At 67.1% G+C, this 88,600-nt stretch carries 83 protein-coding genes, 1 other RNA gene and 5 pseudogenes; 83 read left to right on the top strand and 6 right to left on the bottom strand.

From position 1 onward, the window contains the following. The 40 genes and pseudogenes from SA87_RS12425 to SA87_RS12225 all read left to right on the top strand — a co-directional run. Nucleotides 1-317 (top strand): transposase (locus SA87_RS12425; RefSeq protein WP_211264209.1); only part of this gene is annotated, 317 nt, incomplete at its 5' end. 523 nt (nt 318-840) lie between these two features. Next, nucleotides 841-2,076 carry a methyl-accepting chemotaxis protein gene (locus SA87_RS12420; protein ID WP_066441216.1) on the top strand — a complete coding sequence of 412 codons (1,236 nt, stop codon included), beginning with the start codon at nt 841-843 and terminating at the stop codon, nt 2,074-2,076. 1,244 nt (nt 2,077-3,320) lie between these two features. Continuing rightward, nucleotides 3,321-3,743, top strand: coding sequence for a hypothetical protein (locus SA87_RS12410; RefSeq protein WP_169816972.1), 423 nt, complete (start codon nt 3,321-3,323; stop codon nt 3,741-3,743). Nucleotides 3,744-3,932: 189 nt separating this feature from the next. Beyond that, nucleotides 3,933-4,199 carry a hypothetical protein gene (locus tag SA87_RS13375; RefSeq protein ID WP_169816971.1) on the top strand — a complete coding sequence of 89 codons (267 nt, stop codon included), beginning with the start codon at nt 3,933-3,935 and terminating at the stop codon, nt 4,197-4,199. A 330-nt stretch (nt 4,200-4,529) separates the two neighbouring features. Beyond that, entirely contained in the window at nt 4,530-6,050 is a 1,521-nt protein-coding gene (locus tag SA87_RS12405) for an MDR family MFS transporter (protein WP_066203877.1), read from the top strand. Between the two features lie 126 nt (nt 6,051-6,176). Then, nucleotides 6,177-6,446 (top strand): hypothetical protein, encoded by a 270-nt coding sequence (locus SA87_RS12400; protein ID WP_066203933.1) that lies wholly within the window; start codon nt 6,177-6,179, stop codon nt 6,444-6,446. A 145-nt stretch (nt 6,447-6,591) separates the two neighbouring features. Next, nucleotides 6,592-6,996 (top strand): annotated as a pseudogene (gene mntR, locus SA87_RS12395) (transcriptional regulator MntR); the annotation flags it as partial. A 384-nt stretch (nt 6,997-7,380) separates the two neighbouring features. Then, the gene (locus SA87_RS12390; protein ID WP_066203868.1) at nt 7,381-8,112 is read left to right on the top strand and encodes an MBL fold metallo-hydrolase; all 732 of its coding nucleotides are present in this window, start codon (nt 7,381-7,383) and stop codon (nt 8,110-8,112) included. Nucleotides 8,113-8,243: 131 nt separating this feature from the next. Beyond that, nucleotides 8,244-8,594: a cytochrome c551 gene (cccB, locus tag SA87_RS12385; RefSeq protein WP_066203930.1), complete on the top strand. Its 351-nt coding sequence runs from the start codon at nt 8,244-8,246 to the stop codon at nt 8,592-8,594. A gap of 353 nt (nt 8,595-8,947) precedes the next feature. Continuing rightward, the gene (locus SA87_RS12375) at nt 8,948-9,406 is read left to right on the top strand and encodes a hypothetical protein (RefSeq protein ID WP_156516553.1); all 459 of its coding nucleotides are present in this window, start codon (nt 8,948-8,950) and stop codon (nt 9,404-9,406) included. A gap of 34 nt (nt 9,407-9,440) precedes the next feature. Then, the gene (aroQ, locus tag SA87_RS12370) at nt 9,441-10,004 is read left to right on the top strand and encodes a type II 3-dehydroquinate dehydratase (RefSeq protein ID WP_066203854.1); all 564 of its coding nucleotides are present in this window, start codon (nt 9,441-9,443) and stop codon (nt 10,002-10,004) included. Beyond that, nucleotides 10,001-11,089, top strand: coding sequence for a M24 family metallopeptidase (locus SA87_RS12365; RefSeq protein WP_066203851.1), 1,089 nt, complete (start codon nt 10,001-10,003; stop codon nt 11,087-11,089). Before aroQ ends, SA87_RS12365 begins: the two co-directional genes overlap by 4 nt. A 156-nt stretch (nt 11,090-11,245) precedes the next feature. Continuing rightward, complete coding sequence (gene efp / locus SA87_RS12360) at nt 11,246-11,803, top strand: elongation factor P (protein WP_066203847.1); 558 nt, start codon at nt 11,246-11,248, stop codon at nt 11,801-11,803. 267 nt (nt 11,804-12,070) lie between these two features. Then, nucleotides 12,071-13,135, top strand: coding sequence for a stage III sporulation protein AA (gene spoIIIAA, locus SA87_RS12355; RefSeq protein WP_245637746.1), 1,065 nt, complete (start codon nt 12,071-12,073; stop codon nt 13,133-13,135). A 14-nt stretch (nt 13,136-13,149) separates the two neighbouring features. Continuing rightward, nucleotides 13,150-13,665, top strand: coding sequence for a stage III sporulation protein AB (locus SA87_RS12350; RefSeq protein WP_169793249.1), 516 nt, complete (start codon nt 13,150-13,152; stop codon nt 13,663-13,665). Between the two features lie 15 nt (nt 13,666-13,680). Next, nucleotides 13,681-13,884 carry a stage III sporulation protein AC gene (gene spoIIIAC / locus SA87_RS12345; protein ID WP_066203842.1) on the top strand — a complete coding sequence of 68 codons (204 nt, stop codon included), beginning with the start codon at nt 13,681-13,683 and terminating at the stop codon, nt 13,882-13,884. Between the two features lie 24 nt (nt 13,885-13,908). Next, nucleotides 13,909-14,295, top strand: a complete 387-nt coding sequence (gene spoIIIAD, locus SA87_RS12340; RefSeq protein WP_066203839.1) for a stage III sporulation protein AD — start codon at nt 13,909-13,911, stop codon at nt 14,293-14,295. A gap of 63 nt (nt 14,296-14,358) precedes the next feature. Then, a complete protein-coding gene (gene spoIIIAE / locus SA87_RS12335) occupies nt 14,359-15,762 on the top strand; it encodes a stage III sporulation protein AE (RefSeq protein WP_082910562.1) in 1,404 nt (467 codons plus the stop codon). 212 nt (nt 15,763-15,974) lie between these two features. Beyond that, nucleotides 15,975-16,634, top strand: coding sequence for a stage III sporulation protein AF (gene spoIIIAF, locus SA87_RS12330; RefSeq protein ID WP_082910561.1), 660 nt, complete (start codon nt 15,975-15,977; stop codon nt 16,632-16,634). A 45-nt stretch (nt 16,635-16,679) separates the two neighbouring features. Continuing rightward, nucleotides 16,680-17,234, top strand: coding sequence for a stage III sporulation protein AG (gene spoIIIAG / locus SA87_RS12325; RefSeq protein ID WP_066203833.1), 555 nt, complete (start codon nt 16,680-16,682; stop codon nt 17,232-17,234). 55 nt (nt 17,235-17,289) lie between these two features. After that, nucleotides 17,290-17,979, top strand: coding sequence for a SpoIIIAH-like family protein (locus SA87_RS12320; protein WP_066203830.1), 690 nt, complete (start codon nt 17,290-17,292; stop codon nt 17,977-17,979). A gap of 181 nt (nt 17,980-18,160) precedes the next feature. Further along, complete coding sequence (accB, locus tag SA87_RS12315; protein ID WP_066203826.1) at nt 18,161-18,691, top strand: acetyl-CoA carboxylase biotin carboxyl carrier protein; 531 nt, start codon at nt 18,161-18,163, stop codon at nt 18,689-18,691. A gap of 19 nt (nt 18,692-18,710) precedes the next feature. Continuing rightward, on the top strand, nt 18,711-20,072 hold the full coding sequence (gene accC, locus SA87_RS12310) for an acetyl-CoA carboxylase biotin carboxylase subunit (protein ID WP_066203824.1): 1,362 nt from the start codon (nt 18,711-18,713) through the stop codon (nt 20,070-20,072). A gap of 100 nt (nt 20,073-20,172) precedes the next feature. Next, nucleotides 20,173-20,730: an alkaline shock response membrane anchor protein AmaP gene (gene amaP, locus SA87_RS12305; RefSeq protein ID WP_169793303.1), complete on the top strand. Its 558-nt coding sequence runs from the start codon at nt 20,173-20,175 to the stop codon at nt 20,728-20,730. 15 nt (nt 20,731-20,745) lie between these two features. Next, complete coding sequence (locus SA87_RS12300) at nt 20,746-20,991, top strand: DUF2273 domain-containing protein (protein WP_066203819.1); 246 nt, start codon at nt 20,746-20,748, stop codon at nt 20,989-20,991. 71 nt (nt 20,992-21,062) lie between these two features. Further along, complete coding sequence (gene nusB / locus SA87_RS12295) at nt 21,063-21,551, top strand: transcription antitermination factor NusB (protein ID WP_082718314.1); 489 nt, start codon at nt 21,063-21,065, stop codon at nt 21,549-21,551. A 13-nt stretch (nt 21,552-21,564) separates the two neighbouring features. Continuing rightward, complete coding sequence (locus SA87_RS12290) at nt 21,565-22,593, top strand: Kae1-like domain-containing protein (protein ID WP_066203811.1); 1,029 nt, start codon at nt 21,565-21,567, stop codon at nt 22,591-22,593. A gap of 31 nt (nt 22,594-22,624) precedes the next feature. Further along, entirely contained in the window at nt 22,625-23,497 is an 873-nt protein-coding gene (locus SA87_RS12285) for a bifunctional 5,10-methylenetetrahydrofolate dehydrogenase/5,10-methenyltetrahydrofolate cyclohydrolase (RefSeq protein WP_066203808.1), read from the top strand. Next, entirely contained in the window at nt 23,481-24,911 is a 1,431-nt protein-coding gene (gene xseA / locus SA87_RS12280; RefSeq protein ID WP_066203805.1) for an exodeoxyribonuclease VII large subunit, read from the top strand. The genes SA87_RS12285 and xseA overlap by 17 nt, the downstream gene beginning before the upstream one ends. Then, nucleotides 24,860-25,201: an exodeoxyribonuclease VII small subunit gene (gene xseB, locus SA87_RS12275; protein ID WP_322787500.1), complete on the top strand. Its 342-nt coding sequence runs from the start codon at nt 24,860-24,862 to the stop codon at nt 25,199-25,201. The genes xseA and xseB overlap by 52 nt, the downstream gene beginning before the upstream one ends. Further along, complete coding sequence (locus SA87_RS12270) at nt 25,198-26,139, top strand: polyprenyl synthetase family protein (protein ID WP_066203802.1); 942 nt, start codon at nt 25,198-25,200, stop codon at nt 26,137-26,139. Before xseB ends, SA87_RS12270 begins: the two co-directional genes overlap by 4 nt. A 31-nt stretch (nt 26,140-26,170) precedes the next feature. After that, nucleotides 26,171-28,084, top strand: a complete 1,914-nt coding sequence (gene dxs / locus SA87_RS12265; protein WP_156423558.1) for a 1-deoxy-D-xylulose-5-phosphate synthase — start codon at nt 26,171-26,173, stop codon at nt 28,082-28,084. After that, nucleotides 28,081-28,968 carry a TlyA family RNA methyltransferase gene (locus SA87_RS12260; RefSeq protein ID WP_066203796.1) on the top strand — a complete coding sequence of 296 codons (888 nt, stop codon included), beginning with the start codon at nt 28,081-28,083 and terminating at the stop codon, nt 28,966-28,968. Before dxs ends, SA87_RS12260 begins: the two co-directional genes overlap by 4 nt. Nucleotides 28,969-28,987: 19 nt before the next feature. Next, nucleotides 28,988-29,431, top strand: coding sequence for an arginine repressor (gene argR, locus SA87_RS12255; RefSeq protein WP_409359827.1), 444 nt, complete (start codon nt 28,988-28,990; stop codon nt 29,429-29,431). A 219-nt stretch (nt 29,432-29,650) separates the two neighbouring features. After that, complete coding sequence (locus SA87_RS12250) at nt 29,651-31,390, top strand: DNA repair protein RecN (protein ID WP_066203792.1); 1,740 nt, start codon at nt 29,651-29,653, stop codon at nt 31,388-31,390. Between the two features lie 89 nt (nt 31,391-31,479). Further along, entirely contained in the window at nt 31,480-32,778 is a 1,299-nt protein-coding gene (gene spoIVB / locus SA87_RS12245; protein ID WP_066203787.1) for a SpoIVB peptidase, read from the top strand. 230 nt (nt 32,779-33,008) lie between these two features. Next, nucleotides 33,009-33,899 (top strand): sporulation transcription factor Spo0A, encoded by an 891-nt coding sequence (spo0A, locus tag SA87_RS12240; RefSeq protein ID WP_066203917.1) that lies wholly within the window; start codon nt 33,009-33,011, stop codon nt 33,897-33,899. A 225-nt stretch (nt 33,900-34,124) separates the two neighbouring features. Continuing rightward, complete coding sequence (gene steA, locus SA87_RS12235) at nt 34,125-35,249, top strand: putative cytokinetic ring protein SteA (protein ID WP_066203784.1); 1,125 nt, start codon at nt 34,125-34,127, stop codon at nt 35,247-35,249. After that, complete coding sequence (locus SA87_RS12230; protein WP_066441724.1) at nt 35,246-35,968, top strand: glycosyltransferase family 2 protein; 723 nt, start codon at nt 35,246-35,248, stop codon at nt 35,966-35,968. Before steA ends, SA87_RS12230 begins: the two co-directional genes overlap by 4 nt. Further along, complete coding sequence (locus SA87_RS12225) at nt 35,961-36,785, top strand: hypothetical protein (protein ID WP_066203775.1); 825 nt, start codon at nt 35,961-35,963, stop codon at nt 36,783-36,785. Before SA87_RS12230 ends, SA87_RS12225 begins: the two co-directional genes overlap by 8 nt. A gap of 216 nt (nt 36,786-37,001) precedes the next feature. On the opposite strand, the gene SA87_RS12220 is transcribed toward SA87_RS12225, so the two are convergent. Further along, nucleotides 37,002-37,352 (bottom strand): DUF2627 family protein, encoded by a 351-nt coding sequence (locus SA87_RS12220; protein WP_066203772.1) that lies wholly within the window; start codon nt 37,350-37,352, stop codon nt 37,002-37,004. Between the two features lie 378 nt (nt 37,353-37,730). On the opposite strand from SA87_RS12220, the pseudogene SA87_RS12215 reads away from it, so the two are divergent. From SA87_RS12215 to SA87_RS14535, 8 genes and pseudogenes are all read left to right on the top strand, one after another. Continuing rightward, nucleotides 37,731-38,841 (top strand): annotated as a pseudogene (locus SA87_RS12215) (Glu/Leu/Phe/Val family dehydrogenase). A 162-nt stretch (nt 38,842-39,003) separates the two neighbouring features. Then, entirely contained in the window at nt 39,004-40,440 is a 1,437-nt protein-coding gene (gene lpdA, locus SA87_RS12210) for a dihydrolipoyl dehydrogenase (protein ID WP_066203771.1), read from the top strand. Between the two features lie 89 nt (nt 40,441-40,529). After that, complete coding sequence (locus SA87_RS12205; protein WP_082718115.1) at nt 40,530-41,624, top strand: thiamine pyrophosphate-dependent dehydrogenase E1 component subunit alpha; 1,095 nt, start codon at nt 40,530-40,532, stop codon at nt 41,622-41,624. Then, a complete protein-coding gene (locus tag SA87_RS12200) occupies nt 41,614-42,600 on the top strand; it encodes an alpha-ketoacid dehydrogenase subunit beta (RefSeq protein ID WP_066203768.1) in 987 nt (328 codons plus the stop codon). Before SA87_RS12205 ends, SA87_RS12200 begins: the two co-directional genes overlap by 11 nt. 32 nt (nt 42,601-42,632) lie before the next feature. After that, the gene (locus SA87_RS12195; protein WP_245637745.1) at nt 42,633-44,006 is read left to right on the top strand and encodes a dihydrolipoamide acetyltransferase family protein; all 1,374 of its coding nucleotides are present in this window, start codon (nt 42,633-42,635) and stop codon (nt 44,004-44,006) included. A 327-nt stretch (nt 44,007-44,333) separates the two neighbouring features. Beyond that, entirely contained in the window at nt 44,334-45,119 is a 786-nt protein-coding gene (gene motA / locus SA87_RS12185) for a flagellar motor stator protein MotA (RefSeq protein WP_066203764.1), read from the top strand. Continuing rightward, the gene (locus SA87_RS12180) at nt 45,112-45,984 is read left to right on the top strand and encodes a flagellar motor protein MotB (protein ID WP_066203761.1); all 873 of its coding nucleotides are present in this window, start codon (nt 45,112-45,114) and stop codon (nt 45,982-45,984) included. Before motA ends, SA87_RS12180 begins: the two co-directional genes overlap by 8 nt. A gap of 113 nt (nt 45,985-46,097) precedes the next feature. Further along, nucleotides 46,098-47,318: pseudogene (locus SA87_RS14535) on the top strand (DUF3866 family protein); the annotation flags it as partial. A gap of 96 nt (nt 47,319-47,414) precedes the next feature. Here the strand turns inward: SA87_RS14535 and ffs are convergent. Next, nucleotides 47,415-47,502: signal recognition particle sRNA small type (ffs, locus tag SA87_RS12170), an RNA gene on the bottom strand. Between the two features lie 71 nt (nt 47,503-47,573). Here ffs and SA87_RS12165 point away from each other — a divergent pair. The 7 genes from SA87_RS12165 (at nt 47,574) to SA87_RS12135 (ending at nt 54,692) form a co-directional block, all read left to right on the top strand. Next, nucleotides 47,574-48,218 (top strand): hypothetical protein, encoded by a 645-nt coding sequence (locus SA87_RS12165; RefSeq protein WP_066203756.1) that lies wholly within the window; start codon nt 47,574-47,576, stop codon nt 48,216-48,218. Between the two features lie 344 nt (nt 48,219-48,562). Then, nucleotides 48,563-49,057, top strand: coding sequence for a ferric iron uptake transcriptional regulator (gene fur, locus SA87_RS12160; protein ID WP_066203911.1), 495 nt, complete (start codon nt 48,563-48,565; stop codon nt 49,055-49,057). Between the two features lie 101 nt (nt 49,058-49,158). Then, nucleotides 49,159-50,283 (top strand): alanine dehydrogenase, encoded by a 1,125-nt coding sequence (gene ald, locus SA87_RS12155; protein ID WP_066203753.1) that lies wholly within the window; start codon nt 49,159-49,161, stop codon nt 50,281-50,283. 124 nt (nt 50,284-50,407) lie between these two features. After that, nucleotides 50,408-50,671: a hypothetical protein gene (locus SA87_RS12150; RefSeq protein ID WP_066203749.1), complete on the top strand. Its 264-nt coding sequence runs from the start codon at nt 50,408-50,410 to the stop codon at nt 50,669-50,671. A 236-nt stretch (nt 50,672-50,907) separates the two neighbouring features. Beyond that, entirely contained in the window at nt 50,908-51,915 is a 1,008-nt protein-coding gene (gene xerD, locus SA87_RS12145; RefSeq protein ID WP_082718387.1) for a site-specific tyrosine recombinase XerD, read from the top strand. Between the two features lie 25 nt (nt 51,916-51,940). Next, entirely contained in the window at nt 51,941-53,140 is a 1,200-nt protein-coding gene (locus SA87_RS12140; RefSeq protein WP_066203745.1) for a phosphopentomutase, read from the top strand. A gap of 214 nt (nt 53,141-53,354) precedes the next feature. Beyond that, complete coding sequence (locus tag SA87_RS12135; protein WP_066203906.1) at nt 53,355-54,692, top strand: thymidine phosphorylase; 1,338 nt, start codon at nt 53,355-53,357, stop codon at nt 54,690-54,692. Between the two features lie 161 nt (nt 54,693-54,853). Here SA87_RS12135 and SA87_RS12130 read toward each other — a convergent pair whose 3' ends face one another. Continuing rightward, nucleotides 54,854-55,699: an SDR family NAD(P)-dependent oxidoreductase gene (locus SA87_RS12130; RefSeq protein WP_066203741.1), complete on the bottom strand. Its 846-nt coding sequence runs from the start codon at nt 55,697-55,699 to the stop codon at nt 54,854-54,856. Nucleotides 55,700-55,706: 7 nt separating this feature from the next. After that, nucleotides 55,707-57,368 (bottom strand): hypothetical protein, encoded by a 1,662-nt coding sequence (locus SA87_RS12125; protein ID WP_066203739.1) that lies wholly within the window; start codon nt 57,366-57,368, stop codon nt 55,707-55,709. Between the two features lie 288 nt (nt 57,369-57,656). On the opposite strand from SA87_RS12125, the pseudogene SA87_RS14530 reads away from it, so the two are divergent. The 14 genes and pseudogenes from SA87_RS14530 to SA87_RS12055 form a co-directional block, all read left to right on the top strand. After that, nucleotides 57,657-57,845: pseudogene (locus SA87_RS14530) on the top strand (transposase); the annotation flags it as partial. Nucleotides 57,846-58,010: 165 nt separating this feature from the next. Further along, nucleotides 58,011-59,537 (top strand): glycosyltransferase family 39 protein, encoded by a 1,527-nt coding sequence (locus SA87_RS12120; RefSeq protein WP_169816970.1) that lies wholly within the window; start codon nt 58,011-58,013, stop codon nt 59,535-59,537. Between the two features lie 6 nt (nt 59,538-59,543). After that, nucleotides 59,544-60,593, top strand: a pseudogene (locus SA87_RS12115) (glycosyltransferase family 2 protein); the annotation flags it as partial. 169 nt (nt 60,594-60,762) lie between these two features. Then, entirely contained in the window at nt 60,763-61,305 is a 543-nt protein-coding gene (locus SA87_RS12110; protein ID WP_066441885.1) for a GtrA family protein, read from the top strand. Nucleotides 61,306-61,583: 278 nt separating this feature from the next. Beyond that, a complete protein-coding gene (locus SA87_RS12100; RefSeq protein WP_245637743.1) occupies nt 61,584-63,137 on the top strand; it encodes a D-alanyl-D-alanine carboxypeptidase family protein in 1,554 nt (517 codons plus the stop codon). 272 nt (nt 63,138-63,409) lie between these two features. After that, on the top strand, nt 63,410-63,757 hold the full coding sequence (gene spoIIAA / locus SA87_RS12095; protein ID WP_066203722.1) for an anti-sigma F factor antagonist: 348 nt from the start codon (nt 63,410-63,412) through the stop codon (nt 63,755-63,757). Continuing rightward, complete coding sequence (spoIIAB, locus tag SA87_RS12090) at nt 63,758-64,219, top strand: anti-sigma F factor (protein ID WP_066203720.1); 462 nt, start codon at nt 63,758-63,760, stop codon at nt 64,217-64,219. Nucleotides 64,220-64,230: 11 nt separating this feature from the next. After that, nucleotides 64,231-64,983, top strand: a complete 753-nt coding sequence (gene sigF / locus SA87_RS12085) for an RNA polymerase sporulation sigma factor SigF (RefSeq protein WP_066203718.1) — start codon at nt 64,231-64,233, stop codon at nt 64,981-64,983. 41 nt (nt 64,984-65,024) lie between these two features. Next, nucleotides 65,025-66,500, top strand: a complete 1,476-nt coding sequence (locus SA87_RS12080) for a spore germination protein (protein ID WP_066203717.1) — start codon at nt 65,025-65,027, stop codon at nt 66,498-66,500. An 85-nt stretch (nt 66,501-66,585) separates the two neighbouring features. Beyond that, a complete protein-coding gene (lysA, locus tag SA87_RS12075) occupies nt 66,586-68,031 on the top strand; it encodes a diaminopimelate decarboxylase (RefSeq protein WP_245637741.1) in 1,446 nt (481 codons plus the stop codon). Nucleotides 68,032-68,194: 163 nt separating this feature from the next. Beyond that, nucleotides 68,195-69,007, top strand: a complete 813-nt coding sequence (locus SA87_RS12070) for a gamma-glutamyl-gamma-aminobutyrate hydrolase family protein (RefSeq protein WP_066203714.1) — start codon at nt 68,195-68,197, stop codon at nt 69,005-69,007. Nucleotides 69,008-69,250: 243 nt separating this feature from the next. Next, on the top strand, nt 69,251-70,075 hold the full coding sequence (locus SA87_RS12065) for an aspartate kinase (protein WP_066203710.1): 825 nt from the start codon (nt 69,251-69,253) through the stop codon (nt 70,073-70,075). Between the two features lie 171 nt (nt 70,076-70,246). Then, nucleotides 70,247-71,554, top strand: coding sequence for an acetamidase/formamidase family protein (locus SA87_RS12060; protein WP_066203709.1), 1,308 nt, complete (start codon nt 70,247-70,249; stop codon nt 71,552-71,554). Nucleotides 71,555-71,666: 112 nt separating this feature from the next. Next, nucleotides 71,667-72,677 carry a P1 family peptidase gene (locus SA87_RS12055; protein WP_066203707.1) on the top strand — a complete coding sequence of 337 codons (1,011 nt, stop codon included), beginning with the start codon at nt 71,667-71,669 and terminating at the stop codon, nt 72,675-72,677. Nucleotides 72,678-72,714: 37 nt separating this feature from the next. Here the strand turns inward: SA87_RS12055 and SA87_RS12050 are convergent, their stop codons facing one another. Next, complete coding sequence (locus SA87_RS12050; RefSeq protein WP_066203703.1) at nt 72,715-73,599, bottom strand: LysR family transcriptional regulator; 885 nt, start codon at nt 73,597-73,599, stop codon at nt 72,715-72,717. A gap of 173 nt (nt 73,600-73,772) precedes the next feature. Here SA87_RS12050 and hpaB point away from each other — a divergent pair, with 173 nt between their 5' ends. From hpaB to SA87_RS11980, 14 genes are all read left to right on the top strand, one after another. Next, nucleotides 73,773-75,233, top strand: a complete 1,461-nt coding sequence (gene hpaB, locus SA87_RS12045) for a 4-hydroxyphenylacetate 3-monooxygenase, oxygenase component (protein ID WP_066203701.1) — start codon at nt 73,773-73,775, stop codon at nt 75,231-75,233. Between the two features lie 24 nt (nt 75,234-75,257). Beyond that, the gene (hpaD, locus tag SA87_RS12040) at nt 75,258-76,238 is read left to right on the top strand and encodes a 3,4-dihydroxyphenylacetate 2,3-dioxygenase (protein WP_066203699.1); all 981 of its coding nucleotides are present in this window, start codon (nt 75,258-75,260) and stop codon (nt 76,236-76,238) included. 82 nt (nt 76,239-76,320) lie between these two features. After that, nucleotides 76,321-76,794, top strand: coding sequence for a flavin reductase family protein (locus SA87_RS12035; protein ID WP_066203696.1), 474 nt, complete (start codon nt 76,321-76,323; stop codon nt 76,792-76,794). Nucleotides 76,795-76,883: 89 nt separating this feature from the next. Further along, entirely contained in the window at nt 76,884-77,807 is a 924-nt protein-coding gene (hpaI, locus tag SA87_RS12030) for a 2,4-dihydroxyhept-2-ene-1,7-dioic acid aldolase (protein WP_066203692.1), read from the top strand. An 11-nt stretch (nt 77,808-77,818) separates the two neighbouring features. Next, nucleotides 77,819-78,619 (top strand): fumarylacetoacetate hydrolase family protein, encoded by an 801-nt coding sequence (locus SA87_RS12025; RefSeq protein ID WP_066441869.1) that lies wholly within the window; start codon nt 77,819-77,821, stop codon nt 78,617-78,619. Then, nucleotides 78,616-79,368, top strand: a complete 753-nt coding sequence (locus SA87_RS12020) for a fumarylacetoacetate hydrolase family protein (protein WP_066203688.1) — start codon at nt 78,616-78,618, stop codon at nt 79,366-79,368. Before SA87_RS12025 ends, SA87_RS12020 begins: the two co-directional genes overlap by 4 nt. 252 nt (nt 79,369-79,620) lie before the next feature. Continuing rightward, the gene (locus tag SA87_RS12015) at nt 79,621-80,139 is read left to right on the top strand and encodes a 5-carboxymethyl-2-hydroxymuconate Delta-isomerase (protein ID WP_066203685.1); all 519 of its coding nucleotides are present in this window, start codon (nt 79,621-79,623) and stop codon (nt 80,137-80,139) included. Nucleotides 80,140-80,420: 281 nt separating this feature from the next. Continuing rightward, nucleotides 80,421-81,899: a 5-carboxymethyl-2-hydroxymuconate semialdehyde dehydrogenase gene (gene hpaE, locus SA87_RS12010; protein WP_066203684.1), complete on the top strand. Its 1,479-nt coding sequence runs from the start codon at nt 80,421-80,423 to the stop codon at nt 81,897-81,899. Nucleotides 81,900-81,931: 32 nt separating this feature from the next. Then, on the top strand, nt 81,932-83,206 hold the full coding sequence (locus SA87_RS12005; RefSeq protein WP_245637740.1) for an ABC transporter substrate-binding protein: 1,275 nt from the start codon (nt 81,932-81,934) through the stop codon (nt 83,204-83,206). A gap of 181 nt (nt 83,207-83,387) precedes the next feature. Next, on the top strand, nt 83,388-84,269 hold the full coding sequence (locus SA87_RS12000; RefSeq protein ID WP_066203680.1) for a branched-chain amino acid ABC transporter permease: 882 nt from the start codon (nt 83,388-83,390) through the stop codon (nt 84,267-84,269). Nucleotides 84,270-84,365: 96 nt separating this feature from the next. After that, the gene (locus SA87_RS11995; RefSeq protein WP_156516554.1) at nt 84,366-85,247 is read left to right on the top strand and encodes a branched-chain amino acid ABC transporter permease; all 882 of its coding nucleotides are present in this window, start codon (nt 84,366-84,368) and stop codon (nt 85,245-85,247) included. 29 nt (nt 85,248-85,276) lie between these two features. After that, on the top strand, nt 85,277-86,038 hold the full coding sequence (locus SA87_RS11990; protein ID WP_066203890.1) for an ABC transporter ATP-binding protein: 762 nt from the start codon (nt 85,277-85,279) through the stop codon (nt 86,036-86,038). Beyond that, nucleotides 86,022-86,765 carry an ABC transporter ATP-binding protein gene (locus tag SA87_RS11985; protein WP_066203678.1) on the top strand — a complete coding sequence of 248 codons (744 nt, stop codon included), beginning with the start codon at nt 86,022-86,024 and terminating at the stop codon, nt 86,763-86,765. The genes SA87_RS11990 and SA87_RS11985 overlap by 17 nt, the downstream gene beginning before the upstream one ends. Further along, on the top strand, nt 86,740-88,182 hold the full coding sequence (locus SA87_RS11980) for an aldehyde dehydrogenase family protein (RefSeq protein ID WP_066203676.1): 1,443 nt from the start codon (nt 86,740-86,742) through the stop codon (nt 88,180-88,182). The genes SA87_RS11985 and SA87_RS11980 overlap by 26 nt, the downstream gene beginning before the upstream one ends. 101 nt (nt 88,183-88,283) lie before the next feature. Here the strand turns inward: SA87_RS11980 and SA87_RS11975 are convergent. Further along, nucleotides 88,284-88,600, bottom strand: a 317-nt coding sequence (locus tag SA87_RS11975) for a transposase (RefSeq protein ID WP_211264209.1), incomplete at its 5' end; no start/stop codon positions are given.

Below are 88,600 nucleotides of genomic sequence, written 5' to 3'. Positions count from 1 at the left end.
CCAAGGCCGTCAAGGTGCTAGAGGAGGGCTTTGACGACGTCACGGCCGTGCTGGTCTTGCCGGATCGCTATCGGCGGCGCTTGCGTACCACGAACGGCGTGGAACGACTCAACGAGGAGATTCGCCGTCGTGAAAGAGTCATCCGCATCTTTCCCAACCGGGAATCCGTGATACGGTTGCTTGGAGCGCTACTCATGGAGATAGACGAGACGTGGACCACTGGGCACCGCTACCTGAATATGGATGAGTATTGGCAGTGGAAGAAGGAACAACAGAAATCCACTGAGCCGGCCATGCTGCACGTTGTGAATGCCTGAGTGACCTGTCCTTTCATTCGCCGAAGAGGGCAATTTACACATGATACTGGACTTGATCCGGAAGGCGTGCCGATGCAGTGGATTTTACCTTCCTATTCCCACGCCCGACGGTTAGACTCTTCCGCCCTGGCGAAACATCCGCTCTTTCAGCCGGCCCCGCTGCCCAAAGAAGCGTCATCTTTTTTTCGGGTCAGCCGGCGGGCGCGTGGGCCATCTGTTCCTCTATCTGAGAGAAGGCCGGTATTTTATCGGTGAGATCTCCATTCGCTTTGTACAGCGTGGACTTCTGCCTGCCTTCCTAAACCTACACGCTCCATCCCGGGATGATTTCCAAGGCTTTCACCGGAGGGTTCTGTAACGCTAAAAAGGCTTTTACACCATCAAGCGGATAAAATAAAGGTTAGAATTTACAAAAAAAAAAAAAAAAAAAAATAGGAATCAAAGACCATACCCTCCTTTTCTCCTCATGCCGATAATTGCTGATGAGCACTTATACCGGACGTCTAGGGAGGGACGGTTCATCATGAACGCTCGAAACGCCATTCCAAGCAAACCGGTCGTTTTCGCCTGGTTGCTTATTCTTTTACTTTCCCTTATCTTTTCTTTTCTTCCTCATGTCGGCATCATCGCGCTTTACCTTGCGCTCTTTTTGTCTGCGTTAGGGGTTCTGGGCGTGCTAACTTTTCTTCTTCATCCTTTAGAACAGGCGATGCATCGCATCGAAAACGGTCAGCTCGGACATAAAGCGGAGGGAGTTCAAACGCCAATCCGATACAGGCTTCGGGAACTTGCCGTTGTGTGGGATTCTTTCTTGACCCACCATCACCGAACACAGAAGTTGCTGCAAGAAGTCTCGCAAAGCGCCGAAGATCTTCAAATCGTCGCCACAACTCTGAAAGAGACCGCGGAATCTTCGGAAGCCACCACACGCGAATTGTTATCGGCCGTAGAGCAGATCGCCGCAGCAACGGAAGAACTGGCCGCGTCTGCGGAGGAAATGCAGGCAGGAATACAGGAAATTTCCACGACCGCGGAAACAATCTTTCGTCAGGCCACGCAGGCCAGCGAATATGCAAGCCAGTCGGTGCAATATGCGCAAGATGGCGCAAAGGCGGTCGCCACCGTCGATCAGCAGCTCAAGCTTGTGCACCAGTACGCCGACGAGATGAAACGCGCGATGACGGAAGCAGACGAACGATCCGAAAAGATCATGCAGCTCGCAGAAACCATTACGCACATCGTCAGCCAGACGAACCTTTTAGCGTTGAACGCGGCCATCGAAGCGGCTCGAGCGGGAGAACACGGTCGCGGATTCGCCGTCGTGGCGGGCGAAATTCGCAAGCTGGCGGAAGAAAGCGCTGAGTCGTCCAAAGTGATCATCACCCTTTTGAACCACAACCGGGAGCAGACGCAAAAAGCGGTCGCCCTGATTGAGCGATTGGTTGAGGCGGTGGTAGAAAGTCGCGCATTCTCTAAGCAGTCTCGCGACGTTTTGGAGGAAATCGTCCGACGGAGCCGAACGATCGAGGAAAACGCCCGACAATCCGCTCAGGCCACCGAGCAACAATCGCAGGTTCTGGAAGAGATGAACCGTACGATCAGCGAAGTGGCCGGAGCCGCTCAAGATATATCCAGCGGTATGGAAGAGATCAACGCTTCGACGGAACAGCAGGTCAAAGCGGCGGAGCAACTTTCGAAACTCACCGAACGATTGGCAAGTGTAGAACATCTATTAAAGGAACGCATAGCGGTACGATGAGGCTATCCGAGACGGGTCATGCGCCTCTTGCTCCTCACAAACTTCCTCGGGCGGGGAGCGAGATCAACTTCCGCTTCAGGAGCGCATCCGTCCGCTGACCGGGCGACGGGCACCCCTGCCGATGCTCCTTATGCCGATGCTCCTTAAGGCGCTTCGCATTCCCCGAGCGACGGGGGATGACCAGAAAAAGCGCCGGGAAGCCGAGAAGAAACGAAGAGAGTCCGAACGGGCACCGGACGCCTTTGAGGGGCTCACCACCAAGTGAGAGCGCCCGAAAGCCACCCTCCATCCCGATCCGGGCGGCGCCTTCTTGAGTCACGCGTGGGTCGGTCATCTTCTGTTCGAAGAAGGGCAGCGACCATCGTTCCGCCTTCGGGGTCCGAAGGAAAATCGCATCGTCGAATCCTTCTTCTCGCGTTTCAAAGAGGGCATCAAAAGCGTCTCTTGAAGCAAAGCGCGTCGAAGCCCTCGATGCGCTATTGGCCGAACGGATCCGGATCTGTTAGGTCTGCACCCAAGGGAAAGGGTGATGGGAGCCTGGGGATCTTCGAAGCTATGGACGCAGACCCTATCGGGAGGGGTGGGCAGGTTCTTGGCCATGGCTTCCACCAGCCGAAGAACGGTGTTGTCTCGACCCGACCCCGGTTGGCCCACAGCGAAGATGTAGGAGCCGGGGTTTTTCACCTCCAGACCGAACTGGAGGGCTTCCAAAGCCCGGGGCTGGCCCAGGGTGCCCTCTAAAAGGATGGTGAATTAAGTCCACTGGATCGACCATCTTCGCCCGACGAGGTCTGACGTCCGAACGAATAGAACCGTCAAAAACGCGGCCGCTCCCCTTGTGATCCTTTCGTATGCCGGTTTGAGGCACACGAAACTCCCCGTCTGCGGTTCGGTCAGAGGCGCAAGGGGGCCGGTCCGAGGCGAAAGAAGCAAAACCCCATTGGCGAAATCCGGATGTCCGGCCGGGGCTGGTTCACGCGGCCGGAAGTGGCTGCGGGGGCAGCTTCCGGCGCTGGAAGGTCCTTTCGTTGGGAAACCGGGGGATAGTTCGTTTTGCGCGAGCTTACGAGACCGGTCTTCCCATGAGATTGAGCGCGGATTTCCCTTGCGGTGAGATCCCTGCCTACCGAACCTTGACACGGCCGTCATCCGGATGGACGACAGACAAAACAGGAGAGATGTGGTATCATAATGATCGAAGGGGCTCGTTGCTTTATTGAAATAAAGGAGGATCGATCGGTATGATGAAGCGGAAGCGTCGGACGGCGATGATCGGCGGCTTGGTCGCGCTGGCGCTGGCCCTTCCGGGCGTGGCCGGTTATGCCGCGACAAAAGGGCTTCACCAGGAGGACAATATCGCTCTCTCCCCGGACCTGAAGGACGCGGAAGATGCGGCGGTCCCGGTTCAACGCACGGAGGTGGTGCCGTTATCCGGCGGATACAAGGTGGTCTATTACGCCGACATCTATGGTCAAAAGGAAGCGAAATGGAAAGAAATCTATTATGACAAGAAGGGGAACCGGCAGAAGGAGATCGTCTACGACGCGACGGGCGGGGAGATCGTTCGGCTTCCGGAGTGGACGGAAGCGGCCCTGCGGGCGAAAGGTCTTGTCCATGACGCCGAACCTGCAGACGTCGATGCGCTCATAAAGGGCGAGCCTCGCTAATTCGCGACACAAAAAAGACGTAGAAAATTCGTTGATCGATTTTCGCTCAAGACGCCAGCGCCGGTTCGGAACGCGGGGCCGAATCGGCGCCGGCCTTCTATGTATTTGGCGCCTCGATTCCGGTGATCAGGTACCGATCATTCCGTTCAGGGCGTTTTCGGATTCCTTCACTTTGCTCAATGGAGCGTGATGACGATGTCTGGAGATCGAGGGTATGTTTACGGGCTTTTTAGGGATGGGAAAAAGATTCTCTCTGTTTCGGATTCCATTGATTGCATCGTGACGGAACATTTCGCCAAGGAGTTCATGGGGATGCTTTTTCGACGCTGGTTTGAAGCCATACCGGAGCCGGAAATAAAAGCCGAAAAATGGGAAACCGGTGAATTGGAGGTGCTCCGCGAGGCGATCAACAAGGCGTTTTTTGAACTAGAAAAGGATGTGGCCACCCATGGATGAGATCGAAATGACTGCGTCAGTAATTTACAGCAATAAACGATGAAATATTCATAATTCACGGGAATGAAGCCGGTTGTGCATTCTTGAGTCGCATGATAGAATACGCGCATGGCGGTGGTAAGAACCGGGAAATCCTCGCCGATCCGTCCGATCGGATGATTTGCTCACATGACCTTTCGCCCGGGCAAGGCGGCGGTTCGATGCGGCGCGGGCCTGGCGGGAGGTCGGCAGGAATCGGCGCACCGGAGATCCGGCCGGTCGAGCGGCAAGCGAAGGCTTTGCCAGCGGGACGGATCAAGGTTTCATGAAGTCCGAGAGGGGGGGGAAATCGTGGCGGAACCGGCGACGCTGGACGAACGGATTCGGGCTTCTCGGCCGTACGTGCTTGCGGCGGCGATGCTCGGGATGTTCATGGCGGCGGTCGAGTCGACGATCGTCGCGACGGCGATGCCGACGATCGTCGGCGACCTCGGCGGTTTTCGCTGGATCGGGTGGGTGTTTTCCGGCTTTATGCTGGCGCAGGCGGTGACGACGCCGATCTTCGGGAAAGTGGCGGATTTGTTCGGGCGTCGGCCGGCGTATGCGGGCGGGGTGGCGCTTTTTTTGCTCGGATCGATTTTGAGCGGGCTGGCCCCGTCGATGGGCTGGCTGATCGCTTTCCGTTTTTTGCAGGGCCTGGGGGCGGGGAGCGTGATGCCGATCGCCCAGACGATGATCGGAGACGTTTACCCGGGGACGGAGCGGGCCCGGGTGCAGGGGTGGCTGTCGAGCGTCTGGGCGCTGTCGGCCCTGACGGGTCCGATGATCGGGGCGCTGATCGTCAAGTTCTGGCACTGGTCGTGGATCTTCTGGATCAACGTGCCGGTGGGCGCGGTGTCGGTGGCGCTCGTGCTTCTGTTTCTGGAGGAGCCGGCGCGGACGGAGCGGCCGGCGATCGATTGGGCCGGGGCGGCGGCGCTTTTTCTCGCCCTCGTCGGCTGGATGGGCGGACTTTTGTTTTCCGGCTCGCTCTGGCCGTGGCAAAGCTGGGAGACGGCGGCTCTTCTCGCGCTCGGCCTCGGGGCGTCCGCCTTCTTTGTGTGGGCGGAACGCCGGGCTCGCGAGCCGGTGATGCCGCCGGCGCTTTTCCGGGAGCGGCTGATCGCGGTGGCGAACGGAGCGACGTTCATCACGGGGGCGGCGCTTATCGCGCTGTCGACGTTTTTGCCGAGCTACGTGCAGGGGGTGCTCGGGCGGCCGCCGGAGGTGGCCGGCATGGCGTTGACGGCGATGTCGATCGGCTGGCCGCTCGGGTCGTTCGTCCTCGGCCGGCTGTACGGACGAATCGGACCGCGGGCGGCGGCGATCGCCGGGGCGGTGTTTCTTTTCGTCGGCGGGACGATGTTTGCCTTGATGCGGCCGGCGTACGGGGCGCTGTACGCCGGGGCGGCGTCGTTTTGGATCGGCCTCGGGATGGGATTTACGAATACGGCGTACATCGTGGCGATCCAGAGCCGCGTGCCGTGGGCGCTTCGAGGGGCGGCGACATCGACGAATTTGTTCATGCGGCTGTTCGGCGGGACGGTGGGGGCGGCGGTGTTCGGGGCGCTTCTCAACCGGGGCGTGGAGCGGGCGCTTGTCGCCGGAGGGCTTTCGCCGGATGAGGCGGAGCGGGCGATGCGGGCCCTCGGGACGCTTTTTCTGGGCGGAGGGCTGAGCGGTGTGACGGGGGTCGACCCGGCGCTTCTTGCCTCGGCGCTTGAGGCGGGAATGCGGTCGGTGTTCGTCGGGCTTTGGGCGCTGACGTTTGTGAACGGGGCGCTCGTCTGGCTTTTGCCCGGAGAACGGCTGCCGGGAGAAAGACGGGTCTGATGGGGCCCGTTTTTCGTTTTCCGGCCGTCCAGTGAAAAAGGGGGCATGGTTTTCGGCCGGTGGGAGATGCTTGGAACAGGCCGAGCGACATCTTGGCCGGGCATCCTCGCCGGAGAGGGGGATTCGGTGGGCCGCTTCGATTTTTTCCGCCGGCGGCGCCGGGATGTGAAGGCGGTCGAGTCGTGGCGGCACGAGCTCATCCCGGAGGAGTTCCCGGAGGGGCCGTACGGGGCGCCGCGGGAGATGGAGGTCGGGCGGGAGTGGCACCCGGACGATACGCGCCTTTCGGCCTTTCAATATGAGAACCGGGAGCTCCACGAAAGCATCCCGCGGCATCTTCCGCCGGCGGACGAGACGTACGGGGAAGCGGACAACGACGAGTCGCCGAAGGGGTAAAAGACGCCGTCGGCCGTCGCGCAGGCGGCGGCTTTTTTATGCCTTTTCGCGCTTTTTCATCCGCCCGTCCCTTGCGTCGCCGTCGGTTTGCCGCTATGATGGAGACAATGATGGGGGGGGATGGGCGGTGACGCGGACGCCGAGCATGGAAGACTACCTGGAGCAGATTTTTACGCTGATCAAAGAAAAAGGATATGCCCGGGTGGCCGACATTGCGGAGGCGCTGGAAGTACATCCGTCCTCGGTAACGAAGATGATCCAGAAACTTGATAAAAGTGAATACTTGAAATACGAAAAGTACCGCGGTTTTGTCCTTACGCCGAAGGGGAAGAAGCTCGGCAAGCGGCTCGTCGACCGGCACGCGATTTTGGAGGAGTTTTTGCGCCTGATCGGTGTGCCCGAGGGGGACGTCGTCGCCGACGTGGAAGGGATGGAGCATCACGTCGGTCCGGAGACGCTGTCGGCGCTGAGCGACCTCGTCCAGTTTCTGAAGGAAGATCCGAAGCGGCTGGCGGCGTTCCGGGAATTTCGGGCAAGGAATGAAGAGGAGCGGGGAGAGGGGGGGGCGGAAGGCGGCGCCGGGGCGGAAACCGACGTCGACGACGGGCCGGGAGCCGGTCGGCCGGAGGCGGACGACGGGATCGGCGCGGCGTCCGGAAGCGCCGGCGCCCAGGCCGGGGCCGATCAGAGGGGCGGCGTCGGGGCGGGTGAGCGGGCGAACGCCTGAGGCGCCGATTCGGGCGGGCCGCGGCGGCCGGCGGTTTGGGCGCGGTCCTGGGGATGCCGGATGAGGACGGGCTTCGGTCGCCGGCGGTCTAAGCGTTTGGAGCATGCGGGCGGCGTCCGAAGGGCGGTTTTCGGCAGGCGGTGCCCGAGGGGCGGAGGGCCGTCAAGCAACCAATCACGCGTCGAGTTCAAAGCGAGGCGATGGTTCGTGCTGGTCACCGTGCTCGGTTTCTGGGGCGCGTATCCGGAGGCGGAGGGGGCGACGGCCGGCTATTTGCTGGAAATCGGCCGGACGAGCGTGCTCCTCGATGTCGGAAGCGGCGTTCTGGGGAAACTGATGAAGTACCGCATGCCGAAAGAACTGGACGCGGTGATCGTGACGCATTTTCATCACGATCACGTCGCGGATCTCGGCGTGCTGCAGTATGCGATGCTGCTCGACCGGAAGGCCGGCGGGAAGAAGGAGCTTCCGATCTACGCGCCGCCGTCGCCGGAGGCGATGGTGCGGGCGGTTGAGGGGATCGAGGGGACGACGCTCATCCCGATCCGGGAAGGGGATCGGCTGGAGATCGGCGGCGGGCGGTTTTCGTTCCTTCGGACGGTTCACCCGGTGGAGACGCTGGCGGTTCGGGTCGAGGCGGACGGAAAGGCGATCGTCTATACGTCGGATACGCGGTTTTTCCCAGAGCTTGTCGCCTTTTGTCGGGGGGCGGACCTCCTCATCGCGGAATCGAGCGTGTACGCCGGGGAAGACGGAACGCCGGCGGGGCACATGAACGCCGAGGAGGCGGGGCGGCTCGCGGCGGAGGCGGAAGCCCGGCGGCTGGTGCTGACGCATCTTCCGCACTACGGGATGCACCACGCCCTCGTCGAGGCGGCGGCGGCGGTATTTTCGGGTCCGGTGCACCTCGCGCATACCGGAGCTCGGTATGGGGTGTGATCTTTGAGCGATGGGCTTCGGGTCACAAAACCGCCATTTTTTTCTTCCCGATGGCCGGATGCGTTGACCGCCGTTTTGTTAAAATCAAGGAGATGCGAGCCCTTAGGGCATGAAAAGAGAGGAGGATGTCGATGCGGAAACGTCTTCTCGTGCTTGCCGGAAGCGCCCTCATTCTGGCGGCGGCCGGCTGCGGCGGCGGTCAGTCGGGGGGCGGTCAGACGGAGGGCGGTCAGACGGGGACCGGCACGGCGACGGGCGGCGCGACGGCGCAGGCGGAGTCGCTCTTTAAGTCGACGTGCGCCAGCTGCCACGGGCAGGATTTGAGCGGCGGCCTCGGGCCGGACCTCCGGCAAGTCGGCGCTCGGCTGAGCGAGGATGAGATTTTGTCGATCATCGAAAACGGCAAGGGGACGATGCCGGGCGGGCTCCTCAAGGGCGACGACGCCAAAGCGGTGGCCGCCTGGCTGGCGGAGAAAAAGTGATCGTCGGATCGAAAAAAGCGCGCCTTCCGGCGCGCTTTTTTATGGTTCCCCGGCGCATCAAGGCTTGGTCCGAAGACCGGCCAGGCGGATTGAACGTTCGGCGCCGTCGGGAAGACTATAGACCGCACCGAATCGACGGTGCCGGCCCGGTCCGGAAGCGGTTCGGGCATCGGCGGCCGGCACGCGAATGAGCATCGGTGGCCGGAAAGCGGAAGGAGCGCCGTCGGCCGGGCGTTGCCCGCGGGAGCGGAAGCCGGTTCTAGGCGGCGGCCGCTTCCGGCGCGGCCGGTGTCCCGGCGACCGGCGGCGTCCGGGGCGAGGGGCGCAGGCAGGCCGGACGGTCAGGCGGGGAGGTGAGCGATGTGACCAGGCGGCGACGGGCCCGTCGCAAGGGACGGGAACCGGGAGAAGGGGAGCGGATTCGGGCGGCATTCGGCGTGGCGCTCGCGGCGACGGTCCTCTTCGGCGGGCTGGCTTACCTCGCCGGCGCCCTCGGATGGACCGAGCTCGTTCCGTCGGATCTCATCCGGCATCTCGCGCCGGCCGGAACGCCGTCCTGGGCGCGGACGATCGGCGGACTGGCGGCGGTGTACGGGCTTTTGTCCGCCTACGCGCTCCTCTATGCGTTTACGCTGGCACGGGTTCGGGCGTTCTGGCCGGGCCTCATCGGCGGCGCGCTCCTGTGGGCGGCGTTCGTCGGGCTCGGCTATCCGGATGTGAACACGCGGGTGGTGACGCTGTCTTTGTTCGTCCTGGCCTCGCTGATGATCGGAGCGAGCCTCGTGCACGCCTTTTCCAATCCCCGCTGGTGACGTGGTAGAATGATCGGCGAAAGGGGGAGGGGGCGTGCGCGTTCTCGTCATTCATGGGCCCAATCTGCAGCTTCTCGGGACCCGGGAGCCGGAGATCTACGGCCGGACGACGCTTCAGGCGATCGACGGGCGGCTCAGGGCGCTCGGCCGGGCGCTCGGGGCGTTCGTCGAGTGCCGACAGTCCAACCACGAAGGGGAGATCGTCGCCTGGATCGGCGCGGCCCCGGGGCAATTTGACGGCCTCATTCTGAATCCTGCGGCTTACACTCATACGAGCGTGGCCATTCGGGATGCGCTGGCGGCGGTCGGCCTCCCGGCGGTGGAAGTGCATCTTTCGAACGTGCATCGGCGGGAGGCGTTTCGCCGCCGGAGCCTCGTCGCACCGGTCGTCCTCGGGACGGTGAGCGGGCTCGGGGCGCTCGGTTATGAGCTTGCGCTCGTGGGGCTTCTTGCGCACCTTCGGGGACAAGCCGTCGCGGACGCGTTCGGCGGCCTTGCCGGCGATGGGGGAAACTCAGGGGCTGCCGGCGGGTTCGGAAAAAGCGGCGGGGAAAACCCGGCGCTGAAGGCGCCGGAGTTGGGGGAGAAGAACCGGTGACGGAGCATCCGGAGAAAAACGAACGCCTGATCCGGCTTCAGGAACGGCTGCGGGCCGAAGGGCTTTCGGCCCTCGTGGTGACGCACGGGCCGAATCGGCGGTATCTGACCGGTTTTACCGGGTCGGCCGGCCTCGTCGTCGTGCTTCAGGATCGGGCGGTCTTGATCACGGATTTTCGCTATGAAGAACAGGCGCAGGCGGAAGCGATCGGCGTTCAGGTGGACATCGCCGCCGGCGGCGGATACTGGGATCGGGCGGCGGAACACTTGACGGCCGCCGGCGCTCGGCGGATCGGGTTTGAGGCGGAGCATCTGTCGGTGGCGCACTTTCGCCTTCTTTCGGAGGCGGTCCCGGGGGAGTGGGTACCGGCGTCGGGGCTCGTCGAAGCGCTGAGAACGGTGAAAGAGGCCGGCGAAATCGAGCGCATCCGCGCCGCCTGCCGGCTGGCGGACCTCGGGGTGACGTACGCGCTTGAGATGGCCCGGCCGGGGATGACGGAGCGGGAGCTGGCGCTCGAGCTTGAAAGTTTCCTGAGGCGGCAGGGGGCGGAAGGGATCGCCTTTCCGACGATCGTCGCCTCCGGCGAACGGGGAAGCCTGCCGCACGGTACGGCGTCCGATCGGCCGATCGGGGACGGGGAGCTCGTCACGCTCGACTTCGGCGTCGTCGTCGAAGGGTATGTGTCGGACATCACCCGAACGTTTGCCGTCGGCCGTCCGCCGGAGAGGCTCCTGGAGGTCTACGAGGTCGTCCGGCGGGCGCAGGAGGCGGCGCTTCAGGCGGTGCGCCCGGGAGTTTTGGCCCGGGAAGTGGACCGGGCCGCCCGGTCGGCCATCGAGGCGGCCGGATACGGGCCGTATTTCGGCCACAGCACCGGTCACGGCATCGGTCTGGAAGTGCATGAAAAGCCGGCCCTCTCGTCCCGAAGCGAAGAGGCGCTCCGGCCGGGGATGGTCGTGACGGTGGAGCCGGGCATTTATCTGCCCGGCCTGGGCGGGGTGCGGATCGAGGACGACGTGCTGGTGACGGAAGCGGGAGTCGAGGTGTTGACGCTGGCGACGAAGGCCCTCGTCGTCGTCGGCTGACGGGCGGAAAAGCGCCCTTAAGCGATCGGATGAACGGGGAAGCGATTTATTGGGGCTGGCAGGGGAAGGGGGCCGAATGGCGAAGAGGTCGGATTGCGAAGATGAAGCGGGATTGCTAAGATGGTGGAGAAGCTTTGGTCAGGAAGGATGACGGGCATGATTTCGACGAACGACCTTCGAAACGGCATCACGCTCGAACTCGACGGCGATCCCTGGCAGGTGCTGGAGTTTCAGCATGTCAAACCCGGCAAGGGCTCGGCCTTTGTGCGGGTAAAATTAAAAAATTTGCGGAACGGAAACATCCGGGAAGACACGTTCCGGGCAGGGGAAAAGGTGCCCCGGGCCCACGTGGAGACGCGGGAGATGCAGTATCTGTATGCAAGCGGCGATGAGTATACGTTTATGGATATGAACACTTACGAACAGGTGACGCTGAACCGGCAGCAGCTGGAGTACGAGCTGAACTTCCTGAAAGAAAACATGACGGTGCATATCGTGCAGTACCAGGGGGAGATCATCGGCATTCAGCTGCCGAACACGGTGGTGCTGGAAGTCGTCGAGACGGAGCCGGGGATCCGCGGCGATACGCAGTCCGGCGGATCGAAGCCGGCGAAGCTCGAGACGGGGTACGTGGTGACGGTTCCGCTTTTTGTCAACGTCGGGGACAAGATCATCGTCGACACCCGCTCCGGGGAATATGTCTCCCGGGCGTGAGGGACCGGGGCGGCCTTCGCAAGGGGAGCGATCTCCGGAACCGGCGCGGTTTTCGGGGAACCGGCGCAGCGTTCGGAATCGGGGCGCTCCTTGAAATGGACCGTCCGGCGGCGGGCGAGGGCAGCGCTCCGGGGGTAAAGCGGTAAAACAAATGCCGGCGGTGACGGCGGGCGATCGTCCGAGAGGCGATCGTCCGCTTTTTTTTGTCGATTCTAAGGCGGACGGGCGGCGCATACGGTGGGGATAGGCGGACGAGGGGGGACGCAGGTGGCCGGATTTGGAGCGTCGACGAAAGAACCGACCTCGGAGACGGTCGGACTGCGAGCGATGGTGCGGTCCCGGCTCCTTCCGGCGCTCCCGCCGGCGATCGGAAGGGCGCTTGAGGCGCTGTCGGCCGCGGGGCTTCCCGAGGAAATTCGACTCCGGGCCGGACGGCCGGTGGAAGTCGTCGCCGGGGAACGGGCCGGCTTTTTGACTCCGGACGGGCGCCTCGGGGCGGCGACGGACGGGGCCGTCCGGGTGTCGGCCGACGACGTTCGGCGGACGTTTGCCATCCTGACCCGCCATTCGGTGTATGCGCTGGAGGAAGAAATCCGGCGGGGGTACGTGACGCTCGCCGGGGGCATTCGGGTCGGCGTCGCCGGGGAAGCGGTCGTCGAAGGGGGGCGGGTGCTCCGCCTGCGCTCGATCGGGAGTCTCAACATCCGCCTGCCGCGGCCGGTCGTCGGCGCGGGGGAGATGCTCCTTCCGTACGTGCTGGAAAACAATCGGCTTCTCAGCACGATCCTCGTGGGGCCGCCGCGGGGCGGGAAGACGACGGTGCTTCGGGATCTGGTTCGGCTTTTAAGCGCCGGTTCGGACCGGTTCCGGCTTCAGGGCCGCCGGGTGTCCGTGATCGACGAGCGGTCGGAGATCGCGGCGGCGGTGGACGGGGTGCCGTCGTTCGACGTGGGACCCCGGACGGACGTGCTCGACGGAACGCCGAAGGCCGAAGGCATTGTCATGGCCGTGCGGGCGCTCGGCCCGGAGGTGGTCGCGGTCGACGAGCTCGGCGGCGAGGCGGATCTTGCCGCCGTCCGGACGGCGCTTTCGGCGGGCGTGGTCGTGCTGGCGACGGTCCACGGGGACCGGCCGGAGGCGCTTCGGACGCGGCCGGCGTTTCGCCCGCTGGTGGAAGCCGGACTGTTCGAGCGGTGGATCGTCCTCCGGCGACAGGCGGGCGGCGTCGGCGTTCAGGCGGTCTACGACGGAGCGCTTCGGGTGCTCTGGTCGGCGCGGGAGGGGAGTCGGAAGGGAGCGTCGGCCGTTCGAGGCGGGGCGGTGACGGGCTGACCGGGGGGATGGCGATGCACGAAGCATGGCTCGGGATGATGCTGTGGGCGCTTTCCCTGTGGAGCGGTCTGGCCGTCGCCGAGGGGTACCGGATGCGGCCGCGGCAGCTCCGGGCGCTTCGGGAGGCGCTCGTCCGGATGGAGACGGAGATCGTCTACGGCCGGACGGCTTTGGAGGAGATCTTTCGCCGTCTGGCGGCGGGGACGTCCGGACCGCTCGCGGGGTTTTTTGCCGAGGTGGCCGAGGCGATCGCCGGCGGGACGGACGACCTCGCGCCGGCGTTCCGTCAGGCGGTAGAGCGTCATTTTCCACGGGCCCATCTCGGCCGGGAGGAGCAGGCGGCGGTGTCCGCCCTTGCCGAGGTGCTCGGCCGGACGGACGTGGCGTCGCAAATTCGACACCTCCGCCTGGCCCTTTCGGCCCTGGAGGCGCTGGAGGCGCGGGCCCGGGAAGAGGAAGCCCGCTACGGGCGGCTCGCTCGGGCGTTCGGCTTTTTGTTCGGGCTGTTTTTGCTGGTGCTCTTTTTGTAGGCGGGAGGGAGACGGATGGGGCCGGAGGCGCAGACGCTCTTTCTCGTGGCGGCGGTGGGGATCATCACCGGCATGCTCCATACGGTGCTCAAACAGGTGGGGCGGGAGGATTGGGCCGACTGGCTGACGCTCGTCGGGTTTGTCTTCGTGCTTTCCATGATCGCCGGATACTTGCAAAATTTATTTCAACATTTGCAGCGCGTGTTTCATTTCTATTGAGCAGGGCGGCGGGTGGAGACGGAGATGGAGATCTGGCAAATCGTCGGCATCGGACTCACGGCGACGGCCCTCAGCCTGGTGCTCAAAGCGGAGCGGCCGGCGTTTGCTTTTTTTGTCGTGCTGGTCGCCGGCGTGATGCTCTTTTTTCTCATTCTGGACGATGTGGTGAAGATCGTTGCCTTGCTGGCCGACCTGGCGCAGCGGGCGAAGGTGAATACGCTCTTCGTCGCGACGATCCTGAAGATCGTCGCCGTCGCATATATCGCCGACTTTGCCGCCCAGATCAGCCGGGACGCCGGGGAGGGGTCGATCGCCGGAAAGATCGAGCTCGGCGGGAAGCTCATGATCCTCCTCATGGCGGTGCCGATCATCGAGGCGCTCATCGAAGCGGTGCTCAGGCTGATCCCGTAGCGAGGCGAGGCCCAAGCCGGGGGCACCGCATCGGCAGGCGGCGGGCGGGGAGGAGGCGGCGCGGTGCGAAGCGAGGAAGGCGCGTTTCAACGCTTTCGCCGGTGGCGGAACCGGGTCGTCCGATGGGCGATCGGCGCGGCGGTGTTCTGGTTGCTCTGGGGGGGCGGGCCGAAAGCGGCCGAACCGGAGGGCCATACGCCGCCTACGTCGGCGCGGGCGGCGGCCGCGGGAATCGTCGGCGAGGGGCGGGCGGCCGGGTCGGCGGAGCCGGACATCGTCGTCGGGGGGCCGGCGTCCGGTCCGGCGGGGCCGGACGTCGGCTTCGAGGGGCTGGCGCCGGGGCCGGGGGACGGGCGCTCCGGGGCGGCGGCGCTCCTCGACCGGGCGGTGGAGCTGGAACTTCGGGCGCTCGATCTGTCGGAGATCGAACAGGCGTATCGCCGGTCGCTCGAGGCGTATCGGGCCTATCTGCCGCCGGAGGTGCCGGGGGAGGTGCGGGGGCTCTTTCGGGAGGCGCTTCAGGGGCTCCCGTGGTCGGAAGCGGCCCGGGGGGTCTTCCGCTACGCCGTCGGGGAACTCGTCGCCCTCGGGGGGCTGATTTCGACCCTTCTCCTGCTCACCGTCTTCAGCACGGTGCTGGAGCACATCCAGGGGGCCTTTGAACACCGGGCCGTAAGCCGCGTGGCGCAGTACGTAACGTTTCTCATTTTAAGCGCCCTCGTCCTCGACAGCTTTCGCCTGGCGACGGAAAGCGCCCACCGGGCGATCCAGGGGATGGAAGGGGTGATGGTGGCGCTTCTCCCGGTGCTCCTCTCGCTGCTCGCGGCGACCGGCGGGGGGCTCTCGTCGGGCCTGTTTCACCCGCTCGTCTTGTTTTTCGTCCACACGAGCGCGGTGGTGATCGATCAGGTCGTCTTTCCGCTCTTTTTCTTCTCGGCGGTGCTGGCGCTTGTGAGTTTGTTTTCGGAGCAGTATGCGGTGACGAACCTGGGGCGGCTTTTGAACCGGCTGGCGATCACGGCCTTAAGCGTCTTTTTTACGGTTTTCCTCGGCGTGCTGTCGGTCCAGGGGACGGCGGCGGCGGTCGCCGACGGGGTCGCGCTCCGGACGGCGAAGTACGTCGTCTCGAGCACGGTGCCGGTGTTCGGCCGAATGTTTTCCGACGCGACGGAGACGGTGATGGGGGCGGCGATGCTCCTCAAAAATGCCGTCGGTCTCGTCGGGGTGTTTCTCTTGTTTCTTGCGGCGGCGTATCCGGCGGCGAAGGTGTTCGTGATCGCGTTGGTGTACCAGTTTTCGGCGGCGGTGCTGCAGCCGCTGGAAAACGGGCCGGTCGTCCGGGCGCTCGAGTCGATCGGCGGGGCGCTCATGTTCATGTTTGCGGTGCTCACCGCCCTCGGGATGATGTTTTTTTTATCCCTTGTCGTCATTCTCGTGGCGGCCAATGCGTCCTTGTTCGCCCGCTAGGGACGGATCGTCGGCGGCCGGCCGGCGGTCGGAGGGGGCCGGGTCGCCCGCCGGGCCGGGGGCTGCGTGGCGGGCCGTCTCCCGGGGCGGGAAGATTCGGTCGGGTCGTTTGCCGGCCCGGAAGGGTCACGGTCGGGCCGCCCGTCGGGGCGGGAAGGTCGCGGTCGGGTCGCTGGCCGGGCCGGGGAGGTCGCGGCGTCGGAGGGGGAACGATGCGATTTTTGTCCGACTGGATCCGGGAACTCATCTTCGTCGTGCTGATGGCGACGGTCGTCGATCTCGTGCTTCCGAGCGGGCAGATGCGCCGCTACGTCCGTTTTGTGCTGGGGCTTTTCGTTCTCGTGGCGCTCGTCGGTCCGGTGTTTTCGCGCTTCGGCGTTCGGGAGCTTGATGAGCGGGCGATTTGGGAGCGCATGGCGCGGGCCGGGAGCGATCCGTTCGGGGCGACGGCCCGGCAGGCGCTCGCGCGCCAGACGGCCAGGCTGGCGGAAGCCGGCGTCGAGGCCCGGGCGGCGGTCGCCCGGGAGCTTCTCGAGCGGGAGATGGCGGCCGGGCTTTCGGCGGCCGTCGGCCGGCCGGCGGAGGTGCGGGTCCACCTCGGGAGGGACGGCCCGGCGCCGGAGGTCCGGACGGTCGAGGTCTATTTCCGGGGACAGGGTCATAAAACGGATAGCAAAGTCCCGGCGGACGACCCGGCACAGGACGCCGGGACGGTGGAGGCGATCCGGGTGGAGCTCGGCGCCTTTCCGTCCGCCGGCTCCGCAGGCCGTCGGGCGCCGGTGGAGCGGCGGGAACTGGAGGCGGAGGTGCTCCGTTTTTTCCGGGAGCGCTACGGACTTCCCGCCGCGGCGATCCGGATCGTCGGGCCGTAGCCGGCCGCCTGCCGGGATGAGGCCGCGGAGAAGGGAGGAAGGGGGGTGGACGGTTGGACGAAAGCCCGCACACCCCTTCTTTTGGCCGTCGCGCTCCTGGCCGCGTCTCTTTTCGCGGGCGGGATCCGGGGGCGGGAGGGGCCGCCGCCGGCTCCGGCAAAGGAGGCCGCGGCGCCGGCGACCGAAGAGACGATGGCGGCGTATGAAGCGCGGTATGCGGCGATGCTGACGGAGGTGCTCGAGCAGGTGCTCGGCGTCGGTCGGGTGACGGTGATGGTGAACCTCGATTCGACGGAGGAGCGGGTGTACGAAAAAAACACCCGCACGAGCCGGCAGGAGACGGTGGAGTCTGACGGGCAGGGAGGACGCCGGACGATCGGCGACGCGACGGTCGACGAAGAGGTCGTCCGCCTCGCGCAGGGCGGCGGAGAGGCGCCGGTGGTGGTGAAGACGCTGAAGCCCCGCGTCCGGGGCGTCGTCGTCGTGGCGGAGGGGGCGGAAAGCGGCGCGGTGCGGGCCTGGATCACCGACGTCGTGAGCCGCGCCCTCGATGTGCCGCCGCACCGGGTGGCGGTTGTGCCGAAAAAGGCCGTGCGTTAAAGGAGGCGCGCCGCATGGGGGCGCGGGACGCTTAAGGAACCGGGGAGGGAAGCGGATGTCGACCAAGCGGCAGACGTTTTGGCTGATGACGATGCTGACGCTGCTCATCGTCCTCTCGGTGTATTACCTGTTCTACATGGACGACGGAACGGCGCCGGCGGATTCGTCCCGATATGCGGTGGACGATCCGGGCGCCGGATCCGGCCGGCCGGGAACGGAAAACGCGCCGGCCGATGCGGCCTCGAAGGCGAAGACAACGTCGCCGACCGATCGGGCTTCGGGCGCCGCCCCATCGCCGGCCGATGCCGCCCTCAACACGGCGGCGGATGACCGCGCTCCGGTCGCCGGAGGGGCCCCGGCGGAGGGATCCGCGGCGCCGAAGACGACGGCGGTGCCGGTGGAGGACGATTATTTTGCCACGGCCCGGCTGGAGCGGGACCAGGCCCGGGCGCGGGAGATGGAGCGGTATTTCGAGCAGCTCGGCAAGGGGGACGAGGCGGCGGCCAAGGAGGCGAGCGCCCGGCTGGATCGTCTGGAGGAACTGGAGTCGAAGGAGCAGCTGGTGGAGTCGCTCATCCGGGCCAAAGGTTACGCCGATGCGGTCGTCATGGCTGACGACAACCGGGTCAACGTCGTCGTCCGCTCGCCGGGGCTTAAGCCCGACGACGTCGTGTCGATCATCCAGCTGGTGACGACCAACATGGGGGTGCGGGGAACGGATGTGACCGTGAGCGCCCGGCCGTAACCGCCGTCCGAGGAAGCGCGGGGCTGGCCGGCGTCGCCGGGGAGGGGGACGGGTCGACGAAGCCGGCCCGAAGCCGCCGACCGTATGCGGCGGCGGCTTTTTTATGGACCGCGGTTCCTTTCGGACGGTTATGCTATAATGGGCACGAGCGGCCGGGAGAGTAAGGAGGCATCGGACGTCGATGTTTTCGTTCAAGGAAATCCGCGAACTCATCCGCCTGATCGATCAAAGCGGCGTGACGCACCTGGAGTGGGAAAAAGAAGGAGAACGGCTCGTCATCAAAAAAGAGACGCCGCCCGGCCTTACCGCCGGACGGGAGGAATTTCATTTCGCCGCGCCGGCGGCGGGACCGTCCGGGTTTGCGGGAGCGCCTCCGGAGCGAAAGGCGCCGGAAGGCGGTGCGCCGGCCGGCGGCGAGGCGCAGGCGGGCGGTCCGGGCCCGGGGGCGAGCGCAGAGGAAGAAGCGGAAATACATATCATTACCGCCCCGATGGTCGGGACGTTTTACGAAGCGCCGTCTCCCGGGGCGCCGCCGTTCGTCAAAGTCGGCGATCGGGTGGAGCCGGGGACGGTCGTCTGCATCATCGAGGCGATGAAGCTGTTTAACGAGATCGAGGCGGAAGTGAGCGGCACCATCGTCGAGGTGCTGGTCCAAAACGGCACGCTCGTCGAATACGGTCAGCCGCTCTTTAAGGTGCGGCTGGACGGCTGAGTCACGAGGAGGAGGCGCGATGTTTCGGAAGCTCGTCGTCGCCAACCGCGGCGAGATCGCCGTCCGAATCATTCGGGCGGCGAAGGAACTCGGCATCCGGACGGTGGCGGTCTTTTCGGAGGCGGACCGGGAGGCGCCGTTCGTCCGGCTCGCGGATGAGGCGTACTGCATCGGTCCGCCGCCGGCCAAAGAAAGCTATCTCAACATGACGCAGATCGTCGCCCTGGCGACGTCCGTCGGCGCCGATGCGGTTCACCCGGGGTACGGCTTTCTCGCGGAGAACGCGCATTTTGCCGAGCTGTGCCGCCACGTCGGGCTCACCTTCGTCGGCCCGAGCCCGGAGGCGATCGCTCGGATGGGCGATAAGATGACGGCGAAAAGGACGGCGGCGGACGCCGGCGTGCCGACGATCCCCGGCTCCGACGGCCTCGTCGAGACGCCGGAGAAGGCGGCGGAGGTCGCGGAGGCGATCGGCTATCCGGTGATCATCAAGGCGACCGCCGGCGGCGGCGGCAAAGGGATGCGGGTGGCGGAGAACCGGGAAGCGCTGATCCGGCTTTTGCCGACGGCGATGCAGGAGGCGGAAGCGGCCTTCGGGTCGCCGGGGGTGTACCTGGAAAAATACCTGCGCCGACCCCGCCACGTCGAGGTGCAGATCCTCGCCGACCGCTTCGGGAACGTGATCCACCTCGGCGAGCGGGACTGTTCGGTGCAGAGGCGGCATCAGAAGCTGATCGAAGAAGCGCCGTCGCCGGCGGTGAGGCCGGAACTCCGGCAGGCGCTGGGGGAGGCGGCGGTCCGGGTGGCGCAGGCCGTCGATTACGTCGGCGCGGGAACGGTCGAATTTTTGCTCGACGAAGACGGCCGGTTTTACTTTATGGAGATGAACACCCGGATCCAGGTCGAGCATCCGGTGACGGAGATGATCACCGGCATCGATCTGGTTCAGGAGATGATCCGAGTTGCCGCCGGGGAGCCCCTCCGCGTGCGGCAGGAGGACGTCGCCTTCCGGGGGCATGCAATCGAGTGCCGGATCAACGCCGAAGATCCCGACCGGAATTTTATGCCGACGCCGGGGCGGATCGAGCGGCTCTGGCTGCCGGGCGGCTTCGGCGTCCGGGTCGATACGGGGCTCGTCCCCGGGGCGACGGTGTCGCCGTATTACGATTCGATGATCGCGAAGCTCATCGTCTGGGCGCCGACCCGAGAGGAGGCGATCCGGCGGATGCGCCGGGCGCTCGACGAAATGGTCGTCGAGGGTCCCGGCGTGAAGACGACGATCCCGCTCCACCGGGCGCTCATGGACGATCCTCAGTTCGTCGCCGGCGACGTCGACACGCGGTTCCTCGAACGGCGTCTCGCCGCCGTCCAGTCGATTTGACACGTATGTGAGCGCGGGTATAATTTGGGTGAAGCTCGGCCGGCTGGGGCGGGCGGCGGCCCGGCGCCGCGGCCCGGGAGCCGAAGAAGGGGGAAGCGACGTGTCCGGAGTCGATTACTGGCTCCTCAGGCTGTTTGCGCTCATCGGATTGGTCGTCTCCGCGGCCCTCATCGTTCCGGCGCTCGGCCTTCTGGAGACGCAGGTATACGATGCGCTGGCCTTTTTGTACCAGTCGCTGCCGTCCAAGATCGCGCTTCTGGTCGTCGCCCTCGCCCTCCTTCTTCTCAGCCTGCGCTTTCTCGTCGTCCGGCGGCGGCCGCGGCAGGAGACGGCCCTGGCCGGCCGGAACGCCTACGGCGAGACGCGGATCGCGCTGTCGACGTTTGAGCATCTCGCCGCCAAGGCGGCGCAGAAGATCCCGGGCGCCCACGACGTCGCCGTTCGCTTTGAGCCCTCGGAGATCGACGGATATCAATTTTTTATCAAAATCGGCGTCGACGGGGAGGCGCCGATCCCCGAGCTGATCGAACGGGTGCAGGCGGAGGTCAAAAGCAAGGTCGAGGCGATCACCGGCGTCGAGATCAGCAAGGTGTCGGTTTTCGTCCACGAGGTCGAGCGGCCGGAGGCGCCGAAGCCGCCCCGGCGCCGGGTGCTGTAAGCGGGAGGGGCGCCGATGTTCGACTGGCAGGCCCATCTGGGAAAGATCCTCGGGACGGCATACGCGCTTCTCGTGAGCGCGGTCTACCTCGCGTTCGGGGCGTGGCGGGCGTTCGTCGTCGCCGTCCTGGTGGCGCTCGGCTTCTGGATCGGCAGCCGCTACGACCGGAAGGATCGCCTGGCGGATTGGATCATGCGTTTTTTGCCGGAGTCATTTTTCACCGAACGGGAGCGGCCGTTTTTTGAACGGGACCGCCGGTGAGGCGCCGGTTCGGGCCCGGGGGGGTCGGGGAACCGACCGGCGGAGCGGGAGGAAAGGAGATCCCGGCGCGGATGCAGAGGCGAACGGCGCGGGAGTTGGCTTTAAAAGCGCTGTATCAGATCGATCTGGCCGGCGCGACGCCGGAGGCCGCGTTCGAGGCGCTCGGGCTCGGGTCCGACGAGGGGGCGTATGCCCGGGCGCTCGTCGCCGGGGTGCTCCGGGAACAGGCGGGGCTCGACCGGCTGATCGTCGATCATCTCGTCGGCTGGCGGCTGGAACGGATCCCGGTGATCGATCGGGCGATCCTCCGGCTCGGCCTGTACGAGCTCCTCTATGTCGACGACGTGCCGCCGAAGGTCGCCCTCGACGAAGCGGTGGAGCTCGCGAAGCGCTACAGCGACGAGCGAGCGCGGGTGTTCATCAACGGTCTTCTGTCCCGGGTGTTCCGGGAGCGCTTCGGCGAGGCCGGCGACGCCGAAGGCGACGCGGCGGCGGGCGGCGAGCCTTCGCGCGCCGAAGAGGCGTCGGAAGACGGCGGGGCGCCGGCAGGCGGCCGATAGCGGAGGGGACGCGGTGTATCTCGGCATCGATACGAGCAACTACCGGACGTCGATCTGCTTGATCGATGCGGACGGGACCGTCCTCCTCGACCGGCGCTGGCTCGTCCCGGTGGCGCCCGGGGCCGTCGGAGCCCGGCAGTCGGAGGCGGTTTTTTTTCATTTGCGGACGCTCGGCCGGGCGGCGGCCGAGATCCGGGCGGCGCTTTCGGGCCGGCGGCTTCGGGCCGTCGCCGCGAGCGCCCGGCCGCGGCCGGTCGAGGGGTCGTACATGCCGGTGTTTGAGGTCGGCCGGGCGTTCGGCCGCTTTCTCGCCGCCGGCGCCGGGGTCCCGTTTTATGAGACGACCCATCAGGAAGGGCATATTGCCGCCTTCGACCGGCTGGAGGCGTCGGGGCCGTTTTGGACGCTTCACTTATCCGGCGGGACGACGGAGCTTTTGGACGTCGCGCCGGTGCCCGGCGGCTACCGGATCGCCGTCCGGGGCGGGACGCGGGATGTGACGGTCGGTCAGCTCATCGACCGCATCGGCGTCCGCCTCGGCTGTCCCTTTCCGGCGGGGCCGTGCCTGGAGGCGCTGGCCCGGCAGGCGGAGGAGAAGGCGGCGCGGGCGATCGCGGTGCCGGTGCGCTCGTCCGACGGGGCGGTGCACCTATCCGGGTCGGAGGCGGCGCTTCTTCGGGCGATCGAGCGGGGGGCGCCGGCGGCGGCGGTCGCCCGGGCGACGGAGGCGGCGGTCGCTCGGGCGATCGAGAAGATCGTCCTCGGCGGGGCGAAAGAGGTCCGGCCGCTCGTGCTCGTCGGCGGCGTCGTCGCCAACGCGTTCATCCGCCGCCGCGTCGAGGAGCGCCTCGGGCGGCGTTTTCCGCTTCGGTTTGCGCCGCCGGAGCTGGCCGGCGACAACGGGTGCGGCGTCGCCTGGATCGCCCGGGCGCGGGAGCGGTTGGGCCATCCGTCGGACGAGCCTCCGGCGGAAGCGCCGCCGGCGGTCGAAGCGCTCGGCGGGCGGCGGAACGGGAAGCATGAACTGACAGACGGAGCTTGATCAGACAGATGAGGACGAAGGAGTCGGTGCGATGGGGGCGCGGACGATCGACGGGCGGACAGTCGCCGAGCGGGTGATGGAGGAGCTTCGGCAAGACGTGGCATCGCTTCGGGCCGGCGGGGTGTGGCCGCATCTTACGGTCGTCCTCGTCGGGGATGATCCGGCGTCGGCGACGTACGTCCGGTCGAAGGCCAAAAAGGCGGAAGCCGTCGGCATGCGCTCGACGGTCGTTCGCCTGCCGGCCGAGGTCGCCGAGGCGGAGCTCGTCGCCCGCGTCCGGGCGCTCAGCGACGATCCGGACGTCGACGGCGTGATCGTTCAGCTGCCGCTTCCGCCGCATATCGATGAGGCGGCGGTCATCGAAGCGATCGACCCGGCCAAAGACGTCGACGGTTTTACGCCGGAAAACGCCGGGCGGCTGTTCCGCGGCGACGCGTCGGGCCTTGTGCCGTGCACGCCGAAGGGGATCGTCGCCCTTCTCGACGCGTACGACATCCCGATCGCCGGGCGGCATGCGGTCGTCGTCGGCCGGAGCAACATCGTCGGTCGGCCGGCGGCGCAGCTTCTTCTGATGCGGGATGCGGCGGTCACGATGCTTCATTCCCGGAGCGGACCGATCGGGCGGTTCACCCGGGAAGCGGACATCGTCGTCGTCGCCGTGGGGAAGAAGCATTTCTTCGGGCCGGAGTTCGTCAAGCCCGGGGCGGTGGTGATCGACGTCGGCATCCACCGGGACGAGGCCGGCCACCTCGTCGGCGACGTTCACCCGGCGGTGGCGGAAGTCGCGGAGTGGCTTACGCCGGTTCCGGGGGGCGTCGGGCCGATGACGGTGGCGATGCTCCTCAAGAATACCGTTTTGGCGGCCCGACGCCGGCGGGGGTGGCGGGATGTGGCCGGTGCATGAGCCCGACCTCGGCCGGTCGGCGGAAGGGGCGCTCACGGTGACGGCCTTAAATCGCCTGGTGAAGGCGCATCTTGCCCGGGAGGCGATGTTCCGGGACGTCTGGGTCCGAGGGGAGATTTCGAACTTCAAGCATCATCCCCGGGGCCACATGTATTTTTCGCTGAAGGATGAGACGTCCCGGCTTCAGGCGGTCATGTTTGCCAGCGCGAACCGCGCCCTCCGTTTCCGGCCGGAGGACGGGCTTCGGGTCATCGCCCGGGGCGATGTCGACGTCTTCGAGCGGGACGGCGTCTATCAGCTGTACGTCAAGGAGATGCAGCCGGACGGGATCGGAAACCTGTACCTCGCCTTCGAGCAGCTCAAGGAAAAGCTCCGGCGGGAAGGGCTTTTCGACCGGAAACGGCCGATTCCCCGCTTTCCGGAGCGGGTTGCCGTCATCACGTCGACGAGCGGCGCGGCGATCCGGGACATTCTGACGACGCTCGGCCGCCGCTTCCCCGCGGCGAACGTCGTCATCATCCCGGCGCAGGTGCAGGGCCTCGAGGCGCCGGCGTCGCTCGTGGCGGCCTTGGACCGGCTTCGGGCGCTCGTCCCGCCGCCGGATGTGGCGATCGTCGCTCGGGGAGGCGGATCGATCGAGGAGCTCTGGGCGTTTAACGACGAGGCGGTCGCCCGGGCGATCTTCGCCTCACCGGTGCCGATCATAAGCGGCGTCGGCCATGAGACGGACACGACGATCGCCGATTTCGTCGCCGATCTTCGGGCGCCGACGCCGACCGGTGCCGCCGAGCGGGCGGTGCCGGATCGGCGAGAGCTCAGAAAGCTCCTTGCGGAACTGCGCCGACGGATGGAAGGGCGCCTCGTCGACCGGGTCCGTCGGGGCCGGGAGCGGCTTCAGGCGGTCCTCGACCGGGCGATCTGGCAGGCGCCGGAGCGGCTGATCCGCCCCCATGAGGAACGGCTGGACCGGGCGACGGAACGCCTCGTGGGGGCGATGGAGCGGACGCTCGAACGGCGCCGGGCCCGCCTCGAGGCCGTGCGCGGTCGCCTCGGCGATGTCCGGCGGCTGGAGGCCGAGGTCGTCCGGGCCAGGCGGCGGTTCGACGAGGTCCGCCGGCGGCTTGGACGGGCGATGCTGGAGGCGCTACGTCGGCACCGCATCGTCCTCGCCCAGTGGGCCGCCCGCCTTGAGGCGGCGGGGCCGCTGGCCCCCCTGCGCCGGGGTTATGCCCTCGTCGAGGGCCCGGACGGGCGGCTGGTGAAACGGGCGGCGTCCCTCGCGCCGGGGGAGGGGCTCCGCCTTCGTTTTGAAGACGGCGTGGCGATCGTGACGGTTTGGGACATCCGGGAGGAGGCGTGGTCGTGGGAGACGAGATCCGAGCGGAGGCCGGCGGACGGGCGCCGGAAGGGCTGAGGTCGGAAAACGGGGATCCGGGCGCCGGGCGGCCGGCGGAGGGGCTTTCGCCGGAAGAGATTCAGGCGCTCGGCTTTGAAGCGGCCCTGGAACGACTGGAAGACGTCGTCCGCCGCCTCGAGTCCGGCGATGTGCCGCTGGAGGTGGCGATCGACCTGTACCGGGAAGGGGTGCTCCTTGCCCGCCGGTGCGACGAGCTCCTCACCGCCGTCGAGCAGAAGGTGACGGTGCTCCTGGAAGAGGCGCCGGGGCTCTGGGTGGAGCGGCCCTTTGGAGGCGCCGAACGATGACGCCCGAAGGAGCGGGGATCCCGGAGGGGCTTCCGGAGGAACGGACGCCGGACGCGTTCTGGGCCAGACAGCGGCCGCGCCTTGAGGCGTTCGAGGCGGCCCTTTCGGACTATCTTCCGCCGGAGGCGCCGGAGGCGCTCCGGGAGGCGATGGCGTATTCGCTTCTCGGCGGCGGCAAGCGCCTCCGGCCGGCGCTCGTGTTTGCGACGCTGGAAAGCCTCGGCACGCCGCATCAAAAAGGGTTTCCCCTGGCGGCGGCGATCGAGATGGTGCACACGTACTCGCTCATCCACGACGATCTTCCGGCGATGGACGACGACGACCTCCGGCGGGGGCGGCCGACGAACCACCGCGTCTTCGGGGAGGCGATGGCCATCCTCGCCGGGGACGGGCTGCAGGCGCTCGCGTTCGGGACGCTCGTCCGGCTGGCGGCGGACGGCGTCCCGCCGGGGGTGGTCGTGCGGCTTGTCGCGGAACTGGCGGAGGCGGCCGGTCCGGTCGGGATGGTCGGCGGCCAGGCGCTCGATCTTGCCTACACCGGTGGGGGGCGCCGGGTCGATCTCGCCGCCCTGGAGGCGATGCACCGGATGAAAACGGGGGCCCTCATCCGCTTTTCGGTCGTCGGGGCGGCGATCCTTGCCGGCGCCGGGGAAAAGACGCTCGCGGCGCTTTCGGCGTACGGCCGGGCGATCGGCTTGGCTTTTCAGGTTCAGGATGATATTTTAGATGTAACCGGCGACGCCGCGGCGCTCGGGAAGACGCCGCATCGGGATGAGGCCCTCGGCAAGGCGACGTACCCGGCCCTTGTCGGCCTGGAGGAAAGCCGTCGCCTTCGGGATCGGCTGATCGGCGAGGCGGCGGAGGCGCTCCGGACGGCGGGGCTGGAACGATCGGAGCTTCGGGCGCTGGCGGAGTTCATCGCCGCCCGGGATCGGTAGTCGCCCGGTCGAACACACGGGAGGGGTCGGCGTGCTCGAGACCATCCGCGACCCGGCGGACCTCCGGGCGCTTTCCATCGACGAACTGGAACGCCTGGCGGCGGAAATCCGGACGTTTCTCATCACGACGCTCGCCCAGACGGGCGGACACCTCGCGCCGAACCTCGGCGTCGTGGAGCTCACGCTGGCGCTTCACCGGGTGTTCCGCTCCCCGGAGGATCGGCTCATCTGGGACATCGGCCACCAGGGCTATGTGCATAAGATCGTCACCGGGCGCCGGGAGCGCTTTCGCACGCTCCGGCAGTACGGCGGGCTGTCGGGTTTTTTGAAGCGGTCGGAGTCCCCGCACGACGTCTGGGAAGCGGGGCACGCGTCGACGTCGCTTTCGGCGGCCCACGGGATGGCCGTCGCCCGGGACCTCCGGGGCGAGCGGCACCACGTCGTCGCCGTCATCGGCGACGGGGCGCTCACCGGCGGCATGGCGTATGAAGCGCTCAACAACCTCGGCCATGAAAAGCGCCGGGTGATCGTCGTCTTAAACGACAACGAGATGAGCATCTCGCCGAACGTCGGGGCGATCCACCACTACCTCACCCGCATCCGGACGGGGGAGCGCTACCGGCGGGCGAAGGGCGAGGTGGAACACCTCCTCCGGCGGATTCCGAAGGTCGGCGACGGCCTCTTTAAGACGGCGGAACGGCTCAAAGAGGCCCTCAAGCAGTTTTTCGTCCCCGGGATGTGGTTTGAGGAGCTCGGGTTTACGTATCTCGGGCCGGTGGACGGCCACGACCTCGCCGCCCTGGAGGCGACGCTGGAACAGGCGAAGAAGGTCGACGGGCCGGTCCTCGTCCATGTGCTGACGAAAAAGGGGAAGGGCTACCCGGCGGCGGAAAACGACGCCGACGCCTACCACGGCACCGGCCCGTACAAGATCGAGACGGGCGAGATGATCAAGGTCGTCGGGCCGCCGAGCTATGCGTCGGTCTTCGCCCGCACCCTGATCCGCCTGGCGGAAGCGGAGCCCCGGCTTTGCGTCATCACGCCGGCGATGATTTCGGGCTCGGGGCTCCGGCCGTTTTTCGAGCGGTTTCCGGAGCGGAGCTTCGACGTCGGCATCGCCGAGCCGCACGCGGTGACGATGGCCGCGGGGCTTGCCGCCGACGGGATGAAGCCGGTCGTCTCGATTTATTCGACGTTTTTGCAGCGGGCGGTGGACCAGGTGATCCACGACGTGGCGCTGCAGAAACTCGGCGTCGTCTTCGCCGTCGACCGGGCGGGCCTCGTCGGCCAGGACGGGGAGACGCACCAGGGGGTGTTCGACATCCCGATCGTTTCGGCGGTGCCCCATGCGGTCATCGCGGCGCCGAAGGACGAAAATGAGCTGCAGCATCTTTTGTACACCGCCGTCGTGACCGACGGGGTGCCGTTTTTCGTCCGCTATCCCCGGGGGCAGGGGGTCGGCGTCGCCCTCGACGACGCCTTCCGCCGCATCCCGATCGGATCGTGGGAGGTGCTGGAGGAGGGCCGGGATCTCGCCCTCCTCGCCGTCGGGCCGAACATGGTCCGGCTGGCCCAGGCGGTGGCCGATCGCCTGATCCGTCAAGGCCTCCGGGCGGCGGTCATCAATGCCCGCTTCGTCAAGCCCCTCGACGAGGCGCTCCTTCGGGAGCTGTTTTCCGGCGTGCCGCTCATCGCGACGCTCGAGGAGTCGGCTTTGATCGGCGGCTTCGGCGAGCGGGTCGTCGCCCGCTACCACGACTGGCTCGAGGAGTCGGAGGCGCGGCCCGGCGTCCGCTTCCTCCGCTTCGGACTTCCGGACCGGTTCATCCCGCACGGGAGCGTCGAAGCGCTGCTTCAGGCGGTCGGCCTCGAGCCGGAGACGGTGGCGGAGCGCATCCGGCGGGCCCTCGCCCGGCCGGTCGGAAAGGCCAGACGGCTTTCGTGACGGAGAAGGCCAAAGAGCGCCTCGACGTCCTCCTCGTGCGGCGGGGCTTTTTTTCCAGCCGGGAGCAGGCCCGCCGGGCGATCATGGCCGGCGAGGTTCTCGTCGGCGACCGGGTGGCGGACAAACCGGGGGAGAAGGTGCCGCCGGAGGCGCCGATTCGCCTGCGGGGGGAGCGGCCGCGATACGTCAGCCGCGGCGGGTTGAAGCTCGAGGCGGCCCTTCGGGCGTTCGGCGTCGACCTTCGGGGCCGGCGGGTGCTCGATGCCGGCGCTTCGACCGGCGGGTTTACCGATTGCGCGCTTCAGCACGGCGCCGCCCAGGTGATCGCCGTCGACGTCGGCTACGGACAGCTCGCCTGGTCGCTCCGGACGGACCCGCGGGTGGTCGTCCTCGAGCGGACGAACGTCCGCCATCTCGCCCTCGATCGGCTTCCCGACGGGGCGCCGGTGGACGTGGTGACGGCCGATCTTTCGTTCATTTCCCTCGCCCTTGTCTTTCCGGCCCTGGCGGCGGTGCTTCGGGAAGGGGGCGATCTCCTCGCCCTCGTCAAGCCGCCCTTTGAGGCGGGGCCGGAACGGGTGGAAAAAGGCGGCCTCGTCCGGGACCCGGCGGTGCACGCCGACGTCCTGGCCGGCGTCGTCCGGGCGGCAGAGGCGAGCGGCCTCTTTCCGAAAGGCGTGATCCCGTCGCCGATCCGGGGCGGCGACGGAAACATCGAGTTTTTGCTCTGGGCGCAAAAAGGAGTGCCCCCGGGCCGCGTCGACGCGCCCGCGATTCGGGCGGCGGTCGAGGCGGCGCACCGGGAGGGGGATGAGCCGCTTTCTCAAAGGACAAAGGGGCCGGCGCCCGGCAGAGGGTCGAAAGGGGATCGCGGTGAAGGGTAAGGAGGCGCGCCTCGTCCGGATCAAGGCGCTCGTCTCGGAACGGGTCATCGAGACGCAGGAAGAGCTCGTCGAACTGTTGCGGCGGGAAGGCTTTCGGGTGACGCAGGCGACCGTCTCGCGGGACATCAAGGCGCTGGGCCTCGTCAAGGTGCCGACGCCGGAGGGGAGGTACCGCTACGCCCTTTCGGGCGCCGACCGAAGGAGCGCGAGCGCCGACAAACTGCGGCGGCTCATGCTGGAGGCGTTTCTGACCGTTGAGCCGGCGGAAAATTTGCTCGTTTTGAAAACGCTCCCGGGGAACGCCAACGCCTTCGGCGCCGTCATCGACGACCTCGGCCATCCGGAGCTCGTCGGGACGGTCTGCGGCGACGACACGTGCCTCCTCGTCTGCCGGAGCGCCGCCGGCGCCCTGGAGGTGCGGCGTTGGCTGCTTTCGTTCGGGGCTCCGGAAATCGGGCGCTGAGGCAGAAGGGCAAAGAACCGGCCATCGGTCGACCTCAGGCCAGCCGCGGGCCTGCCACCGGGAGAGGGACCAGACCGGCGGTCGGCCTCAGGCCAAGTCCTCTCGGGGAGGGGCGTCGGGAACGCCGCCGGGCGACGGAGCGGAAACAAGCCGCCGGCCGAGACGGCCGGCGGACCTGGGGCGGATCCGAGAGGCGGAGGCGGGGAAAGGAGGGGGAAGGTGCTGATCACGCTTTCGGTGGAAAACGTGGCGGTGTTTCCCCGGGCGAAGGTCGAGTGGGCCCCGGGGATGAACGTCCTCACCGGGGAGTCCGGCGCCGGCAAGTCGCTCCTCCTCGAGGCCCTCGCCCTCCTGGTCGGCGAGCGGGCCCGGGAGGACGTCGTCCGCCGCGGCGCCCGGGCGGCGGTCGTCGAGGGACGGTGGCTCGTGGCGCCGGAGGCGTCGGTGGCCGAGGCGCTTCAGGCGGTCGGGGCGCCGTTTGACGCGGAGGACGGCCTCATCGTCATCCGGCGGGAGATCGTCCCCGGCGGCCGAAGCACCGTCCGCCTAAACGGCGCCCTCGTGCCGCTTTCGGCCCTCCGGGCCATCGCGCCGCACCTCATCGTCTGGCATCGACAGCATGATGAGCTCTGGATCGCCGAGCCGAACCGCCTTCGGTCCTGGATCGACGCCCTTGGGGGGCAAGCGGTCGCGGAAGCCCGGGCACGGTACCGCGCCGCGTACGAGCGGTATCGGGAGGCGTACGTCGCCGCCGCCCGGGCGGACGCCCGGCGGGCGGAAGCCCGCGCCCGGCGGGAAGCGTACGAAGAGGCGCTCGCCGACATTCGGGCCGTTCGGCCGAAGGCGGGGGAAGATGCGGCCCTGTGGGAGCGGCGCAACCGCCTGCTTTTCGCGGAGCGCATCCGCAGCGCCCTCGCCCGGGCTTACCGGGCCCTTTCGGACGAGCACCGGGCGCTCGATCTGCTCCGGGTCGCCGAGGCGGCGCTCCGGGAGCTCGAGGAGGCCGACCCGGCGCTCGCCGCCTATGGCGCGAAGATTGCGGAGCTCCGGGTTCAGCTGGAGGAAATCGCCGCCGCCCTCGTCGATGCCGGAGAGGCGCTGGAGGCGGAAGGACCGGAGATGCTTCAGGCCGTCGAGGAGCGGCTGGAGGCCCTGGAGCGGCTGAAAAAACGTTACGGCGGGTCGCTGGAGGCGGTCCTTCGGACCGCGGAGGAAGCGGAAGCGGCGCTTTCGGCGCTGGACGATGAAGAAGCCGCCCGGGAGGCGGAACAAAAGGCGCTGGCGGCGTTCCGGGATGCGTGGCTCAAGGCCGGGGCGGCGCTTTTTCGGGCCCGGGAGGAGGCCCGGGCGCTTCTCGAGGCGAAGGCGACCGCCGTCGTCCGGACGCTGGAGCTTCCGGCTGCCCGCCTGATCGTCCGCCTCGACCCCGTGCGGCCGGAAGGGGCATTTCCCGACCCGTCCGGATGGGCCGACGGGCTCGAGGCGCCGGAGCTTTTGTTTCAGCCGCACCCCGGCGATCCGCCGCGGCCGCTTCACAAGGCGGCCTCCGGCGGGGAGCTTTCGCGGGTGGCGCTGGCCCTTTTTGCCGCGCTGGCGGAGGTGCTTCCGCCGGCGACGTTCATCTTCGACGAAATCGACACCGGCGTCGGCGGCTCCGCCGGCGAGGCGATCGGCGAGGCGATGGCCCGCCTCGCGCTCCGGCACCAGGTGATCGCCGTCACCCACCTCGCTCAGGTGGCCGCCTTTGCGGATGCCCATTTTCGGTTGTCCAAACGCGTCACCGGCGAGGGGGCGGCCTCGGCGATCGAACGCCTCGCGCCGGCGGAGGCGGATCAGGAGCTCGCCCGGCTCATCTCAGGAGAAGTCGTCACCGAGGCCGCCTTGCGCCACGCGGCGTTCCTTCGGCGCCAGGCGGAGGAGAAAAAAGCCGCTCTTCTCTCCGGCGCCCCCGAGCGGTAAGGTTTTGCGGGTATACCCGATGTGGCCGAGGGCAAGATTATGAGTACCGCGCGAGCGGGGGCGTCCGAGGAGAGAAGGAGTGTGGAGCCGTGCAGAGAGATGGCCGGTGGCGGCCGAACCGCGTCCTCGTGGGCGTTTTTGTTCTGCTCATCCTCGTCCAGACTCCGCTCTTCGCCCCTTATTTTACCCTCGCGCCGGAAAAACGCCTCTTCGCCGGCACGCCGTTTTCCCTCCCGCTTCCGCCGCTCTTTCGCCTCGCCTCCAGCGACCCGTCCGTCATCGACGTCTTCGGCGACGCCGCCCTCGAGCCCCGCGCCGCCGGGAAGGCGACGGTGGACGTGCGCCTCGGCGCGCTCCCCGTCGCCCGGATGAACGTCCGGGTGTTCCCGGAGCTTCGGGTCTATCCCGGCGGGCAGTCGATCGGCGTGAAACTGAAGACCGACGGCGTCCTGGTCGTCGGCTACAAAAAGATCGTCACCGCCGACGGCCGGGGCGTTTCACCGGCGGAGGACGCGGCGATTCGCGTCGGCGATCGGATCAAAAAGGTCGACGGAAAGCCGCTCAAAGACGCCGGGGAACTCGGGCACCTCATCGAAGCCGCCGGCCGGGCCGGCCGGCCGATGACCGTCGAGCTGGCCCGGGGAGAAGACGTCCTCACCGTGACCGTCCGGCCGCTTCTCGACCCCGAGGACAACAGCTACAAGCTGGGGCTCTTCGTGCGGGATTCGGCCGCCGGCGTCGGAACGCTCACGTTCTACGATCCCAACACGCGCATCTACGGCGCCCTCGGCCACGTCATCAGCGACCTCGACACCCGGCGGCCGATCGCCGCCGGCGGCGGCGTCATCCTGCCGTCGACGGTGAGCGACGTCGACCGGGGATGGCCGGGGCGTCCGGGAGCGATCCGGGCGATCTTTCCCGAGGAAGGGAAAAAGATCGGCGACATCGAGAAAAACACGCCCTTCGGGATCTTCGGCCGCCTTACGGCCGTACCGTCGCACCCGCTCTTTCGGGACCCGCTGCCGGTCGCGCCGGCGGACGAGGTCCACCCCGGTCCGGCGAAGATCCTCACCGTCGTCGAGGGGGACCGGATCGAGGCGTACGACATCGAGATCGAAAGCGTCTTTCGTCAGGATGCCCCGTCGACAAAGAGCATGATCATCCGCGTGACCGATCCCCGGCTGCTTGAAAAAACCGGCGGCATCGTCCAGGGCATGTCCGGAAGCCCCATCCTGCAGGACGACCGGCTGGCCGGCGCCGTCACCCACGTCTTCGTCTCCGATTCCGCCCGCGGATACGGCGTTTTCATCGAATGGATGCTTCGGATGACGGACCTCATCCCGGAAGTCGAGACCGCCCCCGAAGAAAGCCCGGCTCGGGCCGCCTGAGGCTGAGCCGGGCTTTTCGTTCATTTTCGCTCTTATTCGTTTTCGCTCTTATTCGTTCTTAGGCGGAGGGGCGCCGCGGCGCCGATCGACAGCGATCGGCGCCGGAGCGCTCATGTTGTCGAAATACGTCGTTCATGGATAAAGTTTTGTAAAGGGAATGACATCGGAAGGATTTTGCGCTTCGCTGTCGAATAACGTTCACCGTGTGGGCCCGGCAACGGCGCCGAATCATGACGGGCGGAGGGATCGGCGTGATTGAAGTGATGATCGTCGACGACAACCGGGAGCTGACCCGGCAGATCATCGAGGTGCTCGAGGCGGAGGAAGACATCTCGGTTGTGGCCGTCGCCCACGACGGCCAGACGGCCCTGGAGCTCCTCGACCAGCATACGCCGGACGTTCTCCTCTTAGACGTCATCATGCCGATGCGGGACGGCATCGATGTGCTGGAAGCCCTCGCTCAGGACGGGCGCCTGAACGGCGAGATGAAGGTGATCATGCTTTCGGCCTTCGGCCAGGAGGAGATGGCCCGGCGGGCGACCCGTTACGGCGTGGCGTATTACATGATGAAACCGTTTGATTTCGCGGCGCTCCTCCGGCGGGTTCGGGAGGCGGTCGGCGCCCCCGCCGAAGACCGGCCTCCGAACGCCGTTCGGCGGAAGGACGGCGAATCCGCTTCGTTCCGCCCCGGGCTCCGGTCGAGCGAACGGGCGGTGCCGACCGGGCCGTCGGCGGAGGCCGAACGGGAGCGGGCGCTTTTGGAAGCGAAGATCAGCACGCTTTTGCACGAAATCGGGGTACCGGCCCACATCAAAGGGTACCAGTATCTGCGGGAAGCGATCCGGATGGTCTACGACGACATCGAGCTCCTCGGCGCGATCACCAAGACGCTCTATCCGTCCATCGCCGAGCGTTTCAAAACGACGCCAAGCCGCGTCGAGCGGGCGATCCGCCACGCCATCGAGGTCGCCTGGCAGCGGGGAAACGTCGAGGCGATCAACCGGACGTTCGGCTACACGGTGAGCCACGCCAAGGACAAACCGACGAACAGCGAATTCATCGCCATGCTGGCGGACAAACTCCGCCTCGAGGCTCGCGTGGCGAGCTCGTCGGGGGCTTAACAAAAGTCGCACCGACCCCACAGCGCCGGCGCCGAAAGGCGCTTCGGCGGCTGGGGGCGGACCCGATCGAGGCTGGAATCCAACGCGGGGGAGGGGAGCGCTTTTTCGCCGGCCGGGGGCGTGTCGGCGGCGGCGAATGGGAACGGGCCGTTCGGGGCAGACTGATCTGAGAGAATAAGCGCGGAGCACGGGCGGCCCTTCGGCGCCGCGGAAGGACGTCAGCCCTTGAATACGGACCGCATTCGCTTGCCGGCGGCGTTCGACCGCCGGACCAAGCGCCTCCTTCACCATCTCCGGCCCGGATGGGCCGCCGTCGTCGATCACCGGGGGATCGATCGGACGAGCGCCCTCGCGCTGATCGAGCGCCGGGCCGGCGCCGTCGTCAATTTTCAGCCGAGCGCCCCGCCGGAGGGCCCGGCGTTCGGCGCGGCGCTCCTCTTGGCGGCCGGGATTCCGCTCTTTGACGTGCTGCCCGGCGAAGATCGGGCGGCCGCCTATCGGACCGTCCTGGCGGCGGAAGCCGGACGCCGGCGCCTCACCTTTTTCTTTCATCCCCGGCAATCGGTGCAAAATGCGTCGCTCGGGTCGGCGCCCGTCCGCCTCCGGGCCGTCGGCGCCGCCGACGTCGTCCGGGCCGTTTGCCGGGACGCGGAGGCGTTTCCCGGGCGTTTTCTCGCCTTCGTGCAAAATACCGCCGAGCGGATGCGGAAAGAAGCCGCCCTCTTTTTAACGCCGCTTGAGGTTCCGGAGCTCCGGGCGGCGTCCGGGCGGGTCGCGGTTGTCGTCGCCCGCAGCCCCGGCGCTCCGGAAGCCCTCCGGCGCCTTCTCCCGGTCGTGGCGGCGTTTGCCGGGAAGGCGCCGCCGTATTGGGCGGCCGTCGACGGCGGCGCCGATCATCTGCTTCGGCTCGACCTCCCGATCGACCTCCTCGTCGGCGACATGGACAGCGTCGGCGCGTCGGCCCTTCGGGTCGCCGCGCTCAGGATCGTCCACGCCTATCCGGACGGCCGGGCGCCCGGCGAACGGCGCCTCAGGGCGCTCGGCCTGTCCTACCGCGTCGTGCCGTCGCCGGGGACGAGCGAAGATCTGGCCGTCCGGCTCGTCGCCGACGGCGGTGCCCGGTTGATTCTCCTTTTCGGCAACGGAGCGGATTTTCTCGCGGCGCGGGAGCGAGGAAGGGCCGGGGTGGCCGGGGCCCTGTTGGTGCGGCTTTTGTACGGGGATCGGATCGTCGACTTGAGCGCCGCCGGGACGGGCTTCGTCCTGTCGGCCCTCGCCGACCGGTCCGGCCGGGCGACTGAAGCGGCGGATTCGCCGCCTGCGTCGGGGCGGAGGGGCGGCGCGTGGTGAGCGTCATCGTCCCGGCGTACAACGCCGGGGACCGGCTCTACGCGACCCTTCGCGGCCTCGCCGCGCGGCCGTTTTGGGAGGAGCTGATCGTCGTCGATGACGGCAGCCGGCCGCCGGTGAGCCCGGAGGCGATCGCGGCCGCGGCGTTCCGGCAAGGCAGCCGGGCGGGGTCGTCCGTGCGCCTCGTTCGCCTTCCGGTCAACCGGGGCAAAGGGCGGGCGCTCATGACCGGCATCCTGGAAAGCCGGGGCGCGTGGATCGTCCTTTTGGACGCGGACCTCGGCGAAAGTGCGGCCCTCGCCGAGGCCCTCGTCCGCCCGCTCCTGGCTCGGGAGGCGGAGCACGTCGTCGCCGTCCTGCCGCCGGCGCTGGGGGACGGTTTTGGCTGGCTGCGGCGGTTTTCGGCCCGGGCCGTCTGGCGGCGGACGGGCGTCTGGCTTAAGGCGCCCCTCTCCGGCCAGCGGGCGATCGCCGGCGCCCCTCTTCGCCGCTGGGCCCCGGCCCTTGACGTCGGCTACGGCGCCGAGACGATGCTGAACCTCCTGAGTCTCCGGGACGGCATCGTGCCGCTGGAGGTGCCCCTTCCGTTCGATCATCGCCGCCTGGGCCGCACGCCGGCGGCTATGTGGCACCGGGCGCGACAGGCCCGGGATGTCCTTCGGGCGCTTTGGGCATACGACCGTCGGGTCCGTCGAAGCGGAGGGTGGGGCGATGGGTGAGGTGCTTTTCGGCCTCTTCCGAAGCGGGCTGGAAGCGCTCACCGCGGGCGTGGCGGCGGCGGGGATGGCGGCGGCCTACGGCCGGCTGGCCGTCCGGTTCGGGTGGGTCAAGCCGAACGCCGACGGCCGCCCGGTGCCGGCCGGGACGGGCCTCGCCCTCGCCCTCGGGTGGGGAGCCGCCCTCGTCGCCGACCACGCGCTTTTGCCCGATCCGGCCGACCGGCCGAAGGCGCCGGCGGTGGCGGCGGGGCTTTTGGCGGTGGCCGCCACCGGCTGGGTCGACGACGCCTTCGGCACGACGGCCGTTCGGGGGATCCTGGGCCACCTCCGGGCGATGGGGCGGACGCTCCGGCCGACGACCGGCGGGCTCAGGCTCGTCGTCTATCCCGTCGCCGGCGCCCTGGAGGCCGCCGCTTCCGGCGCTCCGCCGGCCTGGGGGGCGCTTCTTTTTTCCACGCTGGCCCACGGCCTCAACCTGCTCGACAAACGGCCGCTCCGGGCCCTCAAAGCGTTCGCCCTCGTCGCCCTCCCCGCCTTTTCTTTCGGGGGGCCGCCGGCCGGAGCGGCGTTTTTCGGCGGGCTCGTCCCGCTCCTTTCGGCCGACCGACGGAAGACGGCCCTCTTCGGCGAAGCGGGTGTCGCGACCCTCGCGTGGGCGCTTTTTTTCCCCCTTCTTCAGGCGCCGCCGGCCGTCGCCGGCGGCGTGTGGGCCGTCTTCGCCGGCCTGGCGGCGCTCGCCGAACGGACGTCTCTTTCCGCCCGGATCGAGCGCTCCCGCCGGCTGAGCGCCCTCGACCGGCTGGGCGTGCGGCCGTGAACGGCGACCTTCGGCCCGGGCTTTTCCCCCCTTGAAAGGGTCGACCGCCGGATTTCGGCGAAACGGGCGCCCGGAGGCAAGCTTCGGCGCAGAAGCTTGAGCGACGTGAACTCTGGAAACGGACGTGGGCCGAGCGAGCCCCGACGGAACGAGCCCGGCGGAACGGGCCCGACGGAACGGCTTCCCAAGGCACGAGCGCCGGCGTGCCCCGCTCCATCAGGGGCGGGGCGTTTTCGTGGGGAAAGAACGCGCTCCCGCCCTGCGGGTCGAGGCATCGGCGCCGCGGGCGTTCCGGGAGCGCATTTTCTTACGGTACCACTTCAGAAAACGGGGCTGCAGGTAGTTTCGCTTGGCATCCCGATAGAAAATCAGTCCGCCGAGAAACGCGAGGCCGCCGAAGAACAGGACCAGGCCGCCGGCGACCCGGGCCCAGCTGATGCCGGTGCCGGCGAGGCTCGAGAAGAAGGCCTCTTTCAGCCATTCGATGCCGAGGGCGGTGGCCAGGCCGACGGCGGCGAGGAGGAGAAGGGCGAGCGAGCGGCGAATGAGAAAGCGAGCGCGGTCCACCGTGATTCCTCCCCGGGATGCGTCGGTTGTTCTCTGGGTTTCATGGTAACAAAAAACCCCGACGGAATCGAACCCGCATCGCTCCATCCCCCCCTTCATCCCCCCGCTATCCCTCCCCATCACCGTAAAAACGTGTATTTCTCGCGCTTTACACGGAAGTGTTCTTGATATAAGCTAAAGGTAAGCGCTTACAGTATTTACCCAATGGACAGTCGGAGCGGAGCCCCTTTACCGCCGCCCTTCGTTCGGCGACAATGGAGGAAGCACATCGCTTCGCGGCGGGCGCGGGCAGGGCGGCGGGTCCGTCGGCCGGCGCCCGGGATCGGGGGGGAAGTCGAAGCGGCGGAGAGGATGATGGGAGAAAGGAGCGACGCGCCGGTGAAGGTGCTGGAGCAGATGCAAAAGGATGATTACGAGCAGGTCGTCTTCGTTCAGGACCGGGGAAGCGGCCTTCGGGCGATCATCGCCATACACGACACGACCCTCGGTCCGGCGCTGGGCGGGGTGCGGATGTGGCCGTATGCATCGGAAGAGGAAGCCCTCCGGGACGTCCTCCGCCTCGCCCGGGGCATGACGTTCAAAAGCGCCGCCGCCGGCCTCGACGTAGGCGGCGGCAAGGCGGTCATCCTGGGCGATCCGAAGCGGGACAAGAGCGAAGCGCTCTTTCGGGCTTTCGGCCGGGCGGTCCACGCCCTCGGCGGCCGCTACATCACCGCCGAGGACGTCGGGACGACCGTCGAGGACCTGGAACACGTCTTCAAAGAGACGCCTTACGTCACCGGCATTTCCTCGGCGTTCGGATCGAGCGGGAATCCGGCGCCGGTGACCGCCTTCGGCGTCTTTCAGGGGATGCGGGCGGCCGCGGAGGCGGTCTTCGGTTCGGATGACCTCCGGGGCCGGACGGTCGCCCTGCAGGGCGCCGGCCAGGTGGCGTATCACCTCGCCCGACATCTCGCCGAAGCGGGGGCCCGGCTCATCGTCACCGATCTCGACCCGGAAAAGGCCGGCCGCATCGCCCGGGAATTCGGCGCCGAGACGGTTCCGCCGGACGCGATCTACGACGTGGAGGCGGACATTTTTTCGCCGAACGCCTTGGGCGGCGTGCTGAACGACGAGACGATCCCGCGGCTTCGGGTGCGCCTCGTCGCCGGGGCGGCGAACAACCAGCTCGAAAGCCCCCACCACGCCCGGGCGCTCAAAGCGCGGGGGATCCTCTACGCGCCCGATTTCATCATCAACGCCGGCGGGGTGATCAACGTCGCCGACGAGCTTTCCGGCTACGATCGGGAAGCGGGTGATGCGGCGGGTGACCGCCCTGTACGACCGCGTGAAGGCGGTGATCGCCTATGCCGAAGCGGCGGGGGTCTCGACCCACGAGGCGGCGGAAGCCCTGGCTCTCCGGCGGATCGAGACGGTCCGGTCCCTCAAACACCGGCTGACGCTCCCGGAGCGCCGCCTCGACGCGCTTCGCTCGGGACGCCGGGGCTGAAGGGATCGGGCGGCATACGCCGTCGGGGCGCCCCTTTTTCCAACCCGACGGTACGACGGCCATGAAGGAAGTCCCGGCGACCGCGGAACGGCAACCGAGCGACGAAAGCAGCGGGACGAAAGCGAGTCTAGGCCATCCAGCGACGGCAAGGGAGGCGCACCGGTGACCGAGAGAGAGGAGTTCGACGTTTTGTTTTTGGGCGGCGGCCCGGCGGGGTACGTCGGCGCTCTGTATGCGGCCAAGCTCGGCCTTCGGGTCGCCGTCGTCGAGCGGGATCGCCTCGGCGGGACGTGCCTGCATCGCGGCTGCATCCCGACGAAAGCGTTGCTCCAGACGGCCGCGCTGTATCGCGCGATTCGGGAGGCGGGTCCCCGGGCGGGGGTGACGGCCGACGGCGTCCGCTTTGACGCGGCGGCCGCGCATCGGGCCAAGGGAGAGGCCGTCCTGAGGCTGGAACAGGGGATCCAGCACCTGTTCAAAAGGGCCCGCATCGAGGTCTTCCGCGGGACGGGCCGTCTGCTCGGGCCGTCGATCTTCGCCCCGGCGGGAGCGGTCGGCGTCCGCGGAGAAGGCGGGGAGGACGTCGTCCTCACGCCGAAGGCCGTCGTCATCGCGACCGGGTCCCGGCCGAAGACGCTTCCAGGGCTTCCCCCGGACGGACGGCGGATCGTGACGAGCGACGAGGCGCTCACGCTCGAGGAGGTGCCCCGTTCGGCCGTCATCGTCGGCGGCGGAGCGATCGGCGTGGAGTGGGCGAGCCTCTGGCGGGATCTCGGGGCGGCGGTGACGGTCGTCGAAGCGGCGGAGACGCTCCTTCCGGGTGAAGATGCGGCGATCGGCCGGGAGCTTGCCCGCCAGTTCAAAAAGCGCGGCATTCGGGTCCTGACCGGCGCGACGGTCGACGTCGACGGGACGGAATCTCTTCCGGACGGGGTCCGGGTTCGCGTCCGGCCGGTCCACGGCGCCGGAGACGGGAACGTCCTCGCGGCGGACGTCGTCCTCGTCGCCGTCGGCCGGGCGCCGAACGTCGAAGACCTCGGCCTTGAGGCGGCCGGCGTCCGGCTTGAAAACGGGTTCATCGCCACCGGGCCGCATTACGAGACGACGGCCCCTTCCCTCTACGCCGCCGGCGATGTGATCGGCCCGCCGATGCTGGCGCACTATGCCCAGGCGGTCGCGCGACGGGTGATCGATCACCTGGCCGGGCGGGGCGGCGGACGCCTCGATCCCCGCCTCGTTCCCCGGGCGGTTTACGGTTTTCCCGAGGTCGCGGCGGTCGGCCTGACGGAAGCGGCGGCCCGGGCCGAGGGACGGGACGTCGCCGTCGGGACGTTTCCGTTTCGCGGCATCGGCAAAGCGGTCATCGAAGGCGAGGTCGACGGGTTCGTGAAGATCGTCGCCGACCGTTCGACGCGGGATGTGCTCGGCGTGCACATCATCGGGCCGCGGGCGACGGAGCTCATCGGGGAAGGGGCTCTCGCGCTCCTCATGGAGGCGGCCGTCGACGAGCTCGGGGAGGCGATCCGGCCGCACCCGACGCTTTCGGAGGCGCTCCTCGAGGCGGCGCTCGCGGTCGACGGCCTGGCGATCCACGCCTGATCGGCGCCCGACGGATGGCGTCGCCGGTCCGGCGGCGCCGGGCGACGACGAAAAGCCTTGTCGGAACGGACCGACGAAGGAGGGAGACGATGGATCACCGCGCGGCCGGCCTGACGGACGCCGAGGCGATTCGGATGTACCGGACGATGCTCCTCGCTCGGCGGCTCGACGAGCGGCAGTGGCTCCTCAACCGGGCGGGGAAGCTCCCCTTCGTCATCTCCTGTCAGGGGCACGAGGCGGCGCAGGTCGGCGCCGGTTTTGCTCTGAAGCCCGGCGTCGACTTCGTCCTGCCGTATTACCGGGACCTCGCCCTCGTGCTCGCCCTCGGGGTGACGTCGGAGGCGGTGATGCTCGCGGCGTTTGCCCGGGCCGACGATCCGGCGAGCGGCGGCCGGCAGATGCCGAACCATTTCAGCGACCGGCGGCTCCGCATCTTCACCCAGTCGAGCCCGACGGGGACGCAGATTCCCCACGCCGTCGGCTTCGCCTGGGCCGCCCGCTATACGGGCGAGCCGTTCGTCGCTTTCGTGAGCTTCGGTGACGGCACGTCGAACCAGGGCGACTTTCACGAAGGCTTGAACTTCGCCGGCGTCTTTAGGCTTCCGGTGATCGCCTTCGTGGAAAACAACCGTTACGCCATCTCGGTGCCGCTGGAGCGGCAGATCGCTTCACCGGACGTCGCCAGCCGGGCCCAAAGTTACGGCATGGCGGGGGTGAAGGTCGACGGACGGGATCCGTTTGCCGTCTACCGGGTCGTCCGGGAGGCGCGGGAACGGGCGCTGGCCGGGGAAGGCGGGACGCTGATCGAGGCGGACGTGATGCGGCTTACGCCGCACTCGAGCGACGACGACGACCGGACGTACCGGAGCCGGGAGGAGGTCGAAGCGCTCCGGCAGGCCGATCCGGTCGCCCGGGTGCGGGCCTACCTGCTGGAACAGGCGCTCCTCGACGCGGCGGCGCTCGAGGCGCTCGAGGCGGAGGTCGCCGCAGAGGTCGATCGGGCGACGGCGGCGGCGGAGGCGGCGCCCCTTCCCGATCCGGCGACGGCGATGCGGCACGTCTACGCCGAGGCGCCGGAGAGGCCGGGGGCGTCGACCGACCGGTGGGGCGGCGCCGGCGGGAAGGGGCCGGAAGGGTGGACGGAACCGGCGCCGGCCGGGGGAGGGACGGACGGTGGCCGTTAAGACGTACATCGAGGCGATCCGGGAGGCGCTCTGGCAGGCGATGGAGCGGGATCCCGGGGTGTTCGTTCTCGGGGAGGACGTCGGCCGGCGGGGCGGGGTGTTTCGGGCGACGGCGGGCCTCCTGGAACGGTTCGGGGAGCGGCGGGTCGTCGATACGCCCCTCGCCGAGTCGGCGATCGTCGGCGTCGCCATCGGGGCGGCCGCCTACGGGCTCCGGCCGGTGGCGGAGATTCAGTTTGCCGACTTTATCTACCCGGCGACGAACCAGATCGTGAACGAGGCAGCGAAGATTCGCTACCGGTCCAACGGCGCCTGGAGCGTGCCCCTCGTCATCCGGGCCCCGTACGGAGGCGGCGTCCACGGGGCGCTGTACCATTCGCAAAGCGTCGAAAAGGCGTTTACCGGCCATCCCGGGCTTCGGGTGGTGACGCCGTCCAACCCGTACGACGCCAAAGGGCTTTTGCTGGCGGCGATCTTTTCCGACGATCCGGTGCTTTTCCTCGAGCACAAAAAGCTCTACCGGCTGGCCAAGGGGGAGGTGCCGGAGGACTTCTACACCGTCCCGCTCGATCGGGCCCGGACGGTACGGGAAGGCGACGACGTGACGGTGATCGCCTACGGCCTCATGGTGCCGTACGCCCTCGAGGCGGCGGAGCGGCTCGCCCGGGAGGAGGGAATCGAAGCGACGGTGCTCGACCTCGTCACGCTTTATCCGCTGGATCGGGCGGCGATCGTCGAGGCCGCCCGGCGGACGGGCAAGGTGCTGATCGTCCACGAGGACAACGGCGAAGGGGGCGTCGGCGGCGAGGTCGCGGCGGTGATCGCCGAAACGGCGCTTTTCGATCTCGACGCGCCGATCCGGCGCCTCACGGGCCCCGACGTGCCGGCGATGCCGTACAGCCCGCCGCTCGAGGCGTGGTTCATGCCGTCCGTCGAGCGGATCGCCGCGGCGATGCGTGAGCTGGCCCGCTTCTAGGGCCGTCCGGCGGAAGCGAAGGAGGGAGTGGCGTGCCCATCATCGACGTGGTGATGCCAAAGCTCGGCGAAAGCGTGACGGAAGGCCGGCTCGTCCGCTGGCTCGTCCGTCCGGGAGAAACGGTGGAGGCGTATGCGCCCCTCTGTGAGGTGGAGACGGACAAGGTGACGGCGGAAGTGCCGTCGACGGCGGCGGGGACCGTCGAGGCGATCCTCGTCGCCGAAGGAGACGTCGTCGCCGTTGGCACTCCGATCGCCCGGCTTCGGGTAAAGGAGGCGGAAGCGTCGGCCGCTATGCCTTCGGCGGCGCCTGCCGGCGCGGCGGGAAGCGGGGCGCCGCCGGCGGACGGGGCGGCGCCGGCTCGGGTCGGCCAGGGGGCGGTTCCGACGGCATCCGTGCCGGCGATTGGGGCGACAGAGGCTCGGGACGGTCGGGGGGCGGCGCCTCCGGCTTCCGGCCGGACGGAACGGGGGGGCGGAAGCCTGCGGGGACGGTATTCGCCCGCCGTGCGCCGGCTCCTCGCCGAACACGGCCTCGATCCGGCGGCCGTCCCGGGAACCGGCGCCCACGGCCGGGTGACGCGCAAAGACGTCCTCGCCTATTTGAAGCGGCGGGCGGACGCCGCCCCCGCAACCGTCGAAGCCCCCGTCCATGGGCCGACCGCCTCCGTCCATCCGCCCCGCGAGGCCGCCCGCGCGCCTTTCGACGGCGACGTCGTGCTTCCGATCACCGCCGTCCGGCGGCGAATCGCCGAGCGGATGGTGGAAAGCAAGCGGACGGCGCCCCATGCGTGGATGATGGTCGAGGTCGACGCGACCCGCCTCGTCCGCTACCGGAAAGCGGTCATGGGCGCCTTTGAAACGCGGGAAGGATTTCGCCTGACGTATTTGCCTTTCTTCCTCCGAGCGGTGACCCTCGCCCTGCGGGAGCACCCCCGCCTGAACGCCTTCTGGACCGACGAAGGGATTGTCCTCCGAAAGGACATCCATCTTTCGATCTCCGTCGCCCACGACGATGCCCTGTATGTGCCGGTGATCCACCATGCCGACGCCCTCTCGGTCGTCGGGCTGGCCCGGGCGCTCCACGACCTCGTCGAGCGGACCCGCGCCGGACGCCTCCGGCCGGACGACGTGGCCGGCGGGACGTTTACCGTGAACAACACCGGCGCCTTCGGCTCGGTTCTGTCGATGCCGATCATCAATCCGCCTCAGGCGGCGATTTTGAGCATCGAGGCGATCGTGAAGCGGCCGGTCGTCGTCGATGAGGGGACGATCGCCATCCGGAACATGGTGAACCTGACGCTCTCGCTCGATCACCGGGTCATGGACGGCGCCGCCGCCGGGGCCTTTTTACAGACCGTAAAACGCCTGATCGAAACGTTCGACGAGGCCACGTTTGCCGTCTGAAGACTTCGGCGGTTTCCGGCCCGGAAGCGCGGCGCCTTCCGGCGGCGGGATCGGCCGGGCGGCGACCATCGAAAAACCGCCGGGCGCCGAATGAGAGCCGCGGCTTCGGCCGCGGCCTTTTTACGCCCTCTGCCGGAGGAAGGGACGGGCGGGATCGCCGGGGCCTTCGGACGGCGTTCGGGAGGGGCTTTCGGGACCGCCCCGGGGCCGGGGGCCGGACGGCTGAAAACGGCTAAACGTTTGCCCGCCGTCCGCCGATACACCCATCGAGTGACCGACGCGGCCCTTCCGCGGCCGCCAGCGATGGAGACGGAGTGAGCGCAGACGATGGAGCGTTCGACGATTCTGGGCCTCATCCTCGGCTTGATCGCCGTCGGTTACGGCATGGTGTTAAAAGGGGCGCCCCTCACCAGCCTTTTTACCAACCCGGCGGCCTACCTCATCATCATCGGCGGAACGATCGCCGCGGTGCTGAACGCCTTTCCGATGTCGGAGCTCCGGCGGCTCCCGCACCTGTTTCGCCTGATCTTTCGGGGTCAGCGGCTTCCGGACCCCAACGACCTGATCGATCGGTTCATGGAGTGGGCGCAGATCGCCCGCCGGGAAGGGCTGCTTGCGCTCGAAGGCCATCTCGAGGCGATCGAGGACCCGTTTTTGAAAAACGGCATGAAGATGGTCGTCGACGGCCGGGAGATGGAATTTATCCGCGACGCCCTCGAACAGGACCTTGCGGCGATGGAGGCCCGGCACCAGGTCGGCGCCAAAATTTTTGAGCAGGCCGGCACCTATGCGCCGACCCTCGGCGTCCTCGGCGCCGTCGTCGGCCTCATCGCCGCGCTCAGCAACTTAGACGACACGACCGTCCTCGGCCATTCCATTGCCGCTGCTTTCGTCGCGACCCTTCTCGGCATCTTCACCGGATACGTCCTCTGGCATCCGTTCGCCAACAAACTCCGGCGCTTAAGCCGCCAGGAGGTCGAGCTCAAGCAGATGATGATCGAAGGCATCCTGTCCATCCAGGCCGGCATCTCGCCCTCCAACATCGAGGAAAAGCTGATCGTCTACCTGCCGGCCCGGGAACGGGAGAAGCGGGCGGAGAGAAAACATGCGTAGGCGGAAAACCGAAAGCGACGAGCACCTGAACGAGACGTGGCTCATCCCGTACGCGGATATGCTGACGCTGCTTCTCGCGCTCTTTATCGTCCTTTTCGCCATGAGCGAGATCGACGCCGCCCGAGTGGCGAAGCTGGCGAACGCCTTCAACATCGCCTTCAGCGGCGGAAGCGGCGTCCTCCAATTCGAACGGCCGGTGCCGCCGGAGGCGGAGCTTCCGAACGTGCCGCGGGCCCGGCAGGACGACCGGCGGCTTTCGCCGGAAGAGGCGGCGGAGCTCGCCCGCATCCGGGAGGAGAAACGTCAGCTGCAGGCGATCCAGCAGGAGATGGACCGCTTTATCCGGGAAAACGGCCTCGAGCCGTATCTCAGCACCGTCCTGGATGAGACGGGCCTCAAGCTCCTCATCGGCGAGCAGGCGCTCTTTCCATCCGGGAGCGCAACGCTCACCCCGGAGGCGGAGGCGATCGCCCGGCGGGTGTCGGAAATTCTCGTCCATGCCTACCCCCGGGAGATCACCGTGAGCGGTCACACGGACAACGTCCCCATTTCGACGCCGGAGTTCCCCTCGAACTGGGAGCTTTCCGCCGCCCGGGCGGCAAATTTTTTACAGGCCTTGCTGAAAAACCCGCAGCTCGATCCGAAGACGTTTCGCCTGATCGGTTACGGCGAGTATCGGCCGATCGCCGACAATCGGACGCCGGAAGGGCGGGCCAAAAACCGGCGGGTGGAAGTCTCGATCGAACCCCTGATCCCGCTCAAGCCGCCCGAGCAGACGCCAGCGGATGCGCCGCAGGAAGCGCCGGCGCCGCCTCGCTCCGGCGATGCCGGATCGCCCGCTCCGGCCGGGGCGCCGTCGCCCTGAGGGCGCTTTTATTTTTTTGGACGCGGCGACGCGTCGGGGCGCAGACGGTCTTCCCGCTTTCGGCATCGGCCGCCGGCGACCGGCATACGGTAGTCGGGGAAGGGGGCGATCCGGTGAGCGGCGGACCGGTCTTTTCCCTCTGTTCCGGCGTCGTGGCGGCGATCGAGGAGCGCCGACCGGAGCGGGAGATCGTCCTCGTCCGGACGGCGGACGGGCACCGGCGGCGGGCGATCCATTATCCGGGCTGGTTCGGGCCGCTTCGAACCGGTCAGACGGTGTGGCTGAACGTCGAGGCGGTCCGCCTCGGGCTCGGGGCCGGCGGCTTCGCCGTCGTCGTCTGGGCGGAACGGCACGCCGGTGCCGAAGAAACGGTGAAAGAGACCGCGAAAGGCGGAACGGAAGCGGCGGACCAAGCAGGAGGAAAAGACGCGGGGGTGGAGGCGGGCGAAGCGGACGCGGCGGCCCGAGCGGAAGGGGCTGAGGCGGGGATGGGGACAGGCGAGGCGGGCGGGGCGGAAGCGGCGGTCGGCCCGGAGGCGAGGCGCGGGCCGGCGGCAGGGCTTGAGCGGGAGGCGATCGTCGTCAAAGAGCGCTACACGCCGCTTCAGTTTGCCGTTCCGGCGGCGGAGTTCGGCGTCCCGCCCGGGCGGCTCGCGGGGCGCCCGGTGCTCATCCTGCCGCTTCACAGCGCCCTCCCCCTCGCCGTCCGCTGGCTCCGCCGCCGGCGGCCGGGGTGGCGGATCGCTTTCGTCATGACCGACGCGGCGGCGCTTCCCGGCTGGGTGAGCGACCATCTGGCGGCGCTTTACGCCGAAGGGGCGCTTCAGGCGATCATCACCGCCGGGAATGCCTTCGGCGGCACCCATGAGGCGATTAACCGCTACGGCGGCCTCCTCGTCGCCGCCCGCGAGGCCGAGGCGATCTTGATCGGGCCGGGACCCGGCGGCGTCGGGGTCGGTCATCCGGTGGCGAACGCCGGCGCCGAACAGGCGGAAAACATCAACGCCGTCGCCGCCCTGGGCGGCATCCCGGTGCTCGTGCCGCGCCTGAGCGCCGCCGATCCCCGGCCGCGGCACCGGGGGCTCAGCCACCACACCCGGACCGCGCTGGCGCTGGCGTTCGGATCGGCCCACCTCGTCCTCCCGGCCCCGGCCGGCCGCCGCGAACGCCATTCCGGAGCCTCGGCTTCCCTCTGGGCGGTCGGACCTGTCCGGGCGGCCGTGGACGCCGTTCAAGCGGCCTGGGCGGCGCTTCCGCCGGCGGTCCGGCGGAGGCACCGGGCGGTCTTTCGCCCCCTGCCGTCGCCGGCGGCGCTCGACGCTTTCGATCCCGGCGGAACGGTCCGGACGATGGGGCGCGACCGCCGGGCGGACCCGCTCTACTACGCCGGGGTGTATCTATCGACAGAATATTACATTAATTTAATGCAAAATAGGGCGCCAGCACAGTCCACGCTTCCTTAAGGCTGCTTCGTTTCCGACCTGACCTGGTTCGGAAGCAGGTGCTTGCTGGCGCAAGATGCATTATAACACGTTGATCGGTGAAGGGCAAGGGACCGAAACGGTCGAACGCGGGAAAGGCGGGAGAGGATGCGGACGATCGGCGTCGCGCTCTGGCTGTACGCGCTCGCCCTGGCCTTCGGCTGGGCGATCGGCTACGGCGCGGGGGCGACCGGCGGTGCCGGGGTGACCGGACCGGCGGCGATCGTGCTTTCCGAAACGGATCGGATCGGGGTCGAAGGGGCCGGGGGTTCGGCGAACGCCGATTTCGGGGATGGGAATCGGCCGGGCGATGAGCCATCCGCCGGCGTTCCGGCGGAACCGAATCGGTCGTTCGTCGGAGGGTCGGATCCAGCGCGGCCGGCCTATGGGCCGGCGATCGCCGAAGCGCTTCTCGTCGTCCTGCTCGGGAGCGCCTGGTTCGGCCCGGCGGCCCTCCTTCTGTATGCGGCCGTCTGGGGACGCGCCGTCGGGCTTCGGACGGCCGGCTTCGACGCGCACGCCTTCGGTGACTGGGCGCTTCGTTCACTTCCGGCGGACGCCGCCGTCGCCGCGGGGCTGTTCTGGCTCTTCGTGCGGAGCATCCGGCTGCAGGCCGCCTTTTTCGCAGACCGGCGCTTCGGCGTCGCCTCCCGTGGCGTCCTCGAAGCCCTCAAGGCGTATGCCCTGGCCGGCGCCGGGACGGTCGGGTTCTTTGGGCTGGCCGCCTGGCTTGCCGCCCGGCTCGGCGGCTAGCGTAAAAAGGAGAAGCGCCGGGCGGGCGGGGCCAAGGAAGGAGACGGCGGACGGTCGGCGCGGCGCCGAAGCATCGGCGCGAAGGCGAAGGAACGAAGAGACGTCGAAAGAAGGGGGCGACGTCAAAGGATCGGCGAAAGATCGAGGGGAGACATCGAGGGGGCGAGACGTCGAAGGCGCACGGAACGGAAAGAGAAAGGATGCGGAAGCCGGCGGGCGGCCGCCGGTTTTTACGCTTTCTTTTACATAAAAGTGATTTTCAATTGACGCCGGGAAATCCCCTTTTTTATAATGAAAGCACGGACGTGGATCCGGGACGAACGACGCCTAAGGAGGAAATATCGGTGGAAGAGCGCCTCGAGCGCATCAAGCAAATCCTTCATGCGCACAACTACAAGCTGACGCCGCAGCGGGAAGCGACGGTGCGGGTGCTCCTCGAGCGGATGGAGGATCATTTGAGCGCCGAGGATGTCTACCTGGCGCTGAAGTCGCGCATGCCGGACATCGGCCTGGCGACGGTGTACCGAACGCTGGAACTCCTTTCCGACCTTAAGATCGTGCACAAGGTCAATTTCGGGGACGGCGTCACCCGGTACGATTTTCGCGCCGAAGGGGCGAAGCACCACCATCATCACCTGTACTGCCTGAGCTGCGGCAAAGTCGAGGAAATCGAAGAAGACCTTCTGGAGGACGTGGAAAAGATCGTCGAAGAGCGGTTCGGCTTCGAGATCCTCGATCACCGGCTCACCTTTCACGGCATCTGCCGGGAGTGCCGGGCCAAGGGGATCCAGGCGGGCGACGGGCCGGAAGAGGCGCTCAAAAAGTTGCCTGTCGAATAAAAGCGCTCTACAATAGATGAGGCCGGACGACGAAAAGACCGCCGGCGAAGAATCGCGGCGGGCGACGGACGGCCCGTCGATCAGCCGAAGGAGGCCGGGCGATGATCATCGGCGTGCCGAAGGAAATCAAAGCGGGAGAACACCGGGTGGCCCTCACGCCGGCCGGGGTGCACGCCCTCGTCGGGCGTGGGCATCCGGTGCTCGTCGAGCGGGGCGCGGGGGCCGGCGCCGGATTTTCGGACGAAGAGTACGTCCGGGAAGGGGCGACGGTTGTCGACGGCCCGGAGGACGTCTGGCGAAAGGCCGAGCTCGTCCTCAAGGTCAAGGAGCCGCAGCCGAGCGAATACCGGTTTTTCCGGGAGGACCTCACCCTTTTTACATACCTGCATCTTGCGGCGGAGCCGGAACTGACGCGGGCGCTCCTCGACGCCCGGATGACGGCGATCGCCTATGAGACGATTCAGCTGGACAGCGGTCTTTTGCCCCTCCTCCTGCCGATGAGCGAAGTCGCGGGGCGAATGAGCGTCCAGATCGGGGCGCAATTTTTATCGAAGCCGTACGGCGGCATCGGCCTGCTCCTCGGGGGAGTGCCGGGGGTCCCGCCGGCCAAGGTCGTCATCATCGGCGGCGGGACGGTGGGGACGAACGCGGCGAAGATCGCCCTCGGCATGGGCGCCGACGTGACGATCCTCGACGTCAATCCGCTCCGCCTCCGGGAGCTCGACGATCTCTTCGGCGGCCGGGTGAAGACGGTCATGTCCAGCCCGTACAACATCGCCGCCGCCGTCCGGGAAGCGGACCTCCTCATCGGGGCGGTGCTCATCCCGGGTCGGCGGGCGCCGAAGCTCGTGACGGAGGCGATGGTCCGTTCGATGCGGCCCGGATCGGTCATCGTCGACGTCGCCGTGGACCAGGGCGGATCGATCGAGACGGTCGACCGGGTGACGACCCACGCCGAGCCGACGTACGAAAAATACGGCGTGATCCACTACGCCGTGGCCAACATCCCCGGCGCCGTGCCGCGGACGTCGACGCTCGCCTTGACGAACGCCACGCTGCCGTACGTTCTGGCGCTGGCGGATCAGGGGGTCTGTGCCGCCGCCCGGAAGGATCCGGCCCTCGCCCGCGGGATCAACACGATCCGAGGGGCGCTGACGAACCGGCCGGTGGCGGAATCGCTGGAGCTCCCCTATACGCCGCTGGAGACGGTGCTGGCCGAAGCGTGACCGGCCGAGGGAGGTATGAACCCGATTCGCCTGCCGTACACTGGCACCGGAAGATCGTCCGGCGGCCGGACGCCGTTCGATCGACGGCGCCGATGCGGCCGGACGGCGGCGGGAGGGTCCATCGATGTGGGTGATCGACCTCAGGCGGATCGGGGCGACGGCGGCGGGAATCGGGCTTTTTCTCATGTTGTTCGCCCTGTTTTATGCGGCGATCGACCGTCTGCAGGCGGCCCTTTTTCCCGCCGGCGTGCGTACGCCATACGGCGACACCCTGGAGGTGAACCGGCCGGCGGAAGGGCGGGAAAGCCCGGCGGCCGGGACGATGACCGGCGATCCGGGGGCGGACTGGCGGGACGCGGTGTACCGCTTTTGGACGGACGGCGAGTAGCCGCGGGGTGACGGCGGCGGACCGAGGGAGAAAGCGAACGGAACGAGAAAGGGGGCGGCCTTCGCTCAAGAGCCTTGCGGCGCCGGAAGCCGGAAACGGGGCGCAGGCACAAGCGACAACACGGATCGAGGCGCCGTCCGCGCCGGGCAACGGGCCGGCGCGGCGTGCGTTCCGGCGCGGCGTGCGTTGATGAGAAAGAGACGATCCGGGGGACGGCAAGGGGGACGCCGGAGGTCATGGGTGCAGGGAAGCGCATACCGACGCAGGAGCCGACGAACGATGCGGCATACGACCGCTTTCGGGCGGCGTGGAGAGAAGCCCGGTCGGCCTTCTGGGATCATCTGGCCTACGCCGAAGGGCTGGCGAAAAACACGCAGATGAGCTACCTCCAGGATCTCGACCACTTCATCGCCTATCTCGATCAAAATCGGCCGGACGGCGATGCGGACGGAGCCGGCCGGAGCCGGCCGCTTCCCGAGGAAGTGGGCCGGGAGGACATCCGACGGTATCTCGCTCATCTCGAATCGACCGGAAAAAAAACGGCGACCCGGGCGCGGCGGCTTGCGGCGCTCAGGGCGTTTTACCGGTTTCTCTTGGAGGAAGGCCGGATCGAGGCCTCGCCGCTGGAGCACATCGACACGCCCCGAAACGTCCGGCCGCTCCCGAGCGTCCTCAGCGTCGACGAAGCCGCCCGCCTCGTCGAGGCGCCGAGCGAACGGACGGCGGCGGGCCTCCGGGATCGGGCGATGCTGGAGCTCATGTACGCGACGGGACTTCGGGTGTCGGAGCTCGTCGGGCTCATGCTCGGCGACGTCAACCTCGAGCTCATGTTCGTCCGCGTCGTCGGAAAGGGCGATACCGAGCGCATCGTTCCCTTCGGAGAGGAGGCCCGGGCGGCTCTGGAAGCGTATTTGGAGCGGGGACGGCCCAAGCTCGCCGGCCGGCAGACCGCCCGGGCGGCGGAGCGAAGCCGGCTCTTTTTAAACGCTCGCGGAAAACCTCTGACCCGGCAGGGGTTCTGGAAGATCGTCAAATTTTATGCCCGGGCGGCCGGCATCGACAAGCCGATCACCCCCCACACGCTCCGGCATTCGTTTGCCACGCATCTTCTGGAAAACGGCGCCGATCTTCGGGTGGTGCAGGAGCTTTTGGGACACCGGGATCTGTCGACGACGCAGATTTACACCCACGTGTCCCGAAAGACGATTCAGGCGGTTTACGACCGGTCCCATCCCCGGGCGTAAGCGCAGGCGAGGGGGGAAAGGGACGATGGCGACGCGTTATCGGCGGCTTTTTGTCGTCGTTCTGGACAGTGTCGGCATCGGAGCGCTTCCGGACGCCGAGGCATTCGGCGACGCGGGGGCGAACACCCTCGGCCACATCGCCGAGCGGGTCGGGCTGTTCGTGCCCAACCTGGCCGCCCTCGGCCTGGGGAACATCGCGCCGCTTTCGGGCATCCCGCCGACGGAGCGGCCGCGCGCCCATTTCGGCCGGATGGCGGAAGTCTCCCGGGGGAAGGATACGACGATCGGCCACTGGGAGCTCATGGGGCTCCGGACCGACACGCCGTTTCCGACCTATCCGAACGGCTTTCCGGAAGAACTCCTCCGGGCGTTTGCCGATGCGACCGGCCGCAGCGTCCTCGGGAACGTCCCGGCGTCCGGCACCGAGATCATCGCCCGCCTCGGGGAGGAACACCTCCGGACCGGGGCGTGGATCGTCTACACGTCCGCCGACAGCGTCTTTCAGATCGCCGCCCACGAGGCCGTCGTCCCGCTTTCGGAGCTCTACCGGGCCTGTGAGACCGCCCTCGCCCTCACCCGCTCGCGGCCGGACTGGGCGGTCGCCCGGGTGATCGCCCGGCCGTTCGTCGGCGCCCCGGGGGCATTCGAGCGGACGCCGAACCGGCGGGATTTTTCCGTCGAGCCCCACGGCGAGACGGTCCTGGTCCGGCTGAAGGCGGCCGGCTACGACGTCGTCGGCGTCGGCAAGATCGGGGACATTTTTGCCGGTGTCGGCCTCACCGAAAGCCACCCGACCCGGTCGAACGACGACGGCGTCGACGTGACGCTCCGGATGATCGCCCGGTCGGATCTTAAGGGGCTTGTCCTGACCAATCTCGTCGACTTCGACTCCAAATACGGCCACCGGCGCGATCCGGCCGGCTACAAGGCGGCCCTCGAGGCGTTCGACCGGCGGCTTCCGGAACTTTTGCAGGCGCTTCGGCCGGGGGACCTCTTCATCCTGACGGCGGACCACGGGAACGACCCGACGTTTCGCGGGACGAACCACACCCGGGAGTACGTGCCGCTCCTCGTCTACGATCCGACGGCGGAGGCCAAGGGGGTCGTCGGACGGCCCCTCGGCACCCGGGAGACGTTTGCGGACGTCGCCCAGACGATCGCCGAGAACTTCAGCGTCGGACCGATGCCGCTCGGGACGAGTTTTTTGGGCGAGATCGCCGCCTGATCGAAGCGATCGAGTCGAAACGGCGGCCGAACGCCGGCCGGCCGACGGCGAGCGACCGCGGCCGAACTCGGCTTAACGTTTGCCGCACGCGGCCGACGGCGTCAAGCGGCCGGCCGGCTTGAAAAGCCTGACCCGGGCCGTCGTCGGGCGCCATCGTCGGGAAGGAAGGGGCGGAACGGCCGACGGAACCGGCGGGCGGCAAGGGGGAAGCGCGATGCGGATGCTCGATCTCATCTTGAAAAAACGGGACGGCGGGGCGCTCACCGAAGGGGAGATCCGCTTCTTCGTCGACGGCGTCGTCCGGGGGACGATTCCGGACTACCAGGTGAGCGCCTTTTTGATGGCCGTCTATTTTCGCGGCATGACCGAGGCCGAGGTGGCGGCGCTCACCGAGGCCATGCGCACGTCCGGGGAGGTGCTCGATCTTTCGGTCGTCCCCGGCGTCAAGGTGGACAAGCACTCGACCGGCGGCGTCGGCGACAAGACGACGCTCGTCGCGCTTCCGCTCGCGGCCGCCGTCGGGGTGAAGGCGCCGAAGATGAGCGGCCGCGGCCTCGGCCACACCGGCGGCACGATCGATAAGCTGGAGGCGATCCCCGGCTTTCGCACCGCCCTCGACCGGGAGGCGTTTTTGCGCCAGGTCGACGCCGTCGGCTTCGCCGTCGTCGGCCAGACGGAAGGTCTCGTCCCGGCGGACAAGGCGCTCTACGCCCTCCGGGACGTGACCGGCACGGTGGACTCGATTCCGCTCATCGCGAGCTCGATCATGAGCAAAAAGCTCGCCGCCGGCGCCGACGCCATCGTCCTCGACGTCAAGGTCGGACGGGGGGCGTTCATGCCGGACGAGGCGTCGGCCCGGGCGCTCGCCGAGGCGATGATCGCCATCGGCCGACGGCTCGGCAAGCGGACGCACGCGATTCTCACGGCGATGGACGAGCCCCTCGGCCGGGAAGTCGGCAATGCCAACGAGGTGGCGGAGGCGATCCGCGTCCTTCGCGGCGAGGGGCCGGAGGACGTCGAAGAAGTGGCCGTCGTCGTGGCGGCGGAGATGGTGCTCCTGGCCGGCCTCGCCCCCGACCGGGCGGCGGCGGTCGCCGCCGTTCGGGAGGCCCTCGCCGACGGCCGGGGGCTCGGGGCGTTTCGGGCTTTCGTGGCCGCTCAAGGGGGCGATCCGGCGGTCGTCGACGCGCCGGAGGCGGTCCTTCCCCGACCGCACCACCGGGCGGCGGTGGTCGCCTGGGCCGACGGCGTCGTCACCGCCCTCGACGCCCGGGCGGTCGGGGAGGCGGCGATGCGCGCCGGTGCCGGCCGGGCGACGAAGGAAGCGGCGATCGATCTCGCCGCCGGGGTCCACCTTAGGAAAAAAACCGGGGAGGTCGTCCGCCGGGGTGAGGTGCTGGCGGACGTGCTTGCCTCCCGGCCGATCCCGGAAGACGCCGTCCTCCGCCTGCGGGAGGCGTATGCCCTCGGCGAAACAGCCGAAGACGCCGGTCTCGCGGGCCGAGCGGCCGGTGGACCGGCGTCGAAAGTGCTGGCCATCCTCGACGGGTGAAGCGGGGCGCCGCGGGTCAGACGTTCAAGGTTTCGCGCGGCCGTTTTCTTCCCGGTCGGCCATCCTTCCAGAAGGTGGACGCCGCTATCCGCCTCCGCGGTTTTTTTGGCCTTCTGGGCGAGAAGCGCGGCGATGACAAAGGGGATCGACCGCGATCGGGTTCACGGGGCCGGCCGACGCTCCGGCGATACGCGCCGCCGCGCTTCCCGTGCCCAGAAGGGCCGGACGAACAGCGGGCCGACGACGGCGTCGACGAGGCCCGGGACGACCCCTTCCGCCCAGGCGATCGGCCGGATCCACCCCGGAACGAAGACGTGGGCCCGGGGCCGCTTCAGGGCGGCGACGATCGCCCGGGCGACCCGGTCCGGGTCGAGGAAGAGCCAGCGGGGATGGGAGACGAACGGGAGGAAGACGCTTTCGCCGTTGTGGGCGGTGAATTCCGTCCGGGCCGGCGCCGGGTAGACGGCGGTGACGCGAAGGCCCCGGGGACGAAGCTCCCGCCGGAGGGCGTCGGCGAAGCCTTTGAGTCCGAACTTCGTTGCCGCGTAGATGACGTACGGCGGCGTCGCGGTAAAGGACGCGAGCGAGGCGACGAAGACGACGTGGCCGCCGGGAACCAGATGGGGCAGCGCTTCCCGGGTGAAATGGATCGGCGCCCGGAAGTTCACGTCGATCATCCGGTCGATCTCGTCCGGAGCGAGGTTGTCCAGCCAGTCGAGCCGGCCCAGGCCGGCGTTGTGGATGAGGACGTCGATGCGGCCGAAGGCCGAAAGCGCCGCCTCCACGATTCGCCGGCGGGCGGCCGGGTCGGTGACGTCGGCGGAGACGGCGACCGCTTCGGTCGGAAGGTTCCGCCGGAGCGCTTCGAGCCGCTCCGCCCGGCGGGCGGCGAGGACAAGGCGGGCCCCTTCGACGGCGAGCCGGCGGGCGGTTCGCTCGCCGAAGCCGGAGGAGGCGCCGGTGAGGACGACGACGCGGCCGCGGAGGGGAAGGGACCAAAGGCGCATCGCCCGATTACCCCTCCGGCCAGACCAGGCGGCCGTCTGCGGCCGGGACGTACTGGAACGGTCCCTGCGGCACCCGCGGCGTGATCTCGAGGGCGCCGTCGTCCATCGCTTCCCAGATGAGCTGAAACGGCGCTTTCCCCGGCTCCCACTTTTCGACGATCAAGACGCCGTGGCCCGGGATGATGGTAAAGGCGATCATCCGCGGGTCGTCCGGCCGCGTGAGCGCCTCCGAGCGGCGAAAGGCCTCGATGATCCCGAGGGCCTGCGCCTCCGTCGAGCAGGAGACGGGGTAGTGAAAATACGCGGCGCCCATCGGGACGTACTCGACCCGCCGGGGATCGAAGGCCCGGACGCCCCGATGCCCGTGGAGTTTCGAACGGGCGACCGGCACGTCCCGCGGGCCGTCGGGCGCCGACCAGCGGATCTTCGGCAGCGGCGCGTCCATGGCAAAGAGTTCCACCGCCTCCGAGGACGGCGGGTCGTTCCGCTTCCCCGCGACCGGCCGGACGACGGCGCCGGCGCCGTCCGGGCGGACGCCGACGATGAGCGCAAGCTCGTCGTCCGAAAGGGCCGTCTTGTCGAACGCCCGGGCGCTGCCGGTGATCGTCGCCACGAGGCCGACGCCCGGCTCCCACGTCGCGTAGCAGCCTTCGCTGTACTGGTCGGCGATGGCGTCGCTCATCGCCGGCACCCGGACGAGGGATCGGATGGTGATCGTCTCGGTGAAAAAGCCCCGCCGGCCGAATTCCAGGCCGGCCCGCCGCATCGCCGCCGGAGCGGTCAACCGGCGCCAGGCGTCTTCCGGAAGCGGTTCATCGAGGGTGACGTGGGCGGTGATCTCCCGGGTGCTCACGACCGCCTGCAGGCGCCGGACGACGTCTTCGACGAGCGACGCCTCGTCGGGAAAACGGGCCGTCGGCGGGGGCTCGAGGGCCGCGGCGTCTTCCCGGAAGTGTCCGGCGCCGGCCGACGGCCGGCCCGCGGTCGCCGGCTCGGTTTCGCGGGTGGCGGACCCGGCGGCTGCCGGCGCACCGGGCGGCTCTCCGGTCTCCGGGAGCGCCGCTCCTTCCACGGCCGGGACGGCCGGATCGACGACGAGCCGCGGGTGGGCGCCGACGAGGTCGAAGACGTACGCCGCTTCGATCGTCGTCCGGCCGAGAAGAAGGAGGAGGCGGATGCTTTTCGCCTGAGCCTGCAGGGCCCGTTCGAGAAGGAGAACGGGACCGCCCCGGCGACCCTGGGCGAGGAGCGCTTCTTTGGCCGTCGGAGCGAGGCCGGCGAGAAGCGCGGCGCTTTCGGTCTCGTCGCGGCCGGCGAGGAGCCGGTCGGCCGCCCGAAGGGCCGCCAGCCACGCATCGGGGTCGGCGCCGACGACGGCGACGACCGTCGGCGTTTTGGGCAGGCGATACCGCCGCCGGGCGGTGAACAGGGGCGCCTCCCGCCAGCCGATCGGCCGGAGAAACGGCGCTTCGGTCAGGAGGATGTCCGTCTCCGGTCCGGGCGTTTCCCGATACCGGTGTCCGAGGCGGAAGAGGGCCGTCGGAAATAATTTAATAAATCTTTCGACTAATTGGTGCCGACTTGCCTTCCCGTCGCCGCTGACCCAGGCGGCTTCGATCGGGCGAACCCACGCATGGTGCGGTGCGTACGAAGGCACCGGACGCAACACCGCAACCCCTCCTTGTGCAGTCACGCTGTGATCTGTGCCCATTGTAACACTCAAAAAAAACCAAACGCAAGCGGTCCGCCCGACCGATGATCCGGCCGCCTCCGGCTTCCGGTGCACCGAGCCGGCCGAACGGTGCGGAAACGGGGGAGCGGCGAAGTGTTCGGTGCGGAACTTTCCGGACGAGATTGGGTGTCAGCCGATGCGCTCGGTTTGCCCGATCGCCATCGGGGCTACCCGTTAAGGGGGAGCGCGAGGTGCTGGGTTTGACATCGGCCCCCTGAGGATGGGACGTTGTGGACCGAGTTTCAAGGAGGGCTGAAAGCGCGGGGGCTTCGGGGGAGCGGACTGGTCATCCGGGATGCCCAACTTTGCCTGCGACCGAGCAATTCAGAAGGGCTGACCGGCACGGTAGGAGAGCGTTGCAAAGTGCACGCTATCCGGAACGGGCTGAGCCGAGGGTTGAAAAACAGCCGTTGAGGGCGGTGGCGATCATCAGGACCTTCTTGACGGAACGCCGCCGAACGGGTCTTGAGCTTTGCCCAGATATCGTATAATCTGTCATCAGGGGTGCGTTCGTTGCATGGAATCGATCGTTTCGCGCACGGAGCGAAACGCCTTACGTTCGCCGCGGCCACCGTTTTCGTGGCGCTCGGATTCTTCGTCACCCTGAAGGCGCTGGTCCAAAATGAACAGGGCATCGCGTCCGGCCTTCTGGAGCTCGGTCGATCGGCCCCGGAGCGGCTGGCGCTTTTCGGCATGGCGGCGGCGGCGCTTGTGGGGACGGGCGTCTTCCTCTTTCGCCTGCGATCTTCGGTCCGGTTCGTCGTCGGCCTTTTTTGCTTCGCTCTGGCGATCCGCCTCATTTGGGTCGCCTCGGTTCCGACGACGCCGGTGTCGGACTTCGAGTTCATGTTCAACATGGCCGTGAAGGCCGCGCGCGGCGATTTCAGCTTTACGGAGGCGCCGTATTATGTGCGCTGGACGTATCAGCTGCCGTTTACGCTGTACGAAGCGCTCGTCATCAAGCTCTTCGGCGCTCATCCCCTCCCTTTGAAGGTCCTCAACGCCTTCTGGCAGAGCGCGCTTGCCGGCATCGTCTATGCGCTCGGGCGAGCGCTGTTCGGCGATCGGGCGGGGCGAGCGGCCGGCCTGGTGTACGCGCTGTATCCTTCGACGATCAGCACCGTAAGCGTGCTGACGAATCAGCACCCGGCCGATTTTTTCTTTTATCTTGCGTTTTGCTTTTTCCTTTGCGATCTCCGCCTGCGCGAGCGGCCGCGGGCGATCGCGACCGGTTTGGCTTTGGCGCTCGGCGAGCTTTTTCGCCCGTACGGGCCGCTCGTTTTACCGGTGATCGCCTTCTTTGGCCTGTTTCGCGCCGCCTTCGTTTGGCTTTCGAGCGAGCGCTCCGCCTCGGAGAAGCGTTTTTGGCCGGCGCTCCGAAAGGCGGTGATCCCGCTTGAAACCACCGCGTGGGTCCTGATCGTCTTTTGGCTCGTCACCTCCGCGGCCGGCCTTGCGCTGAACGCCGCAGGCGTGACGCCCTATAGCTTAAAGAGCCACGATCCGTACTGGAAGTTTGTCGTCGGCCTGAACCCCGCGTCGAGCGGCCAGTACGCCGAGGAAGACCTGCGCCGGTTCGCCGATCTCCCGACCTTGCAAGCGCAGCTCGAGGTCGAAAAAGCGCTCGTTCTGAAGCGGCTCCTGGACGTCGACGCGCTTCTTCCGCTTTTCTGGCGGAAATTTTGTATTTTGTGGGGTTCGCCGGACGCGACCTTCTGGTGGAATCACGGCGTCCATCGGCCGGCCCTGGAGGCCGCCTTGAAAGCCGCCGAACGCGCCGCGTTTCTCTTCGTCACGGCTTCCGCCTTCGTCGGGCTTGTCCTCGGGATGCGGCGCCAAGATGGGCGCGGCCCTTGGCCGGACGGACGGATGCTCCTTCTTTGGATCGTGCTCGGATACGCGGCGGTGCACCTCGTCATCGAGATTCAGGTGCGGTATCGATATTTCGCGCTGCCGACCCTGTCGATCCTGGCCGGAGCCGGTCTGGTGACGGTCACCCGAGCGCTCCGCCGAGCGGGCGAACCGAGCGCAAGGCGCGGCGGTTCTTGTGGAGAGACGGGATATGCCGGAAAAACGCATCCGGAGCAAAGCGTAAAGGAGCGATGAGCGACGATGAACGCGACGAACGCCGATTCCATCCGCTCGGGCGCCGGTCGAAAGAAGCCGGTGCTCGCCGTCGTCGTCCCGTGTTACAACGAAGAAGAAGTCCTTCCGCAGACGGGGGCGGCGCTCCGGGAAACGCTTTGGGCGATGGTCCGGGAAGGGCTGATCGCGGAAGAGAGTTACGTCCTGTTCGTCGACGACGGGAGCCGGGACCGGACGTGGTCGATCATCGCGGGCTTGGCGGAAGCCGTCTCGTCTTCGCCATCGCCGTCGTCGCTCCGTTTTTACGGCCTCAAACTGGCCAAAAACGCCGGCCATCAGGCGGCGCTTCTCGCCGGCTACCGGGCCGTCCGGGACCGGGCGGACGCCGTCGTGTCGATCGACGCCGATCTCCAGGACGACGTGGCGGCGATGCGGGAGATGGTCCTCCGCTTTCTCGAAGGCTACGACGTCGTCTACGGCGTGCGCCGGGCCCGGGAGACGGACCGGTGGTTCAAGCGGACGACGGCCCGGGCGTTCTACCGGCTGATGCGCTGGATGGGGGCTGAGATCGTAAGCGACCACGCCGACTACCGGCTTCTTTCCCGCCGGGCGCTCCGGGCGCTCCTCCGCTTCCGGGAGGCCAACCTCTTCCTCCGGGGCCTCGTCCCGCTCATCGGTTTCCGCCAGGCGATCGTCCGCTACGATCGCCGCCATCGGGCCGCCGGCGAGTCCAAGTACCCGCTCCGGAAGATGCTCGCCTTGGCCGTCGAAGGGATCACGTCGTTCAGCGTCCGGCCGATCCGCTTCGTGACGCTCGCAGGCCTCACCGTTTTCGCCGTGAGCGCCCTCGCCGGCGGATACACCCTCTGGAGCAAGCTCGCCGGTCATGCCGAGCGCGGCTGGACGAGCCTCATGCTCTCCCTCTGGTTTCTCGGCGGACTCATGCTGCTTTCCATCGGACTGGTCGGGGAGTATATCGGCAAAATCTATCTCGAGGCGAAACGGCGGCCGCGGTACATCGTCGAAGCGGCGGTGCTTCCCCCCCGGCGGGCGCCGGCGCCGAAGGTCCGGGCGGCAGGCGGGGTCAGGCAGACATTCGAAAGCGGGGGCGGCCGCGATGAAGGCGGCGACGGGAAGCCGTTCGGAAGCGAGGGCGGCCGCGAAGCAGAGGAGCGCGCCTTAGCCGACCGGACCGGCGGAAGAAGCCGCGCGGGGAGCCCGGACGGTGCCGGGGAGGCGGGTGGCCGTGCGCGGTGATGTCGGGGGCGGCGCGATGGGCCGGGAAGGCCTTCGGAGCCGGGCGGCCGGTCCGCCTCAGACGCCGTCCGCCTGGCGGCAGGGAGGGCGCTACCTCGCCGTCGGCGTCGTGAACACTTTGGTCGGCACCGGCGCGATGCTCCTTCTCCTCCGCCTCGGCGTCCCGTACTGGCCGGCGACCGCCGGCGGGTTTGCGCTCGGCCTCGGGACGAGCTTTGCCTTAAACCGTCGCTTTACGTTCGGCCACCGGGGAGACGTCCGGCGGGCCTTCGGGCGGTTTCTCCTCGTCACCCTCGTCGGCTACGGCGTCGCCTTTTTCGTCGCCCGCCGGATGGCTTCGGCGGCCTTGGTCGGCCTCTCCGTTCTGGCCGCCGCCTTGGGCGCCGGGCCGATCGGAGCTTCGCCGCAGGGCTTCGATATGCTGGCCGTCGTCATCGGCACGGGGCTCTATACGACCCTCACCTTCGTCGGCCACCGGAGGTGGACGTTCCGCGAGCCGAGAACCGATCGGGGGCCGCGGCCGGCCGGATGAGCCGCCGCGACCGGCCGGCCGGCACGAACCGGTCGGACGACCCGGTCGCGAGGCGTCTCGAACGCCGGGATGCCGCGACCGATGAAGCCGCACGAACCGAACGGGCACCGGCGGCCTCGGGGCCGGCGCGCCGGCCGGACCGCGCCGAGGCGGGGCCGTCCGGGCGGAAGCGGCGTCCGGTTTAAGCGGGCCTTTTTTCGGGTATACCGAACGGTAAAGCGGCCGGTCGCCCAAGGGTCGGGCGGCCGCATCCGAAACGGTGAAAGGAGGCCCGCGCGGTGAGCGCACCTCGGTTAAAGAGGCGCGACCGACGCCTCCGACCCCGGCGCGGCATCGCTTTTGGCCTGATCGGTCTCGCCCTCATCGGGACCGGGGTCCTCGGCCCCGTCGTCCGGGCCGACGGCCTCCCGGACCAAGGCGGATCGCCCTCGTCCGGCCTTCCCCCCGGCGACAAAACCGCGTTGCCGGCGGACCATGCCATCCCCGGCGAAGGCGGGACGCCTCCACCGACCGGCGCCGTCTCCGGCGACGCCCCGGGGAATCCGGCGGCCGACGTCCCCTCCGATGGCGGCATCCCTCCGACGCCAGCCGGAGGCGACGGCCGCAAGGCGGCGCCGGCGGTCGGAGCCGGCGCGGCGGACGGCGGTCTTCCGACCGTCGAGCGGCGGGCGAAGACCGGGACGGAAGCCGTCTTTGCCGCGCCCCTGATCGAGGCGGCCGAGGCGCCGCCGGTCGACTTGGCGCCGGATGCCGTCTCGGCGATCCTCGTCGACATGGACACCGGCACCGTCCTGTACGAGAAAAATGCCGACGAGAAACGGCCGCCGGCCAGCATCACCAAGATCATGACCCTTCTTCTCATCATGGAGGCCCTCGAGCGGGGCGACATCCGCATCACGGACGTCGTCACGGCGAGCGAGCGGGCGGCTTCGATGGGCGGATCCCAGATCTTCCTCGCCCCCGGCGAGCGGATGACCGTCGAAGACCTGATCAAAGCGATCGCGATCGCCTCGGCGAACGATGCCTCGGTGGCGATGGCGGAACACCTCGCCGGCTCGGAAGCGGCGTTCGTCGCCCGGATGAACGAAAAGGCGAAGGCCCTCGGCATGAACAACACCCACTTCGCCAACGCCACCGGCCTCCCGGTCGAAAACCACTACACGACCGCCCGGGACATCGCCATCATGAGCCGGGCCCTCATCGCCCACGAGGCGGTCCTCCGCTACACGTCGCTCTACGAAGATTACCTCCGGAAGGACACCGACCGGCCGTTCTGGCTCGTCAACACGAACCGGCTGGTGCGCTTCTACGAAGGGATGGACGGCCTGAAGACCGGCTACACGAGCGAGGCCCGCTACGGCCTCTCGGCGACGGCCAAGCGGGGCGATCTGCGCCTGATCGCCGTCGTCCTCGGCGAGCCGACGGCGAAGACCCGGAATCGGGACATCACGGCGATGCTCGACTACGGCTTCGCCCACTACACCAGCGTCGTCCTCGTACCGAAGGGGACCGTCGTCGGCGCCGTCCGGGTCGACAAGGGCGACCGGCCCGTCGTCCACGCGACCGCCCCGCACGCCGTGAGCCTCCTCCGGAAAAAAGGCGCCGCCGTCGGCAAGCCGGAATTGGCCGTGACGCTCCCGGCCGTCGTCCCGGCGCCGGTCCATGCCGGCGATCCGCTCGGCACCCTCGTCGTCCGGGACGGCGACCGGACGGTCCGCGTCCCCCTCGTCGCCGCCGAAGGAAGCGGCCGGGCGTCGTTCGGGACGCTGTTCAACCGGATGTTTTACCGCCTCGTCGAAGGCCGGGATCCGGTTAGCGCAAAAATTAAATGAAAAAAGAGGGATACCCCCGAAAGAAAATGGCCAAGCTACCCGCGAAGGGCCTGTGCCGGCGCAGCCCCGCGCGGGTTTTCGCGTTATCTGAGAACCTTTGTCGATGTCGGACGAGTCGCGTCGGCGCGGCAGGATTCCCGAAGGGACGGAGCGAAACGATACGGTGATCGGCCGGGCGTCGATCGACGATCGGCAGAGCGGTTGACCCGGGCGTCCTCGGCGGGGTTTGAGGGCGAACCCGGGCGACCGAAGAGAAACGGGGGAGAGGACGGATGTTTGCGCTGGAGACGGAAAAGCGCGATCAGGTGCTCATCGTCCGTCTGTCGGGCGAACTCGATCACCACACGGCGCCGGAGCTCCGGACGGCCCTCGACCGGGCGATCGACGGAGACGGCGTGCGGGACATCGTGCTGAATCTCTCGGCCCTGTCGTTTATGGACAGTTCCGGCATCGGCGTTCTCCTCGGGCGTTATAAAAAAGTGCAGTCCGTCGGCGGCCGCCTCGTCGTCTGCGGCCTCGGCCCGACGGTGCGGCGCATTTTCGAGCTGGCCGGCCTGCTCAAAATCCTCACCGTGGCGGCGTCGGAAGCCGAAGCGCTGGACGCCCTGGGGGTGGCGTAAATGGCCCGGACGAACGCCATGACGCTTGTCTTCCCCGCCAGAAGCGGCAACGAGTCCCTCGCCCGGGTCGCCGTCGCCGCCTTTGCCGCCGCCCTCGACCCGACGGTGGAAGAGCTGGACGAGATCAAAACGGCGGTCTCCGAAGCGGTGACGAACGCCATCATCCACGGCTACCCCGATCGAGACGAACCCGGGGAGGTCGTCGTCCGGGCGTGGATCGACGGTGACGTCCTGACCGTCGTCGTCGAAGACCAGGGCGCCGGCATTGCCGACGTGGCCAAGGCGCGGGAGCCGCTATACACGACGCGGCCGGATCTCGAGCGGTCGGGGATGGGCTTTACGATCATGGAAAACTTTATGGACGACGTCGAGGTCGAAAGCGCCCCGGGGCGGGGGACGCGGGTCCGGATGGTGCGGCGGATCAAAAGTTCGGCCGGCGCCCCGAGCGCGCCGGCCCATTAGAAGGTGGTTCGATGTCGTTCGAAGCGGAGCGGGCCGCCCCGGCGCTTTCCGACGAGGAGATCCGGTCGCTCATCGCCCGGGCCCATGCCGGCGACGAGGCGGCGCGGACGGCCCTCGTCGAAGCGAATCTCCGCCTCGTCTGGTCGATCGTCCAGCGGTTTTTAAACCGCGGGTACGAAGCGGACGACCTGTTTCAGATCGGCGCCATCGGGCTCATCAAGGCGATCGACAAGTTTGATCTCGCCTACGACGTGAAGTTTTCGACCTACGCCGTGCCGATGATCATCGGCGAAATCCAGCGCTTTATTCGGGACGACGGGACGATCAAGGTGAGCCGGGCGCTCAAGGAGGCGGGCCTCCGGGTGCGCCGGGCGCGGGACGAGCTCATGAAGTCCCTCGGTCGGGAGCCGACGATCCAGGAGGTCGCCGACGCCCTCGGCCTGACGCCGGACGACGTGATCCTCGCCCAGGAAGCGACCCGACCGCCGGCGTCGATCCACGAGACGGTGTACGAAAACGACGGCGACCCGATCACGCTCCTCGACCAGATCGCCGACGACCGGGAGGAGGCGTGGATCGAACACGTCGGCCTCCGGGACGTCATCGCCCGGCTGCCGGAGCGGGAGCGACTCATCATCTACCTCCGGTTTTTTAAAGATCAGACGCAGGAGGAAGTCGCCGCCCGCCTCGGCATCTCCCAGGTGCAGGTGTCCCGGCTGGAGAAAAAAATCCTCGAGACGCTGAAAAAAGAGATCGGCCGCTAGCGGCCATTCCTTTCCGCCGGGGCAAGCTATAGGCGGGAGGGATGGCGGTGGCCGCACCGAACGATTCGCTCCACGTTCCCGTCCGCCGGTCGATCGAAGAAAACGTCGCCATCGTCAAAGACCGCGCCGGCGTCGGGACGTCGTTTGACGTCGGCGTCCGGGAGATCCTCGTCGGGAAGACGCGGGTGGCGATCTTTTATTCGAACGGGCTCGTCGATGCGGGCATGTTCGTGCACGTGCTTCGCTCCCTGGCGGAAATCCGCCCCGACGACGGGGAAGACGTCTTCCGGTTGATCCTCGCCCGGTACGCGACGCACGTTCAGGTGGAGACGCGCCGGACCATCGACGAGGCGATCGACCTTCTCCTGAGCGGGCTTTTCGTCCTCTTCGTCGACGGCCACGCCGAAGCGATCGTCCTCGACGGCCGGATGTACCCGAACCGATCGCCGGAAGAGCCGGATACGGAGCGGGTCGTCCGGGGGGCGCGAGACGGCTTTACCGAAAGCATCATCACGAACGCCGGCCTCATCCGCCGCCGGCTTCGGGACGAGCGCCTCCGGCTGGAGCTGACCCACATCGGCGAGCGGTCGAAGACGGACGTCGTCCTGGCTTACATCCGGGACATCGCCGATCCGGGCCTCGTCCAGCTCATCCGGGAGCGGCTTCAGGCGATCGAGATCGACGGGCTCCCGATGACGGACAAGTCGCTTCAGGAGCTGCTCATCGGTCAGACGTGGAATCCGTATCCGCTCGTCCGGTACACCGAACGGCCGGACGTGGCGGTGCAGCACCTTTTGGAAGGGCACGTCCTCCTCATCGTCGACACGTCGCCGAGCGTGATGATCCTGCCGACGACGTTTTTCCATCACGTGCAGCACGCCGAGGAGTACCGCCAGACGCCGGTCACCGGGGCGTATCTGCGCTGGGTGCGGCTCCTCGGCATTCTGGCGTCGATCTTTCTCCTTCCGCTCTGGGTGCTGTATACCCTGCAACCGGAGCTTCTCCCCGACTGGCTTCGCTTTCTCGGGCCGAAAAAACCCGGCAAGGTGCCGCTTCTCCTTCAGGTGCTGGCGGCGGAATTCGGCCTCGACCTCATGCGCATGGCGGCGGTGCATACGCCGTCGCCGCTGGCGACGGCGATGGGCGTCATCGCCGCCGTCCTCGTCGGCGACGTGGCGGTGAAGGTCGGCCTCCTCACGCCGGAGGTGCTTCTCTACCTCGCCTTTGCCGCCATCGGGCTCTTTGCGACGCCGAGCTACGAGCTTTCGCTGGCGAACCGGCTGGCGCGCCTCTGGCTCATCCTGGCTGTCTTTTTCTTCGGCATCCCGGGGTTCGTCCTCGCGGCGACGCTCCTCGTGATCGCGCTCGTGTTCACCCGCTCGCTCGATACGCCGTATTTCTGGCCGCTCATCCCGTTCAACGGTCCGGCCCTCTGGCACGTCCTCGTCCGGACGGCGGTGCCGCAGACGATCCGCCGGCCGAGCGTCATCCATACGCAAAACACGATCAAAAATTGACCCGAGCCCGCTCGTTGTGGTCCGCCGCCGCTTCCGGGGCGGGCCGCGCTGTGTTATGATGTCGCCAAAGGAGGGGAGAGAAACCGTGTTCTTCTTAAAAGGGACAAGCCGGATCGACGAACGGGGGCGTCTCGAGATCGGCGGCGTCCCGGCCGCCCGCCTGGCGGAGGCGTTCGGGACGCCGCTTTGGGTGTACGACGAGGCGCTCATCCGGGAGCGGCTTCGGGCCTATCAGGCGGTGCTCCGGGAGGCGGGGGTGACGTATGACGTCGCCTTTGCCTGCAAGGCATTTTGCGTGCGGGCGATGGCCGAGCTCGTTCGGGAGGAAGGGGCGAGCCTCGACGTCGTCTCGGGCGGGGAGCTGTACACGGCGCTTCAGGCCGGCTTTCCGCCGGAGCGGATCCATTTTCACGGGAACAACAAAAGCGATGCGGAACTCGCCCTCGCCCTCGCCGCCGGCGTCGGCGTGATCATCGTCGACAATTTTGACGAGCTTGAGCGGCTCCGGGCGTTCGCCGCCGGGGAGCGGGACGATCTCCTCCGGGCGGTCGCGGCGGAGGTCGGCCTTCCGGCGGGCGCTGCCGGCCCGGCCGGTTCGGCCGGCGGGAGGCGGCCGATAGACGTTCTTCTTCGGGTGACGCCCGGCATCCACGCCGATACGCACGCATATATTTCCACCGGGCAGGAAGAATCGAAGTTCGGCTTCGACCTCGGAAGCGGCCAGGTGGCGACGGCGATCGAGCGGACGCGGGCGGTGCCGGGCCTCCGGCTGCGGGGACTCAGTATCCACATCGGCTCGCAGATCTTCTCGCCAAACGGCTATCTCGCCGCCGTCGAAAAGCTGCTCGGGGCGCTTCCTCTTCTTCCGCCCTTGGACCTGGAGGTGCTCAATCTGGGCGGCGGGTTCGGCATCCGGCACGTCGAGGAGGAGGCGGCGCCGGAGGCGACGGCGCTCCTCCGGGCGGTCGTGGACGGGGTGAAGGAGCGCTTTCGGGCGGCGGGCCGGCCGCTTCCGGCGCTCTGGTTCGAGCCGGGCCGCTCGATCGTCGGCGAGGCCGGCTGGACGCTGTATCGCGTCGGGGCGATCAAGGATCTTCCGGGGATCCGGCGCTACGTCGCCGTCGACGGCGGGATGAGCGACAACATCCGTCCGGCCCTCTACGGCGCCCGTTACACGGCCCTCCTCGCCGACCGGGCGCTCGAGCCGGCGACGGAGGCGGTGAGCGTCGTCGGGAAGCTGTGCGAAAGCGGCGACGTCCTCATCGAGCGGGTGATGCTCCCGCCGGTCCGGATCGGCGATCTCTTGGCGGTGCCGGCGACGGGGGCGTACACGTTCGCCATGGCGAGCCACTACAACCGGCTGCCCCGGCCGGCGGTCGTCTTCGTCCGGGACGGCCGGGCGCGGCTCGTCGTCCGGCGAGAAACGTATGCCGATCTCGTCCGGCACGATGTGCCCCTCGGGGAGGTGGAGCTTCCCCTCGGGGCGGAAGAGCGCTTTGAGGCGCGGGCGGGGGACGGCGGTCGGGCGTAGGTCGACCGGCGGCGCCCGGCTTCGGAGAAGATCCGGTGATTCGGCGTTGGACGCATTCGATCCGGAAGAAGGGGGCCGCGGCGCTCCGGATGGCGCGGCTCCGTAGAGGGACCTTCCGTAGAGGGACCTGAAGAAAAGGGCCCGGGCGGGAGGGGGAGAGGCGATGCGGCCGGTGATCGGCATCATCCCGAGTCGGGATGAGGGCGGTCGATATACCGTCCACCGGGATTACCTCGAAGCCGTCGAAGCGGCCGGCGGGCTTCCGGTCGTGATCGGCTACGCGGAGGCGGATCAGGACGTCCGGCGCAGGCTCCTTTTGATCGACGGGCTTCTTCTCACTGGCGGCGGTGATCTCGACCCGGCCTCTTTCGGCGAGGCGCCGCATCCGTCTTTGGGGACCGTTGAGCCGGAGCGGGACGCCTTTGAACTGGCGCTTGCGCGCCTCGCCGCGGCGATGGGTCTGCCGCTTTTCGGCATCTGTCGGGGAGCGCAGCTTTTGAACGTCGCCTTCGGCGGCGATCTCCATCAGGACCTTCCGGCCCAGTGGCGCGGGCCGCTCGTCATGCATATGCAGCGGGGGCCCCGCGCGTGGCCGGCACACGCCGTTGGGGTGGCGCCGGACAGCCGGCTTGGGGCGATCGTCGGGGCGGAGCGGCTTCGCGTCAACAGCTTTCACCATCAGGCGATCCGCCGCGTCGCTCCCGGCTGGCGGGCCGTCGCCTGGAGCGACGACGGGGTGATCGAGGCGATCGAGCGGCCGGACGGCCCGCTGGCCCTCGGCGTCCAGTGGCACGCCGAAGCCCTCGCCGCCGCCGGCGCATGGGAGCAGCGACGGCTCTTTGCCGCCTTCGTCGAGGCGGCCCGGGCGTCGGCCGATAGAACGTCGCCCGACGAAGCGGTCCCCTCCGGCGAGCGGCCCGGGATCGGTCGGACCGATCAAGCCGATCGTCGGGGCGATCAAGCCGAGAAACGGTGAGATCAAGCCGCCAAACGCGGGCGGAAACGGAACGCCGACGGCGAACCGAAGAGGGGTTCGCCGTTTTTTTTTGTCGGGAGGCGGCCCCGATGAGAACTAAGATTGCGAAATTGTTTTCCGCCCTTGTGCTCGGCCGCACGCGGTGCTATACTGTCTAGCGAACATAAACAGGATGTACTTCATAAAGAGACAACCGGCGCCGATCTGGCGCGGGACGGAAGACGGAGAGGAGAGAAACCGGCGATGGAACGGATTCCCCGGCGGGTCGTGCAAAAATACGGCGGATCGTCGCTGGCCACGGTGGAAGCGATCCGGGCGGTGGCGGCGCGGGTCGCCCGGACGGTGCGGGAGGGGACGGAGGTCGTCCTCGTCGTCTCGGCGATGGGGCGGTCGACCGACGGCCTCATCGCCCTGGCGTCGTCCCTTCACCCGGCGCCGCCGGGGCGGGAACTCGATCTTCTCCTCGCCACCGGGGAGATCGTCTCGGCGAGCCTCATGGCGATCGCCCTGCATCGGGAAGGGGTGGCCGCCGAGGCGCTGACGGGGGCTCAGGCCGGCCTCATCACCGACGGCACCTACGGCGGCGCCCGGATCGTGGCCTTCAACACCGCCCGGATTCGGGCGCTCCTCGCCCGAGGCGCCGTCCCCGTCGTCGCCGGTTTTCAGGGCATGTCCGCGTCGGGCGAAGTGACGACCCTCGGTCGCGGCGGCTCCGACACGACGGCGGCGGCGCTCGCAGCGGCCCTCGGCGCCGATCGCTGCGAGATTTATACCGACGTCGACGGCGTCTACAGCGCCGATCCGCGGCGCGATCCCGCATCCCTCCGTTTTTCTTACCTGACCTACGAAGAGGCGCTTCGGCTCGCCGAAAACGGGGCGAAGGTGATCCATCCCGACGCCGTGCGTTGGGCGCAGTCGGCCGAAATTCCCCTCGTCGTCGCCAAGAATGATGCGTCCGACGCGCTGGCCGAAGGGACGTTGATCGCGAGTGCGGACTTTCGAGGGTTGCCAGCAGCTGAACATGATCTGACCATCATTCCAGAGAACGTCGCATCCACGCGTTCGTGAGTCGGCCCTCTTTCTGGTGGCTCGGGAGACGGTGAGGACGGATCCCGAGCCAATTTTTTCCAGCTATACAAAAAACGAGAACTGCAAATGATAAATGTAGATCCGTGCAATGATCCATGATATTCTTTCTTATGTAAGGGCTTGCTAGTCGATCAGAAGGAGGGCCACCAAATGCCGGCACAGGGGACCGTTTACGTCGATGTGTTTACCGACGGCATTTTGGATCCGAACGAACCGATGCTCGGCCCGGTGAAAAACGGCGGCTATATCGTCGCCAACACGACGCCGGGCTGCTGGGGCCCCATGCTCACCCCGAAGCTTAGGGGCGGCCACGAAGTAACCAAGCCGGTATCCGTGGAAGGCGCTGAAGTCGGCGACGCGATCGCCATTTACATCGAATCGATTCGCGTGACCTCGATCGCCACGGCATCGGGCAACGACCGGGTGATCGAGGGGCGATACATCGGTGATCCCTTTGTCGCCGCCAAATGCCCGGTGTGCGGGACGCTCTATCCGGATACGAAAATCGAGGGGATCGGCCCGGACGCGATTCGCTGTGCGCACTGCGGGGCCGAAATCGCGCCGTTTAAGTTCACGCATGGTTATACGATCGTTTTCGATGAAGACCATCGGGTCGGCGTCACGTTGCACAAAGAGGCCGCCGAAAAAGTCGCTCGGGACGGCCGATTCTATATGAAAACGCCGGAGCGGTCGATCCAAAACCCGGTGGTCACGCTTGCGCCGCATGATTTGGTCGGGACGATGGCGCGCGTCCGTCCGTTTCTCGGTCAGCTCGGGACCACGCCGTCCATTCCGTTTCCCGATTCGCACAACGCCGGGGATTTTGGGGCGGCCTTGGTGGATGCGCCGCATGATTACCGGATCAGCGAGGAAGATCTCATCAAGCACCGGACGGACGGGCACATGGACATTAACCGCGTCCGGGAAGGCGCGGTCGTGATCGCCCCCGTCAAAGTCAAGGGCGGCGGCGTCTACCTCGGCGACATGCATGCAATGCAGGGGGACGGAGAAATTGCCGGCCACACGACTGACGTAAGCGGCATCGTCACCTTGCGGGTCGAAGTGCTCAAAGGCCTGAACATCGAGGGGCCGATTTTGCTTCCGAATGTGGAAGACCTGCCGTATCTCGCCCGCCCGTTCACCCAGGAAGAGCGGGCCCGGGCGGAGGCCCTCGCCGCCCGATGGGGCGTGCCGGCGCTGGAGACGTCCTATCCGATTTCTTTTGTCGGAACGGGAAGAACGCTGAACGAAGCGACCGAAAACGGGCTCGAGCGGGCGGCCAGGGTGCTCGGCATCAGCGTCCCGGAGGTGCTGAACCGGGCGACGATCACGGGCGCCATCGAAATCGGGCGCCATCCCGGCGTCGTGACGGTGACGTTCCTGGCACCGGAGCCGCTTCTGGAACGTGCCGGCCTTCTTGCGATCGTCAAAGCGCGGTACGGATGGGATCAAGCGTAGCGCAAATAGGACCCGTTCGCCGGCCGTCCGGGCCCACTTCCGGGCGGCAATTTTCTGTTTTATGCTGTGCTTGAACCGACCGTTCACGGCCGGATTCGAAAGGAGGCGTTCGATGACGGACTCCCCGTTCACCATCACCGCCGTCCCCGGGGTGAAGGTCGGGCACGCCGAAGACGCGGAGGCGCTGACGGGGGTGACCGTCGTCCGCGTCGATCAAGGCGCCGTCGGCGGCGTCTCGGTGCGCGGTTCGGCGCCGGCGACGCGGGAGACCGACGCTCTGAACCCGCTCGGCCTCGTCGACGTCGTGCACGCGGTCGTCCTCGCCGGCGGGAGCGCCTTCGGGCTCGATGCCGCGGGCGGCGTCGTGCAATATTTGGAGGAGCAGGGCATCGGCCTGGACACGGGCGCCGCCCGCGTGCCGATCGTTCCGGCAGCCGCCCTGTATGATCTGGCGATCGGATGCGCGACCGTCCGTCCGAATCGAGAAATGGGGTATGCTGCGGCGGCGCGGGCGGGGGAGATGCCCGTAGAAGCACAGGGGAACGTCGGCGCCGGCACGGGCGCGACGGTCGGAAAGCTCTTCGGCATGGAACGGGCGATGAAAGGGGGGCTGGGGACCGCCGCGCGTCGGCTCCCCGGCGGACTGATCGTCGGGGCGATCGTCGCGGTGAACGCCGTCGGGGAGGTGCGGGATCCCCAAAGCGGGGCCGTCCTGGCCGGCGTCCGTTGCGACGACGGCGACATCCTGCCCCTATCTTCGCTGTTCGAAAATCCTGGCCTTAGGCGGTTTTCCTTTTTTCCCGACCCGGGCGGTCCCGCACCGGGCACGGCGACGACGATCGGCGTCGTGGCGACGAACGCGAAGCTGACCAAAGGGCAGGCGACCAAGGTGGCCGACATGGCCCACGGCGGGCTCGTCCGCACGATCTACCCGGTCCATACGATGTTCGACGGCGACGCGATCTTCGCCCTGGCCACCGGGGAAGTGGAGGCCGACGTCAATTGGGTCGGCACGGTCGCCGCCGATGTCATGGCCGAAGCGGTCGTTCGGGCGGTGAAGGCGGCCCGGGGCGCCGGCGGCGTGCCGGCGTGGCGCGACCTCACGGAGAATAGAAGCCAGTAAGCGAGAGCGGGCGGGCGGCGCAAGCGGACTTTGCCCTTCAAAGCGCGCCGAATCGTTCTTCTAAAAGTTCAATAAACCGGACCGCGGCTTTGGAACGATAACGTTCCGGATCCCAGACGATCGCGGCTTTGGCGGCGATATGCGCATCGTCAAACGTCGCGACCGTCGCATTGTTCGGCTTAAACCGGACGGCGGCACCGAACGGGATGACGGTGGCGCCGATTTCTTCTTCGACGAGGGCGAGAAGCACGTGGACGTCCGGGGATTCGGCGACAATCTTCGGTTCAAAGCCGTGCCGGCGGCACTCGCCGACGACGAGTTCAAACTGCCCTCGACCGCTTAAGCGGTGCAAAAGGACAAGCGGTCGATCTTCGAGGAACCGAAAGGAAAGGCGCTTCGGCACCTTCCAGGACGCCGGTGCCACGAGCACGTACGGTTCGTCCGGCAGCGCGCGAACGTCAAGCGCTCCGTCCTCAAACGGCAGGCGAATGAGGGCAAATTCGATCTCCCGCCGCTTGACCATCTCCGTCAAGACATACGTATCCCCTTCCCGGAGAAGGAACCGGACATTAGGGTGCAGGGCGTGAAATTGGCGGAGCACCGGCGCGACCCAAGCGAATAGCGTCTTTGCAAAGCCGAAGGAGAGCGTTCCCCGAAGGCCTGCTTCCGTCTCGCGAACGCTGATGGCGATTTCGTCGATCTCCGCCAGCAGGCGCTTGGCGTGCCGGTAGAGCGTTTCGCCGGCCGGCGTAAGCTCAAGCCGCTTTTTGACGCGATGAAAAAGGGCGACGCCGAGTTCTGCTTCGAGTTGCTTAAGTTGCTGACTGAGCGGCGGCTGGGCCATATGCAAAAGTTCCGCCGCTTTTGTGATCTGGCCGGCCTCGACGACGGTGACAAAATACCGGAGCCGCCTGAAATCCACGGCGATCGATGCCCCCCGTTTCCATCGTACATATCGTTTTTATATGGCATTTAGACATAAACAATATTCGATTTGTATGATAACGCATGCTAGGCTAAAGTCAACACCGAAAGCGCACAAGAAAAAAGGGTGTTAAAAATGACATTCATCCTTTTCGAACGAGGAGGGAGAGTATGCCGGCAAAAACGGGGGCGGAGTACATCGCCCGGCTCAAACAGGCGCGCGCCGCGGTGTACCTCGACGGCGAACGGATCGACGACGTCACGGAACACCCGGCCTTTCGCGGCGTCGTCCGGTCGATGGCGCGGCTTTACGACCTGCAGTACGAAAAACCGGACAAGATGCTTTACCAGTCGCCGACGACCGGCGATCTCGTCGGGATGACCTTTCTCGTGCCCCGGACGAAGGAAGATCTCATCGCCCGGCGAGAAGCGATGCAGGAGTGGGCCTACGCTCACGTCGGGATGATGGGCCGGGCGCCGGATTACCTGAACGTCGAAGTGATGGCGATGGGAGCGGCGGCGGAATTTCTCGCCGAAGACGACCCGATGTTCGCCGAAAACGCCCGGAAGTACTACGAACACTGCCGGGAAAACGACGTGAGCCTCACCCACACGCTCATCAACCCGCAGATCAACCGGGCGAAGGCGCAGCACGAACAAAACGACCCGGAGGTCCCGCTTCATATCGTCAAAACGACGCCGGACGGGCTCATCGTCCGGGGGGTTCGGCTCCTGGCGACCCAGGGGGCGATCACGGACGAGATCCTCGTTTTTCCCTCGACGGTGAAGAAAGCGGATTCAAAAGAAGACATTTATTCTCTCGCCTTCGCCATCCCGAACAACACGCCGGGGGTGAAGTTTATCAGCCGCGAGGCGTTCGCCTACGGCCGAAGCGCCTGGGACCATCCGTTGGCTTCGCAATTCGAAGAAGGCGATGCGATCGTCTACTTCGACGACGTTCTCGTGCCGTGGGAACGGGTGTTCATTCGTGGCAACGCGAACTTGAGCAACCGTTACTTTCGTGAAACGAACGCCATCGTCCATATGGCGCATCAGGTGGTGGCGAAAAACGTCGTTAAGACAGAATTCATTCTCGGCGTGGCGCTTCTTCTCATGGAAGCGATCGGCATTCAGGGGTTTCAGCACGTCCAGGACAAGGGCGCCGAGATCATGATGACGCTCGAGACGATGCGCAGCCACCTCTACCGGGCCGAGCACAACGCCAAGCTCGACCGGTGGGGAGTGATGACGCCGGATTTCGCGGCCCTCGATACGGCGCGAAACTGGTACCCGCGGATCTATCCCCGGCTGGCGGAAATTCTCCGTATCCTCGGCGCATCTGGGCTCACCGCGCTGCCGACGGAGGCCGACTTCAAAAACCCGGAGATCGGCCCCATCGTCCGGCGGGCGATGCAGGGGGCGAACCTCGACGGCGAGGAGCGGGTGCTCCTGTTCCGCCTCGTCTGGGACATGACGATGAGCGCTTTCGGCAGCCGGCAGACGCACTACGAGTACTACTTCTTCGGCGACCCGATCCGGATGGGGATGGCCTACTTCGAATATTACGATAAGGACTTCTACAAGGAGCTCGTGCGGCAGTTTCTCCGACGCACCGTCAAGGTGGCGGTCTGACCATCTCAGGAAGGAGGGCTTTGCATGGGCGACATCATCCGCACCGCCCGGGCGATCCTCGGCGTGACCGACCTCGAACGCTCCCGGCGTTTCTACGAAGATGTCCTCGGCTTCGTGCTCACCGAACGGGACGATGATCACCTGTATTTCCGCGGCTATGAGGAACACGTTCACCACAGCCTCGTCTTGAAGAAGACCGAGGTGCCGTACGTCGAGGCAATCGGCTTCAAAGTCCGGTCGGAAGCCGACCTCGATGCACTGACCGAACGGTTTCAGCGAGAGGGCCGGAAGATCCGGTGGCTGGAGAAGGGGACGCAGCGGGCCGTCGGCCGGGCGCTCCGGGTGGAGGACCCGTCGGGCGTCGTCGTCGAGTACTTTGCCGAAATGGAAAAGGCGGAGCGCCTCCTGCAGCGCTACGAACTCTACCGCGGCGCCCGGATGCAGCGGATCGACCACTTCAACTGCCTTGTGCCGGACGTGCAGAAGGCGTACGACTACTACATCGGATCGCTCGGCTTTGCCTGTTCGGAATACACCGTGACGAAAGATGATCGCCTGTGGGCGGCGTGGCTTCACCGAAAGCCGAACGTCCACGATATCGCCTTCATGAACGGTGAGGGGCCGCGGCTTCACCACATCGGTTTTTGGGTGACCGATCCGATGAGCATCATTCACGCTTGCGACGTCCTCGCTTCCGTCGGCTATGCCGGCTCCATCGAACGCGGGCCAGGCCGCCACGGTCTGTCGAACGCCTTTTTCCTCTACCTCCGGGACCCCGATGGCCATCGCATCGAGCTCTACACCGGCGATTACCTCACGTCCGACCCGGACTTTGAGCCGGTGCGCTGGGACGTCGACGATCCGCGGCGGCAAACGTTCTGGGGTCATGCGGCGCCGGACTCCTGGTTTAACGAAGCAAGCCGGTTTAAAGTTCTGGACGGCGACGGACTCGTGCCGCTTCACCCCCCGACGCTGGAAAAATTGAAGCCGACCTTCGTCCTCTAAAGGTCAAACGCGAACGGGTTTCGTTCTCAGGGTAAGGAAAAAGCCGGACGGCGAAGCGCCGGCAGAAAGGGGGACGGTGTCCATGGACCCGCAGTTTTTCCGCCGCACGATGGGGCGATTCGCCACCGGGGTGACGGTGATCACCGTCGCACACGGGGACACGGTGCACGGGATGACGGCGAACGCCTTCATGTCCGTCTCCCTCGATCCCCCCCTCATCGTGGTTTCGGTCGACCGTCGGGCCCGAATGCACGAGCGGTTAGAACAAGCGACGCACTTTGCCGTCAACGTTCTCGCCGCCGATCAAATACCGTTGTCGCAGCATTTTGCCGGCCGAGTAGACCCTACGCTTGCGATCCGGTTCGTCCGGAAAGGGCCGTGGGCCTTTCTCCTGGGGGTGCTGGCGGAAATCGGCTGCGCCGTCTACGCCCGCTACGATGGCGGGGATCACACCCTCTTCCTCGGGCGGGTGGAGCATCTGGCGTCGTATGAGGGAGATCCGCTTCTTTTCTACCAAGGGCGGTATCGAACGCTCACCGATCCTGTGCAGGTTTAACGGGAGCAGGCGAATGCCTGGGCGCCGGCCGAAGCCGTAAAGCCCCCGGGCATCGCGGGCAAAGCGACGACGGTGAGGGGGGATTTCTTTTGACATACGACGCGGTTAAAAAGCGGCTCCGGGGTTCGATCGCTCCGGTGGTGACACCCTTTACGGCCGACGGCGCCGTCGATTACGCGACCCTCGAAGCGCTGATCGACTGGCAGATCCGAAGCGGAAGCCACGGCATTTCCGTCACGGGGACGTCCGGCGAACCGAGTTCGCTTACGCTGGAAGAGCGAAAAGAAGTCATCCGCGTGGCCAAATCGGCCGTCGGCGGTCGCGTCCCGTTTGTGCCGGCAACCGGCTCGGTCAACCACGCCGAGACGCTGGAGCTCACCAAGTTTGCCGAAACGATCGGCGCCGATGCGGCGATGGTCATCGTCCCGTATTACGTCCGTCCGACCCAGGAAGGGCTGTATCGCCACTTCCTTGCCGTCGCCCGCTCGGTCGATCTTCCGATTCTGATCTACAACATCCCCGGCCGGACGGCGGTCAATCTCGAAGTTTCGACGCTCGCCCGACTCGTCGAGGCGGCGCCGAACATCGTCGGCATCAAAGAGTCCAACAAAGACTTCGAGCACGTCAACCGCGTCCTCGGCACCGTCGGTCGTGACTTTCTCCTCTTCTCCGGGATCGAGCTCCTCTGTTACCCGATGCTCGCCATCGGCGGGGCCGGGTCGATCAGCGCGACGGCCAACGTGTTTCCGAGCAAAGTCGCGGAAATGCACGATGCCTGGTTTGCCGGCGATGTGAAAAAAGCGCAAGACCTCCATTACGAGCTCATGGAGCTCAACGATTTGCTCTTTGTCGAGACCAACCCCGGTCCGGTGAAGGCGGCGCTCGGCCTGATGGGCAAAATCACGCCGTACGTTCGGCCGCCACTCGCCCTTCCCGGTCCGGAGCTTACGGAGCGGATCCGGACGACGCTTCTCCGCTACGGGCTCCTGGAAGAAGCGACCCAAATATCGTGAGGGCAAACAGCATGGAAAACGACCGCGCAGCACCTCGCCGGCCGGTTCGGGCCTATGCCCGGCCGGTCCGGCGTCCGCTCGTTTGGGCGATCGACGTCGATCCGGACGAAGACCGCGCCTGGATCGATGGCGAGGTCGTTCGGGCGACCGACGTCGTCTGGGATCTTCCCGTCCGGGGAACGGTGTACGGGCTTTTGCTCAACACCGTAAGCCAGTGGACCGCGTTTCAACCGAAGATGACGCGTCCGCCGTACGAGGCGCCTCCTTCGCATCCCGTTTTGTACGTCAAACCGCCAAACACACTCCTTCCAACCGGCGGGACGGTGGCGTTAGATCCGGACGTCGACGTCGTCGCCGTCGGCGTGACCGTAGGCGCCGTCTTCGCGCGACCGGTTTTTCGGGCCACCCCTCAGATGATCGACGCGGGGCTTCTCGGATACGTCATCGTCGGTGATCTGTTCGTGCCGCACGACGATTTTTTTCGGCCCCCGTTTCGGACGCGCGCCCGGGACGGCTTTACCGTTCTCGGGCCTTGGGTCGTCGACCGGACCGCTTATTTTCCGGACGTTCTACGATACCGTATCTGGATCGACGGCCGGGAAGCGGCGACCGGCGAAGAGCGGTGGGTCCGCCCTCCGGCGGACGTCCTCGCTTCTGTATCGGCATTTATGACGCTTGCTGCCGGAGACGTCCTTTTGCTCGGTACGCCGTACACGGTCCCGCTTGCCCGTCCGGGTCAGTCGGTGGCGCTCGAGGTGGAGGGGCTTGGCCGAAGCGAATTCACCGTTGGGCGAAGGGGGGAGGAGCGGTGAACGGTCCGGCGACGGGCCGCGTCGCGTATCGCGGTGCGGTGTACGACGTGACGCCGGCGCCCGGCGGGGTGTGCCTACCGAACGGGGAAGTCGTGCCGGAGGAGGCGGTTGTCTGGCTGGTGCCCTTTCGCCCGCGGGCGATCATCGCCCTCGGCCTCAACTACGGCGACCACGCCCGGGAACTCCGGTTCGAAGCGCCGCCGGAGCCGATCGTCTTTTTCAAAGGACCGAACGCCCTCGTCGGCCACCGGGGGACGACGCCCCGGCCGCGGTCGGCCCGAATGATGCATTTCGAAACGGAGCTCGCCGTCGTCATCGGTCGGCGGGCGCGGTTTGTCCCCGAGCGGGACGCTTACGCCGTCGTCGCCGGCTACACGGTGGCCAACGACTACGCCGTCCGGGACGACCTCGAGAATTATTACCGTCCGAACCTGCGGGCCAAAAACCGCGACCGGTCGACGCCGATCGGCCCGTGGCTTGTGGCGTCAGAGGCGGTTCCCGACCCGATGAACCTCCCCCTCCGGACGGTCGTCAACGGGCGGATCGTCCAGGAGGGCAACACCCGGGATATGCTCTACGGCATTCCGGAGATCATCGCCTATCTGAGCCGCCACATGACGCTCGACGCCGGCGACGTCATCCTCACCGGGACGCCGAAGGGGGTGGAAAACGTCGTCGCCGGCGACGTCGTCGAATCGATCATCGACGGCGTCGGTCGGCTTCTGAACACCCTCGTCGACGACGGATGACGCGCCGCAAGCCACGGTTCGCGGCAAACCGGCCGTTTCAGGTCGAAACGGCCGGTTTCTCGGGACGGCCGTTTCGCCTCTGTTTCCCGCCGGAAAACCGGTGTGCGGCCAGACGAACGCTTCGCAGCGTCTCATTGGTACTGCTTTTCATCGCTCCGGCCGGAGGGAGGCGAAACCGAAACGTCGCTACGCGCTTTTAAAATGCGCGGGATGTGCCGGGGAACCCGGGGAAGCACCGAAGGGAGGGAGCCGATGCCGCACGTCATCGTCGAATACTCCGCCAACCTGGAAGCGGAAGGGGACATTCCGGGGCTGCTTCGGGCGATCAACCGGACGCTCCTCGGTTTTCAGCCGCTCATTCCGATCGGCGGCCTCCGGACCCGGGCTTATCGCGCCGAAAAATATGTCGTCGCAGACGGGACCGCCGATGACGCCTTTGTCCACGTGACGATCCTCCTCGGCCGAGGGCGGACGGAGGCCGATCGCTGGAAAATCGGCGAAGCGGTCTTCCAGACGTTGAAGGGTCATTTTGCCGGATTGTATGCCCGAAGATATCTGGCATTGTCGCTCACGGTGGAGGAATTTTCACCGCTCGGCACGTTTAAGCACAACAACATTCACGCCCGATATGCGTCGGCTCCGGCCCCGGGATCGCCTGATCCTGCCGGAGCGGACGGCGTCGTGGAGCCGAAGGCCGGTGCCTTCGGTGAAACCGGGCCGACCGCCGGCGCATTCGGTGAAACCGATTCGACCGCCGGTGCACCCGGATAAAACCGAACCGACAGCCGATGCCCCGCCCGGTGCAGGAAAAAGGCATAAGGAAAACGAAAGCAAAATGCCGGGAATGAAAAAAATCGTCTTGACTGCCGTGTGCCTCAGTATTTAAACTTAACATTGTAAAAACGTTAATTAAACGTTATACAAAAATCTGTAACACACGGCCGGTGGGACCTTCCTGCGCCGGAGTCGGCTGGGCGGACGGCGGTCACCGGGGACGACGCCGATCGAACGCGCTTTCGGACATGTTCAGAAAAGAAAAGGAGGAGACCTCCATGGCGATCGTGCCGGCGCGCATCCGCCATTTTATTGACGGCCGGTTCGTCGAGTCGGTATCCGGCAAGACGTTCACGTATCTCAACCCGTACACCGGCAAAGTTCTCGGGGAGGTGACGGAAGGCTTTCAGGAAGACATCGATCGGGCCGTACTGGCGGCCAAGCGGGCGTTCGTCGACGGCCCCTGGGGGAAGATGTCGGTGACGGAACGGCTCCGGTACGTCGAGCGGTTTGCCGATCTCATCGAAAAAAACGGCGACGAGCTCGCGGAACTGGAGTCGATCGATACCGGCCTTCCGATCAGCCAGACGAAAAATCAAGCCGCCCGGGCGGCAGAAAACTTCCGCTTCTACGCCTCGATGGTCAGAAGCCGGCTCGTCGGGGAAGCGTACCGGGTCGACGACAAGTTTATCAACTACACGATCTACAAGCCGCTCGGCGTCGCCGGGCTCATCACGCCGTGGAACGCGCCTCTCATGCTTTCCACCTGGAAGATCGCCCCGGCCCTAGCCACCGGCAACACGGTCGTCCTGAAGCCGGCGGAGTGGACGCCGCTTACGGCGAACAAGCTGGCGGAGATCGCCGCCGAAGCGGGGCTTCCGGACGGCGTGTTCAACGTCGTCTACGGCTTCGGCGAGACGGCAGGCGCCTCCCTCGTCGCTCACCCGGACGTCCGACTCATCTCGTTTACCGGTGAGACGACGACCGGCACGATCATCATGAAAAACGCCGCCGATACGCTGAAGAAGCTCTCGATGGAGCTCGGCGGCAAGTCGCCGGCGATCCTTTTTGCCGACGCCGACCTCGAGCGAGCCCTCGACGCCGTCATCTGGGGGGTTTTCTCGTTCAACGGCGAGCGATGCACCGCCAACTCCCGCCTCCTCGTCGAGCGTACGATCTATGAGGAGGTCGTCCGCCGGCTCAAGGCCCGTATCGACCGGATCGTCCTGGGCGATCCCCTCGACCCGAAGACGGAGGTCGGGCCCCTCATCCACCCCGAACACCACGCCCGCGTTCAGGGGTACATCGACCTCGCTCGACAGGAGGGAGCCGAGGTGGTGCAGGCGCCGCTCCCGGAGGCGCTCAGGGGGAAACCTTTCATCCCGCCGACGCTCCTCCTCGGCGTCGACAATCGGATGCGGGTGGCGCAGGAGGAGATCTTCGGCCCCGTCCTCGCCGTGATTCCCTTTGACACCGAAGAAGAGGCCCTCCGGATCGCCAACGACGTCAAATACGGCCTCGCCGCCTACATCTGGACGAAGGACATCCAGCGGGCGCACCGGCTGTCGCAGCGGATCGAAAGCGGCATGGTCTGGATCAACTCGCAAAACGTCCGCGACCTCCGCATTCCCTTCGGCGGCACGAAGGCGAGCGGCATCGGCCGGGAGGGCGGCCACTACAGTTTCGATTTTTATACGGAAGTGCAGGTCATCCACGTCGCCATCGGCGACCACCCGATCCCGAAGTTCGGGCGGTGATCCGAAACAAAAACAAAAGGAGGTCTCACGGAATGCGGTTGTGGAAAGCCTGGAACACGTTCGGGCGCAGCCGGCTTCGCCTGTGGGCGCTCGGGGCGCTCGTCGCGATGGTGGCCCTCGGCGGCTGCGGCGGCGGCCAGTCGGCGAACACCGCGAAGCCCCAGACGCCGGCCGAAAAGAGCGAAAGCCCGGGCGCTGCTGTGGAGAAACCGCCTGCGGCCGGCGAGCCGATCAAAATCGGCGCCTTCTTCTCGGCCTCCGGTGGCGCGGCGCCCCTCGGTAAGCCGGAGCTCGACACGGTGAGGATGCTCGTCGACGAGCTCAACCAGAAGGGCGGGATCGGCGGCCGTCCGGTGGAGCTCATTGCCTACGACGACAAATCCGACCAGAACGAGGCCGTTCTGGCGGTAAAAAAGCTTATCGAGTCGGACAAGGTGGCGGCGATCGTCGGCGGGACGATCAGCGGCAATTCCCTCGCCGTCATCCCTCAGGTGGAGAAAGCCGGCGTGCCGTACCTCTCCGTCGCCGCCAGCCGGCAGGTCGTCCGGCCGGACGATGGCTCGCCGCGGAAATGGACTTTCAAGACGGCTCAGGGCGACGACATCGTCATCGACAAGGTGCTGGAGTTTCTGAAAGAGCAAAATCTGACGAAGATCGCCTGGCTGAACGTCGCCAACGCCTACGGCTCGAGCGGCCGGGCGGAGTTCGAGCGGCTGGCGCCGAACTACGGTATCGAAGCGGTTGCCAAGGAAGAGTTCGAGGCGACGGTAAACGACGCCAAGGCGATGCTCACCCGGGTGAAGAAGGCGAACCCGCAGGCGATCGTCGTCTGGGGAACGGTCCAGGAGAGCGCCGTCGTGACGAAAAACATCCGGGAGCTCGGCTTCGACGTCCCGGTCATCGAAAGTCACGGCATCGGCAACCCGCAGTTCATTCAGCTCGCCGGCGAGGCGGCGGAAAACGTCGTCTTCCCGATCGGCCGGATCGTCGTCGCCGATCAGCTGCCGGACTCCGACCCGCAGAAGGCAACGCTTCTGGAGTACAAAAAAGCGTACGAAGCGAAATACGGCACTGCGCCGTCGACGTTCGGCGGGCACGCGTGGGACGCCTTCCAAATCCTCATCGCCGCCATCGAAAAGGTCGGGACGGATCCGGGGGCGATCCGAGATGCGATCGAAGGGACGAAAAACTTCGTCGGCATCACCGGTGTGTTCAACTTCTCTCCGGACGACCACACCGGCCTGACGAAAGACAGCCTTGTCATCGCCCGGGTGAAAAACGGCGCCTTTGAGTTCGTCCATCCGTAAAGGAGCGGTCTTTCACGCGTAAGGTGACTGCCGCCCGATGACGCTCATCCGAGGAATCGGCCGTAGATGTGCGGTTTGCTGCCCCGGCGCCGGCGCCCGGCATCGGTCCGCCGGGGCACGGCCGTGCGAACGCGGTTTTTCGCCAGCCAAACGTTTCGATCGGGCAAAGGGGAGGGCGACGGTGGACGCGTTTTCGCAGCTCTTGCAGCTCTTGTTTGCTGGCCTCACGGTCGGCAGCATCTACGCTCTGATCGCGCTCGGGTTCGTCCTCACTTACAACGTGACCGGCATCCTGAACCTGGCGCAGGGGGAGTTTGCCATGCTCGGCGCGCTCATCGCCGTCTCCCTCGTTGCCTCCGGCATCCCGTACGGCCTCGCCCTCGTCGGGGCGATCGCGGCGGTGTCCCTCATCGGTGGGCTGTTCGAGCGACTGGCGCTTGCCCCGGCCCGCGGCGCGTCGACGGCAACGTACCTCCTCATCACGATCGGTTTTTCGTTCGCCATGCGAGGGCTCGCCATCTTCGTCTGGGGCACCCAACCGTACGCGTTGCCGCCGTTTACGTCGGACAGATCGTTTTCCCTCCTCGGCGCGGTGATCCAGACTCAGAGCCTGTGGGCGGTCGCCCTCTCCGTTCTGGCGTTCGGAGCGCTAGAAGGCGCGTTCAACCGGACGTACGCCGGCAAGGCGATGCAGGCGTGTGTTATCAACCCGGTGGCCGCCCGCCTCGTCGGCATCGATCCAAAGCGGATGGCGCTTTATACCTTGGCGGCGAGCGCCGGTCTTGGCGCCCTGGCCGGCGTCACCGTCGCGCCGATCTCCGGCGCCTCCTACGGGATGGGTCTCATGCTGGGCCTGAAAGCGTTTGTCGCGGCGGTCATCGGAGGGTTGACGAACGCCCCGGCGGCAATCGCCGGCGCCTATCTCATCGGCATCACAGAAGCGCTGGTCGAAGGATACTTATCGTCGTCGTACAAAGATGCGGTGAGCTTTCTCTTTTTGCTGATCATCCTGTTGTATCGGCCGACCGGGCTATTTGCTCGGGCGGAAGGAAAGCGGGTGTAAGCCTTGGCTTCGCGTCGGTGGACCATAGCGGTCGCCGTCTTCGGCCTTGTCGCAATTCCGTTTATTTTTACCGACAACAACTACGTTCTTAGCCTTATGATCCTTATCGGCCTCTTTGGCCTCATGGCGACGGGACTTCTCCTGCTCATGGGGTATGCCGGACAAGTGTCGCTAGGTCATGCCGCTTTTTTCGGCTTGGGCGCTTATACGTCGGCATACCTCACCACTCGCCTCGGCTGGTCGCCGGCCGCGGCCCTTCTGATCGGGATTGTTGTTTCGCTCGCCGTCGCCTTCGTCATCGGCTTGGCAGCGCTTCGGCTTCGGGAGCATTACCTGGCGCTTGCGACCCTCGGCTTCGGCGTCATCATGTATACCATCTTCAAAAACGCTAAAGCGATCACCGGCGGTTTGGACGGCTTTTTCGGCGTCCCTCCGTTTTCCATCGGTTCTTTCGTCTTCGCAGATGAACGCGCTTCGTACGCGCTTGTCTGGGGAGCCGTCGTTTTGGGTCTCTGGTTTGCGGCCAACGTTCTTCATTCCCGAGCGGGCCGGGCGATTCGGGCCCTCCACGACAGCGAATTCGCCGCCGAGGCCCTCGGGGTGAACGTCTTTCGGGCGAAACTCGACGTCTTTTTGCTGAGCGCCGCCTACGCTTCCGTCGCCGGAAGCTTGTACGCGCACTACGTCGGGTTCATCAATCCCCAGCTTTTCGATCTGGTGACGTCGATCACGCTGGTGGCGATGGTGATTATCGGGGGAAATCGCGCCATCATTGGCGGCGTTCTCGGCGCCGGAGTCTACGTCGTCCTTGGGGAAGGGCTCAAGGCGGTCGTGCCAAAGCTCATCCCGACCGCCGGCGGGGAGTTCGAGCTCCTCTTTTTCGGGCTCCTGATCATCGTCATCATGATCTTCAAGCCGGAAGGGCTGACCGGCTTCAGGTGGCCGACGGCCCTTCGCCCGGGGAGGGAAGCCCGGTGACGGAGCCGCTCCTTACTTTAAACGGCGTGATGAAACGCTTCGGCGGCGTCGTCGCCGTCCAGGGGGTGACGTTCGACGTCCGTCCGCAGGAGATCGTCGCCCTCATCGGTCCGAACGGCGCCGGAAAAACGACCCTCTTCAACATGATCAGCGGCATCTTTTCACCGACCGCCGGCGAGATCCGCTTTGCCGGCCGGCCGATCCACGGCCTCTCGCCGCACGCCATTGCTCGCCTCGGCTTGACGCGGACGTTTCAGAACCTGCAGATCTTCTATCACATGACGGTGCTCGAAAACGTCCTCGTCGGGCTGAACGTCCGGCTGAAGACCCGGATGCTCGCGGCGGGTCTCAGACTTCCGCGCGTTGCCGAGGAGGAACGGAGGGCGCGCGATATGGCCCTTCAATGGCTCAATCGGGTCGGGCTCGCAGCGCTTGCCGACCGGCCGGCGGCGACGCTCTCCTACGGGCAGCTGAAATTGCTTGAAGTCGCCCGGGCTGCGGTGTCCCAGCCGGCGATGATCCTCCTCGACGAGCCGATGGCGGGGCTCAACCCGGCGGAATCCCAGGCCCTCGTCCGGCTTATGCTCGCGATGCGGGAAGAAGGGACGACGTTTCTCTTCGTCGAGCACGATATGGAGGCGGTGATGACGGCCGCCGACCGGATCGTCGTCCTCGACTACGGCCGGATGATCGCCGTCGGACCGCCGGCGGAGATCGCCGTCCATCCGGAGGTGATTCGCGCCTATCTCGGCGCGGAGATCGAGGTGATCGCCGGTGCTCACCCTCAATGAGGTCAATACGTATCACGGACACCTGCACGTTCTTCACGATATCACCTTTACCGTCGAGCCCGGCGAAATCTTTGCCATCGTCGGAGCGAACGGCGCCGGAAAAAGCACCCTTCTCGGGACGATCGCTGGCCTATACGTGCCGCGGCGGGGCGTGATCACCTTCCAAGGAAGGTCTCTTCCGTACGGCCGGGCGGAACGGATCGTCCGCCTCGGATTAAGCCTCGTACCGGAGCGGCGACAGATTTTCGACGACCTCTCGGTGCGGGACAACCTCTTTCTCGGCGCCTATCACCGGATGCGACGGCGGGACCCGTCGGTGATGGACGATTTCCGGCAGGTGCTCCGGCTGTTTCCTCGGCTCGAATCGATGCTCGACCGACCGGGCGGGCTTTTGAGCGGCGGCGAGCAGCAGATGCTCGCGATCGGTCGGGGGCTCATGGCGAGGCCGAAGCTCATCATGCTCGATGAGCCTTCCCTAGGGTTGGCGCCGCTCATCGTGCAGGAGATCTTCCGGTCGCTCGTCGAGATGCGGGAGGCGTACGGGCTTACGGTCCTCCTCGTCGAGCAAAACGTCCGGGCGGCGCTTTCGATCGCCGACCGGGCGATCGTCCTCGAGCGGGGCCGGGTAGCGCTGGCCGGGAACGCCAGGGCGCTGCTCGAAGATGAGTCCGTCCGACGGACGTATCTGGGGGTGAAAGGCGATGACGTTCACCGACGGCGGGCGTAAGGGGCTCTGGATTGGCGGTCGGTACGGGCCGGCGGCGTCGTGGATGCCGGTCGTGTCGAAGGCGGACGGCCGGGTGCTCGCGGAGGTCGGCCGGGCGGGCGCCGACGACGCCAGGCGGGCCGTGAAGGCCGCCGCCGAAGCGTATCCCACATACCGCCGCCTGCCGGCCCACGTCCGGGCCGCCATTCTGTACCGGGTCGCCGAAGCGCTGGAGACGCGGCGAGAGGAGGTTGCCCGCCTCATTGCCGAAGAGGCCGGAAAGCCGCTGAAAGCCGCCCGGGCGGAAGTCCTTCGGGCGGTTCAGACGTACCGCTTCTCCGCCGAAGAGGCAAAACGCATCGGCGGCGAGACGATCCCGATGGATGCGGCGGTCGGCGGCGAGGGGCGCCTTGGCTTTACGTGGCGGGAACCTCTTGGCGTCGTCGCGGCGATCACGCCGTTTAACTTCCCGCTCAACCTCGTCGCCCACAAGCTCGGACCGGCCCTCGCCGCCGGGAACACCGTCGTTCTCAAGCCGGCCGGTGCGACGCCCCTTTCGAGCTATTTCGTCGCCGAGCTCTTTCACGAAGCGGGGCTTCCCGCCGGCGCTTTGAACGTCGTAAGCGGTCCCGGCGGGGAGATTGGTGACGCCCTCGTCGAACATCCGGATGTCAAGGCGATCACTTTTACCGGAAGTCCCGCCGTTGGGAAGCGCATCCGGGAAAAAAGCGGCCTCAAACGGACGATCCTCGAGCTCGGCTCGAACTCGGCGGTCATCGTCGAGCCGGATGCGCCGTTCGACTTGGCCGTCGCCCGCACGGTGGAAGGGGCGTTTCAGTACGCCGGGCAAATCTGCATTTCCGTCCAGCGGATATACGTCCATGCAGAGATTTACGAGCGGTTTTATTCCGCCCTCATCGAAAAGACGAAGGCGCTTCGTGTCGGAGACCCGCGGGATGAAGCGACGGATGTCGGGCCTCTCATCCACGAAGGGGAGGCGGCGCGGGTTCAGGCGTGGATCGAGGAAGCGGTCGCCGCCGGCGCCCGGATCGCCGCCGGCGGCCGGAAGGACGGGGCGTTCCTCGAGCCGACGATCCTCACCGACGTGACGTCGGGGATGAAGATCGTTCGCGAGGAAGTGTTTGGCCCGGTGGCGACCCTGGTTCCCTATCGAACCCTCGACGAGGCCATCGCCATGGTCAACGACTCGAAGTATGGCTTAAACGTCGGCGTCTTCACCCGGGATATCGGAAAAGCGTTCGACGCCGCCCGGCGGCTCGAGACCGGCGGCGTGATGATCAACGACATCCCGACGTTTCGCGTCGACCACATGCCGTACGGCGGGGTGAAGGAGAGCGGCTTCGGCCGGGAAGGGGTGAAGTACGCGATCGAGGAGCTCACGGAGCTCAAATTCGTCATGGTAAACCTTAACTTCTGAACGAATGAACGAAGCTGAACGAAACGCTGAATGAACAACGCCCGATCAAGTCCAGTATCATGTGTAAATTGCCCTCTTCGGCGAATGAAAGGACAGGTCACTCAGGCATTCACAACGTGCAGCATGGCCGGCTCAGTGGATTTCTGTTGTTCCTTCTTCCACTGCCAATACTCATCCATATTCAGGTAGCGGTGCCCAGTGGTCCACGTCTCGTCTATCTCCATGAGTAGCGCTCCAAGCAACCGTATCACGGATTCCCGGTTGGGAAAGATGCGGATGACTCTTTCACGACGGCGAATCTCCTCGTTGAGTCGTTCCACGCCGTTCGTGGTACGCAAGCGCCGCCGATAGCGATCCGGCAAGACCAGCACGGCCGTGACGTCGTCAAAGCCCTCCTCTAGCACCTTGACGGCCTTGG

This window comes from Hydrogenibacillus schlegelii (genome assembly GCF_001653195.1).
GTDB lineage: Bacteria > Bacillota > Bacilli > Thermicanales > DSM-22653 > Hydrogenibacillus > Hydrogenibacillus schlegelii.
The sequence above is the reverse complement of the archived record's forward strand: the minus strand, read 5'-3'. Positions and strand labels throughout refer to the sequence as shown.

What these genes read in the sequence shown, in the direction of transcription:
- SA87_RS12055 (WP_066203707.1), top strand. Translation starts at nt 71,667, where the DNA reads ATGACGGACTCCCCGTTCACCATCACCGCCGTCCCCGGGGTGAAGGTC.
- SA87_RS12410 (WP_169816972.1), top strand. Translation starts at nt 3,321, where the DNA reads ATGAAGCGGAAGCGTCGGACGGCGATGATCGGCGGCTTGGTCGCGCTG.
- SA87_RS12205 (WP_082718115.1), top strand. Translation starts at nt 40,530, where the DNA reads ATGGATCACCGCGCGGCCGGCCTGACGGACGCCGAGGCGATTCGGATG.
- spo0A (WP_066203917.1), top strand. Translation starts at nt 33,009, where the DNA reads ATGACGGGCGGAGGGATCGGCGTGATTGAAGTGATGATCGTCGACGAC.
- SA87_RS12180 (WP_066203761.1), top strand. Translation starts at nt 45,112, where the DNA reads ATGCGTAGGCGGAAAACCGAAAGCGACGAGCACCTGAACGAGACGTGG.
- efp (WP_066203847.1), top strand. Translation starts at nt 11,246, where the DNA reads ATGATTTCGACGAACGACCTTCGAAACGGCATCACGCTCGAACTCGAC.
- SA87_RS12150 (WP_066203749.1), top strand. Translation starts at nt 50,408, where the DNA reads ATGTGGGTGATCGACCTCAGGCGGATCGGGGCGACGGCGGCGGGAATC.
- SA87_RS12420 (WP_066441216.1), top strand. Translation starts at nt 841, where the DNA reads ATGAACGCTCGAAACGCCATTCCAAGCAAACCGGTCGTTTTCGCCTGG.
- SA87_RS11990 (WP_066203890.1), top strand. Translation starts at nt 85,277, where the DNA reads ATGAAACGCTTCGGCGGCGTCGTCGCCGTCCAGGGGGTGACGTTCGAC.
- SA87_RS13375 (WP_169816971.1), top strand. Translation starts at nt 3,933, where the DNA reads ATGACGATGTCTGGAGATCGAGGGTATGTTTACGGGCTTTTTAGGGAT.
- SA87_RS12025 (WP_066441869.1), top strand. Translation starts at nt 77,819, where the DNA reads ATGGAAAACGACCGCGCAGCACCTCGCCGGCCGGTTCGGGCCTATGCC.
- SA87_RS12320 (WP_066203830.1), top strand. Translation starts at nt 17,290, where the DNA reads ATGTCGACCAAGCGGCAGACGTTTTGGCTGATGACGATGCTGACGCTG.
- spoIIIAC (WP_066203842.1), top strand. Translation starts at nt 13,681, where the DNA reads ATGGGGCCGGAGGCGCAGACGCTCTTTCTCGTGGCGGCGGTGGGGATC.
- SA87_RS12070 (WP_066203714.1), top strand. Translation starts at nt 68,195, where the DNA reads ATGCGGCCGGTGATCGGCATCATCCCGAGTCGGGATGAGGGCGGTCGA.
- SA87_RS12350 (WP_169793249.1), top strand. Translation starts at nt 13,150, where the DNA reads ATGCACGAAGCATGGCTCGGGATGATGCTGTGGGCGCTTTCCCTGTGG.
- SA87_RS12140 (WP_066203745.1), top strand. Translation starts at nt 51,941, where the DNA reads ATGGCGACGCGTTATCGGCGGCTTTTTGTCGTCGTTCTGGACAGTGTC.
- spoIIIAF (WP_082910561.1), top strand. Translation starts at nt 15,975, where the DNA reads ATGCGATTTTTGTCCGACTGGATCCGGGAACTCATCTTCGTCGTGCTG.
- accB (WP_066203826.1), top strand. Translation starts at nt 18,161, where the DNA reads ATGTTTTCGTTCAAGGAAATCCGCGAACTCATCCGCCTGATCGATCAA.
- SA87_RS11980 (WP_066203676.1), top strand. Translation starts at nt 86,740, where the DNA reads ATGACGTTCACCGACGGCGGGCGTAAGGGGCTCTGGATTGGCGGTCGG.
- spoIIAB (WP_066203720.1), top strand. Translation starts at nt 63,758, where the DNA reads ATGGCCCGGACGAACGCCATGACGCTTGTCTTCCCCGCCAGAAGCGGC.
- SA87_RS12130 (WP_066203741.1), bottom strand. Translation starts at nt 55,699, where the DNA reads ATGCGCCTTTGGTCCCTTCCCCTCCGCGGCCGCGTCGTCGTCCTCACC.
- SA87_RS12300 (WP_066203819.1), top strand. Translation starts at nt 20,746, where the DNA reads ATGTTCGACTGGCAGGCCCATCTGGGAAAGATCCTCGGGACGGCATAC.
- accC (WP_066203824.1), top strand. Translation starts at nt 18,711, where the DNA reads ATGTTTCGGAAGCTCGTCGTCGCCAACCGCGGCGAGATCGCCGTCCGA.
- nusB (WP_082718314.1), top strand. Translation starts at nt 21,063, where the DNA reads ATGCAGAGGCGAACGGCGCGGGAGTTGGCTTTAAAAGCGCTGTATCAG.
- cccB (WP_066203930.1), top strand. Translation starts at nt 8,244, where the DNA reads ATGCGGAAACGTCTTCTCGTGCTTGCCGGAAGCGCCCTCATTCTGGCG.
- SA87_RS12065 (WP_066203710.1), top strand. Translation starts at nt 69,251, where the DNA reads ATGGAACGGATTCCCCGGCGGGTCGTGCAAAAATACGGCGGATCGTCG.
- xseA (WP_066203805.1), top strand. Translation starts at nt 23,481, where the DNA reads ATGTGGCCGGTGCATGAGCCCGACCTCGGCCGGTCGGCGGAAGGGGCG.
- SA87_RS12270 (WP_066203802.1), top strand. Translation starts at nt 25,198, where the DNA reads ATGACGCCCGAAGGAGCGGGGATCCCGGAGGGGCTTCCGGAGGAACGG.
- SA87_RS12080 (WP_066203717.1), top strand. Translation starts at nt 65,025, where the DNA reads ATGGCGGTGGCCGCACCGAACGATTCGCTCCACGTTCCCGTCCGCCGG.
- SA87_RS12015 (WP_066203685.1), top strand. Translation starts at nt 79,621, where the DNA reads ATGCCGCACGTCATCGTCGAATACTCCGCCAACCTGGAAGCGGAAGGG.
- spoIIAA (WP_066203722.1), top strand. Translation starts at nt 63,410, where the DNA reads ATGTTTGCGCTGGAGACGGAAAAGCGCGATCAGGTGCTCATCGTCCGT.
- SA87_RS12285 (WP_066203808.1), top strand. Translation starts at nt 22,625, where the DNA reads ATGGGGGCGCGGACGATCGACGGGCGGACAGTCGCCGAGCGGGTGATG.
- SA87_RS12165 (WP_066203756.1), top strand. Translation starts at nt 47,574, where the DNA reads ATGCGGACGATCGGCGTCGCGCTCTGGCTGTACGCGCTCGCCCTGGCC.
- SA87_RS12060 (WP_066203709.1), top strand. Translation starts at nt 70,247, where the DNA reads ATGCCGGCACAGGGGACCGTTTACGTCGATGTGTTTACCGACGGCATT.
- ald (WP_066203753.1), top strand. Translation starts at nt 49,159, where the DNA reads ATGATCATCGGCGTGCCGAAGGAAATCAAAGCGGGAGAACACCGGGTG.
- motA (WP_066203764.1), top strand. Translation starts at nt 44,334, where the DNA reads ATGGAGCGTTCGACGATTCTGGGCCTCATCCTCGGCTTGATCGCCGTC.
- SA87_RS11995 (WP_156516554.1), top strand. Translation starts at nt 84,366, where the DNA reads ATGATCCTTATCGGCCTCTTTGGCCTCATGGCGACGGGACTTCTCCTG.
- SA87_RS12035 (WP_066203696.1), top strand. Translation starts at nt 76,321, where the DNA reads ATGGACCCGCAGTTTTTCCGCCGCACGATGGGGCGATTCGCCACCGGG.
- sigF (WP_066203718.1), top strand. Translation starts at nt 64,231, where the DNA reads ATGTCGTTCGAAGCGGAGCGGGCCGCCCCGGCGCTTTCCGACGAGGAG.
- hpaD (WP_066203699.1), top strand. Translation starts at nt 75,258, where the DNA reads ATGGGCGACATCATCCGCACCGCCCGGGCGATCCTCGGCGTGACCGAC.
- hpaB (WP_066203701.1), top strand. Translation starts at nt 73,773, where the DNA reads ATGCCGGCAAAAACGGGGGCGGAGTACATCGCCCGGCTCAAACAGGCG.
- hpaE (WP_066203684.1), top strand. Translation starts at nt 80,421, where the DNA reads ATGGCGATCGTGCCGGCGCGCATCCGCCATTTTATTGACGGCCGGTTC.
- xerD (WP_082718387.1), top strand. Translation starts at nt 50,908, where the DNA reads ATGGGTGCAGGGAAGCGCATACCGACGCAGGAGCCGACGAACGATGCG.
- spoIIIAD (WP_066203839.1), top strand. Translation starts at nt 13,909, where the DNA reads ATGGAGATCTGGCAAATCGTCGGCATCGGACTCACGGCGACGGCCCTC.
- SA87_RS12135 (WP_066203906.1), top strand. Translation starts at nt 53,355, where the DNA reads ATGCGGATGCTCGATCTCATCTTGAAAAAACGGGACGGCGGGGCGCTC.
- SA87_RS12225 (WP_066203775.1), top strand. Translation starts at nt 35,961, where the DNA reads ATGGGTGAGGTGCTTTTCGGCCTCTTCCGAAGCGGGCTGGAAGCGCTC.
- SA87_RS12005 (WP_245637740.1), top strand. Translation starts at nt 81,932, where the DNA reads ATGCGGTTGTGGAAAGCCTGGAACACGTTCGGGCGCAGCCGGCTTCGC.